This is a genomic window from Streptomyces sp. NRRL F-2664 (genome assembly GCF_000719345.1).
Lineage (GTDB): Bacteria > Actinomycetota > Actinomycetes > Streptomycetales > Streptomycetaceae > Streptomyces.
Genome location: NZ_JOFX01000018.1, coordinates 1 through 110,354 on the forward strand (window position 1 = coordinate 1; position 110,354 = coordinate 110,354).

Genomic DNA, 110,354 nt, shown 5'->3' on the forward strand with positions numbered 1-110,354 from the left:
ACCCACCACACCCTCTGGAACATGTCCGACCGCGGCATCCCCCGCTCCTACCGCATGATGGAGGGCTTCGGCGTCCACACCTTCCGCCTCGTCAACGCCGCCGGCGAGACGGCCCTGGTGAAGTTCCACTGGAAGCCCAGGCTCGGCGTGCACTCGCTGGTCTGGGAGGAGGCGCAGATGGTCGCCGGGATGGACCCGGACTTCCACCGCCGCGACCTCTTCGACGCCATCGAGGCGGGTGCCTTCCCCCAGTGGGAACTGGGCATCCAGGTCTTCCCGGACACTCCGGAGCAGACTTTCGAGGGCATCGACCTCCTGGACCCAACGAAGATCGTTCCCGAGGAGCTCTCCCCCGTCCAGCCGATCGGGCTGATGACCCTCACCGCGAACACCAAGAACTACTTCGCGGAGACCGAGCAGGTCGCCTTCCACCCCGGCCACCTGGTGCCCGGCATCGACGTCACCGACGACCCGCTGCTCGCCGGCCGGCTCTTCTCCTACCTCGACACGCAGATCAGCCGGCTCGGCGGCCCCAACTTCGGGCAGATTCCGATCAACCGGCCGCACGCCCCCGTCAACGACATGCTCCGCGACGGGATGCACCAGAGCGCCGTGCACACGGGGACCGCTCCCTACCGGCCCAACAGCCTCGACGGGGGCTGTCCCTTCCTCGCCGGCTCCCAGGCCGGCGCCTTCGTCGAGACGCCCGTACGGGTCCCCGAGGCCACCAAGGTCCGCGAGTCGCCTGCCTCGTTCGCCGACCACTTCTCGCAACCGCGCCTCTTCTGGCTCAGCATGACGCCGCCCGAGCGGGAACACATCGTCGCCGCCTACACCTTCGAGCTGTCCAAGTGCTACGAGCAGGCCGTCAAGGAACGTCAGCTGCAGGTCCTGGCGAACATCGATCCGCAGCTGTGCGAACAGGTCGCCACGGGTCTCGGGCTGCCGGCTCCCGCCGCCGACGCGCCGCTCGTCGAGCCGGCCCCCAGCCCGGCGCTCTCCCAGCTGGGCAGGACCTGGCCGGCGGACGGACGGATCATCGGCATCGTCGCCGACGCCGCGGCCGACCTGGACGGCGTACGGTCCGCTCGGCAGGCCGTGCTGGACGCCGGCATGGTTCCCCTCGTCGTGGCCCCGACCGGGGGCACGCTGGGTTCCGACGGTGACCCCGTCACCGTCCAGCGGACCTTCGCCACCGCCCGTTCCGTCGAGTTCGACGCCCTCCTGCTGGCCGGCGTACCCGAGGCGGGGGCGGACGCGTACGGTGCCCGCGACGCGAAGGCCGGCACCGCCGTGCCCCCTGAAGCGCCCGACCCGCGCGTCCTGCTGCTCGTCACGGAGGCGTACCGGCACGGCAAGGCCATCGGCGGCTGGAACGGCGCGGAACGCCTCCTGTTGCCGGCCGGCATCACGGCGGACGACCCGGGCGTCGCGATCGCCGACAGCAGCGCGCAGGCTCTGGAGGAGGTGAAGGCGGCGCTGGGCGAACACCGGGCCTGGAACCGCTTCCCCACCGCCCTCTGAGGCGGCGCCGCAGGGCACACCGTACGGGCCGGACCGCGCACAGCGGTCCGGCCCGTACGGTGATCCGGTGGGCCCGGTGCAGGTGGGCGCTCCGGCGCATGCCGGGCGGGCATGGCGATGCCCCGAGCCGCGTGATGGCGGGGGGAGGGCCACCACGCGGCTCGGGTTCGCTCGGGGGGTCCGCGCCGCTCACCGCCGCGGGCTCCCGTGCTGACGCGTATGGCCGTTCTCCGGCGACGCAAACACGCGAGAGCGACTTCTTTCTCCGCAGTGGGTTCCGCGGGCACCGGCGTCCGGGACAGCCCGAACGGCGCGGGCGCGATGCCCCGGCTCGCGTCAGGGCGCGCCCTCCGGGGTTCCGCGCGCTCGACCGGCGGCCCGGCCGCCGTGCGACTCCTCCTCGGCCGCCGCGGCGATGGAGGCGAGCGGCGAACCGGGGTCGCGTTCGACTTCGAGGTCGCCCAGGGTGACGATGCCGACGAGTTCGCCGCTGCCGGTCTGCACGGGCAGGCGCCGCAGCGCGTGCCGGCGCATGAGGTCGACGGCCTCCTCGACGTGGTGGTCGGGCCCGACCGTGAGCGGTTCGGTGCTGCAGATCGCCTGCACCGTCGTCTCGGCGGGGTCGCGTCCCTCGGCGAGCGCGCGGACGACGAGGTCCCGGTCGGTGAGGATGCCGCAGAGCCGGCCCTCTTCGACGACCAGCACGTCCCCGATGCCGGCGTCCCGCATCACCCGCGCCGCCTCCGCCAACGACGTCAGGCGCTCCACGGTGACCGGGTTGCGCGTCATCACCTCATGCACTCGTCGGGTCATCGTCCCTCCTACGGTGAGGTGGGTACACGGGTGTGAGTTCCAGTATCCGGGTGAAACGGATGCTGCGCGCTGTGTGCGGGGAGCAGCCCCGGGTAGCCGCACCCCATGCCGACTCTCAAGAACCCTCCGGCCGTGTGGACCGACAGCACCCTGTCGCTGCTGGCACGCGGCTACGCCTGGCTTCCCGACCACATGCGCGCATCGGCGGACGGCATCGTCCGTACCCGGCTCCTCGGCCGCAGGACGGTCGCGCTGCGCGGCCCCGAGGCCGTCGCCTTCTTCTACGACGAGGAGCACGTCCAGCGGCGTGCCGCCCTTCCCGACCCGGTGCTCGACACCCTGTTCGGACAGGGTGCGGTACACACCCTCGACGGGCTCGCGCACCGGGTCCGCAAGGCGCTGTTCATGTCGCTGCTGACGGACGAGAAGGGTGTGGCGGCGCTGCGGGAGCACGTCCTGCTGCGCTGGCGGGAGGCCGTCGCGCGGTGGCGGGAGGACCCGGAGCGGCCGGTGGTCCTCTTCGAGGAGACCGCCGAGGTACTGGCTCTGGCGGTCTGCGACTGGACCGGCGTACCCGTCACCGGGGCGGACGGCGCCGAGCTGGCTCGGGACTGCGTGGCGATGGTCGACGGCTTCGCGACGGCCGGGCCGCGCCACCTGCGCGCCCGTCACGCCCGCAAGCGGCAGGAGGAGGCTCTGGAGCAACTGATCACCCGGGTACGGGAGCGGCAGGAGACGGCTCCGGACGGCAGTGCCCTGGATGTGGTCTCGCGCTACCACGATGCCGACGGCGCCGTGCTGGAGCCGCGACGCGCGGCCGTGGAACTGCTGAACATCATCCGGCCGACGGTCGCGATCGCATGGTTCGCCACGTTCGCCGCGCACGCCCTGCACCGGTGGCCGGAACATCGCGGCCCGCTGCGCGACGACGTGTCCGGCCACCTCGCCACCGGCTTCGCCCACGAGGTCCGCCGCTTCTACCCCTTCGCGCCGTTCGTCGGCGGACTCGCCGTCCGGGATCTGCAGTGGCACGGCGAGACGATTCCCCGGGGAACCCTGCTCCTGCTGGACCTGTACGGGCAGGACCACGACCCGCAGTGGTGGGCCCACCCCTACCGGTTCGATCCCCACCGCTACGCGAGCGGGGAGAGCCTGCACCACCTCGTACCCCAGGGCGGTGGGGACGCGGCCGAAGGCCACCGCTGCCCCGGCGAGGACATCACCGTCACGGTGCTGGCCGCTCTCGTGACGGAACTGGCCGGGCTCGACATCGGCGTCCCCGACCAGGACCTGAGCATCCCGCTGTCCCGGGTGCCCACGCTTCCCCGCAGCGGCTTCCGGTTCCGTCTCGCGTAGGGCGGCGACGCGGGACAGCACGGACAAGAGGGCCCCGACCGGCCGGGGGGGGTGGCCGATCGGGGCGGCCCCAGCCGGCCGGGGGGGAAGGCCGGCCGGGGCGTTCGAGGGGTGGGAGCGGGAGGGGGCGGGGGCGCCTCGGGGCGAGGGCCGCTGAGGGGCACTGCGCCGGATCGGGCCCGAGGGACGCCGTCCTTCCCGCACCCCACACAAGGATGAACGGTCAACGAGTACGCGGTGTTCCCGACGCGGCCGGCATTCTGCACGCGCCGGGAACGCCCTGGGCTGTTACATCGGGTCCATCGTGGCGCTCTCCGCGCCGCCCAGTTCCTCGCACCTCGCGCGCAGGCGCACGGCCTCCTCCATCAGCCGCTCCCGCTCCCCGGCATCGCCGGTCCGCTGAGCCGCCAATTCCAGCTCCTCGGCCTGCTGCCGCAGTGCCTCGACCTCACTCGCCTGCTGCTCACCGCTCACGTTCGTCGTCCTCTCTTTCGGTGCCTGTGGTGGATCCGTCAGTCCTGCGGGTCGACCCCTGTGTAGGCGGATGCGTCCTTGCCTCCGCTGGGGCGCTGCGAGCGCCCGCGGGCGCCCTGGTCGTGATGGCCTTTCTGGCCCTTCTTCGCGACGTCCTCACCGCGGCGGGATGCGGACTGGACCGGCGTGCCCTCGTCCTCAGGCGCCGCCTTCCGGCCGCCCCGACTGCTGCCCGGGGCGGCGCCGGACTTCTCGGGCCGGTCGAAGGAGCGCCGGGCGCTCGGGTTGTCCTGGGTGTGCGTGGAGTCGACGTCCGGGGACCAGCCGTGCTGCTCGGTCCCCTCGTGTCGGCTGGGTCCCTTCCCGTGCGGGGCGTGAGACCTCGGGCTGCTGGACATGAGTGATCCTCCTGCCTTGCGATCCCCTGGTGCGCACCTTCCCCGACTTCCCCTCGGCAACCACCGCCGAACGGGTGACCGAGCCGCGCCATAGGTGCGGCCAGTCGGGGTAGGCGTGGGACGTGAATGATCCCGAACCCCACCGGCAGGCAGCCGACGACCTGCTCTCCGGCCTCAGCGTGGACGACCGCCGACCGGAGCAGCCCGTGCTGCTGGACGCCTCGGGCGCAGCCATCCGCACCTGGCAGGAGAACTATCCGTACGACCGCAAGGTCAGGCGCAGGGAGTACGAACGGACCAAGCGCATCCTGCAGATCGAGCTGCTGAAGCTGCAACGCTGGGTGCAGGAGACCGGTACCCGGCTGGTGGTGATCTGCGAGGGAAGGGACGCGGCCGGCAAGGGGGGCACGATCCAGCGGTTCACCGAGCGGCTGAACCCCCGAGGTGCACGGATCGTAGCTCTGGCCAAGCCGACCGAGCGGGAGGTCGGCCAGTGGTACTTCCAGCGGTACGTCGCACACCTGCCGGCGCCCGGCGAGATCGTCTTCTTCGACCGTTCCTGGTACAACCGGGCGGGCGTCGAGAAGGTGATGGGCTTCTGTACGCCCGAGCAGTACGAGCTGTTCCTGCGCCAGTGCCCCTCCTTCGAGGCGATGCTCGTGGAGGACGGAGTGCTGCTGGTCAAGTTCTGGTTCTCGGTCTCCCGCGCCGAACAGCGCACCCGCTTCGCGATCCGCCAGGTCGATCCGGTGCGGCAGTGGAAGCTGTCACCCACCGACCTGGCCTCCCTGGACCTGTGGGACGCCTATACCGCGGCCAAGGTCGCGATGTTCCGTGCGACCGACACCGCTCACGCGCCGTGGACGGTGGTCAAGAGCAACGACAAGCGGCGGGGCCGGCTGGAGGCCATGCGCAGCCTGCTGTGGCGCATCGACTACGACCGCAAGGACGAGAAGGCGGTCGGGCGTCCCGACACCCTGATCGTCGGCGCCGCCGACACGCTGCTGGAGTCCGGTGAGGAGCCGAGCGACCTCTCCCCCACTCCCCTGGCCGGCCCTCCGCTGGGCCCCGGCCTGCACCCCGACGGCTGACTCCCGGCCGCGGAGCCGGAGCAGACTCCCGCAGCACGGCTTCCCGTTGTGGAAGCACATGCGGGGACCGGTTCGGAATCGGGAGGCGCCTCGCGAGACCGTCGTTTTCCGGCTGCCTCCCGGCATCCTTTCGTGCAGCGGCTTTCGCCGGGCACGCCGCCTCGCTGAAGTGGAGGCATGCATCTCACACGCACCGCGACGGACACCGACCTCCCCGGGGAAGGACGCGAGGACGACTGCGAGCGGGTCAGCCGCGTCCTGGCCCGCGCGGGCTTCGAGACGTCTACCCCCGGGGAGGACGGCCTGCGGGTGTGGGCCACCCCCGAAGGGGTGGTGGTGGGGTGGGTCGCCCGTGAGGTGCTGCGGCCCACCGTGCAGATACACGGCCATGAGGAGGACATCGGCCGGCTCACCTCCCTGACCGGCCTGCACGAGGCACTGCGGACGGCCCTCGCCGTGGTCCTGCGCGAGGCGGGCCTGGACGCCGCCGTGCACGAGGAGCACCTCGTGGTGGTACGCCGGTCGGCGCCGGACGCGACGGGGGCCGGCTCGGACCGACTCGGGCGTGCTCGGACTCACGCGGACTGACGGCGCCGTTTCCCGGGACGACGCGGCTCGATGGCCGGCTGGGAGGCCGTCAGGACCGGGCCAGCGCTGCCCGGGGAGGGACTCCGTAGGCCGCTCGGTAGGCGGCCGCGAAGCGCCCCTGGTGGTGGAAGCCCCAGCGGTGGGCGATGGCCGTGACCGTGTCCCGGCCGGGATCCGCCGCGAGGAGGTCCGCATGTGCCTGCGCCAGGCGCACCCGGCGCAGGTAGGCCATGGGCGTCGTGCCGAGGTGGCGGCGGAAGGCGTATTGCAGGGCCCGGGGCGTGACGCCGGCGGCGGCAGCCGCGTCGGCCAGGCCGATTTCCGCCGCGGGGTGCGACTCGATGAACGCGACGGCGCGCCGGACCGTGTCCGTGGTGGCGTCCCGGGTGTCCGCGAGGACGGGCTCCGGGCGGGCATCGGTGGGGAAGGCGGCCAGCACGGTGGCGGCAAGCAGCCGGGCGGCGGCGTCGACGACCAGCGGTGCACCGTCCGTCGGCAGGCCCAGAACGCTGGCTTCGACGTAGTCGACCGTCCGCTTCCACTGATCGGCCATGGCCCCGGAGACGGGAGTGAAGCGGGTGAAGCGCAGCGGGCGGCCCTGCTGCCCGGCCGGGCGTCCGGCGAGTTCCTGCACCAGCGCGAGCGGCAGGGTGACGGCCCGCAGGTCGGCGCCGTAGACCTCGCCCCGGTAGGGGAGGTGGGGCTGTGAGATCACCAAGACGTCGTCGGGCCCGGCCCGGGTGACGCCGTCCTTGCACTCCCCGACCATCCGGCCGCCCACGACGTGCGTGATGGCGACGGCACCGAGGGGGTCGGTGGTGTAGGAGTACTCCGTCGGCAGCGCCAGGGTACTGAGGGACAGCGGGCCGGCGCTGGTGCGGGAGTACCGGAACGGGCGGCGGGTGGCCGGCGTCCGCATGCGCAGGCTCGTACCGTACGCCGCCTGCAACCAGTCGCGGGCTACGTCCACTTCGCTGGTCCGGAAGCTCTGCCCGCCCTGCGGACCCGGCTGCGGTTGGTACGGCACGGCACGGACGTCCTCTCGCGCGGCGGGCGCGGCACGGAGGAGCAGCGCGATCCCAGGGTAGGCCGAGCCGGCGCCGGCCACGTGCCGCTTCGGGCACCGACAGCTGTTGACTCCCGCCCCTGAGCGCCAGCAGACTGAACGAAGGTGTTGATCTTCGCCACGGGGGGCGTGAACGACGTGATCGTTTTCTATGCATGCCTGGGGCTGCCCGTCGCCGCACTGGTCGCGTTCCTGCTGTGGAGTGACAGGGCCACACGGACGAGGAATCTCGACGGGCTGCGGATCGAGGAACAGCGCCGACAGGAGGCCCACTTCGACAAGCTGTCGCCCGCGCACAGCCTGTACACGCCGCCCGGCCGGCGCAACCGCCGCGTCTGAGGCGTGCTCCGGGGCCGGGGCATATGAAGGCGAAATGCCCGCAGTAAGAGCCGTGCGGATCAGGCTGATTTCTTAGCATCACCGGTCAACAATTCTCCCGGCCGTCACCTGGACGACTAAAAAGGGACCCGTCGAACCGGACCCGGCTCCCACGAGGCGATACGCCGCTGGGGCCGGAATGATGGCGAAGGTGGTGGTGTGCGTGCGCAAGTGCAGCACAGTCCGAGCGATTGCGGTCGCATTACTCACTGGAATCCCGATCCCCGGACCTCTGCCCTGAGGGCCGGCCATGTTGATGCCGATAATGTTTTCTCCGGCTCAGGCCTCGGCCGACGACTACCGGTCCCTGACATCGACGATTCGGGCGAAGGCGGAGGATGCCCAGGGATTCTTCGGCGGGGACGGGCGCAGGGACGGCGACGACATGCCCCATCTTCCGCTGCACATCCAACTGCGGGGGTTGTTCATCGAGCTCTTCATCGAGCTCCGGCCGCGCAATACCAGCCTCCGCCTCTCCGGATTCCGGAAACTCGTAGGAAACGGCGAGGCACCGCCGGAGGCGTCCGTGCACCACGTGCGCGACGCGGCCGCGCCCCAGGAACTCGACCGAACCGAAACCCTGCCGTTCGGCGGGAGCCGCGCGGACCTGGAGACGGCCGCTGCCGTCCGACGCGCCGGGATCCTGATCGGGCGCCGGCCCTTGAGCCTCGCCGTGATCAGGCTGCACCAGAACTGCGATCCGCGGAGCACCGCCTACGGAATGCTCGTGCTTTCGGAAATGCTCTGCGAGGCGGCCCGCTACCCGGCCCTGGCCGATGCGATGTCGCGCTTGTGGGTGACGGGCGGACGACTGTAGGCACCGGAGGAGGACCCGACCGGCGGCGGGCGTCGAAGAAAGGAGGACGGCGGCGATCCGAAGGCCGGGGCGGCCGTGTCACCGCCCCGGCCTCCGCCGTCGGGGACCGGCCGTCTCAGTGCGTGCGGGGGCTTTCCAGTGCGACGGAAGGTGCCTGCGCTTCCCGCGGCTCGGTGAAATCGGCGGCTGCCGGCTCGTCGCCCTCTACGACCTCCAGGTCGACGACCAGGTCCGTCGGCTTCGTCAGGTCGAGACCGGACAGGTGCTTCTTCAGCCTCCTGGCCATGGGGAGGTAGGTCGCGAGCGTGAGCCCGCCGGAGACGACCGCTCCGACGACGGGAATGGCCTTCGAGACGGTCTTGGCGAAGGTCTGCTTCGTCATCTGGACGCCGAGGTAGCCCGCGACCTTCTTCACGATCGGATAGATGACGCCCTGGGTGAGCGCCTTCTGCGGCAGTTTCTTGGCGACCTGCTTCGACATCATCCCCGCAACCTTCCCCACGGCGGCGTTCGCCGACTGGGTGCCGAACATCACGCCCATGAACAGCGTGAGCACACTCTTCGTCGCGTCGTCCATGTCGTCGTTGTCGCCGGAGAACAGATCGGGCCAGCTGTAGAGGTAGGCGAGCTTCTGCGCGATGCGCAGCATGTGGCCGAAGTACTGGGCCACATCGGCGGGAACGGTCGCCGGCAGGAAGAGCAGGCCGGGCATTCCGGCGGCTGCGGAGAGGGCGCTGACCTTGGTGGTCTCGTAGCCGATCGAGTCGTTGGCCGCCCGGTCCAGAACGTGGAGGGGGATTCCCGCCGCTGCCGGGGTCTCCTCGACCGCTCTGCGGATCTGCTCCTCGGAGCACTGGCGGGCCAGAGCCTGCCGGAGGTACGCCTCCCTGTCGATGCGGACGCCCGGGAGGTTCGCCGCGCGCACCAGGGCCGCGGAGAAACGCAGTTCCGGGTTCTCGATGCCTCTGCTCGTGGCCATGACAGGAACCTACAGCAGCGCGGAAACACGGCGATGTGTTTCCGAACAAGCCGTGGTGAACGGGCAGTCGGCGCGGTGCCGCCGTGTCGGGCGGTACGGGAGAGCAGTGCGCGGATCGCGGTGGTGTGGGCGGGCGTCGGAGGCAGGTACCGCTCGGGCTTTGCGTCGGCGCGCGACCTGGTTGCGCCCGGGCCTCCTCGGTGCGGCCGCGGCCGCGGGACGGCGACGTGCCTCCTCGGTGCGGCCGAGACCGTGCGCACGGCCACGGGACCGGTCCGTGCCTGCCGCGGACGCCGGCCGGGGGACTCGTCGCGCCGGACCCCGGCCTGCGCCGCATGCGGTCGTCCGGGGGGCCTCGTACCGTGGGGGTGAACCCCGGGAGGCATCGTGGCGTACCGGTTCTGCGGGAACGAGCAACTCGATTTCGAGGTGCGGGTGCTCCTCGGGGCGGCCTGGCAGAAGGGGTCCGATCCGGGTGAGGTGCTGGCCACGGCCGCGGCCCTGGGCGACGCGGACGGCCGCAGGTGGTTCGAGGGCTGGACGGAGCTGGGCCGGCGCGTCCGGACGGACGGCGAACGCGCAGCCGCGGCGGGGCGGCGGACGAGCGCCCGGGACGCATGGCTGCGGGCGGCGGGCTACTTCGGCACGGGCCTGGTCTCCGCCGACGCGCTGAGCGACGAGGGGCCGCTCCTGGCCGTGTTCCGGGAGCACCGCCAGTGCTTCGACCGGTTCGCGGCGGCGTGGGAGCCGGCCGCGGAGCGGGTGGCGGTGCCGTACGAGGGGACGGAGCTGCCCGGCTACCTCTTCCGTCCGCCCGGGGGTGGCGCGGGCGCGCCGACTGTGATCGTGAACAACGGCAGCGACGGTCCGGTGAGCACCGCCTGGACGATGCTCGGAGCGCCCGCCGTGGCACGCGGCTGGAACGCCCTCCTCTTCGACGGGCCGGGGCAGCAGTCGATGCTGTTCGAGCACCGGATGCCGTTCCGTCCCGACTGGGAGGCGGTGATCACCCCGGTGGTGGACTTCCTGGTCGGCCACGACGGCATCGACGCCGACCGGCTGGTGCTGGCGGGAATCAGCCAGGCCGGCTACTGGGTGCCCCGGGCACTGGCCTTCGAGCACCGGATCGCGGCAGGGGTCGCGGATCCGGGTGTGGTGTCGGTCGCGGACAGCTGGTGGCACCACTTCCCGCCGGAGCTGCGTGAGCTGTTCGACGCCGCCGACCGGGACGCGTTCGACGCGGTCCTGCGCGAAGGGTTCGCACAGGACGCGGAACTCGCCGCCTCCTGGCGATGGCGGGCCAAGCCCTACGGGATCGACTCCCCTTACGACCTGCTCAGCGAGGTGGCCCGCTACGACCTGACGGGGGTGGTGGACCGGATCACGGTTCCGCTGCTGGTGACCTCGCCGGAGGGCGAGCACTTCTGGCCCGGCCAGGCCCGTCGACTGTACGACGCCCTGCCCGGCGAGAAGGCGTTCGTGGAGTTCACGGCGGCGGAGGGTGCCGACCTGCACTGCGAGCCGCTGGGCCGGGCCCTGTTCGAGCAGCGGGTGTTCGACTGGCTGGCCGATCGCCTCGGCGTCAGCGTCTGATCCGGCCCGGTCCTGCACGAAAGCCGGCCCCCGCCGTCCCGCCCGGGACAGGAAAGAGCCGGGGTGTGACGGCGCGCACCGGGGTAGACGCCCGGCATGAAACCGACAGAGCAGTGGAAACCGGGCGAAATCGTGCCTCAGAGCGGTATCTACGCCTGCGACTGCGGCCAGGAGCACCTCTGGAGCAAGAGCACCGACGTCCGGGGGCACCGGTTCCCGCCGCTGCCCTACGAATGCTCCGGCCAGGCCTGGACCCTGCGCACGCAGGCCCACCCCGACGAGGGCTGAGGGTGGCCGCACGGCTGCGGACCAGCGATCCGCAAGGGCGGGGCTGGCGCCGTGTGCGGCACGGCAGGGGCTTCCGCTACCTCGACGCCGACGGCCGGCCCCTGGCGGCGGCGGACCGCGACCGCGTGCGGGCGCTCGTCATCCCGCCTGCCTGGAAGGACGTCTGGGTGTGCCCGTGGCCGAACGGCCACATCCAGGCGGTCGGGACGGACGCGGCCGGGCGCCGCCAGTACCTCTACCACCCGCACTTCCGCGAGCAGCAGGACGCCGCCAAGCACGAGCACGTGCAGCGGGTGGCCCGCTCGCTCCCCCGCCTGCGCGAGGGCGTGGCGCGGGACCTCGCCGGGCGAGGCCTCACCCGCGGGCGCGTCCTGGCCTGCCTGACCCGCCTGCTCGATTTGGGCTTCCTCCGCATCGGCGGTGAGAGCTACGCCCGCACCAACGGCAGTTACGGGCTCACGACGCTGTTGCGCGAGCACGCCGCCTGTCGTCGCGGGGAGATCCGGCTGCACTTCCCCGCCAAGTCGGGCAAGGAGGTCGACCGCACGCTCGTCGACGAGCAGGCGCACGCGGTGGTCCGGGCGCTCCTGCGGCGCAGCGGCGGAGGACCGCGCCTGTTCGCGTACTGGGAGGGCTCCGCATGGCACGACGTCCGTGCCGAGGATCTCAATGCCTACCTGCGGGAGCGCTCGGGGCAGGACGTGACGGCGAAGGACTTCCGTACGTGGTACGCCACCGTGCTGGCTGCGGTCGCCCTGGCCGTTTCCGAGAGCACCGCCGGGGCGTCGCGCGCCCACCGCGGCAAGGTCGTCGCCCGTGCCGTGCGGGAGGTGAGCGAGTACCTGGGCAACACGCCCGACGTGTGCCGGGCGTCCTACATCCACCCTCGGGTCATCGAGCTCTACGAGGGTGGCGTCACCGTCGCCGCCGCCCTGGGCGGGCTGGGCGAGGACGGAATCTTCGGCCGGCCGGCCACCCAGGGCCGCGTCGAACAGGCCGTGCTGCGCCTGTTGCGTTCGGAAGCCGGGTGAGGGGGCCGGGTGGCTGGAAGGCCGTGACCGCCCGCCTCCCGGCCTCGGTCACAGGTTCAGCATGACGGCGTAGGCGAGGAAGAAGAGCGCGCACGCCACGGCCACCAGGCAGATCAGCACCAGCGGGCCCTTGCCCCAGCCCCGGCTGAGGGGACGGTAGGGGCCTGCGCCGGTGCCGGTGCTCGACTCTCCGGGCGGGGTCTCGCCGGGCGGCACCCCTTCGGCGGGCCGCGCGGTGTTGCGGGGGTCCGGTTCCGGTACGCCTGCGGACATCTCTGCCTCCCTCGGCTCGGCGCCGGCCCCGCCCTGCCGGCGGGACGGCTGGGGTATCCGGCGCCTACCCACCGGGTGTCGTCCCAGTCCCTCCGCCCCTCCGCCGGCCCCGGCGGGGGCGACCCGTCAGCCGGAGGACAGGACGGAGTCGTCGAGCGTGCCCGTGCCGGGCAGCTGGTGGCGGGCCGCGATGAGGGCGGCGTGTACGTCCGTCGTGCCGGTGGCCACGCACAGAGCCCGCTCGACCGCCTCCATTTCCGCGCGAACGGGAGAGCCGCCCTCGGCGGCATCGAGTACGGACAGGGCCCAGTAACGGTCGACGAGGCCGGGCAGCACGGCCGGGTGGGCCATCAGCATAGGTGTTCGCCTTTCGACGGGGGATCGTCACGTGGCGGTCGCCTACCCTGCCGATCATCGTCGAACCCTGCCGATCGGCGCCGGACGCCGCCGATCGGCGTCGAACACTGCTGGAGGCGGCTCTCTCCCGGGTCACGGATGCCCGGCGGCGCCGTCGGCGTCCGGACGGAGGGTGAAGACCTGGTCGAGGCCGACGATGCGCATGACGCGCAGGGTGTTGGCGGGAACGCCGGTCAGGACGATGTCGGCGCGGGCACCGTGGGCGTGGGCGCGTGCCACGAGCAGGGCCGTGAGGCCGCTGGAGTCGCAGAAGGCCAGCCCGGCGAGATCCACGACGAGGCACTGGTCCGGTCGCAGGGGAAGGCCCGTGATGCGTGTGCGCAGGTCGTGGGCAGTGACGTGGTCGAGGTCTCCGGCGACCTCCAGGACGGATCCGGTCGCCGCGTCGCGGACGGTGATCTCCAGCCGGCTCATCTCTGCTTCTCGATCGCGGATCCGGGGGCGGGGACGCCCAGGGCGAGCAGTGCGGCGTCGTCGTCCAGGCCGTCGCCGAAACCGTCCAGCAGGCCGACCAGGGCCTCAATGACGGCGCGCGGTGGTTCGCCGGCGTGGCCGGCGGTGAAGTCGCGCAGGGCCTCGTCCCCGTACAGGGCGGTGCGGTTCTGGCCGGTACGGGCCTCGGTGAGGCCGTCGGTGTAGAGCAGGAGGGTGTCGCCCGGGCCGAGGAGGGTGTCGGCGGCGGTGAAGCGTGCGTCGGGCAGGACGCCGACGAGGAGGCCGCCCGGGGTGGGCAGGAAATCGGCCGTGCCGTCGGCCCGCAGGACCAGGGCAGGGGGGTGACCGCCCGCGGCGAGCCGGACGGCGACGCGGCCCGTGGCGGGATCGGGTTCGAGGACGCCGAAGACGGCGGTGCAGTAGCGGAGGTCGCCGCCGGTGTACTGCTCCAGGAGCACCCGGTTGAGGGTGGTGAGCGCGGACACGGGATCGGGGTCGTGCAGTGCGGCGGCGCGCAGGGTGTAGCGCGCCAGCGAGGTGACGGCCGCGGCCTGGGGGCCCTTGCCGCACACGTCCCCGAGGAAGAAGCAGAAACGTCGGGCGTCGAGGGGAAAGAGGTCGTAGAAGTCGCCGCCGAGGCGGTCGGGGGACGCGGTGCGGTAGTGGGCGGCGGCCTCCATTCCGGGCAGGGGCGGAAGGGTGTCGGGCAGCAGCGCCGCCTGGAGTACGGCGAGGACGTCCTGCAGGCGGGCGCGGTCGGCCTCCGCCTGGCGTCGTGCCTCGTCGGCCGCCTTCCGGGCCCGTAGCAGCTCCTCTTCGTAGGCGCGCCGGTCTCCGGCGTCGAAGACGGTGGTGCGGATCAGCAGGGGGTCTCCGGACTCGCTGTACTTGACCGCGGCGGAGACCAGTACGGGCAGCCGGGTGCCGTCGGCCCGCCTGATCTCCAGGGCGATGCCGCCGATCTCGCCCTGCATCCGCAGCAGCGGTGCGAAGTGCGTCTCGTGGTAGAGCTTGCCGCCGACGGTCAGCAGGTCGGTGAACCGCATACGGCTCACCACGGCCTCGCGTTCCAGGCCGATCCAGCCCAGGAGGGTGTTGTTGATCTTCGCGATGGTGCCGTCCATCAGCGTGGACAGGTACCCGCACGGGGCGCTTTCGTACAGCTCCTCGGCGCTGTCCTCCAGCAGGGCGGCGAACGCCGCGTACGAGCCTTCCTCCTTGCCGGCGCCGGACGGCTCGGGCAGTGGCCCGGCGGCGCACATCACCGCAGGCCGGCCAGGAAGTCCGTGAGCGCCTTGTTGGTGGCCTCGGGCGCGGACAGGTGCGGGCAGTGCCCGGTCGCGTCCAGGGTGACCAGCGTCGACCCGGGGACGGTGCGGTGGACGAAGGCGCCGACCTCGCGGGGAGCGATGGCGTCCTGGGCGCACTCCAGGACCAGGGTGGGCACGCGCACGGTCTTCAGGTCGTTGCGCGAATCGGACAGGAAGGTGGTCCGGGCGAAGACGCGTGCCGCGTCGGGGTCGGTGGCGCAGAAGCTGTTCTTGAGCTCCTCCCCCAGCTCGGGCCGGTCCTCGTTGCCCATGATCACGGGGGCCATGGCCGCGGACCAGCCGAGGTAGTTGGATTCCAGGGACTGCAGGAGCTCGTCGATGTCCTGCTCGCTGAAACCGCCGCGATAGGCGATGTCGTCGACGTACCGGGGGGAGGGCGAGACCATCACCAGCGCGCCGATCCGTGCCGGGGCGGCGTCCGCGGCCAGCACCCCGATCATGGCGCTGACCGAATGCCCCACGAAGACCGCGTCGCTCAGGTCCAGGGCCTCGCACACCTCCACGACGTCCGCGGCGTAGCCGGCCAGGGTCGAGTAGCGGTCCTCGGAGAAGGCGGACAGGTCGGAGCGGCCGCAGCCGACGTAGTCGAACGTCACCACCCGGTGGTCGGCGGCCAGGGCTGGGACGGTGAGCCGCCACATGTTCTGATCACAGCCGAACCCGTGAGCCAGCACGACCGTCCGCCCGTGCGGATTGCCGGTGACGGTGACGTTGTTCCTGCGATCGATGTCCATACCCCGCAGTCTCCCAGGTCCTGCTCACCGCATCCTGCGCCGCCTCCCCTCCGGTCGATCCGACGCGTGCCGCGGCCCTCGGCCATCCCGTTCGGCGGGGACGCGGTGGAGCCGGTATGCGGGGGTAGGCGGACGGTATGGAAACCGCCAACCCTCCGGCCCAGGTCGTCGCCGGTTCGTGGGAGACCACGGCGCGCGATCCCGCCGACCGCGTCCTGCCCGACGGCGTCACCGCACCGGCCCACCGCGGCACTGCGGATCAGGGCGCGGGGACCGATGACTGAGCGCCGGGGCCCGGGAGACGGCCGGCAGGCGTGCGGCGAGGCGGGCCTCGACACCCTCACCGGGGCGGAGGAACCCTCCGCCGAGCTGTACGCCCGACTGCGGCGGGAGTGCCGCCGCCGGGCGGACGAGCTGTGGGCCGTCAGCAGCGCGCTGCACGCGGACCCCGAACTCGCCCACCAGGAACACCGCGCTGCGCGGCTGTTGACGGGTGAGCTGCTGCGGGCGGGTTTCGCCGTCGAGCACGGGGTCGCCGGCCTCGACACGGCCTTTCTGGCCCGCGCGCCGAGCGCGCGGCGGCACGGCCCCGGGCGGTGCGTGGCGCTGCTGCTGGAGTACGACGCGCTGCCGGAGCTGGGACACGCCTGCGGGCACAACCTGATCGCCGCGGCCGGCCTGGGGGCGGCCCTGGCATTGGGCGGGGTCCGGGCGGAGATGGGCTTCGGGGGGACGGTCCTCGCCGTGGGCACGCCGGCGGAGGAGCGCGGCGGCGGCAAGGTCGTCCTCGCGGAAGCCGGTGTGTTCGACGGGGTCGACGCCGCGCTGATGTTCCATCCCGGCGTGTACGACTGGTCATGGGCGCCGCTGACAGCACAGACGCAGGTTCGTGTGGGGTTCCACGGGCGGGCGGCCCATCCGACGGGTGACCCCACCGGCGGGATCGACGCGCTGGCGTCGCTCGTCCAGCTCTTCAACACGGCAGCCGTGGTGGGCCGGCGGCTGCCCCCCGGTTCGCACGTCCAGGGGATCGTGACGGACGGAGGAGTCGCGACGAACATCGTGCCGGCGTACGCGGAAGGCCTGTTCGGCCTGCGCGCCGCCACGAGCACCGCTCTGGACGCCCTGGTCGCGGAGGTCGGCCGGTGGGCGGAGGGGGTCGCGGCCGCGACCGGCACCACGGTGGAGGTGGCCCGGCTGGGCAGGGGCTATGCCCACTTCCGCGACAACGACGTCCTGTCGGACCGGTTCAGCCGGCACATCGCACGTTCCGGCATCCGGCTCACGGAGCCCCTCGGCGGGGTGTTCCCCGGGTCGTCCGACATCGGCGACGTCAGCATCCGGGTACCCGCCATTCACCCGTTCGTCGCGATCACCGGCGACGACGAGACCTCGGACCACACCCCCGCCTTCGCGCGCGCCGCGGCGTCGGACCGGGCGCGGGAGGTGATGCTGGCCGCCGCCGAGGCCCTGGCCTGCACGGCGGCCGACGTCCTCACCGACCCCGGCCTAGCGGCCCGGGCCTGGGCCCGGCAGCGCGAGAAGGCGGAGGCAGGGCTGTGACGCCCCCGGCAGCGCCCGCTCCCGTGGCACCTCACCGATGTTTGGCCCGTTTCACGTGGATTGCGGAGTTTTCTGGGTACGCGCAGCATGTCCGTGACACCTCCCGTCGATGAAAGGTCGTCCCGCCATGCCCCGAGGATCCAGCCCCAAGCGCGAGCGCCAGTACGAGCACATCAAGGAGTCCGGCGAGAAGCGCGGCATGTCCGAGGACCGCGCGAAGGAGATGGCCTCCCGCACCGTGAACAAGGAGCGCGCACGGTCGGGGGAGAGCAAGACCGCGAGCCGCAGCTCCACCCGGGGCAAGTCCGCCTCGCAACGCGGTGGTGAGAAGTCCGGCGGCGGGAGCAGCAGCTCGTCCGGCCGCACCAAGGACGAGCTCTACCAGGAGGCGAGGAAGCGCGGCATCGAAGGCCGCTCGACCATGACCAAGCAGCAGCTCGAGAACGCCCTCGACCATTGACCCCGGGACGAGAGGGGAACCGCGTGCACATCCGCCACCGGCCCGGCGGGGTGCTCCGTGCCTGACGCGGTGGTGATCGGCGCCGGCCCCAACGGGCTGGTGGCGGCGAACGTGCTGGTCGACGCCGGGTGGACCGTGGAGGTCCTGGAGGCGCAGGAGGAACCGGGCGGCGCCGTGCGCAGCGACCGTGCGGTGCACCCGGACTACGTGTCCGACGTCTTCAGCGCCTTCTACCCGCTCGCCGCCGCCTCCCCGGTCCTCGCCCGCCTGGACCTCGCCGCGGAGGGCCTGCGCTGGACCCATGCCCCCTCCGTCCTGGCCCACCCCCTCACGGACGGCCGGTGCGCCGTGCTGGAACGCCGGGTCGAGGACACGTGTGCCGGACTGGCAGGCTTCGCCGCGGCCGACGGCGACGCCTGGATGGACATGTACCGCACGTGGTGCCGGCTCGGGCCGGATGTCGTCCAGGCGCTCTTCACACCCTTCCCGCCGATCCGGTCCGGCCTCCGGCTGGCCGCCCGGCTCCGCGCCTCCGGGGGGCTGCGGCTGGCTCGGAGGCTGGCGCTGCCGGTACGCCGCCTGGGCGAGGAGGAGTTCGCCGGGGAGGGCGGCCGGCTTCTGCTCGCCGGCAATGCCCTCCACGCCGACCTGGCCCCGGAGGCGGCGGGCAGCGGCGGGTTCGGGTGGCTGATGTCGATGCTCGGGCAGAGCCACGGCTTCCCGGTCCCCGTCGGAGGCGCCGGCGCGCTGACGGCGGCGCTCGTGAGCAGGCTGCGGCGGCGCGGCGGCGTACTGCGCTGCGGCGAGCGGGTGGCGGCCGTCGACGTGCGCGGCGGCGCGGCGGTCGGGGTCAGGACCGCGGGCGGGGAGACAGTGGGCGCGCGCCGGGCCGTCCTCGCCGACACGTCGGCCCCGGCCCTGTACCGGGACCTGGTCGGCGAGGAGCACCTGCCGACCCGCCTGGTGAGGGATCTGGAACGCTTCCACTGGGATTTCGCGACCTTCAAGATCGACTGGGCGCTGACGGGTCCGGTGCCGTGGACGGCGCCGGGAGCGGTGGGCGCGGGGACCGTGCACCTCGCCCGAGGGGTCGACGGACTGACCCGCTTCGCCGCTCAGATCGCCGCGGGACAGGTGCCCGACGAGCCGTTCACCCTCTTCGGCCAGATGACCACCGCGGACCCCAGCCGTTCACCGGCCGGTACCGAGTCGGCGTGGGCGTACACGCACCTTCCGCAGGAGATCGCCTCCGACGCCGGCGACGACGGCATCACCGGCCGCTGGGACGCGCGCGAGCAGCAGGCCATGGCCGACCGCGTCGAGGCCCAGGTGGAACGCTTCGCACCCGGCTTCCGGGAACGGATCCGCGGCCGCCGCATCCTGGCCCCGACCACCCTCCAGGCCATGGACGAGAACCTCCGCAACGGGGCCATCAACAACGGCACCACCGCCCTGCACCAGCAGACCGTCTTCCGCCCCACGCCCGGCACGGGCCGACCGGAGACGCCCGTCAAACGGCTCTACCTGGCCTCCGCGGCCGCGCACCCCGGTGGCGGCGTCCACGGCGCGCCGGGTGCCAACGCCGCTCGGGCCGCCCTGCGCCTGCACGGGCTGCCGGCCCTCCTCCACCGGGCCCAGCGCGTCTGACGTTCGGGCATCCCGGTCGGGCACGGTCGGGAGGCCCGGCCCGGGGGCCTCGGGCCGCACGCGGCCGAGACAGCCGGCACGGCGGAAAGCGACGACCGGTCCCCCTGCCCGCCGGCAGGGGGACCGGTCGTCGTGGGGCCGGACTGCTACTCGGGCATCCCGGCATCCCCGGTCTTCTCGGCGGCTCGGCGCTGAGCACCGCTGTTCGGGGTGAGCGCGTCCCCGGCCTCGCCCTCGTTCGTCTCCGCGAGCGCCGCTTCGTCCGCCTGCTTGCGGGCCTGCTCGTCGCCGCTCTCCCCCGGCGCCTGCGAGGGCGGGGTCGTGGTCCGGCCGTGCTGCTGCCTCTGCTTGCTCATGGCGCTCCGTTCCTCTGCGTCGTCATCACGATGGCCCGCGTCTGCCCCCGTCCCCGCTCCGTACGCTCACGGCTCGATCGTCATCTGCGCGCACCGGGTGACGACGGAGCCGAGGTCGTGCCCTTCGGCGTGCAGGCGCCGCTGGATGCGGGCGCCGTTCCCCCGTTCGTGCAGATGGGCGATCGCCTCGCGGACCCGCTCGTCGTCGTCGTGGTCCTTCAGTGCCTCGCGCACGTGCTGGTACAGGGCCTCGACGGCGTGTTCGGCGGATGTCTCCCGCATGGTCTCGGGATGCAGCAGCGGTCCGTCGAGGCCGGAGCGGGCGGCCCGCCAGTTGGCGAGGCGCAGCAGGCTCGTGTCGACCCGGGCGGGGGGCTGCCCGTCCTGCCAGGCGCGGGAGGCCGTTTCGACCAGTCCGCGGGCGAGGGCGGCGAGCAGGACCGGAGTGGAGGCGTCCAGGCAGACGTCGGCGACCCGGACCTCCACCGTGGGGTAGTTGGCCGACAGTCGGGCGTCGAAGTAGATCATGCCCTCGTCGCGCAGCACGCCGGTGTCGACCATCTCGCGCACCTGCTCGTGGTAGCGGTCGGCGGAGCCGAAGATCCCCACGGGGCCGGCGGAGGGCCACCGGTTCCACACCCGGCCGCGGTAGCCGGCGTAGCCGCTGTCCTCGCCCTGCCAGAAGGGGGAGTTGGCGCTCATCGCCGCCAGGACGGCCAGCCAGGGCCTGATGCGGTCCAGGACCGCGACGCCCTCCTCGTCCGAGGCGACCGATACGTGGACGTGGCAGCCGCACGTGAGCTGTTCCTGCGCCGTGAGGCCGAACTGCTCGCCCAGCCAGTGGTAGCGGCGGCCGACGTTGAGCGACGGCTGCACCGGCAGCGGCGAGGTGGCCACCGCTGCGATCACGGCGCCGGCGGTCGCTGCGTGCCGGGCCGCCTCGCCCCGGATGCGGACGATCTCCTCCTGGAGCTCGCCCATCTCCGTGATCGGTTTGGTGGCGAACTCCAACTGCTCCTTGTGCAGTTCCTTCTCGAACTCGTGCTCCGTCCCGCCGTCGGCGCCGGAGTTCTGCCATGTCCGGCGCTCCGCGGCCGCCAGGACCGCCCCCGACACGGCCACCGGAGCCCCGCTGTCCGCGTCCACGAGCAGCAGTTCCTCTTCCACGCCTACGCTTCGCATCTCGCCGCCTGTGCATCGATCTGTCAGATGTCCCGCACCTGCCCCGACCGTGCCCCGGCATGCGGCCACCGCTGCCCACCGGCCGGTGCGGTCAGCCGCCGCAGGCGCAGCCGGCGGCCTCTCCGACCGGTGTGCGTACGCGGGCGTCGTGGAGCATTCCGTCTTCGTCCACCCCGGAGCCCGGGGCCGCGGGGTGGGCACGGCGCTCCTGACCGGTTTGCTCGCCTCCACCGAGGCCGCCGGTGTCTGGACGGTCCAGTCGGGAATCTTTCCGGGGAACGCCGCCGGCCTCGCCCTCCACCGGCGCGCCGGGTTCCGCGTCATCGGCACCCGCGAGCGGCTCGGGCGGCTGCGCGGCCGGTGGCGCGATGTCGTACTCGTCGAACGCCGCAGCCCTGCCATCGGCTGAGCCGGCCGGGATCGAGCACGGTCACGCCCCGGACCCGGTGCGGAGTTCGGCCCATACGGCCTTGCCCTCACCCGCCGGCTGTGTTCCCCAGCGCAGCGCGAGGCTGTCGATGATGAAGATTCCGTGGCCGCCGATCGATTCCGCGCGGTGCTCACCCAGCCGCGGCCGGGTCGGGCTCCGGTCGGTGACGGCGATCCGCAGCACGCCGCCGCTGTGGTCGACGCTCAGGTGCTCGGGCCCCTCCGCATGCTTCCAGGCATTCGTGAGGAGTTCCGCCGCGACCAGGACGGCGTCCGCGATGTCGTCGGGGGCCAGCCGCCAGTCGGCCAGGGCCTGGCGGACGCAGGCGATCCCGGCGCCGCATGCTGCGGGGTCACCGGGCTCGAAAGCGAGTTCACGGTGGTGCAGGGCGGTGGACGGGGGAGGTCCCACGGCGTTTCCCGGGGCCGGACGGGTTTCGGTTGCCCGGCACCTGCCCCGTGTGCTGCACGGTATACAGCTGCGCTTCAACGCCCTTGCCGGGCGATCGCTTCCTCGACAGTGGCGTGGACCGCGAAGGAGTCGGCCGCGCCGGTCATCTCCAGGACCTGCCGGACCCCGCGGCTGGGCGACACCAGGGCCAGCGGTACGCCGCGGGCCCGTGCGCTGTCGCGAAGAGCCAGGAGGAGCTTGAGTCCGTCGGCGGTGAACAGCTCCACGGCGTTCAGGTCGACGACGAGGAGCGCCGGGAGCCGGTCCAGTGCCTCGCGCAGCGTTCGGCCGCCGACGGCTGCGGTGCCCAGGTACAGGTCGCCGGAGAGGACGCAGACGAGCGCGCCACCGACACGGATCGTGTCCGTCTTCAGCTCGGGGGCCGCCACGGGCAGGTCGGAGTCCGACGGGTTGGTGCTCATGGACCGCCTCCTCGCCCGCCGGGCCCGGCAGGTGCCGGGCGGCCCCGGCCGGGGTGGTTCCCACCGCGCCTCCTCCGGGCCGGGAGGCGCGAGGACGCCGGAGGGCGGATCGGCGCGCGTGCCGCCCGGTGTGCTGCCTTCGGGCGACGCGGGGTCCGGGGGGCGGATAGGGGCGGTCGGGCGGGGCAGTGCGGAGGTATGGAGCGTACGAAGCGAAGCGATGACGGCGGACCCGATCGGGCGCACCGGCGCCCCGAGGGGGTCGACGACCTCACGGTGGAGGCCCTGGGGTCCTTGTCGAAGGCACTGGAGACGGTGGAGCGAGCCCGGGGCCACCTCTACGGATTCCACCAGCTGACGGGCACGGCGGATCTGGAGCTGGACCGCACCGTGCGGCTGCTGAGAGCCGCCGGACACGACGCGTGGGCCGATCGGGTGGAGCAGGACATCCTGGGACGCAACGTCATCCCCGGCCACTGGACGTTCCAGGTCGTGGAGGCGTACGACGGCACCTACTACGAGCCGTTCAGGAGCCTCGAACGGCAGGCGGTCGAAGCCCTGGCGGGGGGTCGCCAGCACTTGTACGAGGCGGAGATGAAAGAGGCCCGGCGGACGACCGGCCATCCCGACCACGCGGCCCGACCCGACGATCGGGGGCCGGGCGACGCCGGCCCGGACGGGTCGTGACGGGCCCGGAGCGCCCGTCGGCGCCCCGGCCTGCGCGGTGCGCCCGGGGGGCGGCCGCTCGGGTGACATGGCGCCGGGCCACGGCCCCGTAGCCGCTGCCGGGGGCGCTGCGCGGTGAGGATGGACCGGCCCGCTGCACGCCTTGGACAACACACCCTGAGTTCGGGCCACTGGCCCGGAGGAGGACGTACATGGACGCGATCGTGCTCCTGCGCGACGACCACAAGACGGTCGAGAAGCTGTTCAAGCAGTTCGAGAAGACGGGGGACGAGGACACGGCCGAACGGCGCCGTATCGCGGACCAGGTGGTGGAGGAGCTCACCGTCCACGCCTGGATCGAGGAGCAGATCTTCTACCCCGCCGCCCGCGAGGCCGCACCGGACACCACGGACCACATCCTGGAGAGCATCGAGGAGCACCACGCCGCCGTCTGGATGCTGTCCGAGATCAAGAAGATGGACGCGTCGGACGAACGCTTCAAGGCCAAGATGAGCGTTCTGATGGAGAACGTCCGCCACCACGTGGAGGAAGAGGAGAAGGACTGGTTCCCGGACGTCCGCAAGGCCATGGGGCGCAACCGGCTCGCGGAGCTCGGCCAGCAGCTGGAAGCGGAGAAGCCCAAGGCACCGCGGGACCCCCTGGCCGTCCCCAGCGCCACCGCCTGATGGCACCGGGAGGCACCGGGCCCGGCCCGCGCCGGCGCCCGGCCGCCCGACGGGTGTTCGGCGCCGGCGCTGCGGCGGGGCTGGCCGCCGCGGTCCTGGCGGGCTGCGGGGCGTCCGCGGTGCGGGTGGACGGCGCACGGCAGGCCGTGCGCGTCTTCGAGGCGGCGCTGGCCTCCCACGACTACGCGGCGGCGTGCGCGGTGCTGGCCCCGGTGACGCGCTCCCAGCTGGAGCAGGACGAGAAGCAGCCGTGCGCGCAGGCGCTCGGGGGCCAGGAGCTGCCGGTGTCCGCGGCGATCGGCACACCGGAGGTCTACGGGCGGCAGGCCCTGGTCCGCGCCGGCGGGGAGACGCTGTTCCTGTCGCAGTTCACCGGGGGCTGGCGGGTCGTCGCGGCCGGCTGCACCCCGCAGGGCGAGGCGCCCTACCGGTGTCTGGTGAAGGGCGGCTGAGGTGCGGGGACTGTTCGCCGCCTGCCTGATCGTGATCGTCGGCGGGCTGGGGTACTTCATCGCAATCGGGGCGATGCACCGATGAACCGTCAGGGGCAGGACCGCGAGCGTCCCGGTAACTTCTGGAGGGACAACAGCCTCACCCTGGCCTTCGGAACCGCCTTCCTCCTGGTCCTGCTCGGACAGGCGCTGGCCGGGCACGCCGAGTTCAACGAGCAGCTCACCGTGGACGGCCTCCAGCGGATCGGCCTGGGCCAGTACGTGACGTCGTCGGACTTCGCCGTGGACGTCACCGAGAACTGGCAGTCGGAGTTCCTGCAGTTCTCCCTCTACATCTTCGGCACCGTCTGGCTGGTCCAGCGCGGGTCGCCCGAGTCCAAGGAACTGCACAAGATCGGTACGGAGTCCGACCGCGAGCAGCGCGTCGGCGACCACGCCACGGAGGACTCGCCCCGCTGGGCCGGCACGAAGGACTGGCGCCAGCGCGTGTACGCACGCTCTCTGGGACTGGTCATGGGCGGGGTGTTCCTCCTCTCCTGGACGGCCCAGTCCATCACGGGCATGGCCGCCTACGGCGAGCAGCAGCTGCGCCAACTCCAGGACCCCGTCGGGTGGGGCGCCTACGTGGCCTCGCCGGACTTCTGGAACCGGACCCTGCAGAACTGGCAGTCGGAGCTCCTCGCGGTGGCGGCCATGGTCATCCTCTCGGTGTACCTGCGCCAGCGCGGCTCACCGGAGTCCAAACCGGTCGGGGCGGCACACACCTCCACCGGAGTCGAAGGCTGACCCCCGCATCCCGCAAGGCCCCCCGAACGGAGCCCTGATCATGATCGGTCCCTCGGACTTCTCCCCCGCCACGGCCGTCGTCACCGGCGCCGACTCCGGCATCGGCCGCGCCGTGGCCGTCCGGTTGGCCGCGGCCGGACTGGACGTCGCCGTCACCTGGCACCAGGACGAGGAGGGTGCCCGGCGCACGGCCGAAGAGGTCCGGGCGCACGGCCGCCGTGCCGTCGTCGCCCAGCTCGACCTGACGGACCTGCCCGCCGCAGCCGACGTCGTCGACCGGCTCGCCGGCGAACTGGGCCGCCTCGACGTGCTGGTGAACAACGCCGGCACCGGCACCGCCACGCCCTTCCTCGACCTGGACCTGGCGACGGTGCGCCACGTCCTCGACGTCGACCTGGTGGGGCCCCTGCTGTGCGGCCAGCGGGCGGCCCGGCACATGATCCGCCAGGGCGGCGGCGGGCGGATCGTCAACGTCACCTCGGTCCACGAGCACCAGCCGCGGGTCGGCTCCGGCCCCTACTGCGCGGCGAAAGGCGGACTGGGCCTCCTGACCCAGGTGATGGCGCTCGAACTCGCCGAACACGGCATCACCGTCAACTCCGTCGCCCCCGGGGAGATCGCCACGCCCATGACGGGCCAGGAGGACGAGGACGTACGCACCGAGCCCCGGCCGGGCATTCCCGCCGGCCGGCCCGGCGACGCCCGTGAGGTCGCCGCCGTCATCGCCTTCCTGGCCGGGCCCGACGCCTCCTACGTCACGGGAGCCTCCTGGGCGGTGGACGGCGGCATGCTGCGGATGGGGCCGATGGCCGGATCGCACATGGACCACGACCGGTGGCGCCGGCCCTGACCGGCCCTTCGCCCTCGGAGCGCGGGCAGGGTGGGCGGACGGCCGCCGCCGCCCGCGCCCCGTCAGGGGGTGGGATTGCTGCCGAGGTACCGCTCCAACCAGTCGGCGGCGGCCCGCCGGTAGAGCCTCCTGTTGTCCGCCCGCAGGAATTCGTGGCCCTCGTCGCGCAGCGTCAGCTGTCGTGCCGGTACCCCTCGGCCGCGTGCCGCGCGGATGAACTGCTCGGACTCCGTGGGGGGCACGTTGGTGTCGTGTTCGCCGTGGACGGCCAGGACGGGAGCCCGCAGCTGATCGATGCGGCTCATCGGGGACAGGGCGCGCAGCAGGTCGCGGTCGCGTTCGGGGTGGCCGTACTTGGCCATGGCGGACTGGGCGATCCAAGGCTCCGTGCCGGCGAAGAACGTGGCGAAGTCCGACATGCCGCACACCGCGACCCCGGCGCGGAAAAGGTCGGGATGCCACACCAGGGAGGCCATCGTGAGGTAGCCGCCGTACGAGCGGCCCATCACTCCGAGGCGTACGGGGTCGGCGTAGCCGAGCGCGACCACGTGCGCGGCGCAGTCGGCGACGTCGTCGATCGCGGCGAACCGGCCGGCGCCGAGGTCGGCGTCGACGAAGGACCGCCCCCAGCCGGAGGAGCCGCGCACGTCGGGCGCGAACACGTCCAGGCCCCTGCCGAGGATCTCGTGGTACAGCGGGCTGAACACCGGCCGTTCCTGTTCCTCGGGGCCGCCGTGGAGGTGGATCACGCACGGGGCGGGGCGGCCCGGGTCCCGGTCGGGTGCCCGGTAGTACCAGCCGCCCAGCGTCAGCCCGTCCCGGGCGCGGCAGCGCAGCGGCACGGGGCGCACGGGGGGCCGCCCGGGCGGCACCGCGTCCTCGTCGCGGGCCGACCAGCCGGCGCGCGCGGGGACGAGCCCCTGGTCCAGTTCCCAGATGCCGGGCCGGCGCCCGGATCCGGCCAGCGCGGCGAACAGGCCGCCGCGCTCCAGCGGGGCGATCCGCGTCACCACCTCGTGGGGCAGCACCGGCCGGTGTCGCGGTCCGGTGTCGCCGTCGGCGTCGGTGGCGGGAAGGCCCGTGCTCTCCAGCTCGGTCGCGCCGTGCACGTTCCAGGCCAGCAGCGCCCACCGGCCGTGGTCGGGCACGCTCAGCAGGTCGAGGGCGCTCTCTTCACGTTCGGCGGCCACGGACACTCCCCCGCCGGCGCCGTGCTCGTCCAGGCGGACCCGCAGGAGGGCCGCGAACTCGCGGTCCGTGTCGCTGCGCAGCCACACGGTCCGCGCGTCGGCGGAGAACCGCCCGATCCAGGGGTCCCCGTCGGCGACGTGCAGGGAGAAGGTGGTGCGCCCGGAGGCGGTGTCGAGCACGAGGGCCTCGCGCCGGCCGCGCGGCCCCCGGCGCACGAGCGCCAGACGGCCGTCGGGGCTCGTGTCGCACACGCGCAGCGACGCCGCTCCCTCCTCGCTGTACAGCAGGGCGGGCGCGTTCGCGCCGTCCGGGTCGACCAGGTAGGCGGCGAGTCCGCCACCGCGGACCCGGCCGAGGTCCGGGACGTGCCCGGCCGCCGCGCGGACGGCCGGGGCCAGGTCGCGGGGCGGGGCGGCGGCCCGGTGCGTTGCCGCACCTCCGAGGAGGGTCGCGGTCCCGTCGCGCTCGGACCAGGCCGCGCCGGGGGCCCGTACGCCGGCCACCGGCGCACCGTCGGCGTCCGCGGGCAGGTGCCCCGCCCCGGTGTGCTCCGCGCCCGACACGGAGGGCTGGGCGACCGTGACGGCCAGGGCGGTGCCGTCGCGGGTCCAGCAGCCGAGGTGCGCGGAGCTTCCCGGCTCGGCTCCGGCGAGCACCTGCCGTCCGGTTCCGTCCGGCCGGACCACCAGGACGCGGGTGTGCTCGCCGCCGCCCGGCGCCGAGGTGTAGGCGATCCAGCGCCCGTCGGGGGACCAGGAGACCTCCGTCACCGGATCGGGGTCGCCGTCCAGGACGTGGGCCTCGGTCCCCCGGGCGGGGCCGCTCCACAGCTGCGGGACGCCGGCCCGGTCGCAGATGAAGGCGACGTGCTCACCCGTCGGGTCGGCCGAGGGGTACCAGCAGCCGTGGGCGGTGAGGAGGGTGGGCGGATCGGCGCTGAGATGGTCGGGCAGCCGCACCGGTACGGGCGCCGGCGCGGGCGATGCGGCACCGGTCCCCCGGGTGCCGGGGACTGCCGCGGTCCCGCCCGCCGTACCGGGTGCGTGATCCACGAGGTTCGTCCGCTCCAAGGGCATGGCCACCTCTCCCAGGCTTCCGCTTCCTGCGTGTTCCCACCACTCGGTACTGCGCCCGGTGCTGCGGTGCGCTGCCCGCGCCCGGTCCCGGTCCCGTCATTACGGGATGCCGTGCGCCTGGAGCCAGATCTCCAGGGTCGCCACCTGCCACAGGGTGTTGGCTCCACGCCTGGCGCGGTGGCGGTTGGGTGCCGCGAGCATCTCGTCCACCAGGCGCTCGTCGAAGATCCCACGCCGGCGCGCCTCGGGGGCGGTCAGGGCGTCCCGTACCCGGGCCAGCACGGGCCGGGCCATGTGGCGCACCGCCGGGACGGGGAAGTAGCCCTTGGGCCGGTCGACGACCTCGCGGGGCAGCACCGTGCGCCCGACCTCCTTGAGGACGGCCTTGCCGCCCTGCGCGAGCTTCAGCCCCGGCGGGCAGGCGGCCGCCAGCTCCACGAGGTCCTGGTCCAGGAACGGCACCCTGGCCTCCAGTCCCCAGGCCATCGTCATGTTGTCGACCCGCTTGACCGGGTCGTCCGGCATGAGGGCGTGGACGTCCATGCGCAGGGCCGCGTCGAGGGCGGTGTCGGCTCCGGGGGCCGCCATGTGGCGCCGGACGAAGTCCGTGGCCGCGTCGTGGCCGACGGCGAGGTCCGGGTGGATCATGGCGGTGAGGTCGGCGTGCGTGCGGTCGAAGTACGCGCGGGCGTAGGCGTCGTCCGCGCCCGCCCGGGTCGCCGAGGCGATCTGCGGATACCAGTGGTAGCCGGCGAAGACCTCGTCCGCGCCTTGGCCGCACAGGACGACCTTGACCTCTTTGGAGACCTGTTCGGACAGCATGTGGAAGGCCACGGCGTCGTGGCTGACCATGGGCTCGCTCATGGCGCCGATCGCGGCCTCCAGGGCGGCCGGAAGGCGGTCGGAGGGGATCAGGAACTGGTGGTGGTCGGTCGAGAACCGGCGCGCGACGATGTCCGAGTACCGGAACTCGTCCCCGTCCTCGCCGTTCTCCTCCTCGAAGCCCATGGCGAAGGTGGGGACGTCGTCGTGTCCCTCCTCCGCGAGCATCGCCACCATCAGGCTGGAGTCCAGACCGCCGGACAGGAGCACCCCGACCGGTACGTCGGCGACCGTGCGGCGCCGTACCGCCGTGCACAGCGCCTCGTGGACGGCCTCCCGCCACAGCACCGGGTCGTCCCCCAGCTCGGAGCGCCTGGTGTAGGAGGGCTGCCAGTAGCAGTGGTCGTGGCTGGTGCCGTCGGGCTCGACGACCCGGACGGTGGCCGGCGGGACCTTGCGCACGCCCGCCAGTACCGTGCGCGGTGCTACGACCGTGCCGTGCCAGCTCAGGTACTGGTGGAGGGCCACGGGGTCGATGGACGTGTCCACTCCCCCGGCCGCCAGCAGGGCCGGCAGGGAGGAGGCGAAGCGCAGCCGGTCGCCGTCCTCCGTTACGTAGAGCGGCTTGATGCCCAGCCGGTCACGGCCCAGGACGACACGGCCCGTCCGGTGTTCGGCGACGGCGAAGGCGAACATGCCCACGAAGAATTCGACGCAGTCCCGGCCCCACTCCGCGTACGCCTTGACGACGACCTCGGTGTCGGAGTCCGAGAAGAAGCAGTGGCCGAGCCTTTCGAGTCGGGTGCGCAGCTCGCGGTGGTTGTAGATGCAGCCGTTGAAGACCACCGTGAGGCCCAGGCGGGAGTCGACCATGGGCTGCGCGCCGCGCTCCGACAGGTCGATGATCTGCAGCCGCCGGTGTCCCAGGGCGACCGCGGCCTGGGACCAGATCCCTCTGCCGTCAGGACCCCGCGGCTCCATGACATCGGTCATGCGTTCGACAGCGGCGAGGTCGGGGCGCCCGCCGTCGAACCGCACCTCTCCGCTCAGGCCGCACATGAGGCACCTCCCCGCGCCGCGGCGCCCAGGGACGCCCTTGAGACCTCGTTCTTCTCGCAGGACCAGGTCGCGTACACCATGCTTCTGCACTCCTTGCGCCGGCTCGGCCGGCACGTGCGAGCCGGTCCGATCAGGCGATCGACATGCCCCGCACCTGCCCGCACCTGGGCCTTTCAAGCAGACGTCGGCTCATTCGGCGTCGGGGCGGCGCAGCCGGGCCGGGCCCGAGCGGGTGTCCAGTTCGCGGAGGAACCGGGTCAGCGCGCGGGTTCCGAGGCGGAGGGCGCTGATCTCCACGCGTTCCTCGGGGCCGTGCCACCGGTCCCCCGGCAGGCCGGTTCCGAAGAAGAGCACCGGGGCGTCGCAGGCCCGTGCCAGCTGTGCGGCGGGGGTCGCCCCGCCGTTGCCGATGGGCCGGGCCGGAGCCCCGTACGCATGGCCGACCGCCCGGTGCAGCGCCGCGAGGGCGGGATGCTCCGGAGGCGTCCGGTAGGGGTCGGAGATGGTCGAGGAGACGTCCAGGTCGTAGGCGTACCCCGGCCGGCGGTGGCCCTCGACCCAGGCGTGCAACTGCTCGGCCACCCGGTCGGCCCCCTGGTCGGGTACGAGCCGGAACAGCAGGTCGGCGCACGCCTCCGCCGGGACGAGTCCGAGCGCCGGGGCGTCCGTACGGCCCGCGGTGAGCCGGGCGACCTCGACGGACGGGCGGGTCCACAGTCGTTCGGGCACCGAGAACCCGGCTTCGCCGACGGCGGCGAACGTGCCGGTGTCGGCCTGCCAGGCGGAGAGGTCGAAGGGCAGGGTGTCCAGTGAGGCGCGCAGGTCCGGGGCCGGTTCGGCCACCGTGTCGTAGAACGCGGGCAGGGTGATCCGCCCCGACGCGTCGGTCAGCAGGTCCAGCACCCTGCACAGCTCGAAGGCCGCGTTGGAGGCGGCGCCCGACAGGGCCCCGCTGTGGACGTCGCGCCGTCCACCGCGGACGCGGAGGGTCGCCGTGACGGACCCCCGGACCACGCCGCAGACGGCCGGTACGTCCAGTGACCAGAGCATGGAGTCGGAGACCATGACCACGTCCGCGCGCACGTCGTCCGCGTGCTGCGCCAGCAGGTCGGCGAGATGCACCGAGCCGACCTCCTCCTCCCCCTCGATCAGGTACTTCACGGTGACGGCCGGGGCGGGGGCGCCGCGCTCGGCCAGGTGGGCACCCAGAGCCCACAGGTGGCACAGGATCTGGCCCTTGGCATCGGAGGCACCCCGCCCGTACAGGCGGTCGCCGTCCCGCAGCGGCGAGAAGGGCGGCGTGACCCGCCACTCGGCGGGGTCGACGGTATGGACGTCGTGATGGCTGTAGACGAGCAGGACCGGCGCGTCCGGATCGGCCGCCGGCGCGCAGCCGTAGACGGCCGGGAGGCCTTCCGTCTCCCACAGCTCCGCACGGGCGCAGCCGGCGCGCAGCAGGGCCTCGGTCAGCCACCGGGCGGACCTGCGCACGTCGTCGGCGTGGTCCGGGTCGGAGGAGACGGACGCGATGCCCACCCACTGCGCGAGGTCCGCCATTGCCTGCGGGCCGGGAAGCTCGTCGCCGCACGCGGCGTCGGCCGGGCGCCCGGCCTCCCGCCCTGCCCTGTGCCCGGCGGTCATGGTCGCCGCGGCCGCGAGGTCACCGCTTGCCGCCGCCCGTGCCGCGCGGGCGGCGGCGTGTCCTGGTGGTGGCGGGCGCTCCGTCGCCCTGGCGGGAGCCTTCCAGCAGGTCGAACATCTGGTCCAGGACCCGCTGGAAATCGGTCCAGGGAGTCGCCCGGTCCTGACCGTCGGCGGACGTGTCCGCGGGGGATGCGCCTGTTCGGTTCGAGGTCATGGTCCACCTCTGGGGTTCATCGGCCGGCTCGGTACCGGTTCGTTCTCGCCCGCGTCACGCGTGCCCGGGGCATCTGCCCGGGCGCCGGGGGTTCATGCGCGGCCGGGCCGGCACCGGTGCGGACTCGCCGGGGCGGCTCGTCCGTCCACCGGTCGGACGTCCCTTCAGCCGTCGAACTCGACGTCCTCGACCGTGCAGACGTCGGCGGACATGTTGCGGCTCATCATCTGCAGGGCCGCCCCGGCCAGATCGGCGTCGATGTGGGCCACCGCGTCCTCGGGCACGACGACGTCGAAGTGCCGGATGTGCGCGTCCAGCGCCGAGTACAGCACGCACTGCTCGGTCACCTGACCGCACAGGACCAGGCGCTCCGCCTCCAACTGGCCGAGCAGGTAGGCCAGCGGGGTTTCGAAGAAGATCGAGTGCCGCGCCTTCACCACGAAGAGGGAGTTCTTGTCCGGGGCGACCGGCTCCACCAGGCTCCGGTGACGGCCGGCGAGGGCCGCGTCGAGGATCTCGCCGTGGTGGGAGCGCCACTCTCCGAAGTTGTCGTTCACGTAGACGACGGGCGAAGCGCTGGCGCGGGCGTGTTCGAGGAGCTGCCGGATGCCGGGCAGCGCCTCGCGGACGGACGGGACCAGCGCCTCGGCGTCCTCGTGCTCGTAGGTGTTGAGCATGTCGATCACGATGAGCGCCGTAGGGGGCATGGGTCCGCCGCCTCTCGTCTCGGTCCGTGCGGTTTCTTCCAGTCTGTGCCATCCGGGCCCGGGCGTTCTTCCCGCGACGGGGCTGACCAGCTGCGCAGGGCGCACCGGTCGGGGGGCGGCGACCGGCGGCCCCCGTCCGAGGAGACGATCATGGTTCCCGCCGAGAATGACCGGGTCACCTACCGCGACGGCCGTGAGGACCTGCACCGGGGCCGGATCGAGGAGGTCCGCGATCCCGGCCCGCACGCGGTCTACCGGATCCGCAACGAGCGCACGAACGAACTGCAGGTCATCACGCAGGAGCAGATCGAGGCAGAGCCCGACCCGCCCGGCGCCTGACCGCGCGGACGCTCCTCGCGGCCGGCGGCGGTCAGAGACGGGACAGGAGCAGCAGGGCGGCGGTGCAGAGCGCGAAGGCGGCCACGGCCAGGCCGGTGGTCCGCCGGCGCAGGTGCACGTAGCGGTGGGTGTACTCCGCCCTCAGTTCCGCCGCCCGCGTCACGGTCGCCGCGAGCATCTTCTTGCGCAGGTCCAGGTGGTGCTCGGCGAACCGGCGGCTGATCTCCTCCTGTTCACCGGCTCCGAGCCAGGTGAGCGCGCGGGCGAAGGCTTCGCCCTGCTCCTGGGCCTCCCTCAGCGCCGCCTGGCCCATCAAGTACCCCTCGATCCGGGCGAGCCCGGCCGCCGTGTCCTCCGGGCGATCCTTCATCGCCGCCTCCTACTGCGGCTGCTCCGGGCCCTTGCCGCGCAGGGACCCTCGGGGAGCAGAGGCCTTGTCCTGGTCCACGACGTCGCGTTTGTGGTCGCCGGCGTAGTCGAAGGCGGCGATCTCCGGGTGGTGGAGGTCGAAGGCCGGGGACTCGGAGCGTACGCGGGGCAGGGTGACGAAGTTGTGCCGTGGCGGGGGGCAGGACGTGGCCCACTCCAGGGAGCGGCCGTAGCCCCACGGGTCGTCCACCTCGACACGGGGTGCGAACTTCGCCGTCTTCCACACGTTGTAGAAGAAGGGCAGGGTGGACAGGCCGAGGACGAAGGCGCCGATCGAGGAGAGGGTGTTGAGCGCGGTGAATCCGTCGGCGGCGAGGTAGTCGGCGTAGCGGCGGGGCATGCCCTCGGCCCCGAGCCAGTGCTGGACCAGGAAGGTCAGGTGGAAACCGATGAAGAGGGTCCAGAAATGGATCTTCCCGAGGCGCTCGTCGAGCAGGGTGCCCGTCATCTTCGGCCACCAGAAGTAGAAGCCGGCGAACATGGCGAAGACGACCGTTCCGAAGACCACGTAGTGGAAATGCGCCACGACGAAGTAGGAGTCGGTGACGTGGAAGTCCATGGGCGGCGAGGCCAGGATGATGCCGGTCAGACCGCCGAAGAGGAAGGTGACGAGGAACCCGATCGACCAGAGCATCGGTGTCTCGAAGGAGATGGACCCCTTCCACATCGTGCCGATCCAGTTGAAGAACTTCACGCCGGTGGGTACCGCGATGAGGAACGTCATGAAGGAGAAGAACGGCAGCAGCACGGCGCCGGTGGCGAACATGTGGTGGGCCCACACGGTCAGGGAGAGGCCCGAGATCGCGACCGTCGCGCCGATGAGGCCGAGGTAGCCGAAGAGCGGCTTGCGGGAGAAGACGGGGAAGATCTCGGTGACAATGCCGAAGAACGGCAGGGCGATGATGTAGACCTCGGGGTGCCCGAAGAACCAGAACAGGTGCTGCCACAGCAGCGCGCCGCCGTTCTCCGGGTTGAACACCTGCGCGCCGAAACGCCGGTCGGCCTCCAGTACGAGCAGCGCCGCCGCGAGGACCGGGAAGGCGAAGAGCACCAGCACCGAGGTGAGCAGGACGTTCCAGGTGAAGATCGGCATCCGGAACATCGTCATGCCGGGCATGCGCATGCAGATGATGGTCGTGGCGAAGTTGACCGAGCCCAGGATGGTGCCGAAGCCGGACAGCGCCAGGCCCATGATCCACATGTCGCCGCCCACGTAGGGCGTGCGCTCACCGCCGCTGAGCGGCGTGTAGGCGGTCCAGCCGAAGTCGGCCGTTCCCTGCGTGGTGAACAGGCTGGCCACCACGATGATCCCGCCGAACAGGAACAGCCAGAACGACAGCATGTTCAGACGTGGGAACGCCACATCGGGCGCCCCGATCTGCAACGGCATGATGGCGTTGGCGAAGCCGGCGAAGGTGGGGGTGGCGAAGAACAGCAGCATGATCGTGCCGTGCAGCGTGAACACCTGGTTGTACTGCTCGTTGGAAATGATCTGCATGCCGGGCCGGGCCAGCTCCGCGCGCAGCAGCAGCGCCAGCACGCCGCCGATGATGAAGAACATGAACGACGCGATCAGGTACAGGTGCCCGATCTTCTTGTGGTCGGTGGTCGTCAGCCAGGTGACGACCACACTCCCCCACGAACGGCCCCGCACAGGGATCGGCGTGACGGGTTCGGTCGATGTCGCCATGGACGATTCCTTTGCGTCGGACACCCGGTCGGATCACGCGCCGCTACCCGCATAGCTTTACGCGCGGCTTACAGATGTACTACGGATAGTGACGAAGGGCCATGAGACAGCCGCTCATTGACCCATTCGGCTCACGCAACGCAACCACGAGCAGGAACGCGCGCCGGGGCGCCGTCGCCGCCGGAGCCGTTTCCCAGGCCCCCGAAAGGGTTCGGGCCGGTGATCGGGGTAGGCGAGGTGCAGGAGGATGCCATGGCTACCTACCACTCACACCACGCCGCGGTGCCGGCCGCCCAGGCCCACGACTACCGCCAGGGCCTGCACGACCAGGTGCTCGGGCTCATCATGTTCGCCGCATCCGCCGCCCTGTGGATCTTTCCGATGGCGACCCACGACGGGGCGAAGGACGCACAGGTCAACGAGGCGATCGTCGGCGCGATCCTGATGTTCGTCGTCGGCCTTCGGATCTACCGGGGCAGCACGTGGCGATCCGATGTCATCGTCGGCCTGGCGGGCCTGTGGATGCTCGTCTCCCCCTTCGTACTGGGGCTGCAGAACGCGGACGTCGACAACGGCAACCGGGTGCTCGACATCGCGGTCGGCGCCGTTCTCGTGGCGACCTCGCTGATCTCCCTGCTGATCGTGCGGGCCGACCGGCGAGCAGCCGACGCCGAAACCCGGCACGACCGGCAGGACACCCTCTAAGAGCCCAGGGCAGCCGTTCCCCACAGGCCGGCTCCCTGCCGGAGCAGGGCGAGGACTTGCTCGTCGTCGGGCGGGTGCGTTCCCGGGAGCCAGACGAGGACGACCCGCCCGGTGGCGATCACCATGTCCGTCCAGGCCTGCGGTACGAGGCCGGGGGGCGGCCGGTAGAACGCGGCTCCGGCGTGGGCGACGGTCACCGCGCCGCCCTCCAGGACCGCCGTCCAGGCCGTCACCGGCCGCAACAGCTCGTCGGCGTCCGCCGGCAGGGGGCCGAGTCCTTGCTCCGTGAGCTGCTCCTCCAGCGCCCGGTCGTCGCCGTTCTCGTCCACGAACACCAGCAGCGGCAGGTCGCCCGCCGGTGTCCCGCGGAACCCGACCGTCTTGAAAGCCCACGGCATGTGCTGCTCCCCTGTTCTCGTCGTGTTCACCCCGCCGAGGCCGGCGTGTGCGAGGCCCGGCCCGATGTTCGCCCCGCTCCTACCCGGGCCTCGTCGTCCCATCGCCGCCCCCCGGCCCGACCCGACAGGGCCCGGGCCGCGTACCGGGCAGGCCGGTGGCGGGCTCGGTACCACGAGGCGGCGACCACGGCGGCCAGGGCGGCTTCGACGAGGTCACCGCCGTAGTACATGACCTGTGCCCCCATCTGCAGGTCGGCGGCGGCGAAGGCGGTGCCGGGCGGGGGCTGCGCGTACAGCGTCTTGGCCAGCACGGCGTGCGCGGCACCGGCGGCCAGCAGACTGCCCCCGCGGACGGCGACGCCCCACCGGCGTCGCACGGGGTCGAGCCGGCACACGGCGAAGGAGAACAGCAACCCGGCCGCCAGCACGTGCGCATGGACCAGGGCGTGCACCCAGGGGGTGTCCTGGGTGGCGGCGAACAGCCGCGTGCGGTACAGCAGCCACAGTCCGCCGATGTCGAGGAGCGCGGCCAACGGGGGAAAGACCAGCCAGTGGACCGGGCGGGAGCGGGAGAGGGCCACGAGCCCCCGACGGGGCCGGCCGGGGCCCGCGGTGCGCAGGGCCAGGGTGAGCGGTCGGGCGAGGACGAGCAGCAGCGGGGCCGCCATCCCGAGGACCAGGTGTTGGACCATGTGGGCGGTGTACGGGCCGCCCGGAAGCGGCAGGTTCGCGGCCGAGGCCACGCCCGCGCCGCCGAGTGAGAAGGAGCCGTCGCGCCACCGGGGCCAGCGGTCCCCGCGGCGGCGCAGCCGACGGGCGGCCAGCAGGTAGACGGCCACCCCGAGCACTGCGGCCGCCGCGGCGGCCACCGCGGCAGGGCCGGGGCCTGCGGCCGGGTCGGGGTGGACGTGTGCGGACATCACGAAGCGGACTCCGCCCTCGTCCGCCGTGAGGCGCGGACGGCCAGCGCTGTGCCGATCAGGATCAGGGCCAGGGCGGCAGCATTCCAGGCCAGGTCGTAGGGCGCGATGTCGACCCCGTAGCGGATCTGGTGCAGCCGCAGCAGTTTGTGGTCGACGATGCCGTCGAACAGCTGAAAGGCCCCCGCGCCGAGGAGGAACCCGGCCCGGGCATGCGCCGGGGCCAGGGCGCGGCGGCGGCGCAGATCGGCGTAGAGGAAGAATCCGGCCACGAGCGCCAGCAGTTCGGCGGTGTGCAGAAGCCCGTCCGACATCAGACCCACCGCGGGGGTCGACCGGTCGTAGAAGTGGTGCCAGCCCAGGATCTGATGGAAGACGATCTCGTCGACGGCGGCCATGACCGCGATGCCGATCAGCCCGCACACGAGCAGCGACCTGCGCCGTTCGGGTCGCGTTGCGAGGGCGGCCCCGTGCGGACGGGCGGGCGGGTTCACGGGGCGTACCTCAGCGTCGGCGGCGCAGGACGACCCCCACGAAGCAGGCGGCCGCAGCGGCCGCCATCAGCGCGGCGGTGAGGACGCGCCCCCGGGAGGGTGTGGCCACGAACGAGTCCCGAGCCCGGTCGAGCACGCTGAGGGGGACTCCCGCCAGGGCGTTGCCCGGCGGGCGGCGCGACACGCCGGGGTGCGGGCGCGTGGGAGCGGTACGCCGGACGGTCTCCCAGGCCGAGCCCAGGCGGCGCAACCGTGCGGCGTCGTGACCCAGTGCCTCCTGCAGCCGAGGCAGCAGCTCGTCCTCCTCGTCGCGGATGTCCTGCCGGATCAGTGCGAAGAAGGCGGCCACGAGCTGCTCGCGGCGGGTGTCACCGGGGTCGGTGGCCTCGATGGCGACGGCCAGGTCGCTGATCTGCTGGTGTTCCGCTTCCACCTGTGCGGTCAGCTTCTCCCCGTCGGGAGCCAGCCGCCGCAGCGCCGGCCACAGGACGGTCTCTTCGGCGAAGGCGTGGCTGAAGGTCAGGTGGAAGATGGTTTCGAGGATGTCCTGCCGCTCCGACACTGGCAGCCCGGGAGTCTTGTACAGGCTCATCAGGCGGTCGAGTTCGGCGTGGTCGCGGCGCTGGCGGCTCAGGATGCTGGACTGCCCGCCCAGCTCTTCGGCGCTTTGTCGCGCGATGGACAGGGGCACGGCGCGGTCCTTCCGTCAGAAGCGCGAGGCGGGTCGGCGGCTGAGCAGGACGCCGAGGGCGATCATCCCGACGCCGAGGACGAAGTGCAGCCAGTTGTCCGCGCTGTTGACGGGGACGAAGTTGGCCGCGCTGTCGTGGTCGATGATCAGGCCGTAGATCCACAGGACCAGGTAGATCACGCCGCCGGCGACGAGGTAGGTGCGCGCCGATGCCGCGGTGCGGGCGGTGGCGAGGCCGGCGATGCCGAACAGCAGGTGGACGATGTTGTGGAGGACCGACACCTGGAAGATGCCCAGCAGTTTGGCTTCGGAGTGGTGCTCGGCGAAACGGAGGGTGTCGTAGTCGGTGGTGATACCGGGGATGAAGCCCAGGATGCCCACCAGCAGGAAGACCGCTCCCACGATGAGGGCGGCCTGCTGTACGGGCGTCCTCCTGGAGGTGCTGCGGATGCGTGAGGTCATGTGCCTTCTCCTTGCCCGTCGTGTCGCCCAGCGGCTGCCCTGGGCCACGCGCCGCAAACGGCTGGGCGCAGGCCGAGGTGTAGGGGGCAGCGGGGCGGGCAGGGGCGTGCCATGGGGATCCGCGGCCGCCGGTGCAGCAGGCACTCGGGCCCTCTGGAGGGCCGGGTGGCCGTGGTCACCGGAGCCGCGAGAGGGCTGGGCGAAGGCCTGGCGCGAGCCCTGTCGGAGCGCGGCGCCCGCGTCGCCCTGGTGGGACTGGAAGCGGACCGGCTCGGCCGCCTGGCTGCCGAGCTGCCCGGCCCGGCGGGCTGTTGGCCCGTCGACGTCACCGACGACGACGCCCTCGCGGCGGCCGCCGCTGCGGTCCGGGCCGCCTTGGGCGCGCCCTCGGTGGTGGTCGCCAATGCCGGGGTCGCCATGGGCGGAACGCTGCTGGACGGTGACCCCCGCGCCTGGCGTCGGGTGGTCGAAATCAACCTGGTGGGCAGCGCCCTGACGGCGCGCTGCTTGCTGCCCGATCTGCTGCGCACGCGCGGCTACTTCCTGCAGGTCGCCTCCCTGGCCGCCCTGGCGCCCGCACCGCTGCTCAGCGCGTACTGCGCCTCCAAGAGCGGGGTGGAAGCGTTCGCGCACGTCCTGCGGGCGGAAGTCGCGCACCGCGGGGTCGCCGTGGGCATCGCCTATCCGAGCTGGGCGGACACCAGCCTGATCCGCGAGGCCGACCGGACCGAGGCCTTCCGTACGCTGCGCAGCCACCTGCCCTGGCCGGCCTCGGCCGTCCACGACCCCGACCCGTACGTGCGCGCCATGGTGCGCGGCATCGAGCGCCGGTCGGCCCACGTGTACGCCCCAGCATGGGTGCGCGGCGCGCAAGTGGTGCGCCCCCTCCTGCCGGCGGTCGTCGCCCACCGGGCCCGTCAGGTCCTGGCGGCCGGCGCGGAGCCCGGGCCCACGGGACTGCTGGGGCCGGGCGGCGCCGCGGCCGAGCCGGTTGCGCGCCGCCGTCGCCCGGGGGCGTAGGGAGCGTCGGCCGGGCGGGCGGTGCCCGACCCGGCCGACGCCGGTCCCACGGTGTCCGGGACGCTCGCGCGCGATCGCGTCGTGTCAGCGGGTTCCGGTCATGGGACGGCGGGCGCCGGACCCTCGGCTGCCGGTGTCGTGGTCCCGCGCGCCCGAGGCCGCGGCAAGGGCGAGGAGGGTGGCGAGGGCGCCCGTGATGAGGTTGCTGGTGATCGAGCGCGTGTGCGCGACGTCGCCGGCGACGACCCATGGGGCGATGCAGGTCCAGATACCGATGACGGCAGCAGCCCAGGCCATGGAGTGAGTGCGCTCGTAGGAGTTGCCCAGGCCGCCGAGCAGCAGCATGTAGGCGATGCCGGCGATGAGGTTGGTGACGGCCAGCGTGGTGAAACCGTTGAAGCCCGCGATCCACGGCGAGGCGGCGAGGTAGAGGCCCGTGAGCAGGGCGAGTGCCTCGATCATCTGGGCGCGGGGGGTGGCGGCCGCGCGGTCGTGCCGGGCGCGCAGGTCCCTGAGGTCGGGGTGCTCCTCGATAGGCGTGTGGTGCATCGAAGCCATGTCAGCCTCCAGAGAAGGAGTGGTGTGCTGCGCCTGCCCACAAACGGCTGGGCAATGGGCTGTCGGACCCGCTTTTTCCGACGGATGAAATGGGTACATTTGTGGCAAAAGGAGCGGCCCACGCCCGCATGTCCTCGGTCGCCCGCACGGGAGGAGGGCCTTTCGTGGAGCCCTGGCTGATGTGGCTGATCGCCGCGGCGGTGCTGGCCGTCGCGGAGGTGTTCACCTTGACCGCCGCGCTGGGCCTGCTCGCCGCGGCTGCTTCGGTCACCGCCGCGTCCGCCGCGCTCGGCCTCCCGGTACCGGGGCAGTTCCTGGTGTTCGCCGGCGTCGCGACGCTCAGCGTGCTCTTCGTACGCCCCCTCGCGCTGCGACGCCTTGTGCCGCGCCAAGAGGCGCGGTTCGGTGTGGAGGCGCTGGTGGGGAAGCCCGCCTACGTGGTCAGTGAGGTCACCGCGCACGGCGGCAGGGTCCGCATCGGCGGTGAGGAGTGGACCGCTCGGGCCTACGACGAGACGTCGGTCATCCCGCCGGGCGCGACCGCCGACGTGGTGGAGATCAGCGGCAGTACAGCATTCGTCTATCCCCGGGAGTGACCATGGAAGCCTGGGTCGTCGCCGGCGTCCTCGCAGCGGTCTTCGCCGTCTTCACCGTGGTGCGAGCGGTGCGCATCGTGCCCCAGGCACGTGCCCGCAATGTGGAACGGCTGGGCCGTTACCACCGCACGCTCAGACCCGGACTCAACGTCGTCATCCCGTACATCGACCGCGTGCATCCCGTGATCGACCTCAGGGAGCAGGTCGTCTCCTTCAAGCCCCAACCGGTCATCACCGAGGACAACCTCGTCGTGGAGATCGACACCGTCCTGTACTTCCAGGTCACCGACCCGCGGGCGGCGGCCTACGAGATCGCGAACTACCTCCAGGCGGTCGAGCAGCTCACCGTCACCACCCTGCGCAACGTCGTGGGGTCCATGGACCTGGAGAAGACCCTCACCTCTCGCGACACCATCAACAGCCAGCTCCGCGGGGTGCTGGACGAGGCGACGGGCAAGTGGGGCCTGAGGGTCAACCGCGTGGAGATCAAAGCCGTCGATCCGCCGCAGTCGATCAAGGACGCCATGGAGAAGCAGATGCGGGCGGAGCGGGACAAGCGCGCCGCGATTCTGGGGGCCGAGGGGCAGCGGCAGTCGCAGATCCTGACCGCCGAGGGGGACAAGCAGTCTGCCGTCCTGCGCGCCGAGGGTGAGCGGACGGCCGAGATCCTGCGGGCCGAGGGCCAGTCGCGCGCCATCGACGAGGTCTTCCAGGCGGTGCACCGCAACGACCCCGACCCCAAGGTGCTGGCCTACCAGTACCTCCAGGCCCTGCCGCAGCTCGCCCAGGGTCCGGGCAACACCTTCTGGATCGTTCCCGGCGAGGTCACCTCCGCGCTCCAGTCCGTCAGCCGCGCCTTCAACGAAGTGCTCCCTCCCTCGCGCGCCACCCACGGCGGCCCCTCCGAGGACCGGGCGAACCAGGCCGCCGACGACGCCGCGCGCGCCGCCGAGGCCGCCGCCCAGGCCCTGGCGGACGCGGCGGAGGCCGATCCCACGTCCGGCCCGCTGCGGTGACCGCTGCGCACGGACGGCCGGTCGGGGCCGCCACTCCGCCGGTCGGGTGACGCGGCGCGGCGCGGCTCGGATCGACCCCCGCGGGCGTCTGCATTCCTGGAGGCTGGATGCGACCTCAGCGGGCTTTCTGTCTGGATATCGGGGTTTCGTCCTGCCGTTCGGTGGCACCCGCTCCCAGGTCACACCCGCGCCACGCGTACGTGCGTGCGCGAGACGGAACTCTCGGGAAGCCGGTGACCTCCATGCCCTTCAACCCGCTGGAACAGCGCGGTATCCCCTTGGACCGCCAATTGCGCAGTTGGCGCGAGCTGGATGTCTCCCCGATCGACCCCGACGCGAGCGACCCGTACACCCGTTGCCGCATCATCACGATGAACGGCATCGAGGTCGAGGCGATCCTCTTCGGCCACAATCTGGCCCGTAACTGTGTGGATCCGGAGGTCAAGCGGCAGCTGGCCCGTACCCGCTACATCGAGGCGCAGCAGCAGAAGGCCGTCAACTGGCTCCTGCCGGGAGTGTCCTCGGTGCTGGAGACGACGATCGCCTACGAGCAGGTCGCGGTGGACCTGACGTCGTGGGTGGCGCGCATGGAGCCGGATCCGTACCTGCAGCAGGCCTACCAGTTCGGTGTGCTGGAGGACTTCGACCACCTGTACCGCTACGCGAACCTGTACGAGATGATCGAGCACCGCAAGGCCGAGGCGATCGTGGACGGCCTGACCGAGGTGATGCCCGGCCGGCCCACACGGATGCACCACCGCAATCCGGTGGACAACGTCCGCGACCCCTACGACAAGGCGCGCACGGATCCGCTGTCGAAGCTGCACGCGCTGACCATCCTGTCGGCGGAGCAGCAGACGATGAACTTCTACATGAACACCGGCCCCACCTACATGGAGCCCATCGCCCGACAGCTCTACCAGGAGATCGGCCTCATCGAGGAGGAGCACGTCACCCACTACGAATCCCTCGTGGACCCGGGTGAGACCTGGTGGGAGCAGCTGGTCACCCACGAGTACAACGAGTGCTACCTGTACCACTCCTTCATGGAGCAGGAGAGCCACCCCAAGGTGAAGGCCCTGTGGGAACTGCACCTGAACATGGAGCTGGAGCACCTGCGGATCGCCTGCGACCTCATGCGGCGCCACGACGGGCGCGACCCCGAGGAGATCCTCGCACCGGAGCTGCCGAACGTCGTCACCTTCGAGCCGAACAAGGCCTATCTGCGGGAACTGCTGGCCACCCAGATCGACCTCACCACGCTCGGCGCCGGCTACGTGCGCGAGGCGCACGAGCGCTTCGAGGAGATGCAGGCCCAGATCCACGGCGGGGAGGCCCCGCCGAGCGACCGGGTCGTGGAGCAGCACCAGGAGATGTTCGGGCGGGACTACCGCCTGGAGACCGACGGGCCCCACCCCGACCCGTCACAGCGCGCGTGACCCGCAGTCAGGAGGTTGGTGTGAAGGACGATGACAAGCAGGTGGGCGATCCCGCGGCCGGCGAGGACGTGGTCGCCCTCCTCGTGCGCCAGCACGGACAGATCCACAGCCTCTTCGACGAGGTGAGGCTGGCTGAGGGCGAGGCCCGCAAGGACGCCTTCCAGCGTCTGGTGCGGCTCCTGGCCGTCCACGAGACCGCGGAGGAGGAGGTCGTGCACCCGCACGCCCGCGGTGCCTTCGAGGGCGGGGACGACGTCGTGCAGGAGCGTCTCGCGGAGGAGAACGCCGCCAAGGAGGTGCTTTCGGCCCTGGAGGACCTGGACACCGGCGACCCCAGGTTCATGCCGAAACTGCTGTCCTTGCGCGACGCCGTCCTCGTGCACGCACGTGCCGAGGAGCGCTACGAGTTCGCCCGGCTGCGGCGCAGCAGCTCCCCGGCGCGGCTGATGGCCATGGCCAAGGCGGTCCGGGCCGCTGAGAAGCTGGCGCCGACCCACCCGCATCCAGGCGTGGAGAGCGCCACGGCCAACATGGCGGTGGGGCCATTGGCCGCTCTGGTCGACCGCACCCGCGATGCGATCCGCGGCGTCACGGGGAAGGGGGAGGAGGACGCGGACGGCTGAGTACCCTCCCGTGCCGGCCCCGCCCCGGGGGCCGGCACGCGGTCGCAGGCGGGCCGACTGAGCCGTGGCCGGCTCTCTCAGGTCTTCACGTGCTCGCCCGTTCCTGCGGCCTGTTCCACGACCTTGGCGAGCGTGGCGAGCATCTCCCGGTGCCTCAATTGGAGGAGAGCGTCGAGCGCGGCATTGTGCAGCGCGCCTCCCAGTCCCCGCAGGGGGTGCTCGTCGACGATGACGAGGGACTCCTCGCCCCACGAGCGGACCTCGATCGCGACCCGGGCCGTTCCGAGGGGGCCGCTGTCGACTTCCAACTCCAGTTCGGCCGGGGCCTCCACCCGCCGTACGACGGTGGTACCGGAAGCCGACCACGGTCCGAGCCGGACGGTGTATTCGAGGGACGACCCGACCGCCGGCCATTGACCGCCGGCGGGGCGCGACTCGCTGGTGCCGACGACCCAGTCCGCGTAGCGCGAGGCGTCGGCGAGCACGGCCCACACCTCGTGGGGTGCGGCGTGGATGAGTCGGTGTCGAACGGCCATCATTCCTCCCGGAACGGCGGTCCGGGCGGCAGTTTCGTGCCGCCCCTTCGTGACCCGGCGTCTGCCCGGCGGGTGGACCCCTACACCCGCCCGCCGCCTCGTCCACCGTGTGTGTCCCGCCGGGAGCCGGGTAAGCGCCACGGAACAACCGCTGTACTGCCTGATCACCATGAAGGCACCAAGGCCCTACCGGGCGGAGTGAGGGATGGTAATGGGGTCACTCGAAGGTCTGCGTCCCCACGGTGGCCACCTGGCCGCCATGGCCGGCTTTGCGGCGTACTCCGCCGGTTGGGCCGCCTTGGGCCGCAGGTCGGGGCGGGCCCGTTCCGCCCCACCCGGGCCATGGGAACTGCTGCTCACCGCAACGGCCACCTTCCGCCTCAGCCGCCTGATCGGGAAGGCGACCGTGACGCGACCGCTGCGCGCACCCTTCACGCGGGTGGACTGCCCCGGCGCTCCCGCGGAACTGAACGAGACCCCGCGCGAGGAACCCGGTCGCAAGACCGCGGGAGAGCTGATCAGCTGCCCGTTCTGCCTCAGCGTGTGGCTCGTGGCCACCTTCACCGGTGCCAGGGCCGTCTGGCCCGGAGCCACGAGCACGGTGACCGGGGCGCTGACCGCTCTGACCATGGCCGACGCCCTGCAGTACGGCTACTCGGCGCTGTCCGAGCGCGTCGGCCACGGGTAGGCCCCGCCCCGTAGGCGGCGCCCGATGTCCGGAGGCGGGACCGGCAGTCGGCCGGATGTCCGCGCGTACACGGGAACGGCCGGGGCAGGCGCCGTACGAGACAACCGAACGGCCCAGCCCCACGAGAGGACAGGCATCATGACGACCGCACGCGAAATCATGACTCCGGACGCCACGTGCGTCGACGCCCAGGAGAACATGGTGGAGGCAGCGAAGAAGATGGCGGAACACGGCGTGGGCGCACTCCCCATCTGCGGGGACGACAAGAAGCTCAAGGGCATGCTCACCGACCGGGACATCGTGGTGAAGGTCCTCGGCGCGGGGAAGGACCCGGCCGAGACCAAGGCCGGCGACCTGGCCCAGGGGGAAGCCGTCACCATCGGGGCCGACGACGAGGCGGAGGAGATCCTCCGCACCATGACCGAGCACAAGGTGCGCCGCCTGCCGGTCATCGACGGCCATACGCTGGTCGGGATCGTGGCCCAGGCGGATGTGGCCCGCTCCCTCCCCGACCCCCAGGTGGGTGACCTCCTGGAGGCCTTGTCCTCCTGAGACCGCCGCGCAGCACCGACGCGGAACGGACGTCCGACCGCCGGCCCCCGGAGCCTCTCCGGGGGCCGGCGGCGTCCGCGTGCGTGCCGCCGTCACCGATCAGGGATGGAACAGGACCTTGACCGCGCCGTCCCGCTTCTCCTGGAACATCTTGTACGCGGCGGGCGCCTCTTCGAGCGGCAGGCGGTGCGTGGCGAACTCCTCGACGCCGAGGGGGTCGCCGTCGGTGAGCAGGGGCAGGATGTCCTCGACCCACCGCCAGACGTTGGCCTGGCCCATCCGCAGGGTGAGCTGCTTGTCGAACATGGTCAGCAGCGGCATCGGATCGGCCGCGCCTCCGTAGACCCCGGAGAGCGAAACGGTCCCACCGCGGCGGACCAGGTCGATGGCGGTGTACAGCGCGGACAGCCGGTCGACGCCCGCACGCTTCATCATCGCCGCGGCCATGGCGTCGGGCAGGAAGGTCGTCATCTGCTGGGCGGCGGCGGCCACGCGACTGCCGTGCGCCTCCATCCCCACGGCGTCGATGACGGCATCCGGGCCCCGCCCACCGGTCAGATCGCGGACGGCGTCGGTCAGCCCGTCTCCGCACGCGCGGAGGTCCAGGGCATGGAAGCCGCGCCCCCGGGCCCGCTCCAGCCGTTCCGGGACGAGGTCGACGCCGATGACGGTACCGGCTCCGCGATGGGCGGCTATGCGGCAGCTCATGTCGCCGATGGGCCCCAGACCGAGCACCGCCACGCTGCCGCCCGGCGGTACGGAGGCGTAGTCGACCGCCTGCCAGGCCGTGGGCAGCACGTCGGAGAGGTAGACGAACCGCTCGTCGGGCGGCCCGTCCGGCACCCTGATGGGCAGGCGGTTGCCGAAGGGGACCCGCAGGTACTCCGCCTGGCCGCCGGGCACCTGCCCGTACAGCTTCGTGTAGCCGAAGAGGGAGGCTCCCTTGCCGTGCTCGCGCACCTGGGTCGTCTCGCACTGGGAGTGGAACCCCTGGCCGCACATGAAGCAGGAGCCGCACGAGACGTTGAAGGGGATCACGACCCGGTCCCCCGGCTGCAGCGCGTCGACATCCGGCCCCACCTCCTGGACGATGCCCATGGGTTCGTGGCCCAGGACGTCGCCGGGGTCCAGGAATGCCCCCAGGACCTCGTAGAGGTGCAGGTCCGAGCCGCACAGGCCGGTGGTCGTGACTTTGACGATCACGTCGTCGCGGTCACGGATGGTGGGATCGGGGACTGTTTCGAAACGCACGTCCCGCTTGCCGTGCCACGTGAGGGCCTTCATGACGTCTCCTCGCAGAGTGTGCCGGTCTCGATGCGTCGTCTCATGCTGCGCGTGCCCCCACCCCGGCGAGCGAACCGAAATGTCTCCTATTTCCCTGCTCGGCACCCCTGATGTGCAGGGGGCGCAGTGCCCCGCGAGCAGTGCATCAGGGTGGGTTTCCTGGGCAGCCGCCGGATATGAACCGACTTGCGGACACCGGACAGTCCTATTGGATGCGGACGGCGACCCTGCCGTCCTTCGCCCCTCTGTCAGGGGCCGCCGAAGCGGATGTGGCGGTCATCGGCAGTGGCATCGTCGGCCTCAGCACCGCGTGGGAACTCGCCCGCGCCGGCATGAGCGTCGTCGTGCTGGAAGCGGCCGCCCTGGCGAGCGGAGTCACGGGCCACACGACAGCGAAGATCACCGCCCTGCACACCGCCGTGTACGACACGCTGCGGAGCAAGCACGGGGACGACGTCGCGCGACAGTACGCCGCGTCCCAGAGCGCGGCCCTGCGCCACGTCATCGAGGTCTCCGGAGAACTCGGCATCGAGTGCGAACTGGAGAGGCGCCCGGCCTTCACCTACTGCGAGGAGCCCGAGGGCGTCGACGCCCTGCGCGCGGAGGCCGACGCGGCGCGGGCGGCCGGGCTGAACGCCTCGTTCGTGACCGCGACCGGGCTGCCGTTCCCGGTCGCCGGCGCCGTCCGGGTCGAGGACCAGGCCCAGTTCCACCCGCTCAAGTACCTGACCGGGCTCGTCGAGGACCTCGTCGCGCTCGGCGGCCGGCTCCACGAGCGCACCCGTGTCACGCAACTCGACGACGGGGATCCCTGCCGGCTCACGACCGATTCGGGCGCCACCGTCACCGCGCGGCACGTGGTCGTCGCCACCCACCACCCCGTCTTCGACGACGCCCTGCTGGCCACCAGGCTCAGCCAGCACCGCGACCTGGTGATCGCGGGTCCGGTGCCCGCCGGACAGGATCCGGAGGGCATGTACATCTCGGAGGAGAACGGCAAGCGATCCGTCCGCACCTCTCCCCTGGCGGACGGCGGCCGGCTCCTCATCATCACCGGGGAGGCGTTCACGCCGGGCACGGGCGAGGACACGGAAGCCGGTTACGCACGCCTCCAGAGCTGGGCCGAGCAGCACTTCCCCGGCTTCTCGACGGCACACCGCTGGGCCGCGCAGGACAACAGCTCGACGGACACGCTGCCTCTCGTCGGACGCCTGCCCGCGAAGGGCGACAACGTCTACGTGGCGACCGGATTCGCCGGCTGGGGCATGACCGGAGGGGTGCTGGCCGGCACGATCATCGCGTCCCTCGTCCGCGGCGACGAGGACCCCTGGGGCGGGCTCTACGACCCCGGGCGCGTCGGCTCGGCCGTGCGCTCGGCGCCGACGTTCCTGAAGGCCCAGTGGGACGTCGGGAAACACTTCGTCAAGGACCGCCTGGAGACGCTCGGCGACGGGACCAACGGCCCGGTCGAGGACCTGCGGCCCGGTGAGGGCACGGTGGTCCGCGCCGGCGGCAAGCCCTGTGCCGTCCACCGCGACGACCAGGGCGAACTGCACGCGGTGTCCGCCGTCTGCACGCACATGGGCTGCGTGGTCGACTTCAACAACGCCGAGCGGACCTGGGAGTGCCCCTGCCACGGCTCCCGCTTCGGCATCGACGGCGAGGTGCTCCAGGGGCCCGCGCTGAGTCCGTTGGAGCGCCGGGACCCGACGGACCTCTGACCGGTTCGGCCTCTGACCGGCACCGGGCCGCGCGCCCGTCGCGCCGCCCGGTGCCGGCACGACGGCGGGCCCGGCCCCGGATGTACCGGGGGCCGGGCCCGCCGTCGTGCCGACCGGGTGACCTACCCGGCCGGAGGACGCTGTGCGCCGGGGTCCGTGCGTATCTCGGACGCGGTCTCCCGTCCGACCTCGCGCAGCTCGTCAGCGGTCTCCCGGCCGGCGCTCTGCGCATGCTCCGTCGTCGCGGTCACCGCCTCCTGTGCCGTGTCCTTGACGGAAGCCACGGCGTCCTGCGCAGGCTCCTTCAATTCCTCACGGACTTCCTGGGCGGCCTGGATCGCGGTCTGCTTGACCGGTTCCAGCAGCTGGTCGGAGTGCTCGCGCAGCTGCCGGCCGGCCTGTTCCTCGACCTCGGTGGTCGGCAGGAGCGCCGCCGCGAGCATCCCCGCGCCGAAGGCCATCAGGCCGGCCGCCAGCGGACTGCCCTGCGTCTGCCGCTTCACCCGGGCCGGGGCCTGCTGGACGGCCTGCTGGACGTCGCCGCCGATCTCCTTGGCCGTTCCCGTCACGCTGTCCGCAGCCTGGTGCAGGCTTCCGGAAGTGCCGTGCACGGCGTCCTGGGCAGTGCCCATCACGCGCTCCTTCACTCCGCTGACGTGGTCGCGCAGGGAGTCGACCTTGCGGCGGGCCATCCGGCTCGGGGTCACCCTGTCCGCCAGGCGGTCGACGTTGCGCGAGAGGTGTGCTCGCCGGTACTCCATGTCGAGCCTCAGCTCTTCAGGTGTCGTGCCCATCGGGCGTCCTCCTTCAAGGTGTCCACCGTCTGCTCCGGCTTGAGGTTGACCGTGCGCAGTCGCTCGCGGCCCTTCGTGTACAGCACACCGCCGACGACGGCCCAGACGGCGGTGACGATGAGGGCCGCCCAGGCCGCGTCCATCACGTGGGCCAGCGCGAAGACCATGGTCAGACTGCCGAACAGCAGCGCCACGTGGCCCGCGTATCCCGCTCCGCCCAGCATGCCGACCGCCTTGCCGGCCTTGGCGGACTCCTGCTTCATCTCAGCCTTGGCCAGCTCGATCTCGTCCCGGACCAGCTGGGACAGGTCCTGGCCGATCTCACTGACCAGCTCGCCGAGCGACGGCTCGGTCGCCGCTGCCGGCGGGGGCGGGGCCGGGGGCCGGGCGGGCGCCATGGGCCGCTCGTGGGAGGAGAGGGCCATGTCAGATCCCTTCCCCGGGCGCCGCCGAGCCGCCGCGCAGCGGCGCACCGTTCGGCGGGTGGGCGGGCGGCTGCGGCATGGCGGGCGCGGGTTCGGTCGGCCCTGCGGGCGGCATGGCGACCACCGCGGGGGCGTCCGCGCTGCGCTCGGCGCCGGAGTCGTCGGGGGTCTGCGCCGAGGCGGCCGCCCCCACGCCCTTGCCGGCGCGCGCGATCACGAATCCGGCGAGCGCCGCGCCGGCGAGGAAGACCCCCGGGCGGCGGCGGGCGAAGTTCTGCAGGTCCGTGACCAGCCCGTCCGGGCCCCGCTGCGCCACATGATCGGCCACCTGGCGCCCGCTGTCGGCGATCTGGCGGGCGACGCCCGCCATGGTGGAATCCGGCTTGCCGTTCTCGCCCAGCTCTCGGAGCTCGTCCGAGAGGCGGCGCACGTTGTCCGCCAGCCGCTGCGTCTGCGTCCCGGCCTGGCCGGTCAGCTGGGTACGCAGTTCCCCGACGAGGTCACGGGCCTGCGCGGTGGCTTCACCCATCACCTGGGCCGCCTGCTCCTTGGCCGTGCCGCCCACTTCGGCGGCCTTGCCACCGACCAGCGACGCTCCCTCACCGGCCTTGTCCTGAACGGTCTGTGCTGCGGCCGCCGTCCTGCTTCCGTCCTGGCGGCTCGCGCTCTGGAAGTCACTCAAGGCTCCTCCTGGTGCATCGCGTTCCGACGTTTCACGGGGCGCCTGCCCTGCTCGCGCCACCTCATCCGCCTGCACGCGCCCGAAATGACTCCGATGGGAAATTCCGGTGCCGGCGGGTTGCTCGGGCCCGCGAGCCCGGCATGATCCAAAAGACGCGCCCTACGCCGTGCGGCCCTGTCCGCGGTGCCCGCCGTGCCGGTCCAGGGGCCCCCACCGGCCGCGCTGCCGTCCGATCTCCTGCGCCGCTTCGTCCATGACCGACCGGTCGATCCACCCCAGCGGCTCGACGGAGGTGACCAGGGGCTCGTTGTCCGGGCCGCGCCCGCTCTCCCTGCCCCGCAGGAGCCATGGACGCACCCGGGGGTCCTTCACATGGGGAAGGTGGGCGTAGTCGTAGAGCCGGCGGGCCGCCCACACGCGCAGCGGTCGCTCGCTCCACCAGGGTTCGACGTCGAGCGGGCTGGCGGAGAGCCCCGGCAGGGTCACACCGGTGAGGTCGTCGCGGCTGGCGGGCGCCGACAGGTCGATGTCCGGCCCCATCGACCAGCGCACGTACAGGTCCGTCCTGCGGGCGACGATCTCCGTCAGCTCGTCGAGCGTTCTGATCACCGGCAGGGTCGCGTCGTGGTTCTTCTGGTGCACGCACGGCGCTTACCCGGCTCGTGGGCGGACACTCCGGCGGGTCGGGGCACCGTCCGGCCGTAGCCCGAGCGCCTGCCCGCGCTCCGCCCGCCCGCACCGGGCGGAGCGTTTTCCGGAGCCGTCACTTCCCCGTGTCGGTCGGGCCTGTGCGCGGCTCCTTGTTCAAGATGGGCCCCATGGGTTTCCGGCTCCGAAGGAGAGGATGTCGATGGACTGCGACGGGGGAGGGCGCCCGTGGTGAGCGCCGGCGGCTCCGACGAGCTGGGGCCGGTGCTGGCGTGGGTGCTCGACCGCTCCCACGAGGCATCCGCTCTGGAGGTCGCCGGCCTGATCGACGAGGCGGCCCGCCGCCTCGCCGTCGGATCGACCCGGCTGTTCCTCGCCGACCTCCAGCAGAGCCGGCTCAACCCGCTCCCCCAGCCCGGGTGTGAGGGTCCGGACGCGCAGGCCGGTGTCGACATCGAGGGCTCCCTGGCCGGCCTGGCCTACCGCGCCCAGCAGGTGCAGCGGAGCAGGGACGGGAACACCGCCTGGTTCCCCATGGTCGACGGCATCGAACGCATCGGTGTCATGCAGGCCTCCTGCTCCGGACCGGTCGCCGACCGCATGGAGGCGGGCTGCGCACTGGCGAGCCTGGCGACCCTGCTGGTGGTGTCCCAGTCCTCGCACAACGACCTCGTCGTCCGGCACCAGCGGACGAACCCGATGAGCCTGCAGGCGGAACTGCTGTGGGCGTTCCTGCCGCCGCGGACCATCGGCACGCACCGGGCCACGTCCACCGCGATGCTGGAGCCTGCCTACGACATCGGCGGCGACGCCTTCGACCACACGTTCCTCGACGGCACCCTGCACCTGACCATGGTGGACGCGATGGGACATGACCTGGCCTCCGGGGGAGCCAGTGCCGCCGCCATCGCCGCCTGCCGCTCCACGCGCCGCTCCGGCTCCCCCCTCCCCGACATCGCCTCCACCATCGACCGCACCCTGGCCCGGTGGATCCCCGACCGGCTCATGACGGGGGTCATCGCCGAACTGGACACCCACAGCGGCGAGTTCGCGTGGATCAACTGCGGCCACCCGCCACCGCTACTGATCCGCGAGGGCCATGTCCTGCCCCGAGCACTCGAACGCGTCGCCGAGCTGCCGCTCGGCCTCGGGTTCCACGACCACACACCGCCCACCCTCCACCACGCGCGCCTCCAGCCCGGTGACCGCGTACTGATCCACAGCGACGGCGTCACCGAGGCCCGCTCCCCCGACGGCGACCTCTACGGCGAGGAGCGCCTGACCGACACCGTCATCCGCTCCCTCGCGTCGGGGCACAACGCCCCGGAAGCACTGCGCCGGCTGGCCAACAACCTGCTCGCCCACCGGGAGCACCGTCTGCGCGACGACGCCACCATCCTCCTGACCGAATGGCACCCCACCCACTGAACCGGTTCAGGGCGCGTCGGGCACGTGTATCTGCAGGACGCAGATGTCGTCCCGATGGCCCGCACGCCGCTCGGCCAGGGTCCTGGCCAGGAAGCCGCCCCGGCCCTCCCCCACGAGCCGCAAAGCCGTGTCGGAGAGCCTGTCCAACCCGGCCCCCAGGTCCTCGCGCGGCTCCTCCACGAGCCCGTCCGTGTAGAAGAGCAGATGGTCCCCGGGCAGCAGCTCGGTGACCTCCTCCCCGTACGCCGAGCCGAACGCGGCGCCGAGGAGGCTGCCCTCGGGCTGCGCGAGGAAGGCCGCCCCGCCGTCCCGGATCAGCAGCGGCGGGAGGTGCCCCGCACGCACCCAGGTCAGCCGGTGGTCCCAGGGCTGGTAGCGCCCCATGACCATGGTGGCGGTCGCACCGTAGGTGTCCCCGCCGGTGTGCAGGAGCAGGTCGTTGAGCCTGCCGAGGACCTCGGGCAGGGGCGAACCGGTGATGCTCATGCCCTTGGCGGTGAACCGCAGCTGGGCCATCGTGCCCACCGCCGACAGGCCGTGGCCGGCGACGTCCCCGACCACGAACAGTGCGCTGCCGTCCGGGAGTTCGATGGCGGAGTACCAGTCGCCCCCCACGTTCAGCCCGCTCTCCGCGGGGACGTAGGCGACGTCGACACGCAGACCGGCCAGTTCCAGGGACTGCTCGGCGATCGGCAGGAGGGTGTCCTGGAGCCGTGCGGCCAGGGCGCGTTCCGCCTTCAGCATGCCGCGCTGGACGAGGTTGGCACGCTCGCTCTCCTTCAGGGCCATCTCGGCGCCCCGCTGGGCCGTCAGGTCCTGGAAGAACCCGTGCACTTCCACCGGGCTGCCGTCCGCGTCCCGCTGGGATTCCGCGACGATCCGCAGGTGCCGGACCCCGTGTGCGGTGGTGATGCGGAAGGGCTGGTCGATGGCCCCGCCCTCGCCCAGCAGCCGCTGGACGGCCGCGCCCAGCTCCGGCAGGTCCTCCGCCAGCAGGTGCTCCGGCAGTTCCTCCAGGCGCATGGGCCCCAGGGCGGGATCACGGTCGAAGATCGTGTAGACCTGGCCCGACCACGTGATCGCGTCCGTGGTGAGGTTCCAGCCGGCCCAGCCGAGGTTGCCCAGCCGCTGCAAGTCGTCCAGTCTGCGGGTCTCGCGTTCGCTGGTGTCGTGCCGGATCCAGGTCACGACCAGGCGCTCCCCCAGCCGCGACGCCCGGACCGAGTAGACGGACTCCCGGGGGGCTCCGGGGGCCACCTCCTCGTAGACGAAGGGTTCGCTCTCGTAGACCGCGCCGGTCGTCAGCGTGTCCAGGTATCCCTCCCAGACGTCGCTGCCCGCCACCGTCGGGTAGGTCTCCAGGACCTTCCGGCCGATCAGCTCCTTGCCGCGCCGGCCGGCCACGTCCAGCGCCTGCGGCGCCGCCGCGTCGATCCGGTAGTCGTCGACCTGCCCCGTCCGCGAACGCAGCGGGGTCAGCAGGACCGCCGGCCCGGGCAGGGCGTCGAAGACCGCCTGGACGGCGTCGACGTCCTGTCGGAGGTCGAGCCGGTCGGGGCCCCGGTGTGCCCGCAGGGGGCCGGCGCACAGCCTGACGGCGCGCCGCAGCAGGGTCCGGGTGCGGGCGTCGAAGGGCCCGGGCCCGGTACGGAAGAAGCCGACGACGGCGGTCACCGGGCGGTCTCCGGGTACGGGGAGCCAGGCGCGCGAGGGCCACCGCCCGGGCGGATCGCCGATCAGCAGGCAGTGGCCGGCGTCCTGCGCGAGGTCTTCGAGCCACACCGCTTCTTCGGTCTCGACGGCCGCCTGCGCGGCGACCCCGCTCAGCGGCGGGATGTGACGCCACTCCTCGGCCGTGGCGTCGTCGACCCCGGCGTGCCCGGCCAGCTCCAGACCTCCGGCAGCGGCCTCCGTGTAGATCACCACAGCGGCCACGTCCTCCGCATCCTCCAGCACGCCCCGCAGCAGTTCGGCGATCTCGGCAGGGGTACGGACGCCGGCGGCCGCCAAGCCTTCGGCCAAACGGGCGAGGAGCACCTGGCGGTCGGCCGGCGGGCCACCACCGGGGAGGACGTAGCGACTGGTGTCGAAGGGCGTGTGCGCCGGCACGGTCGCGGTGGCCCGTGCGTTGCGCTCGGCGGCCTGCGGGGACTGCCCCGGCCGACCGGCACCGGCTGCCTGGCCCTGGGTGATCCAGCACTCCTCCAGCAGCGACCGCCGGTGCCGCGCGGCGCTGTCGAGCAATTCCTGGTGGGCGGCTTCCGGCGGCAGGCCCGTCCGGGCCATCACGATGCCCTTGGCGCGCTCCAGGACGGCCGTCATCGACGCCTGTGCCTCCAGGTCCACCACCTCGGCCCGGAGCCGGGCCACGACCTTGGCCAGCGCCAGCGTCTCGGAACTCGCGCCGCCACCCTCGGCAGTGGGCACCACGGAATCGCCATCCATACGTCGAGCATTCCACTCCCTCCACCCGTCCTACCCGCTCCGGCCGTGGCCGTTCGCGCTGCAGCCCGTCGGCGGCGGCAGCTGGGGGCACGGGATGCCGCAGGCGTACGGGGCGCAGCCCCCGGGCAGGCGCCGGGTGAGGTCCGCCCGGCTCGCGTACCCGCCCGCCGGGCTCCGTCCCGGTGGAGGGAGGGCGGCGGATGACGTACGGCATCGTGTGGGAGGAGACCGCCGTGTACGCGGCGGCCCGACACCTCGACGACGATCCGGCCGGACTGCGTCAACTGCTGTTCGCCGTGGAACTGCTGTCGGGCGAGCCGCGCCCGCAGGGCGCTGCCGTGCTCGGGTCGGGCCTGCGCCGGATCCACGTCGGCCGCTACCGCGTGGTGTACACCCTCGCCCGTGATCCGGGAGCGGTGGTCATCCTGCACGTGGGCCGCTTGGGATGAGCGGCCACCCGGCCCGTCCGCCTGTTGCCGGGGGGCGGGCTCCCTTACCGTCGAAGTGAGCGGTGCGCGGTCGGCATGCCCTCGGAGAGTCACTGTCAGCCCACTGGGAGATGCGCCATGAACATGCTGATCAACAGTCCCGACACCGTGGTGGCCGACGCCCTGCGGGGGCTGGCCGCCGCCCATCCCGAACTGGACGTGGACGCGCAGGCCCGGGTCATCGTACGGAGGGGTGCGAGCGAAGGCGGGCGGGTGGGCCTGGTGTCCGGTGGCGGCTCCGGGCACGAGCCACTGCACGGCGGCTTCGTCGGCCCCGGCATGCTCTCCGCCGCCTGTCCGGGCGAGGTGTTCACCTCCCCGGTGCCCGACCAGGTCCTGCGCGCCGCCAAGGCGGTGGACTCCGGCCGGGGCGTGCTCTTCATCGTGAAGAACTACACCGGTGACGTCCTCAACTTCGACATGGCAGCCGAACTCGCGGAGGAGGACGGCATCCGCGTCCAGCGCGTGCTGGTCGACGACGACGTGGCCGTCACCGACAGCCTGTACACGGCGGGCCGGCGCGGCACGGGCGCCACCCTCTTCGTCGAGAAGATCGCCGGTGCCGCGGCCGAGGAGGGTGCCCCGCTGGAGGAGGTCGCCGCGGTGGCCGGGCGGGTCAACAAGGCCTCCCGCAGCTTCGGCGTGGCGTTGAGCGCCTGCACCACGCCCGCCAAGGGCAGCCCCACCTTCGACCTGCCGGACGGCGAACTCGAACTCGGCATCGGGATCCACGGCGAACCGGGGCGGGAGCGCCGCCCGATGATGTCGGCCCGTGAGATCGCGGACTTCGCGGTGGGCGCCGTCCTGGACGACCTGGCGGACGTGGCCCCGGCCGACGGGCCGGTCCTGGCCCTGGTGAACGGCATGGGTGCGACACCGCTGCTGGAGCTGTACGGGTTCCACGCCGAGGTGGCGCGGGTGCTCGCGGACCGCGGGGTGCCGGTGGCGCGGACCCTCGTCGGGAACTACGTCACGTCGCTGGACATGGCGGGCTGCTCGGTGACGCTGTGCCGCGCCGATGACGAACTCCTGCGGCTGTGGGACGCACCTGTGCAGACGCCGGCACTGCGCTGGGGCCGCTGAGCAGGACGGTTCCCCGAGCCGCCGGGACGCGTACGCATCGCCGTGCCGGCCGCCCGGGGCGGCCGCGCAGGGCGGGAGCCCGCGGGCACTTCCCGAGGCGACGACTCAGCCGGCGGGATGCGGTCCGACGGCCTGGCGGTAGGCGATGTGGCCGCCGAGGGCGCCGGAGACGGCCACCGCCGCCATCCCGGCCCACGACCACAGCCTGCCCTTCGCCGGGCGGCCGCCGAGGCGCGCCGCCAGGGAGACCGCGTAGCAGCCGACGACCGCCGCGTTGGAGACGGCGTGGACGAGACCGACCCGGGCCTGTTCGGGCGGCATGTCGGCCCAGTCCGTCCAGCCGGCGATCGCGGCCGGGGCCACGCCGGCGAGGCCGACGGCCGTCAGGGTCGTGGCTGCGCGGGCCTCTCCGGGCATGACGTCGAGTACGGCTGCGGAGAGCCAGCATCCGATGGGCACCTGTACGAGAAAGGGGTGCACGGGGTGGCCCAGCGGCCTACCCCGCAGTACGTCCCGCACGTCACCCAGCGGGAGGGAGCGGATTCCCCGCTGGAGGATGCGGATCGCCGGGTCTGCCAGGGTCGTCCGTTCCATGCGGTCCAGGGTGGTGAGCCACCATCCGGAAGCGGCGTGCAGGGCGGGGACGGCCTTCGTGGGGTCGAGGGTTTTCGTGTTCATGGAGGGCGCTTACCCGGCTTGGGTCCGCCGCCCCACGTCGCTGTCGGCCGAATGGGACGACACCGTTCACGGAAGACGCCGCGGCGTCCTCCCGGGACCGGCTCCGACGTCCCGGGGCTCTGCGGTTTACGTCGGCTCCTGCCGGACAGACGCCGAGCGGGGAGCCGTGGCCAGTGGTACGGCCCCCGTCCGAGGCCCGGCCGCCGACCTCCTCCCACCTCCTCCAGGTCGCGACCGGGTCCCGCTCCGCCCGGCCCGGTGCGCGGAGCGTCTCCCCCCGACGGTCACGGCCCGAGGTCGAGGTCCGCCCAGACCGTCTTCCCGCGGCCGTTGGGCCGCCAACCCCACTGCCGCGCGAGGCGGTCGACGAGGAACAGGCCGTGGCCGCCTATGGAGCCGGGCCGGTGCTCGCGGAGCCGGGGAGGTGCGGCGCTGGGGTCGGTGACGGCGATCTGCAGCAGGCGGTCGTGGTGAGCCAGGGTCAGACGGTGAATCCCGTCGGCATGTTCGACGGCATTGGCGAGCAGCTCGGCCGCGACCAGCACGGCGTCCTGACCTCGGCCGACCAGACCCCAGTCGGACAGGGTCCGGCGTACCCAGGCGAGCCCGGCGCTGCATGCCGCCGTGCCCGCGGTGGTGCGGAGGTCGATCTCGCGATGGTGCGCGGCGGAAGGCGGTGGGCCCATGGCCACTCCTCGGCAGCCCGACGGCGTGTGCTTCCCCGCGCCTGCCCCTGACACGTCGGGATACACGGGCGCGAGCGCGCCTGACGGGCGAATGCGCCTTCGGAGCCCCGGCCGCGTCATCGGGCATCCGGCCGCGACACCACGCCCGCTGTTCGGAGGAAGCGGTGGATACCGCTCGGACGCCTGGGTAACCGTAGGAAGCCCCAGAAAACGACCCCGCCGTGAGCTGTCGGCCCGTCTGCGCCGGACACCGCTCGTCGGCGGCCGAACAGGACAGTGAGCCCATGACCTCCCAGCCTGAGCCCGGCCCCCGCCTCACCGATCCGGTGCACCTCCACCCTCGCCCGCCGTTTCCCGAGCAGGAGCAGGACCACCCCGGTTCGACGGAGGCGATGGATCCCCGCCCCGATCACGGCGAGGACAGCTACCGCGGCCACGGCCTGCTGCTCGACCGCAGGGCCCTGGTCACCGGAGGTGACTCGGGGATCGGCCGGGCGGTCTGCCTGGCCTTCGCCCGGGAGGGCGCCGACGTCGTCTTCACCCACCTGCCCGAGGAGGCTGCGGAGGCCGAGGAGACCGCACGCCTGGTCCGCGAAGCAGGCCGCACCGCGGTGTCCGTCGCCTGCGACATCCGCGACGAGGAGCAGTGCACCGCCCTCGTCGGGCGGACGGTCGACGCCCTCGGCGGGATCGACCTCCTGGTCAACAACGCCGCCTACCAAATGTCGCAGCCCGACGGGATCGAAGCGATCACCACCGAGCAGTTCGACCGGGTGATGAAGACCAACCTGTACGGGATGTTCTGGCTCACGAAGGCCGCACTGGCCCATATGCCGCGCGGCGGCTCGGTCGTCAACACCACGTCCGTCCAGGGCTACCAGCCGAGCCCGCATCTCCTCGACTACGCGATGACCAAGTCGGCGATCATCTCCTTCACCCAGGGGTTGGCGCAGATGCTGGCCGAGCGGGGCATCCGGGTCAACGCCGTCGCCCCCGGCCCGGTCTGGACGCCGCTGATCCCCGCGACGATGCCGGACCCGACGGAGTTCGGCGAGCAGTCACCGCTGGGGCGGCCCGCCCAGCCCGCGGAGCTGGCACCCGTCTTCGTCTTCCTCGCCTCGGCCCATGCCTCCTGCATCACCGGGGAGATCGTCAACGCCACCGGCGGAACGCCCCTGCCGTAGCCTCCGCCCTCGGACCGGACACGCGGCGGCGCCGGTGGTCAGAGGGTCTCGCTCAGCGAGTCCGCCAGCCGGCGCCGTGCCGTCCGGGTCGCCGGCAGCACCGCTGCCGCGACCGCGCCCAGCACCGCGGCCCCGACCACGGTCGCGAGCACCGGTAGCGGCGGCAGGTGTGCGATGCCCGCGCCGATACCGCTGGACGCGCCCTGGGTGTCCACGAGCCTGCTGCCGGCCAGGACGCCCACCGCCGTCCCCACCAGTGCGGAGGCGAGTGCGGTCAGGCCGGCGGCCGTCACGATCATCGCGCCGATCTGCCGGGGCGTCAGCCCGATGGCCTTCAGGGCGAGCAGGTCCCGGCCGCGGTCGCGCACGCCCGTACCGACGAGGGTGAGCAGTTCGATCAGCCCGATGAGCGCCAGCACCGCGATCAGGGCGCCGATCACCCCGCGGGCCGGTTCCAGCCGGTCGGCCGGATTGGGCGTCTCACGGATCTCCAGGGTTGCGCCGGCCGCCGCGGCGAGGGCGCCGCTCACGGCCCGCGGGTCGGCCCCGCCGCGCAGTTCCAGGGCGTAGTAGGCGGGCTTCAGCTGCGGGTCGCGCTCGCGCAGCGCGTCGAGGGTGGTGGTGATGACCCGGCCGCCGGATTCGGGCTCGATGGTGCGACCCACGAGGTGCAGGATCTGCGGCCGTCCGCCGACGGTCATCCGGACCCAGTCGCCGACGCGCACGCCCAGCAGGTCCAGCAGTCCCTGGCCGGCCACGGCTTCGTCGGGGCCGGCCACCGCGCGCCCCTCCACCACCGCGGACGGGTAGGGCTGCCGGGCGGTGCCGAGGCCGCGCAGGGTGATGGTGCCGGTCTGTCCGGGTACCAGCGCCGCCATCTCCGCGCCCGGGTGGACGGCGGCGACATCGGGGACCGTCGCGAGGATCTTGGCCAACTCGGTGCCGGACGGCCCGGCGCCCTGCTCGGACCGTACGGTGAGTGCCGCGGCCAGTCCCACCTGGGCGGGGCGGCTGCGGAACTGGTCCAGCGTCGACCAGGCGACGAGGGCGACCGTGATGAGCACCAGGGGCAGTGCGAGCCGGATCACCGGTACGAGCGTCCGCCCGCGGCAGGGGAACGCCGCCCGCCACCCGAGGAGGAGCGCGGGCGGCACCCGCATCCCGAGGGCCCGTTTGCCGAGGGCGGTCATCGGCGACGCGGACGGCAGCGCCGCCCTGGCCACCGGAACCGGGGGGACGCGTCCGGCCCGCCATGCGGAGAGGCCGGTGGACGCGGCGATGAGCAGGACCGCGCCCCCGGGGATGCCGATCATCAGGGCGGTGTGCCCGGGGAGGTCCTTCCAGACGGCGGCCGCTTCGCCGATCCGGCCGGGTATGCGGGCGCCGAGGAGGGCGATCGCCGTGGTGCCGAGGGCCACCCCGAGGAGCGCGAAGGCCAGGTGCTGGACGAGGAAGCCACGGGTGACCTGGCCGGGGGTGAAGCCGATGGCCTTGAGGACCGCGATGTCCCGCAGCTGGCCCCGGACCCGGGCGCCGACCGCTCCGGACGCGGCGAGGGCGGCGGCGAGGAGGGCGCCGAGGCCGAAGACGGCGAACACCGTGCCGAGGAACCGGTCGTCGCCGCCCGCCTCGGCGCGGGCCTGCTGCCACTTGGTGACCTCGGCGACCCGGTCGGCGCCGAGTACGGTGACGGCGCGCTGGACGATGAAGTCGGTGTCGTCGGGGTCCTCCAGGCGCAGCCCGACGCTCTGCCCGGTGGTGGCGCGGGCGATGTCGTCGAGGGTTGCGGGAAGCACCCAGCCGATGCCGGCCGCGCCGCCCGGCCGGTAGCGCGGCTCGGCGGCGTCGGCGGTCCCGCTCACCCGCAGCAGGCGCGGGGCGCCGTCGGGGCCGCTGACGCGGACGGTGTCGCCCGGCTCCGCCCAGAGGGCACGGGCCACCGAGGTCTCCAGTACGACGGCGCCCGGGCCGGAGGCGGGCCGCGGGCCGGTGTCGTCCGCGTCGGGGACGTCGAGCCAGCTGCCCGCGGTGAGGAGCGGCCGCCCGGTGCGCGGGGGCTCGGCGCCGGTGGCGCGGAGCGTCACCCCTGCACGGGCTCCGCGCGAGTCGATCGTGGTGGCGGCGGTGCGGTAGGGCCCGGACAGCGCCTCGACGCCTTCCACACCGGACAGGGCGTCCGCGTCCGCGTCCGCTCCGGCGCGGGTGTGCAGCCAGATGTGCGCGCCCTGGGACTGGTTGAAGACCCGCTGCCACGGGTTCGCGGCGTAGCCGAAGAGCGCGCCGGCCAGCAGGAGCGAGGCGATGACGCCGGCGCTGGCGAGGACGACGAAGAGGGCTTCGCCGCGGTGTGCACGGAAGTCGGCCTGCGCCCAGCGCAGGGTGGCCCGCACCGTCAGTCCTTCAGTTCGAGCACGCCGGAGACGCCGCCGGCCGGCCCGGGGCGTCCGCCGCCGAGCCGGGCGTCGTCGGCTATGCGGCCGTCGAAGAAGCTGATGACGCGGTCGGCGGCGCTGGCCATCCGGGCGTCGTGGGTGACCATCATGATCGTCTGACCGCGCTGGTGGAAGCGGGTGAGCAGGCGCAGCACCTCCCGGGTGCCCTTGCTGTCGAGGCTGCCGGCCGGTTCGTCGGCGAGCAGCAGCGCGGGGTGGTTGACGAGGGCACGGGCGAGGGCGACCCGCTGCTGTTCGCCGCCGGACAGCTCTCCCGGCATGGAGCGCTCGCGGCCTTCGAGGCCGAGTTCGGCGAGCAGTTCGGCGCGGGATGCGCGGGCGGCCTTCGGGGAGGTGCCGGCGAGCAGGGCGGGCAGTTCGACGTTGTCGGCGACGGTGAGGTTGGAGACGAGGTTGAAGAACTGGAAGACGACGCCGATGCTGCGGCGCCTGAGGGCGGCCCAGCGGGCCTCGCGGTAGGTGTCGACGCGTTCGCCGTCGAACCACAGCTTGCCGGCGTCGGGCCGCTGGAGGCCGCCGATCAGGTGCAGGAGGGTGGACTTCCCGGCGCCCGAGGGGCCGGTGACCGCGACGAACTCGCCCGGCCGGACGGAGAGGTCCACGCCGCGGACGGCGGGCACCGGGGCGCCCTCGCCGTGGTGCGTCTTGGTCAGGCCCTCGGCGCGGACGATGGGCACGGCAGGAGCGGCGGTGGCGTCGTCGCTCATTCCAGCTCCTCCTGAATGCGTTCGAGCCAGTCGAGGTCCGCCTGCAGGTGCAGCATGGCGCCCTCGATCAGCAGTTGGGAGATCTTGTTGTCGCGGTCCTCGGCAGCGGCCAGCTTCGACAGGTCCCGCATGGTGTTGAGGTACTGGCGCCGCTGCTTGTTGATCAGGGTGATGGGGTCGGCCAGGCCCGACTGCGGTGCGAGCGCCACCTTCATGAAGAACTCGTCCCGGACCCGGGGCTCCTCGGCGGTGTCCTCGAACCAGGCCAGCACGGCCTCGCGTCCGGCGTCCGTCAGCTTGTACGTGCGCTTGTTGGGCCGACCCGACTGTTCGACGTCCTCGCCCTCGATCAGTCCGCTCTTCTCGAGCCTGCCGAGGGTGACGTAGATCTGGCCGACGTTGGGCTGAGGGTACGCGGCGCCCAGGAGCTTCTCAAGGTCCTGCTTGAGCTCGTAACCGTGCGCAGGGCTACGGGTGAGGAGCGCAAGGAGCGCCTGCCGCACTCGCCCCCTCCTTCCCGCTGCGTAGTCAACTGTTCACTGGCATCCCGTCGGATGTCGCCTGCGTCCGTCACGTCTGCCTGGACGTCTAGTATCGCCCATGCCTAACGGGTATATATAGGCCACGAGGGGTCGGCAGCGCAGCCGGATCGTGCTCTGGGAGGAATCTATGCGGTGGACGCGTGCCGCGGGTAGAGCTCTCCTGGTGGTGGCGGTCGTGCTCGCGGGGTACGCCGGTCTCGGTGTCCGCCCCGGGGAGGGCGCGGCCTCCGGCGCCCGGGGCCCGCTGACGCTGGTGACGGCGGGCGACCTCACCGACTACCTCGGCCCCCTGCTCGACGACTGGAACGAGAGCCGTCCCGGCGAGCGGGTCACCCTGGTCGAGCTGCCGGACTCGGCCGACGAGACCCGGGCCCAGATGATCAGCGAGCTGCGGTCGGGCCGGGGCCGCTTCGACGTGCTGAACATCGACGTCGCCTGGACGTCCGAGTTCGCGGCGGCCGGATGGATCTCCCCGCTCCCCCGGGACCGGTTCCCCCTGGACGCCTTCCTGCGGCCGGTCGTGGACACCGCGACCTTCGACGGCCGCCTGTACGCGGTCCCGTACGTCACGAACGCGGGCCTGCTCTACTACCGCAAGGACCTCCTGGACCGGGCGGGTGTGCAGCCGCCGCGGACCTGGTCCGAGTTGGCCCGCCAGGCCCGCACGATCGCGCCGCAGCACGGGCTGGACGGTTACGCCGGCCAGTTCCTCCCGTACGAGGGGCTGACGGTCAACGTCACCGAGGCGGTGCACTCGGCGGGCGGCTCGATCCTGCGCGACGACGGCGCCCGCGTCACCGTGGACTCCGACGGGGCGCGGGCCGGTCTGCGGTTCCTCGCGGACGGGGTGCGGGAGGGCTGGATCTCCCGCGAGGCGCTCGGCTACAAGGAGGAGGAGTCCCGCAGGGCGTTCCAGGACGGCCGGTTGCTCTTCCTGCGGAACTGGCCCTACGTGTATGCGGACGCGAGCGCGCCGGACTCGGAGGTGGCCGGCCGGTTCGGCGCCGTGCCGCTGCCCGGCGCGGACGGGCCCGGCACCAGCGTGCTGGGCGGTTCCAACCTGGCCGTCAGCAGCAGTGCGCGGCACCCGGCGTCGGCGGCGGACCTGATGGCCTACCTCACCAGCGAGCGGGTGCAGCGACGGGTCCTCACCGAGGGCTCGCTGCCGCCGGTGCGCGCCGCGCTGTACGAGGATCCCGAGCTGGTCCGCGCCCACCCGTACCTGCCGACCCTGCGCGAGAGCGTGCTGTCGGCGGTGCCGCGGCCGAAGAGTCCGCGCTACGACCAGGTGAGCCTCGCCGTGCAGGCCGTGGGGCAGGACGTGATGGCGCTGCGCCAGACGCCGGACGATGCGGTGGCGCGGCTGGCGCGCGAGCTCGGGGCCATTTCCCGCACGGGCTGATCGCACTGGCCTCTCCCTCCGAGGGCTCCTACTTACATGTTAAGTAGGAGCCCTCGTTCGTACACCTGGGCATTCAAGGACATAACACCCCAGCTTTTGCCTGTTTCTGGACACATCGTTGACACGTTCCTGTCGCTGCTACTTAACATGCATGCATAACAGCGCACCTGATCCAGGGCGCTCTCGCATTCAGCAGACAGGTCGACGCGAGATGCTCAGCACCCTTCCGGCCGGTTCCGGTCACCCCTCCCGCAGCGCCGCAGCCGCCGCCCCTTCCACCCCCTGGTGGCGTGACGCGGTGATCTACCAGGTCTACGTCCGCAGCTTCCTCGACAGCACCGGGGACGGGGTCGGCGATCTCGCCGGCGTCCGCGCCGGTCTGCCCTACCTGCGCAAGCTCGGGGTCGACGGCATCTGGCTCAGCCCCTTCTACCCGTCGCCGCAGCACGACCACGGCTACGACGTGGCGGACTACTGCGGCGTCGACCCGGTCTACGGCGACCTCGCCGAATTCGACCGGCTCGTGTCCGACGCCCACCGGCTCGGGCTCAAGCTGCTGCTCGACATCGTGCCCAACCACTGCTCCAGCGAGCACCCGTGGTTCCGTGCGGCGCTCGCCGCGGAGCCCGGCAGCGCGCCGCGCTCCCGCTTCCACTTCGCGCCGGGCCGCGGGGCCGACGGCGCGGAGCCGCCCAACAACTGGCGTGCCATGTTCGGGGGGCCGGCCTGGAGCCGGACCACCGGTACGGACGGCACCCCCGGCGAGTGGTACCTGCACCTCTTCACGCCCGAGCAGCCCGACCTGAACTGGCGCGACCCCGTCGTGGGCGACGACTTCGAGCGGGTGCTGCGCTTCTGGCTGGACCGGGGCGTCGACGGTTTCCGTATCGACGTCGCCGCCGGCCTGTTCAAGCACCCCGAACTGCCCGACTCGGACGACCCCGGCGCGGACGAGCGGGCCCGCGACGCCGTCAACCAGCTGGCCTGGAACCGGCCCGAGGTACACGGCGTGTGGCGCCGCTGGCGCGCGGTCTGCGAGGAGTACACCGCCCGGGACGGTCACGAGCGGCTGCTGGTCGGCGAGGTGTCCGTGCCCACCGCACGCGAGCACGCCGCATACGTCCGCCCCGACGAGCTGCACCAGGCGTTCTTCTTCGACCTGCTCAGCGCCCCCTGGGACGCCGCCGCCTTCCGTGCCACGATCACCGAGGCGATGCGCGACATCGCGGGCACCGGATCGACCGTCACCTGGGTCCTCAACAACCACGACCAGGTCCGCACGGTCACCCGGTACGCGGGCGAACCGGGTGTCGAGGGCAGCGGACTGGGAGCGGCGCGCGCCCGCGCCGCGGCCCTGCTGATGCTCGCACTGCCCGGCGCCGCCTACGTCTACCAGGGCGAGGAGCTCGGCCTCCCGGAGGTCCTCGACCTGCCCGACGAGGTCCTCACCGACCCCATCTTCCGCCGTACGGGCAGCCGCAAGCACATACGGGACGGCTGCCGGGTGCCCCTGCCCTGGTCCGGGCACGCCTCCCCCTTCGGCTTCAGCCAGGAGACCGCCGGCGTCAAGCCCTGGCTGCCGCAGCCCGAGTGGTTCGCCGAGCACGCCACCGACCGCGCCCTCGCCGACACCCGCTCCTTCTGGCACCTCTACCGCGACGGCCTGCAGTTGCGGCGCACCCTGCCGCAGCTCGGCGAGGGCACCCTGCGCTGGCTGGACGCCCCCGCGCAGGTCCTGGCCATGGCCCGCGGCGAAGGGCTGATCTGCGCGGTGAACTTCGGCACCGAGCCGGTACCGGCCCCGGTCCCCGGCACCCCGCTGCTCGCCAGCGGGCCCTGTCCCGACGGGGTGCTGCCAGCGGCGACAGCGGCCTGGTGGACGGGCGACCACCCGTAGTCCTTCTCCCGCGCCCCCTCGCCCCCGATCCCGCAATCCCCGGCCAGCACCTCCCCAGCCGGCTCCGGACTTCCCCGAAAGGACTTCTCATGCGACGACCCAGCAGGACCACCCGCCGCAGCGCTGCCACCGCGGCGGCCGCCCTCGCCCTCTCCCTCGCCGCCACCGCCTGCGGCGGCACCACTGGACCGGCGGGCGGCGGCGACCTCGGCGGCCAGACCGTCACCGTCGCCGGCGTCTGGACCGGCGCGGAGCAGCAGAGCTTCAAGAAGGTCCTCGACGCCTTCACCCAGAAGACGGGCGCCAAGACCGTCTTCGTGCCCTCCGGCGACAACGTCTCCACCTTCGTCGGAAGCAAGATCGAGGGCGGCAACGCGCCCGACGTGGTCATGGTGCCCCAGGTCGGCGTGCTCCAGCAGTTCGCGAAGAAGGGCTGGCTCCAGCCCCTTTCCGACCAGACCTCCCGGACCGCCGGGTCCACCCTCGCCCCGGTGTGGAAGAACTACGGCACCGTCGACGGCCAGTACTACGGCCTCTACTTCAAGGCCGCCCACAAGTCGACGGTCTGGTACGCCCCCGAGGCCTTCGCCCAGGCCGGCGTCGACGAGCCCAAGAGCTACAGCGACATGCTCAAGACCGGCCGCACCCTCGCGGACTCCGGCCGCCCGGCCTTCGCCATAGCCGGCGAGGACGGCTGGACGCTCACCGACTGGTTCGAGAACATCTACCTCTCCCAGGCCGGACCGGAGAAGTACGACCAGCTCGCCCAGCACCAGCTGAAGTGGACCGACGAGAGCGTGGTCAGGGCCCTGACCACCCTGGGTGAACTGTTCAAGGACAAGCAGCTCGTCGCCGGCGGCGCCCAGGCCGCGCTGGGGACCGACTTCCCCACGTCGGTCGCGCAGGTCTTCGGACCCGAGCCCAAGGCGGGCATGGTCTACGAGGGGGACTTCGTCGGCGGCGTCGCCAAGGGCCAGTTCGGCAAGAAGCTCGGGCAGGACGCCAAGTTCTTCCCGTTCCCCTCCGTCGACGGCGGCAGGCCGCCGGTGGTCAGCGGCGGTGACGCGGCGGTCGTCCTGAAGGACGGCAAGAACGGCACGGCGGGCATGAAGCTCGTCGAGTTCCTGGCGAGCGCCGAGGCGGCCGAGGTCTGGGCGGGCGCGGGCGGCTTCCTCTCCCCCAACAACGAGGTCGACTTCGCCGCGTACGGCGACGACACCACCCGCAGCACCGCCAACTCGCTCATCGCGGCGGGCAACTCGATCCGCTTCGACATGTCGGACCAGGCCCCTGCGGCGTTCGGCGGCACCAAGGGTGCCGGCGAGTGGAAGCTGCTCCAGGACTTCCTGCGCGACCCCTCCGACCCGCAGGGCACCGCGGCGAAGCTCGAAGCCGAGGCCGCCAAGGCCTACGGGAACTGAGGCGACCGACATGGCTGACACCGTCACCGCCCGCCCCGCGGCCGACGGGCGGCGCCTCGCCCGGCGCAGGAAGCGCCGCCTCGCGGTCCTCTTCGTCCTGCCGGCCCTGCTGCTGCTCGGCGCGCTGGTCGTCTACCCCGTCCTCTTCTCGTTCGGCCGCAGTCTCTTCGACGCGGACGGGGACCGGTTCGTCGGAGCCGCGAACTACGCGGCCCTCGTGCAGGATCCGGCCACTCTGAAGGCGATCCGCAACAGCGCCGTCTGGGTGGTCGTCGCCCCGACCCTGCTCACCGGGCTCGGCCTGATGCTCGCCGTGCTCACCGAGAAGGTGCGCTGGGCGACCGCGTTCAAGCTGGTGCTGTTCCTGCCGATGGCCGTGTCCTTCCTGGCCGCGGGCATCATCTTCCGACTCGCCTACGAGCAGGACCCCGACCGGGGCGTGCTCAACGCCGCCGCCGCCGCCGTCCACGACGGCTTCGACGACGCCGCCGCCTATCCGACGGCCCGGGCCCGGGAGGGCCACGGGCTGACGGGCTCGGCGGGCGGCCCGTACAACACGGCGGACACCGTGCGGCCCGGGGACACCCTCAACCTGGGGTTCATCGGGATCGCACCCGACGCGGTACCTGCGGGCGCCGAGGCCGCGGCAGCGGGTGCGGGTGGGGGTGCCGACGCGATCACGGGCGTCGTCCACCTCGACTTCGCGCCCGGCGGCGCGGGCACGCCCGGCCGGGTCGACGCCGGCGAGAAGGGCCTGCCCGGCATGACGGTCGAGGCCGTACGGGACGGGCGGGTCGCAGCGACCGCCACCTCGGCCGAGGACGGCTCCTTCCGCCTCACCGGGCTGGCCGACGGCGCGTACACCGTCCGGCTGCCCGCGGCCAACTTCGAAGCCCCGTACCAGGGGGTGAACTGGCTCGGTCCGGCCCTGGTCACTCCGGCGATCATCGGTGCCTACCTGTGGGTCTGGACCGGTTTCTCGATGGTCCTCATCGGCGCCGGCCTCGCCGCGATCCCGCGTGACGCGCTGGAGGCGGCGCGCATGGACGGCGCCACCGAGGGCCAGATCTTCCGCAAGATCACCGTCCCGCTCCTGGCGCCGGTCCTGACCGTCGTCTTCGTGACCCTGGTGATCAATGTGATGAAGGTCTTCGACCTCGTCTGGATCATCGCGCCGGGGCCGGTCCAGGAGGAGGCGAACGTCCTGGCCACCCGCATGTGGATGGTGTCCTTCGGCGGCGGCAACGACCAGGGGCTCGGCAGCGCGCTCAGCATGGTCCTGCTGCTGCTCGTCGTCCCGGCGATGATCTTCAACGTGCGGCGTTTCCGAAGGAGTGGGGCATGAGCGGCCACAGCACCGTCGAGCGGCGCGGCCCGTCGCCCTCGCTTCCCGGGTCGCCTTCCCCGGCGCCGTCCGCTTCCGCGCCGGCGTCCGGCGCCGCGGCGCCGGGGCGGCGGCACGGGGGCCGGCTGTCGCGCCTCCTGGGCAGCTCCGCCGTCCAGGGTGTCCTGGTCCTGGTCGCCCTCGTGTGGATCACTCCGCTGGCGGGCCTGCTGCTGTCCTCCCTGCGTTCCGAGCAGGACAACGCCAGTGACGGCTGGTGGACGGCGCTGACCGATCCGTCCCAGCTGTCCCTGGACAACTACACGGCCCTGCTGGCCGACTCGGGGATCGGTGCGGCCTTCTGGAACACCGTCCTGATCTCCGTGCCGACCACCGTGCTGGTCGTCGTCGTGGCGGCACTCGCCGGCTACGCCTTCGCGTGGCTGGAGTTCCCCGGCCGGGACGGCATCTTCCTGGTGGTCGTCGGGCTCCTCGTGGTGCCCGTGCAGATCGGCCTGCTCCCCGTGGCGAAACTCTTCGGCGCGGTGGGACTGTTCGGGACGATCGCGGGCGTCGTCCTCTTCCACGTCGCGTACGGGCTGCCGTTCGCGATCTTCCTCCTGCGCAACTACTTCGCGGAGATCCCGAGGGAGATGCTGGAGGCCGCCCGGATGGACGGCGGCAGCGAGTGGCGGATCTTCTCCCGGCTCGTGCTGCCGCTCGGCCGCCCCGCCCTCGCGAGCCTGGCCATCTTCCAGTTCCTCTGGGTCTGGAACGACATGCTCGTGGCGCTGCTCTTCGCGGACACCGGGTCGCAGCCGCTCACGGTCGCCCTGCAGTCCCAGATGCGGCAGTTCGGCAGCAACATCGGCGTCCTGGCGCCGGGTGCGTTCCTGTCCCTGGTGGTACCGCTGGTCGTCTTCTTCGCCTTCCAACGGCACTTCGTCCAGGGCGTGATGGCCGGTTCGGTGAAATAGCGCCCGCCCGGCGACCGGCGTCGCACACCGCCTCCGCACGGGTACGTGTACGCGTACCCGTGCGGAGGCGTCCGCGCGCCCCGGCGGCCGGCTCCGCTCAGGCGGCCGGCGGACGGGGGCGGCGGTCCGACCACGGCCGGGCCCCTTCCAGCTGCGCCGCCACGCGCAGCACCGACACCTCGTCGTCGCGGCGGCCCACCAGCTGGACGGCCAGGGGCAGCCCGTCGGTCCCCAGGCCCGCGGGCACGGAGGCGGCCGGTTGTCCGGTGACGTTCCAGAGGGCGGTGTAGGCGACCATCGGGCGCGAGCGCGCCAGCGCCGTCAGCAGCCCGGCGCCGTCCAGCGCGCCCACCCGGCGCGGGCGGGCGGCGACGACCGGGGTCAGCAGCAGATCCATGGTGGTGAACATCCGGTCGGCACGCTCGGCCAGCCGCTCCCCGGCCCGGATCCCGCGTTCCACGGCGGCTTCGGGGACCAGGCGGGCGAGCGCGAGGGTGCTGCGGGTGCGCGGTTCCAGCAGGTCGGGGCGTTCGACGGCAGCGGCCTCGGCGCGCACCCCGCCGCAGAACTGCGCCGCGAAGGGGAGGGTGGCGTCCGGGTAGCGGGGGTTGACCTCCCGTACGTCGTGGCCCAGTTCGCGCAGCGTCCGTACGGTCTCCAGCAGGGCCCCGACGTGCTCCGGATGCGGTCGGACGCCGGGCACGGCGGGCTTGGCGGAGTACCCGATGCGCAGTCGGCCGGGCGGGGTCTCCAGGGCCTGCAGCCACCCGGTCGCGGCGGGGCGCGCGCTCCACCGGTCGGCGGGGGTGGTGCCGGCGAGGACGTCGTAGAGCAGGGCGGCGTCGCGGACCGTGCGGGTCAGCGGGCCCACGGTGCCGAGGGCGTACCAGAGGTGGGGGTCGGGGGCGGTGGAGACGCGGCCGCGCTGCGGCTTGAGGCCGAACAGGCCGCAGCAGGCCGCCGGGATGCGGAGGGAACCGCCGCCGTCGCCGCCGAGGGCCGCCCCGACCAGTCCGGCCGCGACGGCGGCGGCGCTGCCGCCGCTGGAGCCGCCGGGGGTACGGGTGGTGTCCCAGGGGTTGTGTGCGGTGCCGTGGGTGAGGGACTCGGTGAAGGGCCACTGGCCGAACTCGGGCATCGTCGTCTTGCCGATGACGACGGCTCCGGCGGCGCGCAGGCGGCGCACGGCCTCGGAATCGGCACCGGCCGGGGTGCGGTTGGCGGCGCCGCCGAAGGTGGTGACCTGCCCGGCGACGTCGAACTCGTCCTTGACGGCGAGGGGGACGCCGTGGAGCGGCCCGCTCTCCGGCCCGGCGTCCGCGTCCCGTGCGTCGGCTTCGGCGAGCGCCTGCTCGGCGAGGACGACCCGGAACGCTCCGAGCGCGGGATCGAGGCGTTCGATGCGGCGCAGCGCGGCCTCGACGAGCGCCCGGGAGGTCACCTTGCCGGCGCGCACCGACTCGGCCTGCTGCTCGACACTTTGGAACATCAGCTCCGCGTCGTCCTTGTCCATACCCGCCCCTTCGCCCCTACCTATCGGTAACCCGGGCCAGGCTGTCGCCCCGGCGCCGCCACGTCAAGCAGCGGGTGCGGCCGTCCCGGAGCGCGGATCGGTGACCGGGAGTGTTCCGGGACGCAGGGCGGCCACGCGCCGGACGGAGCGGACGGTCGCCATCGCAGCCGCCCGGTCGGGACGGCGCATCGACGCCCTCGCGGAACCGGTCCGGGCCGGGCGGCGTCTCTTCGGTCGCCCGCAAGATCGACTTCGTCGGAGGTTGCCCCATGACCGCTACGGCCGCCCGCTTCCTCTACCTCGCCCGCCACGGCGAGGCGTCGGCCGACGAGAGCGAACTGACGGACGCGGGCCGCCGCCAGGCCGCCCTGCTCGGGGCGCGCCTGCGGGGCGTACCGCTGACCGCGATCCACCACGGGCCGCTCCCCCGTGCCGAGCAGACCGCCCGGCTGGTCGCCGAACAGCTCGACGGCGTCCCCCTGCACCGCTCCGAAGGGGCCGGCGACTACCCCCCGTACGTGCCGTCGCGCGAGGAACTGCCGGCGGAGGCGGCCGACGCCTGGACCGGCTTCCTGGGCGGGTTCACCGCCGAGGAGCGCGCGCAGGGGCCCGGGCTCGCGGCGGCGGCGCTCGCGGCGTTCACCGGGCCCGTCGTCGGCGACGAGCCGCGCCACGAGCTCCTCGTCACGCACAACTTCCTCGTCGGGTGGCTGGTACGGGCCGCGTTGGCCGCGCCGAAGTGGCGCTGGCTGGGCATCAACCACGCCAACGCCGCTCTGACCGTCATCCGTTACTCACCCGAGCGTCCGCCGGCGGTGCTTGTCCTCAACGACACCCGCCACCTCCCGGCAGAGCTGCGCTGGACGGGCTTCCCGCCGGAGCTCCACGTCTGAAATCCGGGTGACCGCCTGCATCCCGTCACCCTGTGCGCCGGTTCCCCCTCGCGCCCACCGCCGTCACCAGGAAGGAACGCGCAGCGGCGGCCGGCGGCCACCGGTGCAGCAGCCGCGCGGCGGCCCAGGATCCGCCGCGTCAACTGCGCGAACACCCGACGGCGTCCGCTATGCGGCTGATGTGTCCGTAAATCGACCACTCATTGGCGAGCCACCTTCGGACCTGCCAGGCTCGTTGACAGTTGAGCGCCAGATCGCAGGCGCCGATCCGCAACCGACCCTGAATCGAAGGCGAACTCTGTCATGCGTCACCACATCGTCACCGTATCCGCCCTGAGTCTTCTGTGTGTCGCAGGAAGCACCGGCCTCGCGGCGGCCCAACCCGCCCAAGCTCACGGCCCCTCCGCGCTGGTCTTCACCGTCACCCGGGGCTCGGGGGAACCCGCGGACACCGTCCTGCGCGCCACTACTCTCACCTGCGCCTACACCGCCGAGGGGACCCACCCCGACCCGAGGGCCGCATGCGACGCCCTCAACGCCACCGACGGCGAGCTCAACCGCCTGCTGGCGGCACCGAGCCCGTCGACGGTGTGCCCGATGTACTTCGACCCCGTGACGGTCACGGCGGACGGCGTGCTGAACGGCAAGCGCGTCGCCTGGAAGCACACCTTTTCCAACGCGTGCGTGATGGCCGCCACCCTGAACGGCAACCCGGTGTACGCCTTCTGACGCCCTAGCAGGATCCGGCGTCCCGCAGGAGGCGCGCCGGGAGGTACGGGGACTCCACGCGGACGGCCCAGCTCCGGCGGCGGGCATGGCTGCCCGGCCCCCGTGGCCCCGCGCCGGCTGCGGTGTCCTCACTGGGACGTGCGGTATTCGTCGAGCTTTTCCGCGAAGGCCTTCGTCTCGGCGACCAGCCTCTCCCGCGCAGCCGCCCGGCTCTTGTCGCCCTCGGCCCTGAAGGCCTCGGTGAAGTGCGGCCCGAGCTGGGTCCACCAGCCGTGGTCGAGCATCGCCCAGGCCTGCGGGCACAGCGGAGCACGTGACTTCGGCAGGTAGCCGGCCCCGACCAGCGGCCGGTCGAACCGCTCGGGGTCGCTGCCGTCCAGATAGCAGAGGAAGTTGAAGACCCTCTGCTGGGTGACCGGGTGGTCGCTGGCGAACCCTTCCAGGGTGAGCTGCCCCTGCTTGCGCGCGATCTCGTCGAAGAGGAGGGCGGCCGCCATCGACGGATCCGGCCCGACTTCGTTGACGGTGTAGAACGAGGCGAACCCGTCGGCCGCGTCCTCTTCGAGTCCCAGGTTGGGCAGCATCAACTGGCGCTGGAGGGCGTGGCCCATCTCGTGGCCGAAGATGAACTGGGTGGACAGCGCCGTCAGGTCCCGCGCGTTGTACTTGTCCTGGGGGAAGAGGCCGGGACGTTCGACCGTCTTGACCACCTCGTCGAGGGACTTCTCGATCTCGGTCAGGAACGCCGGCAGGATGTAGATCGTCCGCCCGTCGGGCTGGGTGACGGCGTCCGTCACTCCCGGCGGGACCTTGTCGGTCACCTTGACCGTGAGGTCGTGCGGCAGGGCTACGGAGGCGTTCGCCCAGTCGGCGACCTGCTCCAGCACGCGGGACCGGCGGACCGCGTCGACGGCCCGCCGGTCCTCGGCCTTGATCGCGTCGTCCTCGTAGACGACCGTGACCTTCCCGCTCGGGCCGGGCGTCGGGTCGGCTGCGACGGCGGGCACGCCCGTGACAGGGGTGAGGCCCGCAGCGAGCAGCGCGCCCGCGAGGACGACACCGGCGCGGCCCCTTCGTCCGCCACCACTGGTGAGCACGCTGGCCGGCTCCTTTCCGAAGCGGAACGGCACGCGGATCCTCTCCGCAGCCCCCCTCCTTCCACCATGGCCCATCCCGCCCGGTTCGGCGACGGCGGGGACCGGGGGAAGTCCTCGTGGTGGGGACCGCCTCATGGGGTGACGCCCCGGGGTGCGGGCGGGTCGGCACGGCCCGGCGTCCCCCCGCCTGCGGTGACCGCGCGCGTAGCCTGAGCCCCACGACCCGGCGGTCTGCGGATGTCGAGGATGTCCCCCCGCCCCGTCCCGGACACAGCAGGGGTCACCCTCTCGGCGCCGCACGAGCGAGAAGGAGAGATCGGCATGGCGATTCAGCGGATGGACAACGTCGGTATCGTCGTCGAGGACTTGGACGCCGCCGTGGCGTTCTTCGTGGAACTCGGTATGGAGCTCGAAGGCACGGCGCAGATCGAGGGGCCCTTCGCCGACGAGTGCACCGGGCTCGACGGCGTCCGCTGCGACGTCGCGATGGTCCGGACCCCGGACGGTCACAGCCGGCTCGAACTGGCGAAGTACCGCAGCCCGGAGGCCATCGTCGACGGGCCGCGCAACCGGCCGCACAACGTCGTGGGCACCCACCGGGTCATGTTCGCCGTCGACGACATCGAGGACACGGTGGCCCGTCTGCGGCCTCACGGCGCCGAACTCGTCGGCGGCATCGCCCGGTTCGAGGACAGCTACCTGCTCTGCTACGTCCGCGGCCCGGAGGGCGTCATCATCGGACTCGCCGAGCAGCTCCGCTGAAGGGCAGCCGGTCCAGGACGTCGAGGACGGGCCGGACGCCGTCCTCACCGGCGAGCGCTGCCGCGATACGACGCGAGCGGGCACGCAGGACGGGATCCCGGGCGGCCTGTGCGATCGCGCCGCCCAGCTGCGAGGCCGTCAGACCCTGGTAGCGCAGCGGAGGCGGGCAGACGCCCAGACCGTGCAGGCGCTGCGCCCAGAAGTGCTGGTCGAGCTGGACCGGGACGGCGACGGCGGGGGTGCCGGCGCGGAGACCGGCCGCGGTGGTGCCCGCGCCGGCGTGGTGGACGACCGCCGCCGTCTGCGGGAACAGCCAGGCGTGCGGGACCTCCTGGACGGTGATCAGGTCGTCGTTCTCGGCGTGCAGGCCGCTCCAGCCCGACTGGATGATCCCGCGGACCCGCGCCCGGCGCAGGGCGGTGGTGAGCAGCGTGCTGAGGTGGTCGGCATCGGCCGCGACGAAGCTGCCGAAGCCGGCGAAGACCGGGGCCGGCCCTGCGGCCAGGAAGTCGGTCAGGCGCGGGTCGGGCTGCCAGCCGGGCGCGGTCGCGGGCCACCAGTAGCCGCAGACCTGGTGGCCGGGCGGCCAGTCGTCGGGCCGGGGGACGATCCGCGGACTGAAACCGTGCAGGACCGTACGGCTGCGCGAGCGGCTCAGCGGTTCGGCGAACCGCTGCCGCGGGAGCCCCAGTTCGCGGCGCAGCTGGGCGACGGCCGGGGCGAAGAGGCGTTCCGTGCCGAGCCACAGAGCGGTGCCGGCCAGCCGGTTGCCGTAGGGGCCCAGCGAGCGGACGCGCGTGACGAGGGGAGGGAAGGCCGCGGTCGGCCGGACCGGCTGGAGGTGGACACCGAGAGCCGGCACGTGCAGCGCTTCGCCGAGGGCCGCGCACACCGGGTCGGTGGTGGCGGAAGCCAGCAGGACGTCGGCGCCCTGCCGCACCGCGTCCGCCACCCCGGCGGCCAGCCGGGGCATGAAGGTGCGGGCCATGCGCGTCAGTCGCGCCATCGCCACGGCCGGGCTCGTCGCCCGCGCCAGCCCCTGCCCGGCGGCGGAAGCCAGCTCCTGTCGCGGGTCGACGGGCAGGGGCCGGAACTCCAGGCCGAAGGCCTGCACGGTCTCCCCGAAGCGCTCATGGGTGGCCAGCGCCACCTCGTGCCCCGCAGCACGAAGCCGCACCCCGAGCCCGGTGTAGGGGGCGACATCGCCCCAACTCCCCGCCGTGACGATCAGCACCTGCACGGTGACAGCATGTCATGCCCGGCCCACCCCCGCGAAGGCCCGCGACGCGGCCGTTTCGACCGGGGCCGTGCCGTCCCGCCGTCCTGTGGCAACTGGTCATGCGCAGAGCGGTTGCGACCGCACGCCGGGTGTACGGATGCGTCCGGGCAGCGGGGTGGAAGTGTACGGCGAAGTAGTCGTGGGCGGGCCGATGCGCCCCTACGCTTGTGTCATGGCAGATGACCAGGATGAACGCGGCCCCGAGATGGAGAGCGGGGACGGTCACGTCGTCGTCAGGATCGGCGGCGAGATGGACGTCGACCGGGCCCCCATGCTGAAACAGGCGCTGCTCGACGCGGTCTCCGGGCCGGATCGCCCCGCCGGGGTGATCCTGGACCTGACCGATCTGACATTCTGCGACTCGTCCGGCCTGAACGCCATCCTCCAGGCCCGCCGCGTCGCGCTCGAACACGGTCGACAGCTACGGCTGCACGCCCCGAGCCCCCAGGTGCGGCGCCTGCTGTCCCTGACCGGAGCGGAAAGCCTCTTCCCCATCACCGGCACCTGAGCCGCGGGCCCGACCCGCCCGCCGCCCTCCGACACTCCGGAACTTCCGTTCCGTGATCGGGTCACCGGCCGACGGGGCGCTGTCCTCAGGAGGGGGCGAGGCGGCGGAAGCGGTCGTCGTCCTGGAGGCCGACGGCGGGAATGCCCAGGAGGTCGTCGACGCCGGGGAAGCCCTCGTCCGCCTGGAAGCGGGCTCCGTGGACGGTCGCGTTCTGCTGCGGGCCCGCGTACATGCCGGTGTGGGCGCTTCCCAGCTCCATGAGGTAGCCGCCCGTCGCCGACCCGCGGCGCCGGTCCGTGGTGACGACCTGTGCGGCGTAGGTGTTCATGGCGGCGACGCGCTGGTAGAGGGCGGTCGCGGACATCGTGGGGCGGCGGGCCGGGCGGCCGTCGAGGCCCTTGACCCGGATGCGGTGCGTACGGGCGGCCTCCAGCACCGCTCCCAGGCCGGTCGCACCCAGGTTCATGCTGCCGTCGTAGCGGGTGACGAACGCCTGCAGCTCGGGGCTCATGGGCCCGCCGGCGAGGTAGGCGTCCACGTGGGCCTGGTAGCCGTCGTCGCGGATGCTCTCCAGGTAGAGGGTGCCCACGCCGGCGGCCCGGATCTCTTCCATGTGCGTGTGCAGGAACTGCCAGATGCGAGCCCCGGAATGGCTGCCGCCGATGGCCACGCCGTCGAACTCTTCGAGCAGTGCGCGCAGGTCGCCCACCCCGTCCCGGGAGTCGGCGCCCGCCAGGGTGTCCTCCACCCTCCGGTGGCGCTGTCGGCGGTCCTCGGGGGTCTCCGTGTAGGCGTCGCGGGTCGCTCGGGCGTCGCGGCCGAGTTGCGCATCGCGTGCGTCCTGCCGGTCCCAGTGGCCGGTGGTCCGCGGGTCGGCACGGCCGATGCCCTCCAGCACCTCGTTGCGGCCGGCGGTGACGGGCACGCCGGGTGCGAGGTGGCGGAGGCCGCCCAGGGTGAAGTGGAGCAGCGGATCGGTCTCCTGGAGCGTCTGGGGGTCCGCGTCGACGGCCACGCGCTGCTTGCGGCTGGTGTCCCGGGTCGGCTGCGGCAGGTTCTGCCACTCGGCGGGGGTCAGGGCGTTGGGGGTGCGGTCGTTGGCACGGGAGGTGCGTGGGCCGCGTACGCGCAGTGAGGGGCCCGGGGGGTGCTGGTGGAGTTCGTCCTCCTCCATGCGCTGGACCGCGGGTGCGGGACCCGGTTGCCCGCCGCCGGGGGTGTGCGTGGGCCGCCGGGCCTCGATCATGCGGGAGACCACCGCGTTGCCGGCGAGGCCCTGCAGGTGCAGCATCGGTTCCGCGGCCGGTGTGCCGGCCGTCCCGGGCTGCCGTACCGCGGCCCTCGGGCGCCGTGGGCCTCTGCGCCGCTCGTCACCGGTCTGCTGCGCCCGCATACGGCCTTCCCCCTTGCGACTGCGTCGTGCACCGCGCCTTCCGAACTGCGAGCGTCACGTTTCCGCCCCGGCGGCGGTATGCCCGGACGGGCAGGCGCCGGTGCAGGGCCGTTGCCCTCGCGGCACGGCGACCGACCGCACCGGGCACGGCCCGCCGGCTGCCCGACGCGGGCGGGGGAAGGTCGGTCGGAGGGGGAATGGGCGGGCATCGGGGCCGTGTTCTCGCTGGAGCAGACCTTCCCGCACGGGTACTTGGAGGATGTCATGGCACTGTCCCGGACCGAGCGTGAGCAGTTCCTCGCCGAACCCCACATCGCCGCCCTCTCCGTCGACGCAGGCTCTGACCGCGCGCCGCTGACGGTACCGATCTGGTACGACTACTCCCCCGGCGGCGAGGTCTGGATCATGACCGGACGCGAGTCCCGCAAGGCCGGGCTGATCGCTTCCGCCGGCCGGTTCAGTCTGATGATCGACCGCGTGGAACCGACGATCCGGTACGTGTCGGTCGAGGGCCCGGTCGTCTCGGTCGTGCCGGCCACCCGCGAACAACTGCACTCGATCTCCGCGCGGTACCTGCCGGCCGACAAGGTCGACGGTTACGTCGACGCCGCCTGGAAGAACCACGGCGAGCAGGTGGTGATCCGTATGCGCCCGGCCCGGTGGGTGAGTTCCGACCTCGGCCAGGTCTGATCCGGCAGCACGCGTGCCCGCGGCGCGGCGCCCTCGCCGCGCCCGAGCGGGGGCGGTGGCACGGGTCCGGGCGAACCAACGAGCGAAACACGGATTCGCGGTCACTCCGTGATCAAAAGGCGCCCGTACCCGTTGATGGTGACGTCCCCCGCCTCGGGGGACGGGAGACCGCACCAGACAGGAGGACCGCGCGTGGCCGAGAGCTTGGCCGATGTCATCGGGGTCGCCGGGGGCGAGTTCCGCTTCCTGCGGAGGCTGCTCGGCGATGTCGGGGAGGACGCCTGGGAACGGTTGCTCGAATGGTTCATCGACGACTGGTTCCGGCTGGACGTGGTGGGGTTGGAGAACGTTCCCGCCGACGGGCCGGCCGTGCTCGTCGCCAACCACTCCGGTGCGTGGGGCCTGGACGCCTTCGTGCTGCAGAAGGCCCTGCACCGGTCGCTGCGGCGCTCCCTGCACGTGCTGGCCGCGCCGTTCGTCTTCCGTCTGCCCGTACTGGGTTCGTACGCAGCGAGGAAGGGCGCCGTACCCATCGGGCCGAGGGCCGCCATGCAGCGTCTGAGTGCCGGTGAGCTGGTCGCGGTGTTCCCGGAGGGGGTGGCCGGGCTGGAGAAGCCGTTCCGTGAGCGCTACCGGCTCCAGCCGTTCGACCCGGGGTTCGCGGTGGCGGCCCTGCACACCGGAGCGTCGATCGTTCCCGTCAGCATCATCGGGGCCGAGGAGTCCTCACCGAGGATCGGGGAGGTGCCCGCGCTGGCGAAGCTGCTGGACCTGCCCTGCTTTCCGCTGACCTCACCCTTTCCCCTGCCCGCGAAGTGGCTGATCACCATCGGTGAGCCCATCGCGCCGCCCGAGCGGCCCCGCGGTTTCGGTGCCCGGTCGGCGGCTGCCCGATGGCTCTGCGCCGAGGTCCAGGAGACCGTCCAGGGCATGGTCGGGCGGGAGCGCGAACGGCGGAACGCCTTCGTACGGTAGGCCGCCGCGCTCACCCTGGTGCGGGCCGACGGCCCGCCGCCTCAAGTGCCGAGGCGGCGGGCAGCCGCGCGGACATCGGCGGCCGCGCGGGTGCACCGCTCCGCGTGGTCCAGCAGCTGCATCCGGAAGCGTTCGCCGGTCTCGTCCCCGTTCCAGCCCGCCGCTGCCGCGCAGGCGGCGAGCGTACGGGCGTGCCGGTCGAGGCGGTCCGCACCCGTGCGGGCCAGTACCGCGTACGAGGCGGGGGTGGCGGCGCGTGCTGCCGGCGGGACGCCACCGGCGCCGGGCAGAGAGACCAGCAGGGTGGACGGGGCGAGGGTGAACGGCATGCGGTCCGGGGTGAGGGCCGGGGACAGCAGGGTCGGCCGGCCGGCGTCCGCGAAGAAGCGGACGATCTCCTGCGCGACCCGGACGGCGAAAGCGGTTGTCGCACAACCCGTGGCGGATCCGCACAGCGGCGACGGCCTGCCGTGGCCGGCAGCATACCCTCGGTGGTGGCCCGAGCCCTCGCCCGAGCCCTGGCCCGAGTCGTCTCCCGAGTCGTCTCCGTCCGGTTCCGCCGGCTCCGTGCGGTCCCGGAGCCAGCCGGGGGCGACGAGGATGTCGGTGCCCGCTTCGACGAGGAGACCGTCCCACGTGAAACGGGTGCGGACTTCGTACACAGCGGCTTCGACGGGCGGGAAGTGCTCCAGCGCGAGCGCCACGGCCCGCGCCGGGCTGCCGGCGGCACCGGGCATGCCCGCGGCGGTGAGGGCGAGCGCCTGGAGGGCCGTCGTGACGGCTGCCTCGCAGACCACGGCCAGCGTGTGGGCCAGCACTTCCTCGGGCCGTCCCTCCCCGGAGGGCGGGACGCCCTGCGTACGGGCGGCGGGTACCACGGGCTTGGCGGCCCGGCCGCGTTCCAGGTGCCCGGCCACGGAGTGGGGGTCCGGGTCGGCGAGATAGCGGGCGAGCCGGCGGTTCAGCGCGACCGACCGGCCGTCGTACGCGCGGCTGCCCGCGGCCTCGGCCGTCCTGAGCAGCACCTCACTCAGCAGCGTGTCGTCCGCTGCGGCTGCGCCCGCGACCACCCGGCGGGCGGCGCGCAGCAGTCCGGGCCGCCAGACCTCCCAGGGCAGCGCGTGGTCGTCACGGCGTGCGGCGGCCACCCTCTGCAGCTCCTCGGCCAGCGGTCCGGACAGGTCGGCCTCGGTCGGAGCAGCGTCAGGGGGGAACGCGACGTGGGGGTACAGGCCGTGCCGACGGCCGGCCGCGTCGAGCCGCACGGGGTCGGTGAGCGCGTGCACCGCGGCGCCTTCGGCCAGGAGTCCGGCGGTGTCGGCGGCGCCGAGCGGCACGAGGAACGAGCCGAACGGGGTGCGCAGTCGGACGGGGCGCCCGGAACGGCTGCGCCGCAAGTGTGCGAGGACTGCGCGGGCCGCGCCCTCACGGGTCAGGGAGGTCAGTCCCAGGGCGCGGGCGGGTGCGTCCGCCCACGGCAGGCGGTGAGCGAGCATGGCCGCGCTGAAGACGGCGTTCTCCAGCGGCCAGGCGTTGGCGGGGGTGGTCATCGGGGCGCGTTCTCCCTCGGGTCGCACGGAGGCACGGGCATGGAATCGGGGTGGCGACGGGCGTGACGGGGCTCGGGACGGGGTGGAGCGTTCACTTGTCGCGGAGCACGTACGGCTGGTTGCCGGTGATCTCGCCGTCGTAGTCCCGGATCTGCGCGTTGACCTGCTCGCGGTAGTGGGCCAGCTCGCCGCGCAGGCTGTCGGAGTAGGCCTGGGGGGCGTGCGAGAGGGGGTAGTCGTACGACTCGTCGAGCCAGGCCAGCTCCACCCAGCCGTCGGGGAGGTCGTGCGGTGAGGCCGGGCCGCGGCCGTCCAGCATCGGGATGACGTCGTGCTTGTTGACCAGGCTGATGACCTGCGTGGTGTGGTCGGCGGGCCGTTTGGCGTCGATCGGGGATCCGAGCGTGACGACGTGGGTGACCCGGTACTCGGAGGCGACGTCGACGTCGGCCGCGAGGTTCATCGCGGTCAGGCCCCCGAGGCTGTGGCCGATCAGCATCAGCTCCGATCCCGCCGGCACACCGGCCCGGCGCAGGAGCTTCTTCGCCGCCCGGGTGTAGGTGGTGTCGGTGCGCAGGCAGCCGTCGAACGCGCCGACCAGATCCTGCGGTGTGCTGTTGCTGAGCAGGGCGAAGCTGGTGCCGGGGAGGAGCAGCACGTGTCGTACCGTGCCGTCCGCGCAGGCGACGCGGCGCAGGAGCACCAGCCCGTGGTTGCCGAGGGCACCGATGTCGTTGATGTAGCTGACGATGTCGTTGCGGGAGGTCCCGAGGACCTTGGCCAGGATGGGGTCGGCGTCGACGCGTTCGGCTCGGCCGGGGCCGGGGTTGAGGTACTTGAGGAGGGAGCTGGGCAGTCCGAGGAACGGATCGGTCGTGGGGACACCGCCGGCCAGGGTCACCCAGGAGAACTCGTCGTTGACGGGGTTCTCGTCCAGCAGGCCGGTCAGCGCGAGGAGTTCCATGATGACGGGGCTGACCGTGGTGAGGGCCCGGGTGACGCCGAGCCGTTCCACAAGGGCGTGCAGGGCGCGAGCGGCCTCGATCCGGTCCCCCGCGACGACGGCTCCGGTGAGGCGGCGGGCGTGGACGGAGTCGAGGTTGGGGTGGGTGGCGGTGGCCGCTTCGATGCGCAGGGCGAAGGCGTCCACTGCCATGGCGACGGCGGCGGGCCGCCGGCGCGTCACGTTGCCGGCGATACGCGCCAGTTCGCCGATGACGCCGCCGTTGGGGCCGAAGCCCAGACCGGCCGGGCTGGTCAGGGCGCGGACGCAGGACAGTGCCGTGCCCAGGGCCCAGCTCGGGCGGCGCAGGGCCTGCAGGGCGAAACGGCCTCCGGTCAGCGCTCCGGTGAGGTCGGCTCCGGCCTGCTTGGCGGCGAGGGCGGCGTCGGCGAGCAGCACGGAGGCGGCGATGAGCAGTTCGGTGTCGGTGCGGTGGGCGTCGGTGCGGTGTGGGTCGGTGCGCGGCGTGCCGGAGTGGCGGGTGGTGGCGGCGGTGGCGGCCGGAGGGCGTTGCATGGAGCCGTCGTCCGCGGGGCCGTCGGGCGCAGGGTCCGGGGTATCGGGGTGGTCGGGAGTGCCGGGATGGCCCGGGGTGGGGATGTCGGCGGTGGGGGCGGCGCTCGTCCGCTGCCCGTCGGGGAGCTGCCGGGTGGCGTCTCCGGTCGCCTGAGGCATCACGGTGCAAACCTCTCGTCGCATGGCCCGCTGTTCGGGACGCATGGTGACACCGACGGGGGCGTGGCCAGCGCACTCGGCGCGAGGGAGCGCCCGTACCGGGCGCTCGACCGGTGCCCCGTCGTGCCGTGCGCGCCCTGTCCCGACTGGGATCGGTGGGGCCGCGGCGTCCCCGGGGTGCATTCCGGGTCCGGAGGGATGACGCAGCGGCCCCCCGTTGACGGGGCCTGGGGCAGGGCGCCGCGCCGGGCGGGGTCGGCCCGCGTCCCGGCGAACACCGGAAAGCCTCTGCCGGCCCACTCCCCTGGCGCGGATCGACGCTCTTGATGCGGGCCCCGGGCAGGGGCGACGACGCCTTCTCGGGCGCCCCCGTAGGGACCCGGCTCGGCGGCCGGGGTGCCCGGAGGGGCCGTCGCACCAGGCCGCCGAGCGCTTTCTCAGCGGCGGCCGAGGATCTCGGCGACCCTGATGAACCCGTCGGCGCCGTGCCCGCTGTCGACGGCGCGGCGCGCCCAGCCTTCGGCCGCCCGCATGACGCCGGCGTCGATGCCGTGCGCCTCGGAGGTCTCGACGATGTGAGCCATCGAGGAGACGGCCGAGGTGAGCGGGTTGCCCTCACCGGAGTACGTGCCGCTGTCCATGTCCCCCGCGGTCTCTTCGAAGACCGGCGGGAGGATGGCCGCGATGCCCTGGGCGAACGGGGCGAGCTCCCGCGCGGTGATCCCCTCCGCCCGCGCCACCGACAGGGCGTGGGCGTAACCCGCCATGGCCGTCCAGAAGATGTCGAGGAGGGCCACGTCGTAGGCCGCTGCCCGGCCGATGTCGTCGCCGAGGTGCGTGTGGACGCCTCCCAGGGCCTCCAGGACGGGCCGGTGCTCTTCATAGAGCTCTCGGGGGCCGCTGTGGAGGAATACGCCGGCCGGGGTGCCGATGGTCGTGGTCGGCGTCATGATCGCTCCGTCGAGGTAGCGGACCGCGTGCTCGGCGGCCCAGGTCGCGGTGTCCCGCGCCCGGTCCGGGGTGTCGGCCGTCAGGTTGACGACCGTGCGCCCCTTGAGCGCGGCGGTCACCTCGTCACGCCGCAGCACGGAGTCGGCGGCGTCGTAGTTCACCACGCAGACGACGGTCAGTCCGCTCGCGGCGACTGCCTCCTCGGCGGTGGCGGCGCTGATCGCGCCACGCTCGACGAGTTCCCGGTCCCGACCCGGGGTGCGGTTCCAGACCGTGGTCCGCACCCCGGCGGCCAGGAACGCGGCTGCCAGCGAACGACCCATCGGCCCCAGGCCGAGTACGGTGACGGCAGCTTCTTCGGTGGACGAGGACATGGTTCAACTCCCGTTGGACGAATGGCGAACTGCAAGAGAGAAGGAGGGGCTGGAGATGACGCGCGGTCGTGCCCTGGACCCGGACGTCTGCGGCGTGACCGCCGCGGTGGCCGTGATCGACGGCAAGTGGAAGACCGGTCTGCTGTGGCTGTTGGAATCCGGACCGTGCCGGCCCGGTGAGCTGCGCAGGCAGCTGCCCGGCCTCAGCGAGAAGGTGCTGACTCAGGCTCTCCGCGAGATGGAGACGGACGGGCTCGTGCACCGCGAGGTGTACGACACGCTTCCGCTCAAGACGGAGTACTCGCTCACGGCCTTCGGCCGGGAGCTGTCGGAGGTGCTGGCCCCGCTCTCCGACTGGGGCCACCGCCGCCTGGAAAAGCTGGCCGCCGGCCGGTCGGCCGCATCCTGACGCATCACCCCACCCCCCGCCCCACCTGGTCTTTCGGTCGCGGGGCCCTTTCGACCGCCGCCTCACCAGCATCACCCGGCAGCCGCGTCGCGCCAAGTACCCACAAAAGGGTGGGTACGGGAGGCGCCGGTACAACGTTTCATCGTGGCACCGCGCCGGCGGGCATCACGCGGTTCCGGGGGGCGGCGGTCGACACGTCCTGCGCGAGGCGGGTGCTGATGCGGTAGCGCATGTCGCCGGCCGCACGGCGGATCTCCTCCGGCTGCTCGTCCGATTCGAGAACTCCCAGGAGCACCATCAGCGCCCGCGCCTCGTCGGCGCTGATCAGCTTCAGGCGCGGCTCCGTGACCCCGTCGAGCAGGGCGTCCAGCAGGTCCAGTACGTCGTCCATGACCCACCAACGCCCGGCTCCCCGGCGACGTCACCCGGTCGGGGTGGCGGGCCGGGCATGACAGAGATCCGGATCGCAGGGGATGCGCCTCGTGCTGCCCGGACCGTTGAGGGCGCCCGGGAGGCCACCGCCGTCGACCCGCCGGATGACGACGACCGATCCGCTCAACGGCTGAATCCGCGGCGGACGCGGCCGGGGCGGTGGGCATGGCGTCGGATCTGTACGGGGTGTCGGGTGATGATGGCGCAGTGCGACTTGATCACGTGTCCTATGCGGTGGCCCGCGACAGCTTCGTCTCGACCGTCCAGTGGATCGGATCGGCCCTCGGCGCCGGGTTCGTGGACGGGGGCGTGCACCCACGATTCGGCACCCGCAATTTCATTCTCCCGCTGAGCGGCGGGACCTACGTCGAGGTCGTCACCACCCTCGACCACCCCGCCGCCGACCGCGCACCCTTCGGCCGGGCCGTCGCCCGCCGCGCCGCCGAAGGCGGCGGCTGGCTCGGTTGGGTGGTCTCCGTCGACGACATCGCCCCGGTCGAGGCCCGCCTCGGCCGCACCTCGTCCGAAGGCCACCGTGTCCGCCCCGACGGGTACGACCTGAGGTGGAGGCAGATCGGCCTGCTGGAACTGCTGGAGGACCCGCAACTGCCTTACTTCTTGCAGTGGTTGGTCCCCGCCGAGGAACGCCCGAGCGCCGACCCGCGCACCTCCACCACCATCCAGGGGGTCTCCATCGCCGGCGACGCCGCCTCCATCGCAGAGTTCCTGGGCGAACCGGCCGACCACCCCCTCGACCAGATCGACGTCACCTGGGTCGCGGACGAGGAACCGGGCCTGGTCTCGGTCGTGTTCGCGACCCCCCGAGGCCCGGTCACGATCTGACCGGGGTCCGACTCCCCCACCGGCGCTCCCTGTGTACAGCCGATCCGGCAGGCGCAGCCTCGGCGCATGTGCCCGCAGGGTCGGCGGCGCTAGGGTGACGTCATGCCCGCCGTGATCGTCCCGCCGCAGCGGATCCTGCGACTGGAAGCCGTCACCGCCGACAACTTCGACGCCGTGTGCGCCGTACAAGTGCGCCCGGACCAGGCTCACCTGGTCTCCCCCGTCGTCAAGTCCCTGGCCGAGGCGTACGTCCACCCCACCAGCGCCTGGCCGCGCGCCGTCGTCGACGGCGACGTCGTCGTCGGCTTCGTGATGGCCTTCCACGACATCGTCTGGGACCCGGCGGCCGACCCGGACGACCGGCGCAGCGGCATCTGGCGCCTGAACATCGACGCCGGACACCAGGGCAGGGGCTACGGCCGTTTCGCCGTTCACGCCGTCCTGGACGAGATACGCCGCCGCGGCATCCACCAGCAGGCCCATGTCAGTTGGCACGGCGGCTCCGGCAGCCCCGAGCCCTTCTACCTCGGCCTCGGCTTCACGCCCACCGGCGAACTCGTCGGTGACGAACGCGTCGGCGTCCTCACCCTCGACCCGATGGCACCCCGGGCGGGCTGAGCCGCCGCTCGACGCCGACGAGCGGCGGAAGCCGGAGGGTGGGGGGCCGGCTCGTCGTGATCGATAGCCGCATGGGCCGGCGCCCGAAACGGCAGCGACCCCCGCGCCCTCGGCGCCCTCTTCACCGCGGACGGCACCTGCACCGACGAGGCCGTCGCCGCCACCTTCCGTGGACGCGCGCGGAGATCGCCGGGTGGAAGGCCCGCGCCGACTCCCTCACCGACAACGTCCACGTCACCGTTCGCGGCACCCGCGTCGACGGGGACCGGGTCACCGTACGGGCCGTGCACTCCGGACATCCAGAGGCGGCCCACGCAACGGACGGGAAGCCCGGGAAGGGGTCCGCCAGGCCGCCGGGGCGGTGAACGCAGGCGTGTTCCGGCCGGAGATCCGCAGCCGGGGTGCCGCCCCGCGCAGATCCGCCGTCCGGTAGGTCGAGGACTCCAGTCTGCTGATCACCACCCCCGCTCCCCTCCACCGCGCCCGCGGACAGGGGGCAGGAGCACCGCGCGCCACCCGCGCACCCGGCGGCGACCGTAAGAATTGTTGAAAGTTGCCACATTGGCCTGGATTCTTCGCTCAATTTGGTGACTTGCGCACTGATGTTTCATCATCATGACTGCACGTCAGCTTTTGACGTGCGTCGAGGAGGCGGGGGCGCCGGGGGGTCCCCCGTTCATACCGGCAGAAGCGGCAGGCGGGTCCTCGCACCCGCCGTGCCCCGCCGCGGCTCCCGTCCCACTTCCGTCACCTAGGCAAAGGCCCATGTCCGCGCAGCAACTCTCGGACCTCATACGTTTCGCCCGTCACAACTCGCCCTTCTACCGGGACCTCTACGCGTCCCTGCCGCCGAGCGCCGACCGCCTCACCGACCTGCCGGTGGTCGACCAGGCGGCGTTCTGGGCGGCCAACACCCTGCACGACAGCCGTGTGCTGACCGGTCCGCTGAGTGAGGCCACGGTCTACAAGACCGGCGGCACCACCGGGTCCCCCAAGTTCTCCGTCTACACCCGGGACGAGTGGCGGACCTTCGTCACCTCCTTCGGGCAGGGCCTCGTGGACACCGGCCTGCGCCCCGGGCACCGCGTCGCCGACCTGTTCTACGCCGGGGAGCTGTACGCCAGCTTCCTCTTCATCCTGGACTCGCTCGCCCACGCACCCGTGGACAACGTCCGCCTGCCCATCGGTGGCGGCGCGCCGCCGGAGTCGACGATCCCGACGCTGCGCGACCTCGCCGCCCAGGTCCTCGCCGGCACGCCCACCACCCTGTGCCGGCTCGCCGAGCAGCTCCTCGCGTCGGGCACCCGGCTCGACTCCGCCGAACTGCTGCTGTTCGGCGGGGAGGCGCTCTTCGACGACCAGCGGCGTCTGCTGGCCACGGCGTTCCCCGGCGCCGAGGCCCGTTCCGTGGGCTACGCCAGCGTGGACGCCGGACTGCTCGGCCGCCCCGTGCCCGGTGCCGACGCGCGGGTGCACCGGGCCTTCACCCCGTACTCGGTCGTCGAGGTCCTCGACGACTCCACCGACGAGCCGATCACCGAACCGGGCCGCCCCGGCCGGGTCGTGGTCACCAGCCTGTTCCGGCGCCTGATGCCGATCATCCGCTACCCCGCGGGCGACCGGGCCGAGTGGACGGGCACCGGGCCGGGGCACTTCCGGATCCTCGGACGCGCCGAGGAGGGCGTACGGGTCGGCCCGGTCTCCCTCTACACGCAGGACGCCCAGGACGCGGTGAGCGCGGCGGACACCGCCGGGCAGGTGGTCGGGATGCAGCTCGTCGTACGCCGCTGGGAGGGCCGCGACGGGCTCGTGCTGCGGCTGGCGACGGCCCCCGGCGCCGACCGGGCCCCGGACCGGCGGGAGGAACTCGCCCGGGCCGTCGTCGCCGAGCTGGAGACCGTGCGGCCGCTGTACCCCGACAGCGTGCGCGCCGGGTTCGTGCACCCGGTGTCCGTGGAGTGGGCGCGCCACCGCGACCTCGCCGTCAACCCGCGCTCGGGCAAGCTCGTCCGTGTCCTCGACGAGAGGCCGACGGCATGACCGACCCCGCAGCCTCGGCCCCTCTGGTCCTGCGCAACCGCGCCTTCGCCGCCGTATGGCTGGGCCAGGTGCTGACGCAGGCCGCCGTACGCATGTTCCAGGTCGGTGTGTCCTGGTGGATCGTCGCCTACGCCGTGCGCGACGCCCGAGGGCTGGCCTCCGGCCTGTTCATGGCCGCCTGCACGCTGCCGGCCGTGGTGCTGGCTCCGGTGGTCGCGAAGGCCGTGGGACGGTTCGCCCACCGTTCGGTGCTGCGCAATGCGGCCGGCCTGGCCGCGGCCGCCGCGGGCGTCCTCGCGGTGTGGGCCCAGGGGGGCGGACCGCCGCTCGCCGGGGTGTACTCCGCAGCTCTCGCCCTGGCCACCTGCCAGGCCTTCTTCGACCCCTGTCTGACCACGTCGGTCCCCGCACTCGTCGACGACGCCGACATCGAGACGGCGACGGGCTTCGAGCTGTCCACCCAGTCCCTCGCGGGTCTCGGCGGAGCGCTGCTCGGCGCCCTGGCGGTCGACCGGGCCGGGGTGGCCGGGCTGGCCCTTGGCTGCGCGGTCGCCTACTCCGGCGCCGCCGTCCTCGTGGCGAGCGCCCGCTTCCGCGCCCCCGGCCCCGCCGCCGCCGACCGGGACGGCCCCGACGAGCCGCTGCATGCCGGGCGGCGCCCGCTGCGCCGCATCCTCGGCGAACTGCCCTACGTGCGCCGCATCCTGGTCTGCTTCACCGCGGCGAACCTGTTCACGGCGGCCGTGTTCGTCGTCATCCCCCTCTACACCCGCTCCGTCCTCGGGGGCGGCGGGGGCACGGTCGCCCTGCTGGAGGCCTCGCTCGGCGCGGGCGCCCTCGTCGGCGCCTTCACCGGCACCCGGGTGCCGGGGCGGCCCACCGTCGCCGGTGCCTGGTGCCTCGGCCTGATGGCGCTCGCGCTGGCCCTGCCCGGCCTGTTCGCACACCGCGCGGTCATCGCCTGCTGTCTGGCGGTGGCGGGCTGGTGCGCCGGAGCCGTCAGCGTCCGCTTCGTGGCGCTGTTCCAACGGCTGGTGCCGACCGCCGACAGGCCCGGTTTCTTCGCCGTGATGCAGGCCGTATTGGGCGCCTCCCTGCCGGTGGCGTCCCTGCTCTTCGGCTCCGCGGGGGACTTCCTCTCCCCGCAGACGCTGTGCCTGGTCCAGGGCATCGGACTGGTGCCCGCCGCCTGCGCGCTGGCCCTGCTCGGCTCCCGTACGCCCGAAGAGGCGCCCCCGGCCGCACCGCACACCCTGGGAGTCGCCCGGTGAACGCCGTCGTCACCCCGGCCGCTCGCGCCGACATCGCCGAACTGCGCCAGCTCTACTACGCCGTGTACGGTCCGCACTACCCCGTCGCCCTCGGCACGGACCCGGCCGAGATGGCCCGCCTCATGGCGGACCCGCACTCCCTGTGGCTCGTCGCCCGCTGCCCCGTCACCGGGGCCCTGGCCGCGTCCGCCGCCGTCCGCGGTGAGGCGGGCAGCCGGATCGCCCGGCTGGAGGGCATCGCCGTGCACCCCGAGCACCGCTCGGCCGGCCTGGCCGCCGCCCTGACCGGGGCGCTGTGCGCGGAGATGCTCGGCACGGGCCGGCTGGACTCGGTGTACGCGACCGTGCGCACCGTCGGCTCCGGTCCGCAGCGGGTCGTCGCGCGCAACGGCTTCCGTCCGCTCGGGATCCTCCCCAACGCGGTGGACCTCCGCAGCCGGGAGAGCCTCGCCCTGTACGCGCGCCATTCACCCGGTGTGCTCGACCGCCGGGTGCCCGTCACCGAGGTGCCGGCCGTGCTGCTGCCGTTGCTCCGCACGGCCGGGGAAGCCCTCGGCATCGACTACGCGCAGGTGCGGGCCGCGTCGGGTCCGCTCCCGGCGCCCGCTGCGCACGGCGCCGCCGAACGGCTGGAGTTGATCGAGGCCCCCGCGTTCGTACGCCGCCGATTCCGCGAGCGCTTCCCCGGCGGGGAGGGCTGGTTCTACCCGCTGCACACCCCGAACGTCCTGCTCACTCCGGAAGACGGCCGGTTCGAGGTGTACGCCTACCTCAACCGCACCGGTGGCTACTGCTCCCTCCTGACCGCCCACCCCGACCCGGCGGCCGCGGCCGCCCACCTGGAGCCGGTCACCCGGGCCTTGGCCCGTGCGGGCGCCGGCTACGTGGAGGCGCTGGTGCCGCTCGCCCACGAGGAGGCCCTCGCCGCCTTCCTGGCCCACGGGTTCGTCGCCGGAGCCGTCTACCCGGCGATGCGCGCGGACGCAGACGGCTTCCACGACTACGCCGTCCTGTCCCGCTCCGGCGAGCGGATCGACTTCCGCGGCGTCGCCGTCGAACCGCCCCTCCAGCCGTACCTGGACTGCTACGCGTCGGCCTGGGCGTCGGCGCACCTGCCCACACCATCCGAGGTTGCCCCATGAACCGCATGAACCCCCATCTCGCGCCGGTCGCCGTACCCGATCCGGCCCTGCTGCCGCACGTACAACAGCTGTGCGACCTGACCGACCCCTACGCCCACGGACCCGCCGCGGACGAGCTGTTCGCCGCCGCCATGGCGGAGACCAACGCCTGGCACGCCGAGCGCTCCCCCTTCTTCCGTTCCCTGTACGAGGCCACGGCTCCGGCGGAGCCGTACCGTGCGCCGCTCGTCCACGCGAACTTCTTCAAGCGCCACGAGGTGCTGTCCGTCCCGCGCGAGGACGTCGAGCTGCACCTGACCTCCTCCGGCACCACGGGCCAGAAGTCGCAGATGTTCTTCGACCACTGGACCATCCGCTCCGCCCAGCGCATGGTCGCCCGGATCTTCGAGCGCAACGGCTGGATCACCCCGGACCAGGAGGTCAACTACCTCCTCTACAGCTACGAACCGGCTCCGTCGCTGAACCTGGGAACCGCCTTCACCGACAACTACCTGTGCGACTTCGCCCCGGCGCGCAGCGTCGAGTACGCGCTGCGCCACACCGGCGGCGAGCACGAGTTCGACCCCTTCGGCTGCATCGCCGCACTGCGCCGCTTCGAGCGGGAGGACGCCCCGGTCCGCATCCTCGGCTTCCCCGCCTTCCTCTTCTTCACCCTGGAGCGGATGCGGGCCATGGGGCTGGCTCCGTTGCGGCTGCCCGAGGGTTCGCTCGTCGTCCTCGGCGGCGGCTGGAAGGGCCACGCCGACCGGCGCGTCGAGAAGGAGGAGCTGTACGCACGTGTCACCGAGCAGCTCGGCATCCCCGGTGAGCGGATCCGGGACACCTTCGGGTCGGTGGAGCACTGCATCCCGTACATCGAGTGCGACCACCACCGGCTGCACGCCCCCGTCTGGTCACGGGTGACGATCCGCTCCACGCGGACCCTGGAGCCGCTGCCGTACGGGGAGCGCGGCTACCTGCACCTGGTGTCGCCGTACATCACCTCGGTGCCGGCGCAGAGCGTGGTCATGGGCGACCTCGCGTCCCTCCGGCCGGGCGGCGCCTGCGGGTGCGAGCTGGAGACCCCCTGGTTCACCGTCCACGGCCGGGCCGGGGTGAGCCGCAACCGGAGCTGCGCCGTGGCCGCGGCAGAACTGATGAAGGGAAGGGCGTGACCGTGAGCGTGCACCACCACTACTGGCAGGGTTCCTTCGTCGGCGACGAGGAGGCCGGACGGCGTCTCGCGCAGCTGCCGGCCGCCGTCGAGGCGGCGCTGGCGACGGCCCTGGAGACAGAGACCGTCCTGGCCGCCTGCGACGCCCTCGCCGGCGCGCTGGGCGACCCGGCGCACCCCGTGCACGGCCGCCTCGCCGCCCACCTGCCGGAGGGCGAGGACCCGGCGGTGCTCGCCGAGCTCGGCGCGCTCCTGGACCGGCGGGCACTGACCCGCAAGCTGCGCCGGGAGCTGGGCGGCACGGCCCCGGGCCGGCTGGGCCGGGCCGATCCGCGCGAGACGGTGTACGAGGCGTGGGCGCCGGTCGGCATGGTCGCCCACATCGCCCCGGGCAATGCGGCGACGGTGGCACCGCTGAGCATCGTCGAGGGCCTGCTCGCAGGCAACGTCAACGTACTGAAGACCAGCAGCGCCGACACCCTGTTCACCCAGCACCTCATGGCCGAGCTGGCGGCCCTGGACCCCAGCGGTGCGCTGGCCGCACGGATCGTGGTGCTGCGGTTCCCGTCGTCCCGACAGGAGTGGCTGCGCCTGATGTGCGCGCCTGCGGACGCCGTCGCCGTGTGGGGCGGTGAGGGCGCCGTCGAGGGCGTCGCGGCGCATGTGCCGGCGGGCTGCCGGCTGGTGGAGTGGGGGCACCGGATCTCCTTCGCCTACCTGACCAGTGACGCCTGGTCGGACGCCGTGACGCTGGGGGCGCTCGCGGACGACGTGTGCCTGCACGAACAGCAGGCCTGCTCCAGCCCCCAGGTGGTGTACCTCGACACCGAGGACGAGGGCGAGGTGTTCGCGTTCGCCGAGCGGTTCGCCGGCGTGCTCGCGGCCCGCCCGCCGGCGGTGGGCGCCGCATCCCCGGCGGGGCCGGACCCCGCGCAGGAGGCCGAGCTGACCACCACCGAGCTGGTGGCGCGGCTGGAGGAGCACCTCGGTCTCACCCGGGTGTTCGCCGCGCCCGACGGCGCCTGGCGGGTCATGGCCGACACGCGGTCGCCGCTCACCGCCTCACCGCTGCACCGCAGCGTCTGGGTCAAGCCGCTGCCCCGCAAGCTGATGATCACCACGCTGCGCCCGATGCGCCGCTACCTGCAGACCGCGGGACTCGCGGGCAGCCGGAGCGACATCGCCGAGCTGTCCCGCACCGCGCTGGCCGCCGGCGTCACCCGGGTGACGCCCGTCGGGGCCATGCTGGAGAGCTATGCGGGCGAGCCGCACGACGGCGTGTACGCCCTCCAGCGCTACAGCCGGCGCGTCGCGGTCCAGGCCGATCCGGCGCTGTTCGCCACCACCGCGTGCCTGGACGACCTGGCCGGGCCGGTCGTCCTGCCGCCGGCCGCGGGCCCGCTGGTGGGCAAGGAGGACGTGCAGCAGCCGGGCAGGCGGCTGGCGCGTGCCGATGCGGAGCTGTACTTCCGCAGTGGCGGCAGCACCGGGACGCCCGCGCTGTCGGTCTTCAGCTACGACGACTACGACACGCAGATGCACGCCGCCGCCCGGGGCCTGCTCGCGGCCGGATACGACCCGGTCGGCGACCGCACCGCGAACCTCTTCTACTGCGGCGCCATGTACGGCAGCTTCATCAGCTTCTTCTCCGTCCTGGAGCGGCTCGGCGGGGTGCAGCTGCCGCTGTCGGCCGGCCCCGACCACCGGGCGACGGCGCAGGCGATCATCGAGCACGGGGCCGACACCCTGTTCGGCATGCCCTCCTACCTGTGGCAGCTGCTGCACGCGGAGGCGGACGCACTCCGTACGTACGGCGGCCTGCGCAAGGTCTTCTACGGTGGCGAGCACTTCTCCGCGGAGCAGCAGCGGACCCTGAAGGACGCCTTCGGCATCGAGGTGATCCGGTCGATCACCTACGGCAGCACCGACCTCGGGCCGCTGGGCTACCAGTGCACCGAGAGCTCCGGCGGCGTCCACCACCTGCACGCCGACCTGCACACGATGGAGGTCCTGGACGTGATTGAGGACCGGCCGGTGGCGCCGGGCGAGACGGGCCGGCTGGTCTTCACCACGCACGCCCGGCGCGGCCAGGACCTGGGCCGGTACGTGATCGGCGACCTGGGCCGGGAGGTCCCGGGCCGCTGTCCGTGCGGCCGGCACGCGCCCCGTTTCGAACTGCTGGGCCGCACGGGGGACGTGATGCGGGTGGCGACGTACTTCCTGAACCAGCGGCGGTTCCTCGACCTGGCCGCGGAGCCCGGCGGGCACGGCGGCGAGCTGCAGGTCCGGCTCGACGCCACCGGCGCGCGGGAGCGGCTGACCGTCCGGGTGGAACGCCGGCGGACGACGGATCCGGCGCGGCTCCGGGAGGTCTTCCTCGCCGGCTACCCGGAGCTGCGATCTGCGGTGTCGGAACGGCTGCTGGACCTGGTGGTCGAGGCCGTCGACGGGGCGTCGCTGGACCGCAGCCCGACCAGCGGCAAGCTTCTGGCGGTCGTGGACGCCCGCCGGTAGGGGTGCTGCGCTGCCGGCCCCGCGGGCGGTCCGGGGCCCTGCGGCCCGCCCGCGGGCTCCGGTGCCGGCATTCACCAGCCCAGGCTCCCGGGTCCGCCCTTGAAGGGGCCGGTGATCTCGTCCGTGATCCACCCGCCGTAGAAGCCGCCCGGCTGGGCCCGCACGGGTTCGCCGTCCACCGTGCACGCCTCCACGCGGTCGGCGTGGAAGGCGAGGTGGCCGGCGATCGGCGCGTAGCCGGGGAGCGGGAACTCGTAGCTCCACGCGATGTCGGGCACCGGCGGGCGGCCCGGCCCGGGGCCGAGGTCCCAGTAGGTGGCCGTTCCCTTCCACTCGCACACGCTGCGGTGCGCGGAGGTGCGCAGCAGTTCCACCCGCACGTCGTCCCGCGGCAGGTAGAAGACCGGCGGGTGGCTGGTCTCCAGTACGCGCAGGCAGTGGCGGGAGTCGGCGAGGACCACGCCCCCGTGCCGCACGACCACGCGTCGTGCGTCGGGCTCGATGCGGGGCGGGCGCGGATAGTCCCACACGGATTCCGTCCGGGGCGTATGTGCGTACGTGTGCGTGGGCGTGTCGTCCGCGTTCATCGGACCTCCCGTGCGGTCGTGGTCCGTTGGGCGGGCCCGCGCTGAACCGCGTCGCCCGGGTCGTCCGCGTCGCCTGCGTCGCGGACGAGGAAGACCTCGTCGGGGAAGCACCAGGCCCAGTCCTCGTCCGGGGCGAGCGACACGGCGACGGGGTGCCCGCTCTCCTCGTGGTGGCGGTGAGAGTGTCGGCCCCGGGAACTGTCGCAGCATCCGACGTACCCGCAGGTGACGCATCGGCGCAGCCGTACCCACGGCCATCCGTGCGACAGGCAGCCCGGGCAGGCGGGCGGCGGGGCGCCGGGCTGCGGCTGCTTCGGCGGCTGCGGCTGCGGGTGATCCAGCAGGTCGAGATGGCTGCAGGAGCGTCCGTCCGGACGCCCCGCGTCGGGTGCCACCCGCCACCGTACGCGTCCTCCCATCGAGCCTCCTTCGGGCACGCGGTGTCCGCCGCACGCGGACGCCTGTCCGCTCTTCCTTCGGGCCGAGGGGGCCGGACGGATGCGGCACCGCACGGATGCGTCCGAAACCGCAGCATCCCGGGAAGTACGGGTAGGCAACCGCACCCCCCGTGAATAGGACGGCGCCATGACCCGCGCGCACTGGCTCTTCGGCGACCAGTTGGGCCCCGCCTTCGTCACCCCGGGTGAGGGCGGTGTCCCCCGCGACGCCCCGCTCGTGATGATCGAATCGAAGGCCGTCTTCCGCCGGCGCCGCTTCCACCGGGCCAAGGCGCACCTGCTGCTTTCGGCGATGCGCCATCGTGCCGCGGAGCTGGGCGACCGTGTCGTCCACGTCAAGGCCGACACCTACCGCGAGGGCCTGCGCCGGGCGGTGGGCAGCTCAGCGGTGACGGTGCACCATCCGACCTCCCGGGCGGCGGCGGCCCTGGTGGACTCGCTCGACAACGTGACCGTCCTGCCGGCCCGCGGCTTCCTGCTGACCCAGGCGCAGTTCGCGCAGTGGGCGGCCGGGCATCCCGAGGGCGGGCTGCGACTGGAGAACTTCTACCACCACGTGCGGCGGACGCGGGACCTGCTGATGGAGGGCGATGACCCGGCCGGCGGGCGGTGGAACCTCGACCACGACAACCGCCGGCCCCCGCCGCGGGGAGCGCGGACCCTCGACGCGCCCGCGCCGTACCGGCCACGCGAGGACGACATCGATGCCGGAGTCCGGGAGGACCTGGACCGCTGGGAGCGGTCCGGCACGGTGTCCTTCGTGGGCCGGGACGGCCCCCGGCTCTTCCCGGCCAGCCGGCGGGAGGCGCTGACCGCGCTGCGGCGCTTCGTCGACCACCGGCTGGCCGGGTTCGGGGCGCACGAGGACGCCATGCTCGCCGCCGACCCGGTGCTGAGCCACAGTCTGCTGTCCTCGTCGCTCAACCTCGGTCTGCTGGATCCGGCCGAGTGCGTGGAGCGTGCCGAGGCAGCCTGGCGGGCCGGGGACGTGCCTCTGAACTCCGCCGAGGGCTTCATCCGGCAGATCGCCGGCTGGCGGGAGTACGTCTGGCATCTCTACTGGCACTTCGGGGAGGAGTACCGGACGTCCAACGCCCTCGGGCACACCCGTCCGCTGCCGGCGTGGTGGGCTTCGCTCGACGCGGACGCCGTGACGGCCCGGTGCCTTTCGACCGTCCTCCGCCAGGTCCGGGACACCGGGTGGACCCATCACATCCCGCGGCTGATGGTGCTGGGAAGCTATGCGCTCCAGCGGGGCTGGGACCCGGCCGCGCTCACCGACTGGTTCCACCGCTCGTTCGTCGACGGGTACGACTGGGTGATGCTGCCCAACGTCGTCGGCATGTCGCAGTACGCGGACGGCGGCCGGACGACGACCAAGCCGTACACCTCGGGCGGCGCCTACATCGACCGCATGAGCGACCTGTGCGGACCGTGCCGCTACCGTCCCGGCTCCCGCAGCGGGGCGGACGCCTGCCCCTACACCACCGGGTACTGGTCCTTCCTGCACCGGCACCGGGAGCGGCTGCTGCACAACGCGCGGACCGCCCAGCCGGTCCGGGGGCTCGAACGACTGGCGGACCTGTCGGACCTGCTGCGTCTGGAGCACGAACGCGGCGACAGCGCTCCATGACGGAGGGCCGCGCTCCGACGGCCACGCCGGCGAACGTCTCCTGTGAGTCCTCGGCCCGGGATTGCAGCCGCCCCGGGCCTGGGCGGGGGATGGTCGCCGGAGGTGCCCCTGCTCAGCGGGTCGGATAGTCCGTGTAGCCGCGGGCGTCGCCCCCGAAGAAGGTGGCCGGGTCCGGGGTGTTGTACGGGCCCTCGGTGCGCAGGCGGTCCGGCAGGTCGGGGTTGGCGAGGAACAGGGCGCCGAAGGCGAGGAGGTCGGCGGTGCCGTCCTCGACGAGTGTGAGGGCCCGGTGGTCGGTGGGGCCGTCGGTGGCCGGGTTCAGCACGAGCAGTCCGGAGAACTGCTTGCGCAGGGCCAGGGTGGTCTCACGCGCCTCGGGGGCGTACTCCAACACGTGCAGGTACGCGAGCCCCAGGCCGTCGATCTCCTTGACCAGGGCTTCGTAGACGGGCTGAGCGTCGGGCTCCGAGATGTCGTTGTACGGGTTCCCCGGCGAGACGCGCAGGGCGGTGCGCCCGGCGCCGATCGCGGCGGCGACCGCCTTGACCACCTCGACCGCGAAGCGGATGCGGTGCTCGGCCGGGCCGCCCCACTCATCGGTGCGCAGGTTGGAGCCGGGGGCCAGGAACTGGTGGATCAAGTAGCCGTTGGCGCCGTGCAGTTCGACGCCGTCGAAGCCCGCCTCGACGGCGTTGCGTGCGGCTTCGGCGAAGTCGGCGATGGTGGCCAGCACCTCGTCGCCGGTGAGCTCGTGGGGCGTGACGAAGTCCTTCATGCCCTCGCCGGTGAACAGCTGCCCCCGGGCGGCCACTGCCGAGGGGGCCACCGGGACGAGTCCGTCGGGGAGCAGCGACGGGTGGCCGATGCGGCCGGAGTGCATCAGCTGGGCGAAGATCCGCCCGCCGGCGGCGTGGACCGAGTCGGTGACCTCGCGCCAGGCCGCGACCTGCTCCGCGCTGTGCAGACCGGGGGTGAAGGGATACCCCTGTCCGACGACCGAGGGCTGGACGCCCTCGCTGACGATCAGGCCTGCGGAGGCCCGCTGGGTGTAGTACTCGGCCACGAGCGGGGTGGCGACACCGCCCGCACCGGCGCGGCTGCGGGTCATCGGGGCCAGGACGATCCGGTTGGAGAGCGCGACGCCGGCCAGGTCGACCTGGTCGAAAGCGGTGGTCATAGCTGCCTCACAGAAATAGTTGGTCGGCCAATGGATGGCTTCGGGAAGCAGCGTACTCCATTAATTGGCCGGCCAAGGTAAAAGATGGGAGCGGGTAGGATCGACGGAGATCGCCCGATCAGGACGGCCCGGGCGGCACCGGCGCCCCGCCGGACAACCGGGCCTGCCGCATCCGGCGGTCCGACGATGCGATCCAGGAGGAGCGAGCCATGACCGCGGAAACCGCCCCCGACACGCGCGGGCCGGCGCAGTGCCCCGCGGTGCCCGGCGCCGTACTGGACGGGCCGGTCAGCCATGCGATCAGCCGGGTCGCCCGGTTGCACCGGATCGTCGCGGGCCGCCTCCTGCGGGAACTCGGGCTCCACCCGGGTCAGGAGTTCCTGATGATGCACCTGTGGGACAACGGCGCTGTGCGCCAGTCGGAGCTCATCAAGGCGGTGGGGCTCGACCCGTCCACGGTGACCAAGATGCTGCAGCGCCTCGAACAGTCCGGCCACGTACGGCGCCGCCCCGATCCCGCCGACCGGCGGGCCTCCCTGGTGGAGGCGACGGAGGCGAGCTGCGGGCTGCTCGTGCAGGTCCGGGCGGCGTGGGGCGAGCTGGAGCGCCAGACCCTGGAAGGCCTGGACAAGGCCGAACGCGCCGAGCTGGGCCGCCTGCTGGGCAAGGTGGAGGGCTCCCTGTGCACGGCGGTCGCCGGCGGCGCCACGGAGTGCGGGCCCGCCTGCTAGAAGACACGATCGCCCCGGCGAGTCCTGCCGGCCGGGCGGACCGTCCCGCTCCCGCCCGGCCGCGCCCGGCATGCCCTGCCGCGGCGGCCACCGTAGCGTGTGGGGCGTGCGCCACATCTCCGCGGCCGCGGCCGTGACGGCGGCCCTGTGCGCGGCCGCACTCGCCTGCTCCACGCAGGCCGCCCCGTCGCGTGCGCCGGCCGGGCCGCCCGACCCGCCGGCGCGGTTCTCCGCGCGGGTCGCGCCGGTGCCGCAGGACAAGCTGGGCGCGTCCTACCGGGCGGGCTGCCCGGTCCCGCCGGAGCGGCTCAGACTGATCCGGATGAGTCACTGGGGGTTCGACGGCCGGGCCCACAGCGGCGAGATGGTGGTCCACCAGGACGCCGTCCGCCCCCTCCTCCAGGTCTTCCGGCGTGCCTTCGAGGCGCGGTTCCCGATCCGCCGGATGCGCGTGATGGCCGAGTACCGCGACGACGCGGAGGCCATGGCCGACGACAACACCTCGGCCTTCAACTGCCGCCCGGTCACCGGTGACCCCCGGCGCCTGTCCCGGCACGCCTGGGGCGACGCAGTCGACATCAACCCCGTCGAGAATCCGTACGTCGACGTCCACGGGGTCGTCCACCCGGCGAACGGCCGCGGCCACCTGCGGCGCTCTCCCGTCCGTCCGGGACAGATCCACCCGGACGACGCCGTCTCCACGGCCTTCCGCGAGGCGGGCTGGCAGTGGGGCGGCCGCTGGGCCAACCCTGACTACCAGCACTTCTCCGCCAACGGCGCATGAGGACGGAACGCCGGGCCGCAGCGGCCCGGTACGCCCCGCGCGGCCGCCCGGGGCCGCCGCGCGGGTGACACCGGCGTGTACACGGACACCCCCTCCACGGTGGACCTTAAAGTCACCTTTGAATACTTTCTTCCTTTTTGGGGGATGTCTTGCGCCGACTCGCCGTTGCTCTCACCTGCGTGACAGCCCTCTCCTGCGGCACCCTCGTGGCTCCCCGGGCCGTGTCGGCGCAGACGCCGCCCGCACCCGGCGGGCGGGGCACGAACATCCTCATCGTGGGCATCGACAGCCGCGCGGGGCTCTCGGCCGCCGAGAAGAACCGGCTCCACGTGGGCGGGAAAGGGTGCAACTGCACCGACGTCATGATGCTGGTGCACCTCTCCCAGGACGGGCGCCGGGCGAGCGTCGTCTCCATCCCCCGGGACTCCTACGTCGAGTACGCCGGCCCTGCCGGCACCGCCGTCCCCGCCCGCAGCGGCAAGATCAACGGCGCCTTCGCCCTCGGCGGCGGCCCGCTCACGGTCGCCACCGTCGAGAAGGCCACCGGCCTGCGCGTCGACCACTACCTGGAGACCGGTTTCACCGGCTTCGAGAAGACCGTCGACAACCTCGGCGGCGCGACCGTGTGCACGGACCGACCGCTCAAGGACGAGAACTCCGGCCTGGACATCGCAGCCGGCCGCCACCACACCGACGGCAACCGGACCCTGCGCTACGTCCGCGCCCGGCACGTCAACCTCCGGCCCGGCGACCTGGGCCGCGTCCGCCGCCAGCAGCGCGTGCTCAACGACCTGCTGGCCCGGCTCACCGCCGAGGGCGCCCTGGCGAGCCCGCTGCGGACGGCGCGGACCGTGCACACCCTGCTGAAGACCGTACGCACCGACGCGGGAACCGGGCCGAGCGACCTCATCCGCATCGGCTGGACGCTCGGCCGGCTGCGCGCGGACCGGACCGAGTTCGCCACCGTACCGATCCGGCTCTTCGACCACCGCGTACCGGGCGTGGGCTCCACCCTCGTGTGGGACGAAGCGCGGTCCGCCGCGCTGTGGGAGGCCCTGGGCGCGGCCCGGCCGATCACCGGGGACCCCCGGATCCAGCCCGTGGCGCAGACCCCGGCACCGACCAATCCGGCGTCCGTCCTGGTCCGCGTGGACGATGCCACCGTCGCCGAAGCCCTGCGCCGCAACGGCTTCGTCGTCACCGACACGTCCGCGTCCGCGCCGCTCGTACGGCCCTCGGGTCCGCCGGTCATCCGGTACGCCCCGGGGCAGGAGGAGCACGCGGCGACCCTCGCGGCCGCCCTGCCCGGAGCGCGGCTCGAAGCCGTTCCGGGACACGACGCGCTCTTCGACGTGGTCGTCGGTACGCAGCCGGTGCCGGTCAGGACCGTCACCTACGACCGCAACGTCGCCGACGGCGCCCCGGTGACCGGGGATCGCCTGCGCTGCGCCGAACCGCCGCGAGCGGCGCCGGCGGGCCGGTCGTGACACCGGGTTCCGAAGAGGGGTGCCGTCCCCGATGTGCGGGGCCGGCGTCGCGGACGAGGGTGGGCTTGGAGGAGTCCCCCGCCGCCGGCCGGCCCCGTGGGGGGCGCGCCCCGGGCAGGGAGCGGCCCGGCCGGCCGGGCGCCGTCCTGGCGCTCGCGCTGACCGCCGCGTTCGCTGCGGCCGTCGCCGGCGCCGTGCTGCCGCACGGCCTGCTCCTGGCGGCCGGCCTCATCGCCGCCGCGGTGGCGGTGATCCGCTGCGGCGCGGCCGGCAGGGAGCACGAGCGGCTGCCGCGACGGCTCCTGTGACACGGGCGCGCCGTTCCCGTTCGGATCGCCGAGAAGGAACGGGCCCGGGCGGACGGCCGCCGCACAGCAGGCGGGACGGTGCGGCACGGAGGACGGGCTAGCGCTCCCTGGAGGCCGGTTCGGGGAGGGCTGCGGAGGTGTCCGGTACCGGGCCGGCGGTGGGGCCGCCGGTGCGGCGCCGCTCGGTGAACCAGGCCGCGAGGGGCTGGGTGTAGCGGGCGGTGAGCGGGCCGATGACGACGAGGATGAGGACGTAGGCGGTGGCGAGGGGACCCAGCGCCGGTTCGATGCCGGCGGTGACGGCGAGGCCGGCGATGACGATGGAGAACTCGCCGCGGGCCACGAGGGTGCCGCCCGCCCGCCAGCGGCCCTTGACTCCGATGCCCGCCCGCCGGGCCGCCCAGTAGCCGGTGGCGATCTTCGTAGCGGTGGTGATCAGGGCGAGTCCGAGAGCCGGCAGCAGGACGGGCGGGATGCTCGCCGGGTCGGTGTGCAGGCCGAAGAAGACGAAGAACACGGCGGCGAACAGGTCACGCAGCGGGCTGAGCAGCGTGTGGGTGCCCTCGGCGACCTCGCCGGACAGGGCGATGCCGACCAGGAACGCCCCGACCGCCGCGGAGACCTGGAGCTGTTGGGCGATGCCCGCGACCAGCAGCGTCAGGCCGAGGACCACGAGCAGCAGCTTCTCCGGGTCGTCGCTGGAGACGAAGCGGGAGATGAGCCGGCCGTATCGGACGGCGACGAACAGGACCGCACCCGCGACGCCGAGGGCGATGGCGAGGGTGAGGCTGCCCGCCGCGAGGCTCACTCCGGCGAGCAGCGCGGTGATGATCGGCAGGTAGACGGCCATGGCGAGGTCTTCGAGGACCAGGATGCTCAGGATGACCGGGGTCTCGCGGTTGCCGAGCCGGCCGAGGTCGCCCATCACCTTGGCGATGACGCCGGAGGAGGAGATCCAGGTGACGCCGGCGAGGACGACGGCGGCGACGGGTCCCCACCCCAGCAGCAGGGCCGCGGCGGCGCCGGGCAGGGCGTTGAGGGTGAAGTCGACGATCCCGGCCGGGTACTGCGTCTTGAGGTTGGAGACGAGGTCGCTGGCGGTGTACTCCAGACCCAGCATCAGCAGCAGCAGGATGACGCCGATCTCGGCGCCGATGGCGACGAACTCCTCGCTGGCGCCCAGCGGGAGGAGGCCTCCGGTGCCGAAGGCGAGGCCGGCGAGCAGGTAGAGCGGGATGGGCGAGAACTTCAGGCGGCCCGCGACCCGGCCGAGCAGGCCCAGTCCGAGGATGATCGCTCCGAACTCGATGAGGAAGACGGCAGAATGCACGCGATCACTCCCGCCCGAGTATCCCGGCGGCGGCGTCCACGCCTTCGCGGGTGCCGATCAGGATCAGGGTGTCCCCGCCCGCGAGGCGGAAGTCGGGGGCCGGGGAGGGGCGGGCCTCGGCCCGGCGCAGTACCGCGACGATCGAGACGCCCGTCTCGGTGCGCATCCTGGTCTCGCCGAGCAGGCGGCCGTTCCAGTGCGAGTGTGCGGAGAGCTCGACGCGTTCGGCCACCAGGCCCAGGTCGGTGGTGTGCAGGATGCTGGGGCTGTGGTGGGCCGGCATCAGGGCGTCGATCAGCGAGGCCGTCTCGGCTCCCGTCAGGTGCAGCGATTCGGCGCAGGCGTCGGGATCGTCCGCGCGGTACAGGCTGACCGTGCGGGTGCCGTCCCGGTGTGCGATGACCGACAGGTTGCGGTGTTCGCGGGTGGTGAGGTCGTACTGGACGCCGATGCCGGGCAGCGGCGTCGTACGCATCCGTGGAGCAGGCACAGGCCATCCCCCTCGTGTCGTGAGCCTTGTGACGGTGGTGCGGCACGCGGCGGATCCAGGCAGGCGGAACCGGCGCGGCAGGGCCCATGCTGCCATGTTTGCCGTGACCGGAATATGGGTGTCGGCACGGATGGACAGGCTTCGCCCCGGCTGGTGGGGTGGGTGCGGGGAAGTGGGTCGCGCCGCAGGTCGGAGCATGCCGGGGCGGTGCGGTCGGGTGACGTCGGGGACGATGGACGGGAAGGGACGGGGGCCGGGGGACCCGGCCGGAAAGGGGCGTGGCCATGTCGCTGTACTGGCGGATCTTCCTGCTGAACGCCGCCGTGCTCGTGGTCGCGGTGCTCCTGCTGTTCGGACCGGTCACCGTCTCGACACCGGTGCTGTTCGGCGAGGCGATCGTGCTGGTCTGCGGACTCGCCGCGATGCTCGTGCTGAACGCGGTGCTGCTGCGGATCGGGCTGGCCCCGCTGGGGCGGCTGAGCCGGGCGATGGCGACGGTCGACCTCCTCAAGCCGGGTGTCCGGCCGCAGGTCACCGGCCAGGGGGAGATCGCCGAGCTGACGGGGACGTTCAACACGATGCTGGACCGGCTCGAAGCGGAACGGGCCACCAGCAGCGGGCGGGTCCTGTCCGCCCTGGAGGAGGAGCGTCACCGCATCGCGCAGGAACTGCACGACGAGGTGGGGCAGACCCTGACCGCGGTCCTGCTCCAGATCAAGCACGCCGCCGACCGGATCCCGGAGCCGGTGCGCGGGGACCTGCACCAGGCGCAGGAGACGACCCGGGCCAGCCTCGACGAGATCCGGCGGATCGCCCGCCGGCTGCGCCCGGGGGTCCTGGAGGAACTGGGGCTGCACAGTGCCCTGCGTTCGCTGGCCGCGGAGTTCACCACCTCCCGGCTGAGCGTCAGCGCCCACATCACGCCCGGGCTGCCGGGCCTGGACGCGGCTACGGAGCTGGTGCTGTACCGGGTCGCGCAGGAGGGGCTGACCAACGCCGCCCGGCACTCGGGGGCCGGCCGGGTGGAGGTGCACCTGCGTCCGTTGCCGGGCGGCGGCACGGCGCTGCTCGTCCGCGACGACGGCCGCGGCCTCGGCGGCGCCCCGGAGGGTGCCGGGATCCGGGGCATGCGCGAACGCGTCCTGCTGGTCGGTGCCGAGCTGCTCGTGGGCGACGCGCCGTGCGGCGGCACCGACGTACGCCTGAACGTCACTGCAGAACACCACGGGGGACCCCGCCCATGACCGCACCGGCCCGCATCCTGCTCGCCGACGACCACGCCCTCGTGCGCAGCGGCGTACGGCTCATCCTGGACGCCGAACCGGACCTGGCGGTGGTCGCCGAGGCCGACGACGGCGCGGACGCCGTCCTGCGCGCCCGGGAGGACGCCGGCCTGGACCTCGCCGTCCTCGACATCGCGATGCCCCGTCAGACGGGTCTGCAGGCCGCACGCGAACTCTCCCGGCTGCGGCCCGGCCTGCGCATCCTGATGCTGACCATGTACGACAACGAGCAGTACTTCTTCGAGGCCCTCAGGGCCGGCGCCAGCGGCTACGTCCCGAAGTCCGTCGCCGACCGCGATCTCGTCGAAGCCTGCCGGGCGGCCCTGCGCGACGAGCCGTTCATCTACCCCGGCGCCGAGACCACCCTGATCCGGACCTATCTGGACCGCGCCCGCACCGGTCGCGACCTGCCGGCGCGGCCCATCACGGAACGCGAGGAGGAGATCCTCAAACTCGTCGCCGAGGGTCACACCTCCAAAGAGATCGGCGACCTGCTCGTGATCAGCGCCAAAACGGTCGAACGCCACCGCGCGAACCTGCTCCAGAAGTTGGGCCTGCGCGACCGTCTGGACCTCACCCGCTACGCCATCCGCGCAGGCCTCATCGAGCCCTGACGCGGCCTGCGGGAACGACTTCGTCAACTCCACCGCACCCTACGTCCGTTGGGGTTGCGCACCGGCCCGCCCGGCCAGGGAGACGGCACAAAGAGCCCAGAGCAGCACGAACACCTCGCGCTTTTCATAAGACCGTACTTGCCGACTGGTTTTCTTTCAGGTCACCCGATTACATTGACGGGCACACCGCACCAGAGACCGCGCCGACAGGCACCCGGGAGGACGACCACGTGGCGAGGGCCAGACAGGAACGGGCCGAGATCACCCGCCAGGCCATCCTCGACGGCGCGGCCGTCGCGTTCGACGACAACGGCTACGAGGGAACGAGCCTGAGCGATGTCGTCAAGCACGCCGGAGTCACCAAGGGAGCCCTCTACTTCCACTTCCCGTCCAAGCAAGCACTCGCCCGCACGCTGATGGACGAGCAGTTCCACATCGCCGAGCAGGTTCCGACGACCGGGGACCCGGGACTGCAGACCGTCATCGACCTCACCCACCGGATGGCCCACGGCCTGCGCACCGACGTCCGTGTCCGCGCGGGCATCCGACTGGTGGTCGAGTTCGGCTCCTTCACCCACCCCGACCCCACGCCCTACGACACCTGGATCGACACCTGCCGCAGCTGCCTGAAACCGGCCCAGCAGAGCGGTGACCTCCACGCCGCGCTGGACGTCGACGCCCTCTCGGCCCTCCTCGTCGGAGCGTTCACGGGTATCCAGGTCACCTCGCACGTCCGCACCCGCCGCCAGGACCTCCACACCCGCGTCACGGACCTGTGGAACTTCCTCCTCCCCACCATCGTCCCCGTGAACCGGATCGCCCGATTCCACCCCACCGGCACCCCGCAGTCACCCGGCTCCCCCACCGACTGACTTCACCGCACCGCACCGCACCAGGGCGGCCTCGCACACGCCGTGGCGAACCACGGGGGTGCTCGCCACGGCGTGCCCGAGACCGCCCTGCCCCCCACCTCACCGACCGCACGACCTCACGGCCGCCCGCCCGAACAGCCGTTCGCAGAACGACCCGGTCAGGCCCCGGCGGGCGTTTCGACGTGCACGACCGGACGGCATGGGCGACCGTGGACCCGCCACAGGCGCCACCCCACCCCGACGTCTCCGGGAGACACCCGTGAACTGGACCATCGAAGTCGTCCCCGTCCCCGTCACCGACCTGGACCGCGCGAAGGAGTTCTACGCCGGGAAGATCGGCTTCGACGTCGATCTGGACGACGAGGTCGCCCCCGGAGTACGCATCATCCAGCTGACCCCACCGGGCTCCCGGTGCTCCGTGGCGCTGCTCCAGGGGATGCCCACGCCGCCCGGCGCCCAGGTGATGGCCCCGGGCACCCTGCACGGACTGCAGATCTGCGTGACCGACATCGAGGCCGCTCACGCCACCCTGGCCGAGCGCGGCGTGCCCGTCTCCCCGGTCCGCCACGTCGGCGCATCGGGATGGGAGGAGGGCAAGGGCGGCACCTGGAACTCCTTCCTCACCTTCACCGACCCGGACGGCAACGGATGGGTCGTCCAGGAGGCCCCGTCCGACCTGAGCGAACGCTGACCGCCCGCCGCGGGAGCCGGCGCCCTGCCGCCCCGCGGCCGCAGCTGCGTGACCGGTCCCGGACGTACGGCGGCGGGCGGCGCGGCCCGTGGTCCGGGTGCGCCGCCCGCCGCCGGGGCAGGGCCGGCGTCAGTCGGTACCGAACTCCATCGCGGCCCGGTCGAGCATCTGCTCGTCGTCGCCCTCGGCCCGGCCGCGGGAGGCGATGACCTCGGCGCCGCCTTCCGGCATGGCGCCGATCAGGCCCGTCGAGGCTGCCTGGGCGGCGCCGATGAGCGTCTCGTGGGTGTTGCCGACGATGCCGAGGGCCGCGTACTGCTCCAGCTTCGCCCGCGAGTCGGCGATGTCGAGGTTGCGCATGGTGAGCTGGCCGATCCGGTCCACCGGGCCGAAGGCCGAGTCCTCGGTGCGCTCCATGGAGAGCTTGTCCGGGTGGTAGCTGAACGCCGGGCCCGTGGTGTCCATGATCGAGTAGTCCTCGCCGCGCCGCAGCCGCAGCGTGACCTCGCCCGTGACGGCCGCGCCGACCCAGCGCTGGAGGGACTCGCGGATCATCAGCGCCTGCGGGTCCAGCCACCGGCCCTCGTACATGAGGCGGCCGAGGCGCCGGCCCTCGTTGTGGTACTGGGCGAGGGTGTCCTCGTTGTGGATGGCGTTGACGAGGCGCTCGTAGGCCGCGTGCAGCAGCGCCATGCCGGGGGCTTCGTAGATGCCGCGGCTCTTGGCCTCGATGATCCGGTTCTCGATCTGGTCGGACATGCCGAGGCCGTGCCGGCCGCCGATGGAGTTGGCCTCCATCACCAGGTCGACGGCGGAGGCGAACTCCTTGCCGTTGATGGTCACCGGGCGGCCCTGGTCGAAGCCGATGGTGACGTCCTCGGCGGCGATCTCCACCGCGGGGTCCCAGAACCGCACACCCATGATCGGCTCGACGGTCTCCACGCCCGTGTCGAGGTGCTCCAGGGTCTTGGCCTCGTGCGTGGCGCCCCAGATGTTGGCGTCCGTGGAGTAGGCCTTCTCGGTGCTGTCGCGGTAGGGGAGGCCGTGGGCGAGCAGCCACTCCGACATTTCCTTGCGGCCGCCGAGCTCGGTGACGAAGTCCGCGTCGAGCCAGGGCTTGTAGATGCGCAGGTGCGGGTTGGCCAGCAGGCCGTAGCGGTAGAACCGCTCGATGTCGTTGCCCTTGAAGGTCGAGCCGTCGCCCCAGATCTGGACGTCGTCCTCCAGCATCGCGCGGACCAGCAGGGTGCCGGTGACGGCGCGGCCGAGCGGCGTGGTGTTGAAGTAGGCCCGGCCGCCGGAGCGGATGTGGAAGGCACCGCACGTGAGCGCGGCCAGCCCCTCCTCGACCAGCGCGGCGCGGCAGTCGACCAGGCGGGCGATCTCGGCACCGTACGCCGAGGCACGGGCGGGCACCGACGCGATGTCGGGCTCGTCGTACTGACCGATGTCGGCGGTGTAGGTGCACGGGACGGCGCCCTTGTCGCGCATCCACGCGACCGCGACGGAGGTGTCGAGTCCGCCGGAGAAGGCGATGCCGACGCGCTCGCCGGTGGGAAGGGAGGTGAGGACCTTAGACATAGGAAGAGTATGCAGCCTCTCGCATGTTCATGCAATCCGGGCGGGCGTGTCGTCCTCCTGGGCACGCCGAAGGACGTGTTGGACCGCGTCGTCGGCGGCTCCCCCTCGCACGTGCCCGGGGTGGACAGGCGTGTGATCATGTCGTCGGCACAACCAGCACCTCATGGGGGGACCATGCGCACCCGTACCACCACCGCCACGACCGGCCTCGTCACCGCACTCGCCGTGGTGCTCGCCCTGGCGGGCTGCAGCACGGCTCCGGACAGGGGCCGGCCGGGGGCATCGGGCCCGACCGCGTCGGCGCCCGCCCCGGCCGGTCCGGGTGGCGGCTCCGGGTTCGAGGGCCCTCGGCCGCAGGACCAGAACCTGCTGGCATGGACCGGGGACCCCAACGACGCCGGGCACGTCACCGCCCAGTCCTCGGCAGGGGTCGGCGGCCGCATCACGCTGGTCCGGATCGTGCTGCGCGAGCAGATCACCTGGTCCAACATCTGGTTGGGGCTGGCCGGCCTGGACCCCAACGCCCAGCTGGCCGACTGCTACCTCGGCGTGTACGACGCCAAGGGCACGCTCGTCGGGTCCACCGCCGACATCTCGCCGCAGCTGATGACGGACGCCATCGCCAAGCCGCTGCCCCTGGCCAAGCCGTTCACGGCCGCGCCCGGAACCTACTTCATCGCGCTGCTGCTCAACGGCACCTGGGCCACCAATCTCCTCACCCTGAAGTCCACGGGCGCGGGCATCTCCGTCAACGCCGGGCTCACCCCGCCGAACCTGCGGTACAGCAGCATCCTGACCGGCCAGACCTCGCTGCCGGCCACCGTGAACCTCGGCGAGCAGTCCACCGCCACGATCAACACCGGCTGGGCCAGCCAGTGGTACGCCGTCTCCTGAGCCGCTACGGCACCCGGCGGCTCGCTCGGACGACATATGCCGGTCGGTGACCTACCATGCGGGCATGAGTGATCGCGCCATGCAGGAACCGACCCTCCTCCTCCTGACCGCGCTCGCGGACGAGCCCCGACACGGGTACGCGATCGCCCGGGAGGTCGAGCTGATCTCGGGCGGCCGGGTCAAGATGCGCACGGGCACCCTGTACGGGGCGTTGGAGCGGCTGCTGGGCCAAGGCCTGATCGAGATCCGCGAGGAGCAGATCGTCGACAGCCGACTGCGGCGCACCTACGGCCTCACCGCCGCGGGCCGGGAGAGCCTGGCCGCCGAGGCGGAGCGGATCGCGGCGACCGCCCGCGAGGCCGCCCGCAGGCTGGGCGTCTCCGGCAGGGCGGCCACGGCGTGAGCCTGCGCCTGCTGCGCCTGTACCCCGCGGAGTACCGCCGCGCCTTCGGCGACGAGGTGGCCGAGGCGTACCGGGAGGCGACGGAAGGCGCCGGGCCGGTCGCCAGGCTGCGCGAGGCCTGCGACATCGTGGCGCACGCGGTGCGCCTGCGGTTGCGGATCGGCTCCGCGCACCGGGGCGGGCACCTCCTCGCAGCCGCTGCGCCGTTCCTGCTGGCCGCGACGGGCGCACGCGCGGCGTTCCTGCTCGCCTCGACCCTCAACCGGGCCTACACCACCGGCCGGACCGATGCCGAGGGGCCGCTCGGCCACGCGCTGGTCGCCTGCGACGTGCTGACCCTCGTCGGCGCCGTCCTCGCGCTCGGCGGCCGCTACGCCGTCGGGGCGCGGTGTGCGTTCGCCGGGGTGGTGGGCACGTCGGCCTGCCTGCTCACCGCATCGCTGCCGGGGGCGCTGGAGATGCCGCTGGAGCACGCGGCGTACCTGGTGCCGCCCCTGGTGATTGCGGCGCTGCCGCTGCTGTGTCCCGCGGACCTGCGCCCGC

116 protein-coding genes and 1 pseudogene (1 of these 117 running past the window's edge) are annotated in these 110,354 nt (G+C 72.9%); 64 read left to right on the forward strand and 53 right to left on the reverse strand.

From position 1 onward, the window contains the following. The coding region (locus IF89_RS0117165) for a catalase (protein ID WP_030768108.1) at positions 1-1,524 on the forward strand (1,524 nt) is incomplete at its 5' end. A 336-nt stretch (positions 1,525-1,860) separates the two neighbouring features. Here the strand turns inward: IF89_RS0117165 and IF89_RS0117170 are convergent. Beyond that, positions 1,861-2,337: a CBS domain-containing protein gene (locus IF89_RS0117170; RefSeq protein WP_078628354.1), complete on the reverse strand. Its 477-nt coding sequence runs from the start codon at positions 2,335-2,337 to the stop codon at positions 1,861-1,863. Between the two features lie 105 nt (positions 2,338-2,442). Between IF89_RS0117170 and IF89_RS0117175 the strand changes: the two genes are divergently transcribed. Beyond that, positions 2,443-3,693, forward strand: a complete 1,251-nt coding sequence (locus tag IF89_RS0117175; RefSeq protein ID WP_051807152.1) for a cytochrome P450 — start codon at positions 2,443-2,445, stop codon at positions 3,691-3,693. Positions 3,694-3,981: 288 nt separating this feature from the next. On the opposite strand, the gene IF89_RS0117180 is transcribed toward IF89_RS0117175, so the two are convergent. Then, positions 3,982-4,167, reverse strand: coding sequence for a DUF6381 family protein (locus IF89_RS0117180; protein ID WP_030768117.1), 186 nt, complete (start codon positions 4,165-4,167; stop codon positions 3,982-3,984). Between the two features lie 38 nt (positions 4,168-4,205). Then, positions 4,206-4,565 carry a hypothetical protein gene (locus tag IF89_RS0117185; protein ID WP_030768120.1) on the reverse strand — a complete coding sequence of 120 codons (360 nt, stop codon included), beginning with the start codon at positions 4,563-4,565 and terminating at the stop codon, positions 4,206-4,208. 122 nt (positions 4,566-4,687) lie between these two features. Between IF89_RS0117185 and ppk2 the strand changes: the two genes are divergently transcribed. Beyond that, on the forward strand, positions 4,688-5,656 hold the full coding sequence (ppk2, locus tag IF89_RS0117190; protein ID WP_030768123.1) for a polyphosphate kinase 2: 969 nt from the start codon (positions 4,688-4,690) through the stop codon (positions 5,654-5,656). 177 nt (positions 5,657-5,833) lie between these two features. Further along, a complete protein-coding gene (locus IF89_RS0117195) occupies positions 5,834-6,244 on the forward strand; it encodes a hypothetical protein (protein ID WP_030768126.1) in 411 nt (136 codons plus the stop codon). A gap of 49 nt (positions 6,245-6,293) precedes the next feature. On the opposite strand, the gene IF89_RS0117200 is transcribed toward IF89_RS0117195, so the two are convergent. Continuing rightward, complete coding sequence (locus IF89_RS0117200) at positions 6,294-7,271, reverse strand: AraC family transcriptional regulator (protein ID WP_063831314.1); 978 nt, start codon at positions 7,269-7,271, stop codon at positions 6,294-6,296. 144 nt (positions 7,272-7,415) lie between these two features. Here IF89_RS0117200 and IF89_RS0117205 point away from each other — a divergent pair, with 144 nt between their 5' ends. Both IF89_RS0117205 and IF89_RS0117210 read left to right on the forward strand, forming a co-directional pair. Continuing rightward, entirely contained in the window at positions 7,416-7,649 is a 234-nt protein-coding gene (locus IF89_RS0117205; RefSeq protein WP_158717876.1) for a hypothetical protein, read from the forward strand. A gap of 304 nt (positions 7,650-7,953) precedes the next feature. Further along, positions 7,954-8,505, forward strand: coding sequence for a ribosome-inactivating family protein (locus IF89_RS0117210; RefSeq protein ID WP_234327788.1), 552 nt, complete (start codon positions 7,954-7,956; stop codon positions 8,503-8,505). Positions 8,506-8,620: 115 nt separating this feature from the next. Here the strand turns inward: IF89_RS0117210 and IF89_RS0117215 are convergent, their stop codons facing one another. Beyond that, positions 8,621-9,484, reverse strand: a complete 864-nt coding sequence (locus tag IF89_RS0117215) for a membrane protein (RefSeq protein WP_030768137.1) — start codon at positions 9,482-9,484, stop codon at positions 8,621-8,623. A gap of 387 nt (positions 9,485-9,871) precedes the next feature. Here IF89_RS0117215 and IF89_RS0117220 point away from each other — a divergent pair, with 387 nt between their 5' ends. From IF89_RS0117220 to IF89_RS0117230, 3 genes are all read left to right on the forward strand, one after another. Beyond that, positions 9,872-11,077, forward strand: a complete 1,206-nt coding sequence (locus IF89_RS0117220; RefSeq protein WP_051807154.1) for a hypothetical protein — start codon at positions 9,872-9,874, stop codon at positions 11,075-11,077. A gap of 96 nt (positions 11,078-11,173) precedes the next feature. Beyond that, the gene (locus IF89_RS0117225) at positions 11,174-11,365 is read left to right on the forward strand and encodes a hypothetical protein (RefSeq protein ID WP_030768142.1); all 192 of its coding nucleotides are present in this window, start codon (positions 11,174-11,176) and stop codon (positions 11,363-11,365) included. 53 nt (positions 11,366-11,418) lie between these two features. Further along, entirely contained in the window at positions 11,419-12,396 is a 978-nt protein-coding gene (locus tag IF89_RS0117230) for a DNA topoisomerase IB (RefSeq protein WP_420706929.1), read from the forward strand. A gap of 48 nt (positions 12,397-12,444) precedes the next feature. Here IF89_RS0117230 and IF89_RS0117235 read toward each other — a convergent pair whose 3' ends face one another. From IF89_RS0117235 to IF89_RS0117255, 5 genes are all read right to left on the reverse strand, one after another. Then, positions 12,445-12,669, reverse strand: a complete 225-nt coding sequence (locus tag IF89_RS0117235) for a DUF6480 family protein (protein WP_030768148.1) — start codon at positions 12,667-12,669, stop codon at positions 12,445-12,447. Between the two features lie 126 nt (positions 12,670-12,795). Next, on the reverse strand, positions 12,796-13,026 hold the full coding sequence (locus IF89_RS0117240; protein ID WP_030768151.1) for a DUF5133 domain-containing protein: 231 nt from the start codon (positions 13,024-13,026) through the stop codon (positions 12,796-12,798). 132 nt (positions 13,027-13,158) lie between these two features. After that, complete coding sequence (locus IF89_RS0117245) at positions 13,159-13,500, reverse strand: STAS domain-containing protein (protein WP_030768153.1); 342 nt, start codon at positions 13,498-13,500, stop codon at positions 13,159-13,161. Beyond that, positions 13,497-14,783, reverse strand: coding sequence for a PP2C family protein-serine/threonine phosphatase (locus tag IF89_RS0117250; protein ID WP_030768158.1), 1,287 nt, complete (start codon positions 14,781-14,783; stop codon positions 13,497-13,499). The genes IF89_RS0117245 and IF89_RS0117250 overlap by 4 nt, the downstream gene beginning before the upstream one ends. Beyond that, positions 14,783-15,586, reverse strand: a complete 804-nt coding sequence (locus IF89_RS0117255; protein ID WP_030768161.1) for an alpha/beta fold hydrolase — start codon at positions 15,584-15,586, stop codon at positions 14,783-14,785. The genes IF89_RS0117250 and IF89_RS0117255 overlap by 1 nt, the downstream gene beginning before the upstream one ends. A gap of 137 nt (positions 15,587-15,723) precedes the next feature. On the opposite strand from IF89_RS0117255, the gene IF89_RS45995 reads away from it, so the two are divergent. The 4 genes from IF89_RS45995 (at position 15,724) to IF89_RS0117280 (ending at position 19,256) form a co-directional block, all read left to right on the forward strand. Beyond that, on the forward strand, positions 15,724-15,870 hold the full coding sequence (locus IF89_RS45995; RefSeq protein WP_158717877.1) for a hypothetical protein: 147 nt from the start codon (positions 15,724-15,726) through the stop codon (positions 15,868-15,870). Next, complete coding sequence (locus IF89_RS0117270) at positions 15,863-17,149, forward strand: amidohydrolase (RefSeq protein WP_078628356.1); 1,287 nt, start codon at positions 15,863-15,865, stop codon at positions 17,147-17,149. The genes IF89_RS45995 and IF89_RS0117270 overlap by 8 nt, the downstream gene beginning before the upstream one ends. Positions 17,150-17,276: 127 nt before the next feature. Then, positions 17,277-17,609, forward strand: a complete 333-nt coding sequence (locus tag IF89_RS0117275) for a plasmid stabilization protein (RefSeq protein WP_030768167.1) — start codon at positions 17,277-17,279, stop codon at positions 17,607-17,609. Positions 17,610-17,666: 57 nt separating this feature from the next. Next, positions 17,667-19,256, forward strand: coding sequence for a phytoene desaturase family protein (locus IF89_RS0117280; protein ID WP_030768170.1), 1,590 nt, complete (start codon positions 17,667-17,669; stop codon positions 19,254-19,256). A gap of 146 nt (positions 19,257-19,402) precedes the next feature. Here the strand turns inward: IF89_RS0117280 and IF89_RS0117285 are convergent, their stop codons facing one another. Further along, positions 19,403-19,612: a hypothetical protein gene (locus tag IF89_RS0117285; protein WP_030768173.1), complete on the reverse strand. Its 210-nt coding sequence runs from the start codon at positions 19,610-19,612 to the stop codon at positions 19,403-19,405. Between the two features lie 66 nt (positions 19,613-19,678). Beyond that, entirely contained in the window at positions 19,679-20,794 is a 1,116-nt protein-coding gene (locus tag IF89_RS0117290) for a glutamate--cysteine ligase (RefSeq protein ID WP_030768176.1), read from the reverse strand. Between the two features lie 106 nt (positions 20,795-20,900). Between IF89_RS0117290 and IF89_RS0117295 the strand changes: the two are divergent. Beyond that, positions 20,901-21,203, forward strand: a pseudogene (locus IF89_RS0117295) (GNAT family N-acetyltransferase); the annotation flags it as partial. Between the two features lie 21 nt (positions 21,204-21,224). On the opposite strand, the gene IF89_RS0117300 reads toward IF89_RS0117295, so the two are convergent. Together IF89_RS0117300 and IF89_RS0117305 are read right to left on the reverse strand one after the other, a co-directional pair. After that, entirely contained in the window at positions 21,225-21,635 is a 411-nt protein-coding gene (locus IF89_RS0117300) for an ATP-binding protein (RefSeq protein ID WP_051807156.1), read from the reverse strand. A 74-nt stretch (positions 21,636-21,709) separates the two neighbouring features. Beyond that, on the reverse strand, positions 21,710-22,096 hold the full coding sequence (locus IF89_RS0117305; RefSeq protein WP_051807158.1) for an STAS domain-containing protein: 387 nt from the start codon (positions 22,094-22,096) through the stop codon (positions 21,710-21,712). Positions 22,097-22,294: 198 nt separating this feature from the next. On the opposite strand from IF89_RS0117305, the gene IF89_RS0117310 reads away from it, so the two are divergent. From IF89_RS0117310 to IF89_RS0117335, 5 genes are all read left to right on the forward strand, one after another. Beyond that, a complete protein-coding gene (locus IF89_RS0117310) occupies positions 22,295-22,783 on the forward strand; it encodes a hypothetical protein (RefSeq protein WP_030768188.1) in 489 nt (162 codons plus the stop codon). 191 nt (positions 22,784-22,974) lie between these two features. Beyond that, positions 22,975-23,448, forward strand: a complete 474-nt coding sequence (locus IF89_RS0117315) for a hemerythrin domain-containing protein (protein WP_030768191.1) — start codon at positions 22,975-22,977, stop codon at positions 23,446-23,448. Further along, positions 23,448-23,900 (forward strand): hypothetical protein, encoded by a 453-nt coding sequence (locus IF89_RS46000; RefSeq protein ID WP_158717878.1) that lies wholly within the window; start codon positions 23,448-23,450, stop codon positions 23,898-23,900. The genes IF89_RS0117315 and IF89_RS46000 overlap by 1 nt, the downstream gene beginning before the upstream one ends. An 81-nt stretch (positions 23,901-23,981) precedes the next feature. Continuing rightward, on the forward strand, positions 23,982-24,686 hold the full coding sequence (locus IF89_RS0117330; RefSeq protein WP_030768198.1) for a DUF6766 family protein: 705 nt from the start codon (positions 23,982-23,984) through the stop codon (positions 24,684-24,686). A 40-nt stretch (positions 24,687-24,726) separates the two neighbouring features. Beyond that, entirely contained in the window at positions 24,727-25,536 is an 810-nt protein-coding gene (locus IF89_RS0117335; RefSeq protein WP_051807160.1) for an SDR family oxidoreductase, read from the forward strand. Positions 25,537-25,598: 62 nt separating this feature from the next. Here IF89_RS0117335 and IF89_RS0117340 read toward each other — a convergent pair whose 3' ends face one another. From IF89_RS0117340 to IF89_RS0117360, 5 genes are all read right to left on the reverse strand, one after another. Beyond that, the gene (locus IF89_RS0117340; protein WP_420706927.1) at positions 25,599-27,779 is read right to left on the reverse strand and encodes a S9 family peptidase; all 2,181 of its coding nucleotides are present in this window, start codon (positions 27,777-27,779) and stop codon (positions 25,599-25,601) included. Between the two features lie 123 nt (positions 27,780-27,902). Then, positions 27,903-29,684 (reverse strand): N-acetylglutaminylglutamine amidotransferase, encoded by a 1,782-nt coding sequence (locus IF89_RS0117345; protein ID WP_030768207.1) that lies wholly within the window; start codon positions 29,682-29,684, stop codon positions 27,903-27,905. A 189-nt stretch (positions 29,685-29,873) separates the two neighbouring features. Beyond that, entirely contained in the window at positions 29,874-31,325 is a 1,452-nt protein-coding gene (locus IF89_RS0117350) for a M20/M25/M40 family metallo-hydrolase (RefSeq protein ID WP_078628359.1), read from the reverse strand. Positions 31,326-31,344: 19 nt separating this feature from the next. Next, on the reverse strand, positions 31,345-31,542 hold the full coding sequence (locus IF89_RS0117355; RefSeq protein ID WP_030768214.1) for a hypothetical protein: 198 nt from the start codon (positions 31,540-31,542) through the stop codon (positions 31,345-31,347). A gap of 164 nt (positions 31,543-31,706) precedes the next feature. Beyond that, positions 31,707-32,249, reverse strand: a complete 543-nt coding sequence (locus IF89_RS0117360) for a cysteine hydrolase family protein (protein WP_030768216.1) — start codon at positions 32,247-32,249, stop codon at positions 31,707-31,709. Between the two features lie 150 nt (positions 32,250-32,399). Here IF89_RS0117360 and IF89_RS0117365 point away from each other — a divergent pair, with 150 nt between their 5' ends. Next, entirely contained in the window at positions 32,400-32,588 is a 189-nt protein-coding gene (locus IF89_RS0117365) for a hypothetical protein (protein ID WP_030768219.1), read from the forward strand. 31 nt (positions 32,589-32,619) lie between these two features. On the opposite strand, the gene IF89_RS38060 is transcribed toward IF89_RS0117365, so the two are convergent. Together IF89_RS38060 and ctaD are read right to left on the reverse strand one after the other, a co-directional pair. Beyond that, entirely contained in the window at positions 32,620-32,958 is a 339-nt protein-coding gene (locus IF89_RS38060; RefSeq protein ID WP_043194059.1) for a hypothetical protein, read from the reverse strand. Positions 32,959-32,967: 9 nt separating this feature from the next. Beyond that, positions 32,968-34,707 carry a cytochrome c oxidase subunit I gene (gene ctaD, locus IF89_RS0117375; RefSeq protein WP_051807163.1) on the reverse strand — a complete coding sequence of 580 codons (1,740 nt, stop codon included), beginning with the start codon at positions 34,705-34,707 and terminating at the stop codon, positions 32,968-32,970. A gap of 252 nt (positions 34,708-34,959) precedes the next feature. On the opposite strand from ctaD, the gene IF89_RS0117380 reads away from it, so the two are divergent. Next, positions 34,960-35,412 (forward strand): SPW repeat domain-containing protein, encoded by a 453-nt coding sequence (locus IF89_RS0117380; protein WP_030768225.1) that lies wholly within the window; start codon positions 34,960-34,962, stop codon positions 35,410-35,412. Here the strand turns inward: IF89_RS0117380 and IF89_RS0117385 are convergent. Genes IF89_RS0117385 through IF89_RS0117405 form a run of 5 tightly spaced genes read right to left on the reverse strand, consistent with a single transcriptional unit; the run spans position 35,409 to position 38,377 of the window. Next, positions 35,409-35,810 (reverse strand): hypothetical protein, encoded by a 402-nt coding sequence (locus IF89_RS0117385; RefSeq protein ID WP_030768228.1) that lies wholly within the window; start codon positions 35,808-35,810, stop codon positions 35,409-35,411. The two genes, IF89_RS0117380 and IF89_RS0117385, sit on opposite strands and share 4 nt — an antisense overlap. A 26-nt stretch (positions 35,811-35,836) precedes the next feature. Further along, positions 35,837-36,730, reverse strand: a complete 894-nt coding sequence (locus tag IF89_RS0117390) for a cytochrome c oxidase assembly protein (protein ID WP_063831311.1) — start codon at positions 36,728-36,730, stop codon at positions 35,837-35,839. Further along, entirely contained in the window at positions 36,730-37,224 is a 495-nt protein-coding gene (locus IF89_RS0117395) for a DUF2243 domain-containing protein (RefSeq protein WP_030768233.1), read from the reverse strand. The genes IF89_RS0117390 and IF89_RS0117395 overlap by 1 nt, the downstream gene beginning before the upstream one ends. A gap of 10 nt (positions 37,225-37,234) precedes the next feature. Beyond that, the gene (locus IF89_RS0117400) at positions 37,235-37,915 is read right to left on the reverse strand and encodes a hemerythrin domain-containing protein (protein ID WP_030768236.1); all 681 of its coding nucleotides are present in this window, start codon (positions 37,913-37,915) and stop codon (positions 37,235-37,237) included. A 15-nt stretch (positions 37,916-37,930) separates the two neighbouring features. Next, the gene (locus IF89_RS0117405) at positions 37,931-38,377 is read right to left on the reverse strand and encodes a DUF4383 domain-containing protein (RefSeq protein ID WP_030768238.1); all 447 of its coding nucleotides are present in this window, start codon (positions 38,375-38,377) and stop codon (positions 37,931-37,933) included. A 111-nt stretch (positions 38,378-38,488) separates the two neighbouring features. Between IF89_RS0117405 and IF89_RS0117410 the strand changes: the two genes are divergently transcribed. Next, positions 38,489-39,397 (forward strand): short-chain dehydrogenase/reductase, encoded by a 909-nt coding sequence (locus IF89_RS0117410; protein WP_030768240.1) that lies wholly within the window; start codon positions 38,489-38,491, stop codon positions 39,395-39,397. Between the two features lie 84 nt (positions 39,398-39,481). Here IF89_RS0117410 and IF89_RS0117415 read toward each other — a convergent pair whose 3' ends face one another. After that, entirely contained in the window at positions 39,482-39,955 is a 474-nt protein-coding gene (locus tag IF89_RS0117415; RefSeq protein WP_030768245.1) for an SPW repeat protein, read from the reverse strand. A 164-nt stretch (positions 39,956-40,119) separates the two neighbouring features. On the opposite strand from IF89_RS0117415, the gene IF89_RS0117420 reads away from it, so the two are divergent. The 4 genes from IF89_RS0117420 (at position 40,120) to IF89_RS0117435 (ending at position 43,629) form a co-directional block, all read left to right on the forward strand. Next, positions 40,120-40,551, forward strand: a complete 432-nt coding sequence (locus IF89_RS0117420; protein ID WP_030768247.1) for an NfeD family protein — start codon at positions 40,120-40,122, stop codon at positions 40,549-40,551. Positions 40,552-40,553: 2 nt separating this feature from the next. After that, entirely contained in the window at positions 40,554-41,567 is a 1,014-nt protein-coding gene (locus IF89_RS0117425) for an SPFH domain-containing protein (protein WP_030768250.1), read from the forward strand. A 242-nt stretch (positions 41,568-41,809) separates the two neighbouring features. Beyond that, positions 41,810-43,006 (forward strand): hypothetical protein, encoded by a 1,197-nt coding sequence (locus IF89_RS0117430; protein WP_030768254.1) that lies wholly within the window; start codon positions 41,810-41,812, stop codon positions 43,004-43,006. Positions 43,007-43,026: 20 nt separating this feature from the next. Next, positions 43,027-43,629, forward strand: a complete 603-nt coding sequence (locus IF89_RS0117435; RefSeq protein WP_051807164.1) for a hemerythrin domain-containing protein — start codon at positions 43,027-43,029, stop codon at positions 43,627-43,629. Positions 43,630-43,706: 77 nt separating this feature from the next. Here IF89_RS0117435 and IF89_RS0117440 read toward each other — a convergent pair whose 3' ends face one another. Further along, positions 43,707-44,165 (reverse strand): SRPBCC family protein, encoded by a 459-nt coding sequence (locus tag IF89_RS0117440; protein WP_030768258.1) that lies wholly within the window; start codon positions 44,163-44,165, stop codon positions 43,707-43,709. 211 nt (positions 44,166-44,376) lie between these two features. On the opposite strand from IF89_RS0117440, the gene IF89_RS0117445 reads away from it, so the two are divergent. Together IF89_RS0117445 and IF89_RS0117450 are read left to right on the forward strand one after the other, a co-directional pair. Further along, positions 44,377-44,853, forward strand: coding sequence for a DUF1360 domain-containing protein (locus tag IF89_RS0117445; RefSeq protein ID WP_043194060.1), 477 nt, complete (start codon positions 44,377-44,379; stop codon positions 44,851-44,853). A gap of 138 nt (positions 44,854-44,991) precedes the next feature. Beyond that, positions 44,992-45,405 carry a CBS domain-containing protein gene (locus tag IF89_RS0117450; protein WP_030768262.1) on the forward strand — a complete coding sequence of 138 codons (414 nt, stop codon included), beginning with the start codon at positions 44,992-44,994 and terminating at the stop codon, positions 45,403-45,405. 99 nt (positions 45,406-45,504) lie between these two features. On the opposite strand, the gene IF89_RS0117455 is transcribed toward IF89_RS0117450, so the two are convergent. Further along, entirely contained in the window at positions 45,505-46,689 is a 1,185-nt protein-coding gene (locus tag IF89_RS0117455; protein WP_030768264.1) for a zinc-dependent alcohol dehydrogenase, read from the reverse strand. Between the two features lie 176 nt (positions 46,690-46,865). Here IF89_RS0117455 and IF89_RS0117460 point away from each other — a divergent pair, with 176 nt between their 5' ends. Continuing rightward, positions 46,866-48,410, forward strand: coding sequence for an FAD-dependent oxidoreductase (locus IF89_RS0117460; RefSeq protein ID WP_030768266.1), 1,545 nt, complete (start codon positions 46,866-46,868; stop codon positions 48,408-48,410). A 122-nt stretch (positions 48,411-48,532) separates the two neighbouring features. On the opposite strand, the gene IF89_RS0117465 is transcribed toward IF89_RS0117460, so the two are convergent. The 4 genes from IF89_RS0117465 to IF89_RS0117480 all read right to left on the reverse strand — a co-directional run bounded on the left by IF89_RS0117465 (position 48,533) and on the right by IF89_RS0117480 (position 50,953). Continuing rightward, positions 48,533-49,204: a DUF3618 domain-containing protein gene (locus IF89_RS0117465; protein WP_030768268.1), complete on the reverse strand. Its 672-nt coding sequence runs from the start codon at positions 49,202-49,204 to the stop codon at positions 48,533-48,535. Next, complete coding sequence (locus IF89_RS0117470; protein ID WP_043194061.1) at positions 49,180-49,629, reverse strand: phage holin family protein; 450 nt, start codon at positions 49,627-49,629, stop codon at positions 49,180-49,182. The genes IF89_RS0117465 and IF89_RS0117470 overlap by 25 nt, the downstream gene beginning before the upstream one ends. A 1-nt stretch (position 49,630) precedes the next feature. Then, positions 49,631-50,311, reverse strand: coding sequence for a hypothetical protein (locus IF89_RS38065; protein ID WP_051807166.1), 681 nt, complete (start codon positions 50,309-50,311; stop codon positions 49,631-49,633). Positions 50,312-50,470: 159 nt separating this feature from the next. Continuing rightward, on the reverse strand, positions 50,471-50,953 hold the full coding sequence (locus IF89_RS0117480) for a DUF6098 family protein (RefSeq protein WP_234327790.1): 483 nt from the start codon (positions 50,951-50,953) through the stop codon (positions 50,471-50,473). Between the two features lie 234 nt (positions 50,954-51,187). Between IF89_RS0117480 and IF89_RS0117485 the strand changes: the two genes are divergently transcribed. Then, positions 51,188-52,387 carry a PP2C family protein-serine/threonine phosphatase gene (locus IF89_RS0117485; protein WP_030768281.1) on the forward strand — a complete coding sequence of 400 codons (1,200 nt, stop codon included), beginning with the start codon at positions 51,188-51,190 and terminating at the stop codon, positions 52,385-52,387. Positions 52,388-52,393: 6 nt separating this feature from the next. On the opposite strand, the gene IF89_RS0117490 is transcribed toward IF89_RS0117485, so the two are convergent. Next, positions 52,394-54,832, reverse strand: coding sequence for a SpoIIE family protein phosphatase (locus IF89_RS0117490; RefSeq protein ID WP_051807168.1), 2,439 nt, complete (start codon positions 54,830-54,832; stop codon positions 52,394-52,396). Positions 54,833-55,032: 200 nt separating this feature from the next. Between IF89_RS0117490 and IF89_RS0117495 the strand changes: the two genes are divergently transcribed. After that, entirely contained in the window at positions 55,033-55,281 is a 249-nt protein-coding gene (locus tag IF89_RS0117495) for a type II toxin-antitoxin system RelE family toxin (RefSeq protein WP_030768287.1), read from the forward strand. A gap of 117 nt (positions 55,282-55,398) precedes the next feature. Further along, complete coding sequence (gene dhaK / locus IF89_RS0117500; RefSeq protein WP_030768290.1) at positions 55,399-56,403, forward strand: dihydroxyacetone kinase subunit DhaK; 1,005 nt, start codon at positions 55,399-55,401, stop codon at positions 56,401-56,403. A gap of 105 nt (positions 56,404-56,508) precedes the next feature. Here the strand turns inward: dhaK and IF89_RS0117505 are convergent, their stop codons facing one another. Further along, complete coding sequence (locus tag IF89_RS0117505) at positions 56,509-57,081, reverse strand: DUF2231 domain-containing protein (RefSeq protein ID WP_051807170.1); 573 nt, start codon at positions 57,079-57,081, stop codon at positions 56,509-56,511. 284 nt (positions 57,082-57,365) lie between these two features. Beyond that, positions 57,366-57,767, reverse strand: coding sequence for an ATP-binding protein (locus IF89_RS0117510; protein ID WP_051807172.1), 402 nt, complete (start codon positions 57,765-57,767; stop codon positions 57,366-57,368). Positions 57,768-58,051: 284 nt separating this feature from the next. Between IF89_RS0117510 and IF89_RS0117515 the strand changes: the two genes are divergently transcribed. Next, complete coding sequence (locus tag IF89_RS0117515) at positions 58,052-58,951, forward strand: SDR family oxidoreductase (RefSeq protein ID WP_030768300.1); 900 nt, start codon at positions 58,052-58,054, stop codon at positions 58,949-58,951. A 38-nt stretch (positions 58,952-58,989) separates the two neighbouring features. Here the strand turns inward: IF89_RS0117515 and IF89_RS0117520 are convergent, their stop codons facing one another. From IF89_RS0117520 to IF89_RS0117530, 3 genes are read right to left on the reverse strand one after another with little or no spacing between them, the layout of a single operon-like run. Then, positions 58,990-61,341, reverse strand: a complete 2,352-nt coding sequence (locus IF89_RS0117520; protein ID WP_030768304.1) for an ABC transporter permease — start codon at positions 61,339-61,341, stop codon at positions 58,990-58,992. 2 nt (positions 61,342-61,343) lie between these two features. Continuing rightward, entirely contained in the window at positions 61,344-62,111 is a 768-nt protein-coding gene (locus tag IF89_RS0117525; RefSeq protein WP_030768306.1) for an ABC transporter ATP-binding protein, read from the reverse strand. Beyond that, on the reverse strand, positions 62,108-62,614 hold the full coding sequence (locus IF89_RS0117530; protein WP_030768308.1) for a PadR family transcriptional regulator: 507 nt from the start codon (positions 62,612-62,614) through the stop codon (positions 62,108-62,110). Before IF89_RS0117530 ends, IF89_RS0117525 begins: the two co-directional genes overlap by 4 nt. Positions 62,615-62,780: 166 nt before the next feature. Between IF89_RS0117530 and IF89_RS0117535 the strand changes: the two genes are divergently transcribed. From IF89_RS0117535 to IF89_RS0117555, 5 genes are all read left to right on the forward strand, one after another. Next, positions 62,781-64,055, forward strand: a complete 1,275-nt coding sequence (locus IF89_RS0117535) for an ABC transporter substrate-binding protein (RefSeq protein WP_030768311.1) — start codon at positions 62,781-62,783, stop codon at positions 64,053-64,055. Positions 64,056-64,266: 211 nt separating this feature from the next. Then, a complete protein-coding gene (locus tag IF89_RS0117540) occupies positions 64,267-65,952 on the forward strand; it encodes a glycoside hydrolase family 13 protein (RefSeq protein WP_030768314.1) in 1,686 nt (561 codons plus the stop codon). Between the two features lie 89 nt (positions 65,953-66,041). Further along, positions 66,042-67,373, forward strand: a complete 1,332-nt coding sequence (locus IF89_RS0117545) for an ABC transporter substrate-binding protein (protein WP_030768318.1) — start codon at positions 66,042-66,044, stop codon at positions 67,371-67,373. 10 nt (positions 67,374-67,383) lie between these two features. After that, positions 67,384-68,718, forward strand: coding sequence for an ABC transporter permease subunit (locus IF89_RS0117550; protein ID WP_030768320.1), 1,335 nt, complete (start codon positions 67,384-67,386; stop codon positions 68,716-68,718). After that, the gene (locus tag IF89_RS0117555) at positions 68,715-69,674 is read left to right on the forward strand and encodes a carbohydrate ABC transporter permease (protein WP_078628360.1); all 960 of its coding nucleotides are present in this window, start codon (positions 68,715-68,717) and stop codon (positions 69,672-69,674) included. Before IF89_RS0117550 ends, IF89_RS0117555 begins: the two co-directional genes overlap by 4 nt. Positions 69,675-69,771: 97 nt before the next feature. Here IF89_RS0117555 and IF89_RS0117560 read toward each other — a convergent pair whose 3' ends face one another. After that, positions 69,772-71,187, reverse strand: a complete 1,416-nt coding sequence (locus IF89_RS0117560; protein WP_030768326.1) for an amidase — start codon at positions 71,185-71,187, stop codon at positions 69,772-69,774. Positions 71,188-71,456: 269 nt separating this feature from the next. On the opposite strand from IF89_RS0117560, the gene IF89_RS0117565 reads away from it, so the two are divergent. Together IF89_RS0117565 and IF89_RS0117570 are read left to right on the forward strand one after the other, a co-directional pair. Then, positions 71,457-72,080, forward strand: a complete 624-nt coding sequence (locus IF89_RS0117565; RefSeq protein WP_030768329.1) for a histidine phosphatase family protein — start codon at positions 71,457-71,459, stop codon at positions 72,078-72,080. 303 nt (positions 72,081-72,383) lie between these two features. Then, positions 72,384-72,809: a subtilase-type protease inhibitor gene (locus tag IF89_RS0117570; protein ID WP_030768332.1), complete on the forward strand. Its 426-nt coding sequence runs from the start codon at positions 72,384-72,386 to the stop codon at positions 72,807-72,809. Between the two features lie 128 nt (positions 72,810-72,937). Here the strand turns inward: IF89_RS0117570 and IF89_RS0117575 are convergent, their stop codons facing one another. Further along, complete coding sequence (locus IF89_RS0117575) at positions 72,938-73,906, reverse strand: DUF4344 domain-containing metallopeptidase (RefSeq protein WP_051807205.1); 969 nt, start codon at positions 73,904-73,906, stop codon at positions 72,938-72,940. Positions 73,907-74,227: 321 nt separating this feature from the next. Between IF89_RS0117575 and IF89_RS0117580 the strand changes: the two genes are divergently transcribed. Next, positions 74,228-74,668 carry a VOC family protein gene (locus IF89_RS0117580; protein WP_030768337.1) on the forward strand — a complete coding sequence of 147 codons (441 nt, stop codon included), beginning with the start codon at positions 74,228-74,230 and terminating at the stop codon, positions 74,666-74,668. Here IF89_RS0117580 and IF89_RS0117585 read toward each other — a convergent pair. After that, positions 74,640-75,908, reverse strand: coding sequence for a glycosyltransferase (locus IF89_RS0117585; protein WP_030768340.1), 1,269 nt, complete (start codon positions 75,906-75,908; stop codon positions 74,640-74,642). The two genes, IF89_RS0117580 and IF89_RS0117585, sit on opposite strands and share 29 nt — an antisense overlap. Positions 75,909-76,119: 211 nt before the next feature. Here IF89_RS0117585 and IF89_RS0117590 point away from each other — a divergent pair, with 211 nt between their 5' ends. Further along, positions 76,120-76,455, forward strand: a complete 336-nt coding sequence (locus tag IF89_RS0117590) for an STAS domain-containing protein (protein WP_030768343.1) — start codon at positions 76,120-76,122, stop codon at positions 76,453-76,455. A gap of 85 nt (positions 76,456-76,540) precedes the next feature. Here the strand turns inward: IF89_RS0117590 and IF89_RS0117595 are convergent, their stop codons facing one another. Then, positions 76,541-77,746 carry a hypothetical protein gene (locus tag IF89_RS0117595; RefSeq protein ID WP_051807174.1) on the reverse strand — a complete coding sequence of 402 codons (1,206 nt, stop codon included), beginning with the start codon at positions 77,744-77,746 and terminating at the stop codon, positions 76,541-76,543. Positions 77,747-78,112: 366 nt separating this feature from the next. Here IF89_RS0117595 and IF89_RS0117600 point away from each other — a divergent pair, with 366 nt between their 5' ends. Both IF89_RS0117600 and IF89_RS38070 read left to right on the forward strand, forming a co-directional pair. Continuing rightward, on the forward strand, positions 78,113-78,538 hold the full coding sequence (locus tag IF89_RS0117600; RefSeq protein WP_030768349.1) for a pyridoxamine 5'-phosphate oxidase family protein: 426 nt from the start codon (positions 78,113-78,115) through the stop codon (positions 78,536-78,538). 192 nt (positions 78,539-78,730) lie between these two features. Then, positions 78,731-79,513: a lysophospholipid acyltransferase family protein gene (locus IF89_RS38070; RefSeq protein ID WP_051807176.1), complete on the forward strand. Its 783-nt coding sequence runs from the start codon at positions 78,731-78,733 to the stop codon at positions 79,511-79,513. A 41-nt stretch (positions 79,514-79,554) separates the two neighbouring features. Here IF89_RS38070 and IF89_RS0117610 read toward each other — a convergent pair whose 3' ends face one another. From IF89_RS0117610 to IF89_RS0117620, 3 genes are all read right to left on the reverse strand, one after another. After that, a complete protein-coding gene (locus tag IF89_RS0117610; RefSeq protein WP_030768355.1) occupies positions 79,555-81,063 on the reverse strand; it encodes a hypothetical protein in 1,509 nt (502 codons plus the stop codon). A 91-nt stretch (positions 81,064-81,154) separates the two neighbouring features. Then, complete coding sequence (locus IF89_RS0117615) at positions 81,155-82,741, reverse strand: lipase family protein (RefSeq protein ID WP_051807178.1); 1,587 nt, start codon at positions 82,739-82,741, stop codon at positions 81,155-81,157. Between the two features lie 437 nt (positions 82,742-83,178). Beyond that, positions 83,179-84,066 (reverse strand): NAD(P)-dependent oxidoreductase, encoded by an 888-nt coding sequence (locus IF89_RS0117620; RefSeq protein WP_030768361.1) that lies wholly within the window; start codon positions 84,064-84,066, stop codon positions 83,179-83,181. A gap of 55 nt (positions 84,067-84,121) precedes the next feature. On the opposite strand from IF89_RS0117620, the gene IF89_RS0117625 reads away from it, so the two are divergent. Further along, positions 84,122-84,475: a winged helix-turn-helix transcriptional regulator gene (locus IF89_RS0117625; protein ID WP_030768364.1), complete on the forward strand. Its 354-nt coding sequence runs from the start codon at positions 84,122-84,124 to the stop codon at positions 84,473-84,475. A 139-nt stretch (positions 84,476-84,614) separates the two neighbouring features. On the opposite strand, the gene IF89_RS0117630 is transcribed toward IF89_RS0117625, so the two are convergent. Continuing rightward, a complete protein-coding gene (locus tag IF89_RS0117630) occupies positions 84,615-84,866 on the reverse strand; it encodes a hypothetical protein (RefSeq protein ID WP_030768367.1) in 252 nt (83 codons plus the stop codon). Between the two features lie 248 nt (positions 84,867-85,114). On the opposite strand from IF89_RS0117630, the gene IF89_RS0117635 reads away from it, so the two are divergent. The 7 genes from IF89_RS0117635 (at position 85,115) to IF89_RS0117665 (ending at position 94,488) form a co-directional block, all read left to right on the forward strand. Further along, on the forward strand, positions 85,115-85,750 hold the full coding sequence (locus IF89_RS0117635) for a VOC family protein (RefSeq protein ID WP_030768370.1): 636 nt from the start codon (positions 85,115-85,117) through the stop codon (positions 85,748-85,750). A 102-nt stretch (positions 85,751-85,852) separates the two neighbouring features. Then, a complete protein-coding gene (locus IF89_RS0117640) occupies positions 85,853-86,368 on the forward strand; it encodes a GNAT family N-acetyltransferase (protein WP_030768373.1) in 516 nt (171 codons plus the stop codon). A 765-nt stretch (positions 86,369-87,133) separates the two neighbouring features. After that, entirely contained in the window at positions 87,134-88,408 is a 1,275-nt protein-coding gene (locus tag IF89_RS0117645; RefSeq protein WP_030768375.1) for a phenylacetate--CoA ligase family protein, read from the forward strand. After that, complete coding sequence (locus IF89_RS0117650; RefSeq protein ID WP_051807181.1) at positions 88,405-89,679, forward strand: MFS transporter; 1,275 nt, start codon at positions 88,405-88,407, stop codon at positions 89,677-89,679. Before IF89_RS0117645 ends, IF89_RS0117650 begins: the two co-directional genes overlap by 4 nt. Next, the gene (locus tag IF89_RS0117655) at positions 89,676-90,821 is read left to right on the forward strand and encodes a GNAT family N-acetyltransferase (protein ID WP_030768378.1); all 1,146 of its coding nucleotides are present in this window, start codon (positions 89,676-89,678) and stop codon (positions 90,819-90,821) included. Before IF89_RS0117650 ends, IF89_RS0117655 begins: the two co-directional genes overlap by 4 nt. A 5-nt stretch (positions 90,822-90,826) precedes the next feature. After that, on the forward strand, positions 90,827-91,975 hold the full coding sequence (locus tag IF89_RS0117660) for an acyl-protein synthase (RefSeq protein WP_030768380.1): 1,149 nt from the start codon (positions 90,827-90,829) through the stop codon (positions 91,973-91,975). Beyond that, positions 91,972-94,488, forward strand: a complete 2,517-nt coding sequence (locus IF89_RS0117665; RefSeq protein WP_234327791.1) for an acyl-CoA reductase — start codon at positions 91,972-91,974, stop codon at positions 94,486-94,488. The genes IF89_RS0117660 and IF89_RS0117665 overlap by 4 nt, the downstream gene beginning before the upstream one ends. Before the next feature lie 71 nt (positions 94,489-94,559). Here IF89_RS0117665 and IF89_RS0117670 read toward each other — a convergent pair whose 3' ends face one another. After that, positions 94,560-95,075, reverse strand: coding sequence for a DUF427 domain-containing protein (locus IF89_RS0117670; protein WP_051807183.1), 516 nt, complete (start codon positions 95,073-95,075; stop codon positions 94,560-94,562). Beyond that, positions 95,072-95,494, reverse strand: coding sequence for a UBP-type zinc finger domain-containing protein (locus tag IF89_RS41505; RefSeq protein ID WP_078628364.1), 423 nt, complete (start codon positions 95,492-95,494; stop codon positions 95,072-95,074). The genes IF89_RS0117670 and IF89_RS41505 overlap by 4 nt, the downstream gene beginning before the upstream one ends. A gap of 166 nt (positions 95,495-95,660) precedes the next feature. On the opposite strand from IF89_RS41505, the gene IF89_RS0117680 reads away from it, so the two are divergent. Then, complete coding sequence (locus IF89_RS0117680) at positions 95,661-97,166, forward strand: cryptochrome/photolyase family protein (protein ID WP_030768394.1); 1,506 nt, start codon at positions 95,661-95,663, stop codon at positions 97,164-97,166. A gap of 112 nt (positions 97,167-97,278) precedes the next feature. On the opposite strand, the gene IF89_RS0117685 is transcribed toward IF89_RS0117680, so the two are convergent. Beyond that, the gene (locus IF89_RS0117685) at positions 97,279-98,343 is read right to left on the reverse strand and encodes an alkene reductase (protein ID WP_030768397.1); all 1,065 of its coding nucleotides are present in this window, start codon (positions 98,341-98,343) and stop codon (positions 97,279-97,281) included. A gap of 209 nt (positions 98,344-98,552) precedes the next feature. Here IF89_RS0117685 and IF89_RS0117690 point away from each other — a divergent pair, with 209 nt between their 5' ends. The 4 genes from IF89_RS0117690 to IF89_RS0117705 all read left to right on the forward strand — a co-directional run bounded on the left by IF89_RS0117690 (position 98,553) and on the right by IF89_RS0117705 (position 101,653). Beyond that, positions 98,553-99,074 (forward strand): MarR family winged helix-turn-helix transcriptional regulator, encoded by a 522-nt coding sequence (locus IF89_RS0117690; RefSeq protein ID WP_051807184.1) that lies wholly within the window; start codon positions 98,553-98,555, stop codon positions 99,072-99,074. A 106-nt stretch (positions 99,075-99,180) separates the two neighbouring features. Then, positions 99,181-99,858 carry a M15 family metallopeptidase gene (locus IF89_RS0117695; protein WP_234327792.1) on the forward strand — a complete coding sequence of 226 codons (678 nt, stop codon included), beginning with the start codon at positions 99,181-99,183 and terminating at the stop codon, positions 99,856-99,858. A 179-nt stretch (positions 99,859-100,037) separates the two neighbouring features. Continuing rightward, the gene (locus IF89_RS0117700; protein ID WP_051807185.1) at positions 100,038-101,345 is read left to right on the forward strand and encodes an LCP family protein; all 1,308 of its coding nucleotides are present in this window, start codon (positions 100,038-100,040) and stop codon (positions 101,343-101,345) included. Positions 101,346-101,410: 65 nt separating this feature from the next. Then, complete coding sequence (locus IF89_RS0117705) at positions 101,411-101,653, forward strand: hypothetical protein (RefSeq protein ID WP_030768407.1); 243 nt, start codon at positions 101,411-101,413, stop codon at positions 101,651-101,653. Positions 101,654-101,750: 97 nt separating this feature from the next. On the opposite strand, the gene IF89_RS0117710 is transcribed toward IF89_RS0117705, so the two are convergent. Together IF89_RS0117710 and IF89_RS0117715 are read right to left on the reverse strand one after the other, a co-directional pair. Beyond that, positions 101,751-102,983, reverse strand: a complete 1,233-nt coding sequence (locus IF89_RS0117710; protein ID WP_043194063.1) for a cation:proton antiporter — start codon at positions 102,981-102,983, stop codon at positions 101,751-101,753. A 4-nt stretch (positions 102,984-102,987) separates the two neighbouring features. Continuing rightward, positions 102,988-103,458, reverse strand: coding sequence for a cation:proton antiporter regulatory subunit (locus IF89_RS0117715; RefSeq protein WP_030768413.1), 471 nt, complete (start codon positions 103,456-103,458; stop codon positions 102,988-102,990). A gap of 299 nt (positions 103,459-103,757) precedes the next feature. Here IF89_RS0117715 and IF89_RS0117720 point away from each other — a divergent pair, with 299 nt between their 5' ends. The 4 genes from IF89_RS0117720 to IF89_RS0117735 all read left to right on the forward strand — a co-directional run bounded on the left by IF89_RS0117720 (position 103,758) and on the right by IF89_RS0117735 (position 106,933). After that, on the forward strand, positions 103,758-104,717 hold the full coding sequence (locus IF89_RS0117720) for a HAMP domain-containing sensor histidine kinase (RefSeq protein WP_030768416.1): 960 nt from the start codon (positions 103,758-103,760) through the stop codon (positions 104,715-104,717). Next, complete coding sequence (locus tag IF89_RS0117725) at positions 104,714-105,370, forward strand: response regulator (RefSeq protein WP_030768419.1); 657 nt, start codon at positions 104,714-104,716, stop codon at positions 105,368-105,370. Before IF89_RS0117720 ends, IF89_RS0117725 begins: the two co-directional genes overlap by 4 nt. A gap of 230 nt (positions 105,371-105,600) precedes the next feature. Next, positions 105,601-106,242, forward strand: coding sequence for a ScbR family autoregulator-binding transcription factor (locus IF89_RS0117730; protein WP_030768422.1), 642 nt, complete (start codon positions 105,601-105,603; stop codon positions 106,240-106,242). A gap of 259 nt (positions 106,243-106,501) precedes the next feature. Then, positions 106,502-106,933, forward strand: a complete 432-nt coding sequence (locus IF89_RS0117735) for a VOC family protein (RefSeq protein ID WP_030768425.1) — start codon at positions 106,502-106,504, stop codon at positions 106,931-106,933. 129 nt (positions 106,934-107,062) lie between these two features. Here IF89_RS0117735 and argG read toward each other — a convergent pair whose 3' ends face one another. Continuing rightward, on the reverse strand, positions 107,063-108,514 hold the full coding sequence (gene argG, locus IF89_RS0117740) for an argininosuccinate synthase (protein ID WP_030768428.1): 1,452 nt from the start codon (positions 108,512-108,514) through the stop codon (positions 107,063-107,065). Between the two features lie 174 nt (positions 108,515-108,688). Here argG and IF89_RS0117745 point away from each other — a divergent pair, with 174 nt between their 5' ends. From IF89_RS0117745 to IF89_RS0117755, 3 genes are all read left to right on the forward strand, one after another. Further along, positions 108,689-109,408: a hypothetical protein gene (locus IF89_RS0117745; RefSeq protein WP_030768431.1), complete on the forward strand. Its 720-nt coding sequence runs from the start codon at positions 108,689-108,691 to the stop codon at positions 109,406-109,408. A gap of 64 nt (positions 109,409-109,472) precedes the next feature. Then, positions 109,473-109,811 carry a PadR family transcriptional regulator gene (locus IF89_RS0117750; protein ID WP_030768434.1) on the forward strand — a complete coding sequence of 113 codons (339 nt, stop codon included), beginning with the start codon at positions 109,473-109,475 and terminating at the stop codon, positions 109,809-109,811. Next, positions 109,808-110,354, forward strand: the 5' portion of a protein-coding gene (locus IF89_RS0117755; protein ID WP_051807186.1) for a hypothetical protein. It continues 347 nt past the right edge of the window; only the first 547 of its 894 coding nucleotides appear in the window; the start codon lies at positions 109,808-109,810; its stop codon lies beyond the right edge, outside the window. The genes IF89_RS0117750 and IF89_RS0117755 overlap by 4 nt, the downstream gene beginning before the upstream one ends.

Bases quoted from the DNA above. Each gene is read 5' to 3' on its own strand.
- IF89_RS0117305 (WP_051807158.1), bottom strand. From the start codon at position 22,096: ATGAGCACCAACCCGTCGGACTCCGACCTGCCCGTGGCGGCCCCCGAG.
- IF89_RS0117185 (WP_030768120.1), bottom strand. From the start codon at position 4,565: ATGTCCAGCAGCCCGAGGTCTCACGCCCCGCACGGGAAGGGACCCAGC.
- IF89_RS0117535 (WP_030768311.1), top strand. From the start codon at position 62,781: ATGCGGTGGACGCGTGCCGCGGGTAGAGCTCTCCTGGTGGTGGCGGTC.
- IF89_RS0117390 (WP_063831311.1), bottom strand. From the start codon at position 36,730: ATGTCCGCACACGTCCACCCCGACCCGGCCGCAGGCCCCGGCCCTGCC.
- IF89_RS0117670 (WP_051807183.1), bottom strand. From the start codon at position 95,075: ATGAACGCGGACGACACGCCCACGCACACGTACGCACATACGCCCCGG.
- IF89_RS41505 (WP_078628364.1), bottom strand. From the start codon at position 95,494: ATGGGAGGACGCGTACGGTGGCGGGTGGCACCCGACGCGGGGCGTCCG.
- IF89_RS0117250 (WP_030768158.1), bottom strand. From the start codon at position 14,783: ATGTGCGCCGCCGGGCCACTGCCCGAGCCGTCCGGCGCCGGCAAGGAG.
- IF89_RS0117430 (WP_030768254.1), top strand. From the start codon at position 41,810: ATGCCCTTCAACCCGCTGGAACAGCGCGGTATCCCCTTGGACCGCCAA.
- IF89_RS0117545 (WP_030768318.1), top strand. From the start codon at position 66,042: ATGCGACGACCCAGCAGGACCACCCGCCGCAGCGCTGCCACCGCGGCG.
- IF89_RS0117685 (WP_030768397.1), bottom strand. From the start codon at position 98,343: ATGACCACCGCTTTCGACCAGGTCGACCTGGCCGGCGTCGCGCTCTCC.
- IF89_RS0117715 (WP_030768413.1), bottom strand. From the start codon at position 103,458: ATGCGTACGACGCCGCTGCCCGGCATCGGCGTCCAGTACGACCTCACC.
- IF89_RS0117365 (WP_030768219.1), top strand. From the start codon at position 32,400: ATGGTTCCCGCCGAGAATGACCGGGTCACCTACCGCGACGGCCGTGAG.
- argG (WP_030768428.1), bottom strand. From the start codon at position 108,514: ATGTCTAAGGTCCTCACCTCCCTTCCCACCGGCGAGCGCGTCGGCATC.
- IF89_RS0117360 (WP_030768216.1), bottom strand. From the start codon at position 32,249: ATGCCCCCTACGGCGCTCATCGTGATCGACATGCTCAACACCTACGAG.
- IF89_RS0117170 (WP_078628354.1), bottom strand. From the start codon at position 2,337: ATGACCCGACGAGTGCATGAGGTGATGACGCGCAACCCGGTCACCGTG.
- IF89_RS38060 (WP_043194059.1), bottom strand. From the start codon at position 32,958: ATGAAGGATCGCCCGGAGGACACGGCGGCCGGGCTCGCCCGGATCGAG.
- IF89_RS0117555 (WP_078628360.1), top strand. From the start codon at position 68,715: ATGAGCGGCCACAGCACCGTCGAGCGGCGCGGCCCGTCGCCCTCGCTT.
- IF89_RS0117425 (WP_030768250.1), top strand. From the start codon at position 40,554: ATGGAAGCCTGGGTCGTCGCCGGCGTCCTCGCAGCGGTCTTCGCCGTC.
- IF89_RS0117415 (WP_030768245.1), bottom strand. From the start codon at position 39,955: ATGGCTTCGATGCACCACACGCCTATCGAGGAGCACCCCGACCTCAGG.
- IF89_RS0117350 (WP_078628359.1), bottom strand. From the start codon at position 31,325: ATGACCGCCGGGCACAGGGCAGGGCGGGAGGCCGGGCGCCCGGCCGAC.
- IF89_RS0117750 (WP_030768434.1), top strand. From the start codon at position 109,473: ATGAGTGATCGCGCCATGCAGGAACCGACCCTCCTCCTCCTGACCGCG.
- IF89_RS0117215 (WP_030768137.1), bottom strand. From the start codon at position 9,484: ATGGCCACGAGCAGAGGCATCGAGAACCCGGAACTGCGTTTCTCCGCG.
- IF89_RS0117495 (WP_030768287.1), top strand. From the start codon at position 55,033: ATGACGTACGGCATCGTGTGGGAGGAGACCGCCGTGTACGCGGCGGCC.
- IF89_RS0117580 (WP_030768337.1), top strand. From the start codon at position 74,228: ATGGCGATTCAGCGGATGGACAACGTCGGTATCGTCGTCGAGGACTTG.
- IF89_RS0117720 (WP_030768416.1), top strand. From the start codon at position 103,758: ATGTCGCTGTACTGGCGGATCTTCCTGCTGAACGCCGCCGTGCTCGTG.
- IF89_RS0117590 (WP_030768343.1), top strand. From the start codon at position 76,120: ATGGCAGATGACCAGGATGAACGCGGCCCCGAGATGGAGAGCGGGGAC.
- IF89_RS0117650 (WP_051807181.1), top strand. From the start codon at position 88,405: ATGACCGACCCCGCAGCCTCGGCCCCTCTGGTCCTGCGCAACCGCGCC.
- IF89_RS0117490 (WP_051807168.1), bottom strand. From the start codon at position 54,832: ATGGATGGCGATTCCGTGGTGCCCACTGCCGAGGGTGGCGGCGCGAGT.
- IF89_RS0117405 (WP_030768238.1), bottom strand. From the start codon at position 38,377: ATGACCTCACGCATCCGCAGCACCTCCAGGAGGACGCCCGTACAGCAG.
- IF89_RS0117455 (WP_030768264.1), bottom strand. From the start codon at position 46,689: ATGAAGGCCCTCACGTGGCACGGCAAGCGGGACGTGCGTTTCGAAACA.
- IF89_RS0117330 (WP_030768198.1), top strand. From the start codon at position 23,982: ATGAACCGTCAGGGGCAGGACCGCGAGCGTCCCGGTAACTTCTGGAGG.
- IF89_RS0117460 (WP_030768266.1), top strand. From the start codon at position 46,866: ATGAACCGACTTGCGGACACCGGACAGTCCTATTGGATGCGGACGGCG.
- IF89_RS0117690 (WP_051807184.1), top strand. From the start codon at position 98,553: ATGACCGCGGAAACCGCCCCCGACACGCGCGGGCCGGCGCAGTGCCCC.
- IF89_RS0117290 (WP_030768176.1), bottom strand. From the start codon at position 20,794: ATGCGAAGCGTAGGCGTGGAAGAGGAACTGCTGCTCGTGGACGCGGAC.
- IF89_RS0117175 (WP_051807152.1), top strand. From the start codon at position 2,443: ATGCCGACTCTCAAGAACCCTCCGGCCGTGTGGACCGACAGCACCCTG.
- IF89_RS0117380 (WP_030768225.1), top strand. From the start codon at position 34,960: ATGGCTACCTACCACTCACACCACGCCGCGGTGCCGGCCGCCCAGGCC.
- IF89_RS0117640 (WP_030768373.1), top strand. From the start codon at position 85,853: ATGCCCGCCGTGATCGTCCCGCCGCAGCGGATCCTGCGACTGGAAGCC.
- IF89_RS0117725 (WP_030768419.1), top strand. From the start codon at position 104,714: ATGACCGCACCGGCCCGCATCCTGCTCGCCGACGACCACGCCCTCGTG.
- IF89_RS0117285 (WP_030768173.1), bottom strand. From the start codon at position 19,612: ATGAGCAAGCAGAGGCAGCAGCACGGCCGGACCACGACCCCGCCCTCG.
- IF89_RS0117335 (WP_051807160.1), top strand. From the start codon at position 24,727: ATGATCGGTCCCTCGGACTTCTCCCCCGCCACGGCCGTCGTCACCGGC.
- IF89_RS0117565 (WP_030768329.1), top strand. From the start codon at position 71,457: ATGACCGCTACGGCCGCCCGCTTCCTCTACCTCGCCCGCCACGGCGAG.
- IF89_RS0117275 (WP_030768167.1), top strand. From the start codon at position 17,277: ATGCCCCGAGGATCCAGCCCCAAGCGCGAGCGCCAGTACGAGCACATC.
- IF89_RS0117560 (WP_030768326.1), bottom strand. From the start codon at position 71,187: ATGGACAAGGACGACGCGGAGCTGATGTTCCAAAGTGTCGAGCAGCAG.
- IF89_RS0117210 (WP_234327788.1), top strand. From the start codon at position 7,954: ATGTTTTCTCCGGCTCAGGCCTCGGCCGACGACTACCGGTCCCTGACA.
- IF89_RS0117595 (WP_051807174.1), bottom strand. From the start codon at position 77,746: ATGCTGCACCTGCAGGGCCTCGCCGGCAACGCGGTGGTCTCCCGCATG.
- IF89_RS46000 (WP_158717878.1), top strand. From the start codon at position 23,448: ATGGCACCGGGAGGCACCGGGCCCGGCCCGCGCCGGCGCCCGGCCGCC.
- IF89_RS0117410 (WP_030768240.1), top strand. From the start codon at position 38,489: ATGGGGATCCGCGGCCGCCGGTGCAGCAGGCACTCGGGCCCTCTGGAG.
- IF89_RS0117315 (WP_030768191.1), top strand. From the start codon at position 22,975: ATGGACGCGATCGTGCTCCTGCGCGACGACCACAAGACGGTCGAGAAG.
- dhaK (WP_030768290.1), top strand. From the start codon at position 55,399: ATGAACATGCTGATCAACAGTCCCGACACCGTGGTGGCCGACGCCCTG.
- IF89_RS0117225 (WP_030768142.1), top strand. From the start codon at position 11,174: ATGAAACCGACAGAGCAGTGGAAACCGGGCGAAATCGTGCCTCAGAGC.
- IF89_RS0117620 (WP_030768361.1), bottom strand. From the start codon at position 84,066: ATGTCCTCGTCCACCGAAGAAGCTGCCGTCACCGTACTCGGCCTGGGG.
- IF89_RS0117615 (WP_051807178.1), bottom strand. From the start codon at position 82,741: ATGCCTCAGGCGACCGGAGACGCCACCCGGCAGCTCCCCGACGGGCAG.
- IF89_RS0117515 (WP_030768300.1), top strand. From the start codon at position 58,052: ATGACCTCCCAGCCTGAGCCCGGCCCCCGCCTCACCGATCCGGTGCAC.
- IF89_RS0117680 (WP_030768394.1), top strand. From the start codon at position 95,661: ATGACCCGCGCGCACTGGCTCTTCGGCGACCAGTTGGGCCCCGCCTTC.
- IF89_RS0117355 (WP_030768214.1), bottom strand. From the start codon at position 31,542: ATGACCTCGAACCGAACAGGCGCATCCCCCGCGGACACGTCCGCCGAC.
- IF89_RS0117510 (WP_051807172.1), bottom strand. From the start codon at position 57,767: ATGGGCCCACCGCCTTCCGCCGCGCACCATCGCGAGATCGACCTCCGC.
- IF89_RS0117245 (WP_030768153.1), bottom strand. From the start codon at position 13,500: ATGAGCCGGCTGGAGATCACCGTCCGCGACGCGGCGACCGGATCCGTC.
- IF89_RS0117600 (WP_030768349.1), top strand. From the start codon at position 78,113: ATGGCACTGTCCCGGACCGAGCGTGAGCAGTTCCTCGCCGAACCCCAC.
- IF89_RS0117235 (WP_030768148.1), bottom strand. From the start codon at position 12,669: ATGTCCGCAGGCGTACCGGAACCGGACCCCCGCAACACCGCGCGGCCC.
- IF89_RS0117660 (WP_030768380.1), top strand. From the start codon at position 90,827: ATGAACCCCCATCTCGCGCCGGTCGCCGTACCCGATCCGGCCCTGCTG.
- IF89_RS0117385 (WP_030768228.1), bottom strand. From the start codon at position 35,810: ATGCCGTGGGCTTTCAAGACGGTCGGGTTCCGCGGGACACCGGCGGGC.
- IF89_RS0117625 (WP_030768364.1), top strand. From the start codon at position 84,122: ATGACGCGCGGTCGTGCCCTGGACCCGGACGTCTGCGGCGTGACCGCC.
- IF89_RS0117630 (WP_030768367.1), bottom strand. From the start codon at position 84,866: ATGGACGACGTACTGGACCTGCTGGACGCCCTGCTCGACGGGGTCACG.
- IF89_RS0117570 (WP_030768332.1), top strand. From the start codon at position 72,384: ATGCGTCACCACATCGTCACCGTATCCGCCCTGAGTCTTCTGTGTGTC.
- IF89_RS0117310 (WP_030768188.1), top strand. From the start codon at position 22,295: ATGGAGCGTACGAAGCGAAGCGATGACGGCGGACCCGATCGGGCGCAC.
- IF89_RS0117610 (WP_030768355.1), bottom strand. From the start codon at position 81,063: ATGACCACCCCCGCCAACGCCTGGCCGCTGGAGAACGCCGTCTTCAGC.
- IF89_RS0117470 (WP_043194061.1), bottom strand. From the start codon at position 49,629: ATGGCCCTCTCCTCCCACGAGCGGCCCATGGCGCCCGCCCGGCCCCCG.
- IF89_RS0117745 (WP_030768431.1), top strand. From the start codon at position 108,689: ATGCGCACCCGTACCACCACCGCCACGACCGGCCTCGTCACCGCACTC.
- IF89_RS0117505 (WP_051807170.1), bottom strand. From the start codon at position 57,081: ATGAACACGAAAACCCTCGACCCCACGAAGGCCGTCCCCGCCCTGCAC.
- IF89_RS0117270 (WP_078628356.1), top strand. From the start codon at position 15,863: ATGACTGAGCGCCGGGGCCCGGGAGACGGCCGGCAGGCGTGCGGCGAG.
- IF89_RS0117195 (WP_030768126.1), top strand. From the start codon at position 5,834: ATGCATCTCACACGCACCGCGACGGACACCGACCTCCCCGGGGAAGGA.
- IF89_RS0117240 (WP_030768151.1), bottom strand. From the start codon at position 13,026: ATGCTGATGGCCCACCCGGCCGTGCTGCCCGGCCTCGTCGACCGTTAC.
- IF89_RS0117450 (WP_030768262.1), top strand. From the start codon at position 44,992: ATGACGACCGCACGCGAAATCATGACTCCGGACGCCACGTGCGTCGAC.
- IF89_RS45995 (WP_158717877.1), top strand. From the start codon at position 15,724: ATGGAAACCGCCAACCCTCCGGCCCAGGTCGTCGCCGGTTCGTGGGAG.
- IF89_RS0117550 (WP_030768320.1), top strand. From the start codon at position 67,384: ATGGCTGACACCGTCACCGCCCGCCCCGCGGCCGACGGGCGGCGCCTC.
- ctaD (WP_051807163.1), bottom strand. From the start codon at position 34,707: ATGGCGACATCGACCGAACCCGTCACGCCGATCCCTGTGCGGGGCCGT.
- IF89_RS0117255 (WP_030768161.1), bottom strand. From the start codon at position 15,586: ATGGACATCGATCGCAGGAACAACGTCACCGTCACCGGCAATCCGCAC.
- IF89_RS0117445 (WP_043194060.1), top strand. From the start codon at position 44,377: ATGGGGTCACTCGAAGGTCTGCGTCCCCACGGTGGCCACCTGGCCGCC.
- IF89_RS0117345 (WP_030768207.1), bottom strand. From the start codon at position 29,684: ATGTGCGGCCTGAGCGGAGAGGTGCGGTTCGACGGCGGGCGCCCCGAC.
- IF89_RS0117540 (WP_030768314.1), top strand. From the start codon at position 64,267: ATGCTCAGCACCCTTCCGGCCGGTTCCGGTCACCCCTCCCGCAGCGCC.
- IF89_RS0117645 (WP_030768375.1), top strand. From the start codon at position 87,134: ATGTCCGCGCAGCAACTCTCGGACCTCATACGTTTCGCCCGTCACAAC.
- IF89_RS0117525 (WP_030768306.1), bottom strand. From the start codon at position 62,111: ATGAGCGACGACGCCACCGCCGCTCCTGCCGTGCCCATCGTCCGCGCC.
- IF89_RS0117440 (WP_030768258.1), bottom strand. From the start codon at position 44,165: ATGGCCGTTCGACACCGACTCATCCACGCCGCACCCCACGAGGTGTGG.
- IF89_RS0117465 (WP_030768268.1), bottom strand. From the start codon at position 49,204: ATGGGCACGACACCTGAAGAGCTGAGGCTCGACATGGAGTACCGGCGA.